Origin of the sequence: Exiguobacterium acetylicum, assembly GCF_019890935.1 — a bacterium.
Taxonomy (GTDB): Bacteria; Bacillota; Bacilli; order Exiguobacteriales; family Exiguobacteriaceae; genus Exiguobacterium_A; species Exiguobacterium_A abrahamii.
The window spans coordinates 1-115,343 of sequence record NZ_CP082334.1; the positions used below are offsets into that span (position 1 = coordinate 1).

The 115,343-nt window shown below is 39.8% G+C and carries 116 protein-coding genes, 7 pseudogenes and 1 riboswitch; of the genes and pseudogenes, 63 read left to right on the forward strand and 60 right to left on the reverse strand.

Features of this window, described 5'->3' with window-relative positions:
• Positions 1-418 precede the first annotated feature (418 nt).
• Entirely contained in the window at positions 419-1,852 is a 1,434-nt protein-coding gene (locus K7G97_RS16520; RefSeq protein ID WP_223042096.1) for a hypothetical protein, read from the reverse strand.
• A 549-nt stretch (positions 1,853-2,401) separates the two neighbouring features.
• Between K7G97_RS16520 and K7G97_RS16525 the strand changes: the two genes are divergently transcribed.
• On the forward strand, positions 2,402-2,641 hold the full coding sequence (locus tag K7G97_RS16525) for a hypothetical protein (protein ID WP_223042097.1): 240 nt from the start codon (positions 2,402-2,404) through the stop codon (positions 2,639-2,641).
• 22 nt (positions 2,642-2,663) lie between these two features.
• Here the strand turns inward: K7G97_RS16525 and K7G97_RS16530 are convergent, their stop codons facing one another.
• The 4 genes and pseudogenes from K7G97_RS16530 to K7G97_RS17595 form a co-directional block, all read right to left on the reverse strand.
• Entirely contained in the window at positions 2,664-3,179 is a 516-nt protein-coding gene (locus K7G97_RS16530) for a DinB family protein (RefSeq protein ID WP_223042098.1), read from the reverse strand.
• A 79-nt stretch (positions 3,180-3,258) separates the two neighbouring features.
• Positions 3,259-3,597 (reverse strand): WCX domain-containing protein, encoded by a 339-nt coding sequence (locus tag K7G97_RS17590; protein WP_441316690.1) that lies wholly within the window; start codon positions 3,595-3,597, stop codon positions 3,259-3,261.
• A pseudogene (locus K7G97_RS17630) lies at positions 3,595-3,693 on the reverse strand (WYL domain-containing protein); the annotation flags it as partial. The pseudogene K7G97_RS17630 and the gene K7G97_RS17590, both read right to left, overlap by 3 nt.
• A gap of 12 nt (positions 3,694-3,705) precedes the next feature.
• Positions 3,706-4,137 carry a helix-turn-helix transcriptional regulator gene (locus tag K7G97_RS17595; protein WP_223042144.1) on the reverse strand — a complete coding sequence of 144 codons (432 nt, stop codon included), beginning with the start codon at positions 4,135-4,137 and terminating at the stop codon, positions 3,706-3,708.
• A 228-nt stretch (positions 4,138-4,365) separates the two neighbouring features.
• Here K7G97_RS17595 and K7G97_RS17530 point away from each other — a divergent pair, with 228 nt between their 5' ends.
• The 4 genes from K7G97_RS17530 (at position 4,366) to K7G97_RS17545 (ending at position 5,928) form a co-directional block, all read left to right on the forward strand.
• Positions 4,366-4,536 (forward strand): helix-turn-helix domain-containing protein, encoded by a 171-nt coding sequence (locus K7G97_RS17530; protein WP_262415840.1) that lies wholly within the window; start codon positions 4,366-4,368, stop codon positions 4,534-4,536.
• A gap of 185 nt (positions 4,537-4,721) precedes the next feature.
• The gene (locus K7G97_RS17535; RefSeq protein WP_262415841.1) at positions 4,722-5,042 is read left to right on the forward strand and encodes a helix-turn-helix domain-containing protein; all 321 of its coding nucleotides are present in this window, start codon (positions 4,722-4,724) and stop codon (positions 5,040-5,042) included.
• A 161-nt stretch (positions 5,043-5,203) separates the two neighbouring features.
• A complete protein-coding gene (locus K7G97_RS17540; protein WP_262415842.1) occupies positions 5,204-5,485 on the forward strand; it encodes an IS3 family transposase in 282 nt (93 codons plus the stop codon).
• The gene (locus K7G97_RS17545; protein WP_262415843.1) at positions 5,458-5,928 is read left to right on the forward strand and encodes an IS3 family transposase; all 471 of its coding nucleotides are present in this window, start codon (positions 5,458-5,460) and stop codon (positions 5,926-5,928) included. Before K7G97_RS17540 ends, K7G97_RS17545 begins: the two co-directional genes overlap by 28 nt.
• A 168-nt stretch (positions 5,929-6,096) precedes the next feature.
• Here K7G97_RS17545 and K7G97_RS16550 read toward each other — a convergent pair whose 3' ends face one another.
• Positions 6,097-6,861 (reverse strand): excalibur calcium-binding domain-containing protein, encoded by a 765-nt coding sequence (locus K7G97_RS16550; protein ID WP_223042099.1) that lies wholly within the window; start codon positions 6,859-6,861, stop codon positions 6,097-6,099.
• Positions 6,862-7,672: 811 nt separating this feature from the next.
• A riboswitch (TPP riboswitch) is annotated at positions 7,673-7,773 on the forward strand.
• Positions 7,774-7,907: 134 nt separating this feature from the next.
• Here K7G97_RS16550 and K7G97_RS16555 point away from each other — a divergent pair.
• Positions 7,908-8,660, forward strand: coding sequence for a 3-oxoacyl-ACP reductase (locus K7G97_RS16555; RefSeq protein ID WP_223042100.1), 753 nt, complete (start codon positions 7,908-7,910; stop codon positions 8,658-8,660).
• Between the two features lie 55 nt (positions 8,661-8,715).
• Positions 8,716-9,790: pseudogene (locus K7G97_RS16560) on the forward strand (NtaA/DmoA family FMN-dependent monooxygenase); the annotation flags it as partial.
• Between the two features lie 376 nt (positions 9,791-10,166).
• Here the strand turns inward: K7G97_RS16560 and K7G97_RS16565 are convergent.
• Positions 10,167-10,595 (reverse strand): hypothetical protein, encoded by a 429-nt coding sequence (locus K7G97_RS16565; RefSeq protein ID WP_262415844.1) that lies wholly within the window; start codon positions 10,593-10,595, stop codon positions 10,167-10,169.
• 69 nt (positions 10,596-10,664) lie between these two features.
• Positions 10,665-11,416, reverse strand: a pseudogene (locus K7G97_RS16570) (PIN-like domain-containing protein); the annotation flags it as partial.
• A gap of 187 nt (positions 11,417-11,603) precedes the next feature.
• Between K7G97_RS16570 and K7G97_RS16575 the strand changes: the two are divergent.
• From K7G97_RS16575 to K7G97_RS16585, 3 genes are all read left to right on the forward strand, one after another.
• Positions 11,604-12,227 carry a ParA family protein gene (locus K7G97_RS16575; protein WP_262415845.1) on the forward strand — a complete coding sequence of 208 codons (624 nt, stop codon included), beginning with the start codon at positions 11,604-11,606 and terminating at the stop codon, positions 12,225-12,227.
• The gene (locus K7G97_RS16580) at positions 12,202-12,486 is read left to right on the forward strand and encodes a hypothetical protein (protein WP_223042103.1); all 285 of its coding nucleotides are present in this window, start codon (positions 12,202-12,204) and stop codon (positions 12,484-12,486) included. The genes K7G97_RS16575 and K7G97_RS16580 overlap by 26 nt, the downstream gene beginning before the upstream one ends.
• A 1,519-nt stretch (positions 12,487-14,005) precedes the next feature.
• On the forward strand, positions 14,006-14,398 hold the full coding sequence (locus K7G97_RS16585) for a hypothetical protein (protein ID WP_223042104.1): 393 nt from the start codon (positions 14,006-14,008) through the stop codon (positions 14,396-14,398).
• Positions 14,399-14,444: 46 nt separating this feature from the next.
• On the opposite strand, the gene K7G97_RS16590 is transcribed toward K7G97_RS16585, so the two are convergent.
• Together K7G97_RS16590 and K7G97_RS16595 are read right to left on the reverse strand one after the other, a co-directional pair.
• Entirely contained in the window at positions 14,445-15,116 is a 672-nt protein-coding gene (locus tag K7G97_RS16590) for a hypothetical protein (protein ID WP_223042105.1), read from the reverse strand.
• Positions 15,117-15,525: 409 nt separating this feature from the next.
• Positions 15,526-16,557 carry a tyrosine-type recombinase/integrase gene (locus K7G97_RS16595; RefSeq protein ID WP_223042106.1) on the reverse strand — a complete coding sequence of 344 codons (1,032 nt, stop codon included), beginning with the start codon at positions 16,555-16,557 and terminating at the stop codon, positions 15,526-15,528.
• Between the two features lie 706 nt (positions 16,558-17,263).
• On the opposite strand from K7G97_RS16595, the gene K7G97_RS16600 reads away from it, so the two are divergent.
• Positions 17,264-17,434, forward strand: coding sequence for a hypothetical protein (locus tag K7G97_RS16600; protein WP_223042107.1), 171 nt, complete (start codon positions 17,264-17,266; stop codon positions 17,432-17,434).
• Positions 17,435-18,263: 829 nt separating this feature from the next.
• On the opposite strand, the gene K7G97_RS16605 is transcribed toward K7G97_RS16600, so the two are convergent.
• The 3 genes from K7G97_RS16605 to K7G97_RS16615 all read right to left on the reverse strand — a co-directional run bounded on the left by K7G97_RS16605 (position 18,264) and on the right by K7G97_RS16615 (position 22,636).
• Positions 18,264-18,872, reverse strand: coding sequence for a hypothetical protein (locus K7G97_RS16605; RefSeq protein WP_223042108.1), 609 nt, complete (start codon positions 18,870-18,872; stop codon positions 18,264-18,266).
• A 909-nt stretch (positions 18,873-19,781) separates the two neighbouring features.
• Positions 19,782-20,489: a DUF2290 domain-containing protein gene (locus K7G97_RS16610; protein WP_223042109.1), complete on the reverse strand. Its 708-nt coding sequence runs from the start codon at positions 20,487-20,489 to the stop codon at positions 19,782-19,784.
• A complete protein-coding gene (locus tag K7G97_RS16615; protein WP_223042110.1) occupies positions 20,486-22,636 on the reverse strand; it encodes a DEAD/DEAH box helicase in 2,151 nt (716 codons plus the stop codon). The genes K7G97_RS16610 and K7G97_RS16615 overlap by 4 nt, the downstream gene beginning before the upstream one ends.
• A gap of 311 nt (positions 22,637-22,947) precedes the next feature.
• On the opposite strand from K7G97_RS16615, the gene K7G97_RS17600 reads away from it, so the two are divergent.
• Together K7G97_RS17600 and K7G97_RS17550 are read left to right on the forward strand one after the other, a co-directional pair.
• Positions 22,948-23,058, forward strand: a complete 111-nt coding sequence (locus K7G97_RS17600) for a helix-turn-helix domain-containing protein (protein WP_223042145.1) — start codon at positions 22,948-22,950, stop codon at positions 23,056-23,058.
• A 635-nt stretch (positions 23,059-23,693) separates the two neighbouring features.
• Complete coding sequence (locus K7G97_RS17550) at positions 23,694-23,828, forward strand: hypothetical protein (protein ID WP_262415846.1); 135 nt, start codon at positions 23,694-23,696, stop codon at positions 23,826-23,828.
• Positions 23,829-24,003: 175 nt separating this feature from the next.
• Here K7G97_RS17550 and K7G97_RS17635 read toward each other — a convergent pair whose 3' ends face one another.
• A complete protein-coding gene (locus tag K7G97_RS17635) occupies positions 24,004-24,621 on the reverse strand; it encodes an alpha-amylase family glycosyl hydrolase (RefSeq protein WP_441316688.1) in 618 nt (205 codons plus the stop codon).
• Positions 24,613-25,215: pseudogene (locus K7G97_RS17640) on the reverse strand (alpha-amylase family glycosyl hydrolase); the annotation flags it as partial. The gene K7G97_RS17635 and the pseudogene K7G97_RS17640, both read right to left, overlap by 9 nt.
• Positions 25,216-25,709: 494 nt before the next feature.
• Here K7G97_RS17640 and K7G97_RS16630 point away from each other — a divergent pair.
• From K7G97_RS16630 to K7G97_RS16640, 3 genes are read left to right on the forward strand one after another with little or no spacing between them, the layout of a single operon-like run.
• The gene (locus K7G97_RS16630; protein ID WP_223042111.1) at positions 25,710-26,552 is read left to right on the forward strand and encodes a S8 family peptidase; all 843 of its coding nucleotides are present in this window, start codon (positions 25,710-25,712) and stop codon (positions 26,550-26,552) included.
• On the forward strand, positions 26,549-27,418 hold the full coding sequence (locus K7G97_RS16635; protein ID WP_223042112.1) for a hypothetical protein: 870 nt from the start codon (positions 26,549-26,551) through the stop codon (positions 27,416-27,418). The genes K7G97_RS16630 and K7G97_RS16635 overlap by 4 nt, the downstream gene beginning before the upstream one ends.
• Positions 27,419-27,435: 17 nt before the next feature.
• Positions 27,436-28,011 (forward strand): hypothetical protein, encoded by a 576-nt coding sequence (locus K7G97_RS16640; protein ID WP_223042113.1) that lies wholly within the window; start codon positions 27,436-27,438, stop codon positions 28,009-28,011.
• 218 nt (positions 28,012-28,229) lie between these two features.
• Here the strand turns inward: K7G97_RS16640 and K7G97_RS17605 are convergent.
• The 4 genes and pseudogenes from K7G97_RS17605 to K7G97_RS16655 all read right to left on the reverse strand — a co-directional run.
• A pseudogene (locus K7G97_RS17605) lies at positions 28,230-28,479 on the reverse strand (IS3 family transposase); the annotation flags it as partial.
• A 38-nt stretch (positions 28,480-28,517) separates the two neighbouring features.
• A complete protein-coding gene (locus tag K7G97_RS17610; protein ID WP_223042114.1) occupies positions 28,518-28,745 on the reverse strand; it encodes an IS3 family transposase in 228 nt (75 codons plus the stop codon).
• A 139-nt stretch (positions 28,746-28,884) separates the two neighbouring features.
• Positions 28,885-29,019 (reverse strand): hypothetical protein, encoded by a 135-nt coding sequence (locus tag K7G97_RS17555; protein ID WP_262415847.1) that lies wholly within the window; start codon positions 29,017-29,019, stop codon positions 28,885-28,887.
• A 313-nt stretch (positions 29,020-29,332) separates the two neighbouring features.
• Entirely contained in the window at positions 29,333-29,539 is a 207-nt protein-coding gene (locus tag K7G97_RS16655; RefSeq protein WP_223042115.1) for a KTSC domain-containing protein, read from the reverse strand.
• Positions 29,540-30,257: 718 nt separating this feature from the next.
• On the opposite strand from K7G97_RS16655, the gene K7G97_RS16660 reads away from it, so the two are divergent.
• From K7G97_RS16660 to K7G97_RS16725, 14 genes are all read left to right on the forward strand, one after another.
• The gene (locus tag K7G97_RS16660; protein WP_223042116.1) at positions 30,258-30,746 is read left to right on the forward strand and encodes a helix-turn-helix domain-containing protein; all 489 of its coding nucleotides are present in this window, start codon (positions 30,258-30,260) and stop codon (positions 30,744-30,746) included.
• 350 nt (positions 30,747-31,096) lie between these two features.
• Complete coding sequence (locus tag K7G97_RS16665) at positions 31,097-31,285, forward strand: hypothetical protein (protein ID WP_214814041.1); 189 nt, start codon at positions 31,097-31,099, stop codon at positions 31,283-31,285.
• Positions 31,286-31,299: 14 nt separating this feature from the next.
• Positions 31,300-31,524, forward strand: a complete 225-nt coding sequence (locus K7G97_RS16670) for a hypothetical protein (protein ID WP_050678812.1) — start codon at positions 31,300-31,302, stop codon at positions 31,522-31,524.
• A 92-nt stretch (positions 31,525-31,616) separates the two neighbouring features.
• Complete coding sequence (locus tag K7G97_RS16675) at positions 31,617-32,708, forward strand: hypothetical protein (RefSeq protein WP_223042117.1); 1,092 nt, start codon at positions 31,617-31,619, stop codon at positions 32,706-32,708.
• Between the two features lie 25 nt (positions 32,709-32,733).
• Positions 32,734-35,100 (forward strand): VirD4-like conjugal transfer protein, CD1115 family, encoded by a 2,367-nt coding sequence (locus K7G97_RS16680; protein ID WP_223042118.1) that lies wholly within the window; start codon positions 32,734-32,736, stop codon positions 35,098-35,100.
• A gap of 12 nt (positions 35,101-35,112) precedes the next feature.
• Positions 35,113-35,367: a hypothetical protein gene (locus K7G97_RS16685; RefSeq protein WP_223042119.1), complete on the forward strand. Its 255-nt coding sequence runs from the start codon at positions 35,113-35,115 to the stop codon at positions 35,365-35,367.
• Positions 35,368-35,383: 16 nt separating this feature from the next.
• Entirely contained in the window at positions 35,384-35,800 is a 417-nt protein-coding gene (locus K7G97_RS16690; protein WP_214808536.1) for a hypothetical protein, read from the forward strand.
• A 26-nt stretch (positions 35,801-35,826) separates the two neighbouring features.
• Positions 35,827-37,731 carry a pLS20_p028 family conjugation system transmembrane protein gene (locus K7G97_RS16695; RefSeq protein WP_223042120.1) on the forward strand — a complete coding sequence of 635 codons (1,905 nt, stop codon included), beginning with the start codon at positions 35,827-35,829 and terminating at the stop codon, positions 37,729-37,731.
• 4 nt (positions 37,732-37,735) lie between these two features.
• Positions 37,736-38,047: a DUF5592 family protein gene (locus K7G97_RS16700; protein ID WP_029343412.1), complete on the forward strand. Its 312-nt coding sequence runs from the start codon at positions 37,736-37,738 to the stop codon at positions 38,045-38,047.
• Between the two features lie 4 nt (positions 38,048-38,051).
• Positions 38,052-38,687, forward strand: coding sequence for a hypothetical protein (locus K7G97_RS16705; RefSeq protein WP_223042121.1), 636 nt, complete (start codon positions 38,052-38,054; stop codon positions 38,685-38,687).
• A gap of 7 nt (positions 38,688-38,694) precedes the next feature.
• Positions 38,695-40,638, forward strand: coding sequence for a VirB4 family type IV secretion system protein (locus K7G97_RS16710; RefSeq protein WP_223042122.1), 1,944 nt, complete (start codon positions 38,695-38,697; stop codon positions 40,636-40,638).
• A complete protein-coding gene (locus K7G97_RS16715; protein ID WP_262415848.1) occupies positions 40,638-41,744 on the forward strand; it encodes a lysozyme family protein in 1,107 nt (368 codons plus the stop codon). Before K7G97_RS16710 ends, K7G97_RS16715 begins: the two co-directional genes overlap by 1 nt.
• Before the next feature lie 13 nt (positions 41,745-41,757).
• Complete coding sequence (locus K7G97_RS16720) at positions 41,758-42,315, forward strand: hypothetical protein (RefSeq protein WP_223042123.1); 558 nt, start codon at positions 41,758-41,760, stop codon at positions 42,313-42,315.
• Complete coding sequence (locus K7G97_RS16725; protein ID WP_223042124.1) at positions 42,316-43,155, forward strand: hypothetical protein; 840 nt, start codon at positions 42,316-42,318, stop codon at positions 43,153-43,155.
• 422 nt (positions 43,156-43,577) lie between these two features.
• Here the strand turns inward: K7G97_RS16725 and K7G97_RS16730 are convergent, their stop codons facing one another.
• Positions 43,578-43,745: a hypothetical protein gene (locus tag K7G97_RS16730; protein WP_223042125.1), complete on the reverse strand. Its 168-nt coding sequence runs from the start codon at positions 43,743-43,745 to the stop codon at positions 43,578-43,580.
• 137 nt (positions 43,746-43,882) lie between these two features.
• On the opposite strand from K7G97_RS16730, the gene K7G97_RS16735 reads away from it, so the two are divergent.
• The 6 genes from K7G97_RS16735 (at position 43,883) to K7G97_RS16760 (ending at position 47,744) form a co-directional block, all read left to right on the forward strand.
• Positions 43,883-44,134 carry a hypothetical protein gene (locus K7G97_RS16735; protein WP_058266048.1) on the forward strand — a complete coding sequence of 84 codons (252 nt, stop codon included), beginning with the start codon at positions 43,883-43,885 and terminating at the stop codon, positions 44,132-44,134.
• Positions 44,127-45,287 carry a MobP2 family relaxase gene (mobP2, locus tag K7G97_RS16740; protein WP_223042126.1) on the forward strand — a complete coding sequence of 387 codons (1,161 nt, stop codon included), beginning with the start codon at positions 44,127-44,129 and terminating at the stop codon, positions 45,285-45,287. Before K7G97_RS16735 ends, mobP2 begins: the two co-directional genes overlap by 8 nt.
• A gap of 11 nt (positions 45,288-45,298) precedes the next feature.
• On the forward strand, positions 45,299-45,754 hold the full coding sequence (locus K7G97_RS16745) for a hypothetical protein (protein WP_223042127.1): 456 nt from the start codon (positions 45,299-45,301) through the stop codon (positions 45,752-45,754).
• Positions 45,751-46,029: a hypothetical protein gene (locus K7G97_RS16750; RefSeq protein WP_223042128.1), complete on the forward strand. Its 279-nt coding sequence runs from the start codon at positions 45,751-45,753 to the stop codon at positions 46,027-46,029. The genes K7G97_RS16745 and K7G97_RS16750 overlap by 4 nt, the downstream gene beginning before the upstream one ends.
• A 5-nt stretch (positions 46,030-46,034) precedes the next feature.
• The gene (locus K7G97_RS16755) at positions 46,035-47,498 is read left to right on the forward strand and encodes an ArdC-like ssDNA-binding domain-containing protein (protein WP_223042129.1); all 1,464 of its coding nucleotides are present in this window, start codon (positions 46,035-46,037) and stop codon (positions 47,496-47,498) included.
• Between the two features lie 84 nt (positions 47,499-47,582).
• Complete coding sequence (locus K7G97_RS16760) at positions 47,583-47,744, forward strand: hypothetical protein (protein ID WP_223042130.1); 162 nt, start codon at positions 47,583-47,585, stop codon at positions 47,742-47,744.
• 100 nt (positions 47,745-47,844) lie between these two features.
• Here K7G97_RS16760 and K7G97_RS16765 read toward each other — a convergent pair whose 3' ends face one another.
• The 8 genes from K7G97_RS16765 to K7G97_RS16800 form a co-directional block, all read right to left on the reverse strand.
• Positions 47,845-48,801, reverse strand: a complete 957-nt coding sequence (locus tag K7G97_RS16765) for a hypothetical protein (RefSeq protein WP_223042131.1) — start codon at positions 48,799-48,801, stop codon at positions 47,845-47,847.
• Positions 48,802-48,844: 43 nt separating this feature from the next.
• Entirely contained in the window at positions 48,845-49,288 is a 444-nt protein-coding gene (locus K7G97_RS16770; RefSeq protein WP_223042132.1) for a hypothetical protein, read from the reverse strand.
• A 60-nt stretch (positions 49,289-49,348) separates the two neighbouring features.
• The gene (locus K7G97_RS16775) at positions 49,349-49,909 is read right to left on the reverse strand and encodes a DUF5067 domain-containing protein (protein ID WP_223042133.1); all 561 of its coding nucleotides are present in this window, start codon (positions 49,907-49,909) and stop codon (positions 49,349-49,351) included.
• Positions 49,910-49,930: 21 nt separating this feature from the next.
• Positions 49,931-50,155: a DUF3006 domain-containing protein gene (locus tag K7G97_RS16780; protein ID WP_223042134.1), complete on the reverse strand. Its 225-nt coding sequence runs from the start codon at positions 50,153-50,155 to the stop codon at positions 49,931-49,933.
• Positions 50,152-50,982 carry a ComEC/Rec2 family competence protein gene (locus K7G97_RS16785; RefSeq protein WP_441316689.1) on the reverse strand — a complete coding sequence of 277 codons (831 nt, stop codon included), beginning with the start codon at positions 50,980-50,982 and terminating at the stop codon, positions 50,152-50,154. Before K7G97_RS16785 ends, K7G97_RS16780 begins: the two co-directional genes overlap by 4 nt.
• 153 nt (positions 50,983-51,135) lie before the next feature.
• Positions 51,136-51,330, reverse strand: coding sequence for a hypothetical protein (locus K7G97_RS16790; protein ID WP_223042136.1), 195 nt, complete (start codon positions 51,328-51,330; stop codon positions 51,136-51,138).
• A gap of 213 nt (positions 51,331-51,543) precedes the next feature.
• Positions 51,544-51,747, reverse strand: coding sequence for a hypothetical protein (locus K7G97_RS16795; protein WP_223042137.1), 204 nt, complete (start codon positions 51,745-51,747; stop codon positions 51,544-51,546).
• Between the two features lie 772 nt (positions 51,748-52,519).
• A complete protein-coding gene (locus tag K7G97_RS16800) occupies positions 52,520-53,422 on the reverse strand; it encodes a methyl-accepting chemotaxis protein (protein ID WP_223042138.1) in 903 nt (300 codons plus the stop codon).
• An 862-nt stretch (positions 53,423-54,284) separates the two neighbouring features.
• On the opposite strand from K7G97_RS16800, the gene K7G97_RS16805 reads away from it, so the two are divergent.
• The 6 genes from K7G97_RS16805 to msr(G) all read left to right on the forward strand — a co-directional run bounded on the left by K7G97_RS16805 (position 54,285) and on the right by msr(G) (position 61,222).
• Positions 54,285-54,740 carry an Rrf2 family transcriptional regulator gene (locus K7G97_RS16805; RefSeq protein ID WP_223042139.1) on the forward strand — a complete coding sequence of 152 codons (456 nt, stop codon included), beginning with the start codon at positions 54,285-54,287 and terminating at the stop codon, positions 54,738-54,740.
• Between the two features lie 205 nt (positions 54,741-54,945).
• On the forward strand, positions 54,946-55,182 hold the full coding sequence (locus K7G97_RS16810; RefSeq protein ID WP_223042140.1) for a hypothetical protein: 237 nt from the start codon (positions 54,946-54,948) through the stop codon (positions 55,180-55,182).
• Positions 55,183-55,527: 345 nt separating this feature from the next.
• Positions 55,528-55,905, forward strand: coding sequence for a hypothetical protein (locus tag K7G97_RS16815; RefSeq protein ID WP_214808492.1), 378 nt, complete (start codon positions 55,528-55,530; stop codon positions 55,903-55,905).
• A complete protein-coding gene (locus K7G97_RS16820; protein ID WP_214813959.1) occupies positions 55,880-57,406 on the forward strand; it encodes a Tn7-like element transposition protein TnsE in 1,527 nt (508 codons plus the stop codon). The genes K7G97_RS16815 and K7G97_RS16820 overlap by 26 nt, the downstream gene beginning before the upstream one ends.
• A gap of 1,047 nt (positions 57,407-58,453) precedes the next feature.
• On the forward strand, positions 58,454-59,647 hold the full coding sequence (locus K7G97_RS16825; RefSeq protein WP_101035418.1) for a macrolide efflux MFS transporter Mef(F): 1,194 nt from the start codon (positions 58,454-58,456) through the stop codon (positions 59,645-59,647).
• 117 nt (positions 59,648-59,764) lie between these two features.
• Entirely contained in the window at positions 59,765-61,222 is a 1,458-nt protein-coding gene (gene msr(G), locus K7G97_RS16830) for an ABC-F type ribosomal protection protein Msr(G) (protein WP_223042141.1), read from the forward strand.
• Positions 61,223-61,438: 216 nt separating this feature from the next.
• Here the strand turns inward: msr(G) and K7G97_RS17560 are convergent, their stop codons facing one another.
• Both K7G97_RS17560 and K7G97_RS16835 read right to left on the reverse strand, forming a co-directional pair.
• Positions 61,439-61,567: a hypothetical protein gene (locus tag K7G97_RS17560; protein WP_262415849.1), complete on the reverse strand. Its 129-nt coding sequence runs from the start codon at positions 61,565-61,567 to the stop codon at positions 61,439-61,441.
• Between the two features lie 57 nt (positions 61,568-61,624).
• Entirely contained in the window at positions 61,625-62,071 is a 447-nt protein-coding gene (locus K7G97_RS16835) for a JAB domain-containing protein (protein WP_214808667.1), read from the reverse strand.
• A gap of 434 nt (positions 62,072-62,505) precedes the next feature.
• Between K7G97_RS16835 and K7G97_RS16840 the strand changes: the two genes are divergently transcribed.
• The 4 genes from K7G97_RS16840 (at position 62,506) to K7G97_RS16855 (ending at position 65,102) form a co-directional block, all read left to right on the forward strand.
• Positions 62,506-63,468 (forward strand): DNA/RNA non-specific endonuclease, encoded by a 963-nt coding sequence (locus K7G97_RS16840; RefSeq protein ID WP_223042142.1) that lies wholly within the window; start codon positions 62,506-62,508, stop codon positions 63,466-63,468.
• Between the two features lie 138 nt (positions 63,469-63,606).
• A complete protein-coding gene (locus K7G97_RS16845; RefSeq protein WP_214805964.1) occupies positions 63,607-64,092 on the forward strand; it encodes a hypothetical protein in 486 nt (161 codons plus the stop codon).
• Positions 64,093-64,105: 13 nt separating this feature from the next.
• On the forward strand, positions 64,106-64,570 hold the full coding sequence (locus tag K7G97_RS16850; protein WP_214805967.1) for a tellurite resistance TerB family protein: 465 nt from the start codon (positions 64,106-64,108) through the stop codon (positions 64,568-64,570).
• 196 nt (positions 64,571-64,766) lie between these two features.
• On the forward strand, positions 64,767-65,102 hold the full coding sequence (locus K7G97_RS16855; RefSeq protein ID WP_223042143.1) for a YolD-like family protein: 336 nt from the start codon (positions 64,767-64,769) through the stop codon (positions 65,100-65,102).
• 259 nt (positions 65,103-65,361) lie between these two features.
• Here K7G97_RS16855 and K7G97_RS16860 read toward each other — a convergent pair whose 3' ends face one another.
• The 4 genes and pseudogenes from K7G97_RS16860 to K7G97_RS16875 form a co-directional block, all read right to left on the reverse strand.
• Entirely contained in the window at positions 65,362-65,688 is a 327-nt protein-coding gene (locus K7G97_RS16860; protein WP_214805972.1) for a YnfA family protein, read from the reverse strand.
• 380 nt (positions 65,689-66,068) lie between these two features.
• On the reverse strand, positions 66,069-66,497 hold the full coding sequence (locus tag K7G97_RS16865; RefSeq protein ID WP_316500100.1) for an RrF2 family transcriptional regulator: 429 nt from the start codon (positions 66,495-66,497) through the stop codon (positions 66,069-66,071).
• Between the two features lie 208 nt (positions 66,498-66,705).
• Positions 66,706-69,083: pseudogene (locus K7G97_RS16870) on the reverse strand (heavy metal translocating P-type ATPase).
• Between the two features lie 230 nt (positions 69,084-69,313).
• Positions 69,314-69,649 carry an ArsR/SmtB family transcription factor gene (locus K7G97_RS16875; RefSeq protein WP_251132535.1) on the reverse strand — a complete coding sequence of 112 codons (336 nt, stop codon included), beginning with the start codon at positions 69,647-69,649 and terminating at the stop codon, positions 69,314-69,316.
• Positions 69,650-69,798: 149 nt separating this feature from the next.
• Here K7G97_RS16875 and K7G97_RS16880 point away from each other — a divergent pair, with 149 nt between their 5' ends.
• Positions 69,799-70,350: a copper resistance CopC family protein gene (locus K7G97_RS16880; RefSeq protein ID WP_223042057.1), complete on the forward strand. Its 552-nt coding sequence runs from the start codon at positions 69,799-69,801 to the stop codon at positions 70,348-70,350.
• A 359-nt stretch (positions 70,351-70,709) separates the two neighbouring features.
• The gene (locus K7G97_RS16885) at positions 70,710-71,444 is read left to right on the forward strand and encodes a copper resistance D family protein (RefSeq protein WP_223042058.1); all 735 of its coding nucleotides are present in this window, start codon (positions 70,710-70,712) and stop codon (positions 71,442-71,444) included.
• A 272-nt stretch (positions 71,445-71,716) separates the two neighbouring features.
• Here K7G97_RS16885 and K7G97_RS16890 read toward each other — a convergent pair whose 3' ends face one another.
• The 4 genes from K7G97_RS16890 to K7G97_RS16905 all read right to left on the reverse strand — a co-directional run bounded on the left by K7G97_RS16890 (position 71,717) and on the right by K7G97_RS16905 (position 76,398).
• Positions 71,717-72,142, reverse strand: a complete 426-nt coding sequence (locus K7G97_RS16890; RefSeq protein ID WP_214806024.1) for a disulfide oxidoreductase — start codon at positions 72,140-72,142, stop codon at positions 71,717-71,719.
• The gene (locus K7G97_RS16895; RefSeq protein ID WP_214806020.1) at positions 72,135-72,815 is read right to left on the reverse strand and encodes a DsbA family protein; all 681 of its coding nucleotides are present in this window, start codon (positions 72,813-72,815) and stop codon (positions 72,135-72,137) included. The genes K7G97_RS16890 and K7G97_RS16895 overlap by 8 nt, the downstream gene beginning before the upstream one ends.
• A gap of 97 nt (positions 72,816-72,912) precedes the next feature.
• Complete coding sequence (locus tag K7G97_RS16900; protein ID WP_396133880.1) at positions 72,913-73,743, reverse strand: cation diffusion facilitator family transporter; 831 nt, start codon at positions 73,741-73,743, stop codon at positions 72,913-72,915.
• Positions 73,744-74,391: 648 nt separating this feature from the next.
• Positions 74,392-76,398 carry a heavy metal translocating P-type ATPase gene (locus tag K7G97_RS16905; protein ID WP_214730018.1) on the reverse strand — a complete coding sequence of 669 codons (2,007 nt, stop codon included), beginning with the start codon at positions 76,396-76,398 and terminating at the stop codon, positions 74,392-74,394.
• Between the two features lie 432 nt (positions 76,399-76,830).
• On the opposite strand from K7G97_RS16905, the gene K7G97_RS16910 reads away from it, so the two are divergent.
• Positions 76,831-77,334: a PCYCGC motif-containing (lipo)protein gene (locus K7G97_RS16910; protein WP_029343432.1), complete on the forward strand. Its 504-nt coding sequence runs from the start codon at positions 76,831-76,833 to the stop codon at positions 77,332-77,334.
• A gap of 37 nt (positions 77,335-77,371) precedes the next feature.
• Here the strand turns inward: K7G97_RS16910 and K7G97_RS16915 are convergent, their stop codons facing one another.
• The 3 genes from K7G97_RS16915 to K7G97_RS16925 all read right to left on the reverse strand — a co-directional run bounded on the left by K7G97_RS16915 (position 77,372) and on the right by K7G97_RS16925 (position 80,307).
• Complete coding sequence (locus K7G97_RS16915; protein ID WP_047394277.1) at positions 77,372-78,052, reverse strand: response regulator transcription factor; 681 nt, start codon at positions 78,050-78,052, stop codon at positions 77,372-77,374.
• A gap of 322 nt (positions 78,053-78,374) precedes the next feature.
• A complete protein-coding gene (locus tag K7G97_RS16920; RefSeq protein WP_071908772.1) occupies positions 78,375-78,701 on the reverse strand; it encodes a four-helix bundle copper-binding protein in 327 nt (108 codons plus the stop codon).
• Positions 78,702-78,792: 91 nt separating this feature from the next.
• Positions 78,793-80,307, reverse strand: a complete 1,515-nt coding sequence (locus K7G97_RS16925; RefSeq protein ID WP_214806307.1) for a multicopper oxidase family protein — start codon at positions 80,305-80,307, stop codon at positions 78,793-78,795.
• 189 nt (positions 80,308-80,496) lie between these two features.
• Here K7G97_RS16925 and K7G97_RS16930 point away from each other — a divergent pair, with 189 nt between their 5' ends.
• On the forward strand, positions 80,497-81,069 hold the full coding sequence (locus K7G97_RS16930; RefSeq protein ID WP_029343434.1) for a YdhK family protein: 573 nt from the start codon (positions 80,497-80,499) through the stop codon (positions 81,067-81,069).
• Between the two features lie 60 nt (positions 81,070-81,129).
• Here the strand turns inward: K7G97_RS16930 and K7G97_RS16935 are convergent, their stop codons facing one another.
• From K7G97_RS16935 to K7G97_RS16950, 4 genes are all read right to left on the reverse strand, one after another.
• Positions 81,130-81,801: a response regulator transcription factor gene (locus tag K7G97_RS16935; protein WP_029343435.1), complete on the reverse strand. Its 672-nt coding sequence runs from the start codon at positions 81,799-81,801 to the stop codon at positions 81,130-81,132.
• Positions 81,798-83,063 (reverse strand): HAMP domain-containing sensor histidine kinase, encoded by a 1,266-nt coding sequence (locus K7G97_RS16940; RefSeq protein ID WP_160315906.1) that lies wholly within the window; start codon positions 83,061-83,063, stop codon positions 81,798-81,800. The genes K7G97_RS16935 and K7G97_RS16940 overlap by 4 nt, the downstream gene beginning before the upstream one ends.
• Positions 83,064-83,166: 103 nt before the next feature.
• A complete protein-coding gene (locus tag K7G97_RS16945; protein WP_223042060.1) occupies positions 83,167-83,973 on the reverse strand; it encodes a hypothetical protein in 807 nt (268 codons plus the stop codon).
• A gap of 37 nt (positions 83,974-84,010) precedes the next feature.
• Complete coding sequence (locus tag K7G97_RS16950; RefSeq protein WP_316500054.1) at positions 84,011-84,709, reverse strand: cytochrome c biogenesis CcdA family protein; 699 nt, start codon at positions 84,707-84,709, stop codon at positions 84,011-84,013.
• A gap of 230 nt (positions 84,710-84,939) precedes the next feature.
• Here K7G97_RS16950 and K7G97_RS16955 point away from each other — a divergent pair, with 230 nt between their 5' ends.
• The 4 genes from K7G97_RS16955 (at position 84,940) to K7G97_RS16970 (ending at position 89,109) form a co-directional block, all read left to right on the forward strand.
• Positions 84,940-85,659 carry a peptidoglycan DD-metalloendopeptidase family protein gene (locus tag K7G97_RS16955; RefSeq protein WP_223042062.1) on the forward strand — a complete coding sequence of 240 codons (720 nt, stop codon included), beginning with the start codon at positions 84,940-84,942 and terminating at the stop codon, positions 85,657-85,659.
• A gap of 183 nt (positions 85,660-85,842) precedes the next feature.
• Complete coding sequence (locus K7G97_RS16960; protein ID WP_223042063.1) at positions 85,843-86,418, forward strand: recombinase family protein; 576 nt, start codon at positions 85,843-85,845, stop codon at positions 86,416-86,418.
• A gap of 200 nt (positions 86,419-86,618) precedes the next feature.
• Positions 86,619-86,987 carry an ArsR/SmtB family transcription factor gene (locus K7G97_RS16965; RefSeq protein ID WP_223042064.1) on the forward strand — a complete coding sequence of 123 codons (369 nt, stop codon included), beginning with the start codon at positions 86,619-86,621 and terminating at the stop codon, positions 86,985-86,987.
• Positions 86,980-89,109, forward strand: a complete 2,130-nt coding sequence (locus K7G97_RS16970) for a heavy metal translocating P-type ATPase (RefSeq protein ID WP_223042065.1) — start codon at positions 86,980-86,982, stop codon at positions 89,107-89,109. Before K7G97_RS16965 ends, K7G97_RS16970 begins: the two co-directional genes overlap by 8 nt.
• A gap of 200 nt (positions 89,110-89,309) precedes the next feature.
• Here K7G97_RS16970 and K7G97_RS16975 read toward each other — a convergent pair whose 3' ends face one another.
• Positions 89,310-90,074, reverse strand: a complete 765-nt coding sequence (locus K7G97_RS16975; RefSeq protein ID WP_223042066.1) for an HAD-IC family P-type ATPase — start codon at positions 90,072-90,074, stop codon at positions 89,310-89,312.
• Positions 90,075-90,182: 108 nt separating this feature from the next.
• Positions 90,183-90,293: a cation transporter gene (locus tag K7G97_RS17615; RefSeq protein ID WP_223042067.1), complete on the reverse strand. Its 111-nt coding sequence runs from the start codon at positions 90,291-90,293 to the stop codon at positions 90,183-90,185.
• 14 nt (positions 90,294-90,307) lie between these two features.
• Here K7G97_RS17615 and K7G97_RS16985 point away from each other — a divergent pair, with 14 nt between their 5' ends.
• The 5 genes from K7G97_RS16985 (at position 90,308) to K7G97_RS17005 (ending at position 96,436) form a co-directional block, all read left to right on the forward strand.
• A complete protein-coding gene (locus K7G97_RS16985) occupies positions 90,308-91,450 on the forward strand; it encodes a copper resistance D family protein (protein ID WP_223042068.1) in 1,143 nt (380 codons plus the stop codon).
• A 196-nt stretch (positions 91,451-91,646) separates the two neighbouring features.
• Positions 91,647-91,871, forward strand: coding sequence for a type II toxin-antitoxin system RelB family antitoxin (gene relB / locus K7G97_RS16990; RefSeq protein ID WP_223042069.1), 225 nt, complete (start codon positions 91,647-91,649; stop codon positions 91,869-91,871).
• Positions 91,868-92,137 carry a type II toxin-antitoxin system RelE family toxin gene (locus K7G97_RS16995; RefSeq protein WP_047395636.1) on the forward strand — a complete coding sequence of 90 codons (270 nt, stop codon included), beginning with the start codon at positions 91,868-91,870 and terminating at the stop codon, positions 92,135-92,137. Before relB ends, K7G97_RS16995 begins: the two co-directional genes overlap by 4 nt.
• Before the next feature lie 371 nt (positions 92,138-92,508).
• Entirely contained in the window at positions 92,509-93,204 is a 696-nt protein-coding gene (locus K7G97_RS17000) for an ABC transporter ATP-binding protein (RefSeq protein WP_035399390.1), read from the forward strand.
• The gene (locus K7G97_RS17005) at positions 93,197-96,436 is read left to right on the forward strand and encodes an ABC transporter permease (protein WP_035399388.1); all 3,240 of its coding nucleotides are present in this window, start codon (positions 93,197-93,199) and stop codon (positions 96,434-96,436) included. The genes K7G97_RS17000 and K7G97_RS17005 overlap by 8 nt, the downstream gene beginning before the upstream one ends.
• Before the next feature lie 522 nt (positions 96,437-96,958).
• Here the strand turns inward: K7G97_RS17005 and K7G97_RS17010 are convergent.
• From K7G97_RS17010 to K7G97_RS17020, 3 genes are read right to left on the reverse strand one after another with little or no spacing between them, the layout of a single operon-like run.
• Positions 96,959-97,573: a hypothetical protein gene (locus K7G97_RS17010; RefSeq protein ID WP_223042070.1), complete on the reverse strand. Its 615-nt coding sequence runs from the start codon at positions 97,571-97,573 to the stop codon at positions 96,959-96,961.
• Positions 97,566-98,309: an ImmA/IrrE family metallo-endopeptidase gene (locus tag K7G97_RS17015; protein WP_223042071.1), complete on the reverse strand. Its 744-nt coding sequence runs from the start codon at positions 98,307-98,309 to the stop codon at positions 97,566-97,568. The genes K7G97_RS17010 and K7G97_RS17015 overlap by 8 nt, the downstream gene beginning before the upstream one ends.
• Positions 98,306-98,641, reverse strand: coding sequence for a helix-turn-helix domain-containing protein (locus tag K7G97_RS17020; protein ID WP_223042072.1), 336 nt, complete (start codon positions 98,639-98,641; stop codon positions 98,306-98,308). The genes K7G97_RS17015 and K7G97_RS17020 overlap by 4 nt, the downstream gene beginning before the upstream one ends.
• 212 nt (positions 98,642-98,853) lie before the next feature.
• On the opposite strand from K7G97_RS17020, the pseudogene K7G97_RS17025 reads away from it, so the two are divergent.
• Positions 98,854-99,791: pseudogene (locus tag K7G97_RS17025) on the forward strand (IS30 family transposase).
• 221 nt (positions 99,792-100,012) lie between these two features.
• On the opposite strand, the gene K7G97_RS17030 reads toward K7G97_RS17025, so the two are convergent.
• The 6 genes from K7G97_RS17030 to K7G97_RS17055 form a co-directional block, all read right to left on the reverse strand.
• On the reverse strand, positions 100,013-101,185 hold the full coding sequence (locus K7G97_RS17030) for a hypothetical protein (RefSeq protein WP_223042073.1): 1,173 nt from the start codon (positions 101,183-101,185) through the stop codon (positions 100,013-100,015).
• Positions 101,186-101,238: 53 nt separating this feature from the next.
• Positions 101,239-102,414, reverse strand: coding sequence for a hypothetical protein (locus K7G97_RS17035; RefSeq protein ID WP_223042074.1), 1,176 nt, complete (start codon positions 102,412-102,414; stop codon positions 101,239-101,241).
• Positions 102,415-103,162: 748 nt separating this feature from the next.
• The gene (locus K7G97_RS17040) at positions 103,163-103,387 is read right to left on the reverse strand and encodes a DUF3006 domain-containing protein (RefSeq protein WP_223042075.1); all 225 of its coding nucleotides are present in this window, start codon (positions 103,385-103,387) and stop codon (positions 103,163-103,165) included.
• Complete coding sequence (locus K7G97_RS17045; protein ID WP_223042076.1) at positions 103,384-104,232, reverse strand: ComEC/Rec2 family competence protein; 849 nt, start codon at positions 104,230-104,232, stop codon at positions 103,384-103,386. The genes K7G97_RS17040 and K7G97_RS17045 overlap by 4 nt, the downstream gene beginning before the upstream one ends.
• Positions 104,233-104,798: 566 nt before the next feature.
• Positions 104,799-105,233, reverse strand: a complete 435-nt coding sequence (locus K7G97_RS17050; protein WP_223042077.1) for an NUDIX hydrolase — start codon at positions 105,231-105,233, stop codon at positions 104,799-104,801.
• A gap of 717 nt (positions 105,234-105,950) precedes the next feature.
• Entirely contained in the window at positions 105,951-106,403 is a 453-nt protein-coding gene (locus tag K7G97_RS17055; protein WP_316500060.1) for a JAB domain-containing protein, read from the reverse strand.
• 678 nt (positions 106,404-107,081) lie between these two features.
• Between K7G97_RS17055 and K7G97_RS17060 the strand changes: the two genes are divergently transcribed.
• Positions 107,082-107,789 (forward strand): hypothetical protein, encoded by a 708-nt coding sequence (locus K7G97_RS17060; protein WP_223042078.1) that lies wholly within the window; start codon positions 107,082-107,084, stop codon positions 107,787-107,789.
• Between the two features lie 123 nt (positions 107,790-107,912).
• On the opposite strand, the gene K7G97_RS17065 is transcribed toward K7G97_RS17060, so the two are convergent.
• A complete protein-coding gene (locus K7G97_RS17065) occupies positions 107,913-108,188 on the reverse strand; it encodes an HNH endonuclease (RefSeq protein WP_396133881.1) in 276 nt (91 codons plus the stop codon).
• A 1,368-nt stretch (positions 108,189-109,556) separates the two neighbouring features.
• Here K7G97_RS17065 and K7G97_RS17070 point away from each other — a divergent pair.
• Positions 109,557-110,693: a hypothetical protein gene (locus K7G97_RS17070; protein ID WP_223042079.1), complete on the forward strand. Its 1,137-nt coding sequence runs from the start codon at positions 109,557-109,559 to the stop codon at positions 110,691-110,693.
• A 742-nt stretch (positions 110,694-111,435) separates the two neighbouring features.
• On the opposite strand, the gene K7G97_RS17075 is transcribed toward K7G97_RS17070, so the two are convergent.
• From K7G97_RS17075 to K7G97_RS17085, 3 genes are read right to left on the reverse strand one after another with little or no spacing between them, the layout of a single operon-like run.
• On the reverse strand, positions 111,436-111,999 hold the full coding sequence (locus K7G97_RS17075) for a TlpA family protein disulfide reductase (protein WP_223042080.1): 564 nt from the start codon (positions 111,997-111,999) through the stop codon (positions 111,436-111,438).
• A gap of 19 nt (positions 112,000-112,018) precedes the next feature.
• On the reverse strand, positions 112,019-112,561 hold the full coding sequence (locus tag K7G97_RS17080) for a MauE/DoxX family redox-associated membrane protein (protein ID WP_223042081.1): 543 nt from the start codon (positions 112,559-112,561) through the stop codon (positions 112,019-112,021).
• Entirely contained in the window at positions 112,554-114,278 is a 1,725-nt protein-coding gene (locus K7G97_RS17085) for an ABC transporter ATP-binding protein (protein ID WP_223042082.1), read from the reverse strand. Before K7G97_RS17085 ends, K7G97_RS17080 begins: the two co-directional genes overlap by 8 nt.
• Positions 114,279-114,462: 184 nt before the next feature.
• Between K7G97_RS17085 and K7G97_RS17090 the strand changes: the two genes are divergently transcribed.
• The gene (locus tag K7G97_RS17090) at positions 114,463-115,032 is read left to right on the forward strand and encodes a hypothetical protein (RefSeq protein ID WP_223042083.1); all 570 of its coding nucleotides are present in this window, start codon (positions 114,463-114,465) and stop codon (positions 115,030-115,032) included.
• The last annotated feature ends 311 nt before the right edge of the window (positions 115,033-115,343 follow it).

Genomic DNA, 115,343 nt, shown 5'->3' on the forward strand with positions numbered 1-115,343 from the left:
GAAAGGAAGAATAATAAAATATTTAAGAACATACGTTCCGTTTTTATTATTACTTTACAAACGTCCATTTTTATTAGTATTACTCTAAAATTTGTGAGTATGGACGTTTCTTCTATTTTGAGAATATAAGTAGTTCAGAATACAATAATGAGTGCGTGCTGACTTCTGCTTATAATGATTGTGGAGTCTCTTGTGAAGTAACCGTAAAACGACCAATTTTATTGATGTAAAAAATTCACGATAACTAATCATGATTTCACAGGATCACGACAAGGTATATAACACATATGGGGATATAAGATGAATGTCTAACATCGAGTTTTAATGATTGGCATAACAAGAATTAAAAAGAGTGAACGAGATGATTTTTCTCGTTCACTCTTTTATTTGAATCCATGAATAAAAGACTCTATGTTACTTATAATAGAAGGGCATTCCTGCGATCATCATGTTCCCAGCGTTCCAAGGGATGGAAGTATAAGAAATAGTAGTCACCGGAACGATGCCAATCTTGAATGATAAAATCAAGTTCTTTGATACGATCCAAGTTAGTTTCAAGCTCTTTCAAGTTTTCTGCTTTTCGACTCTTATTAAATCGAATCGAGTGTGTAAACTGACGCCAATGCCGTTTCGCAGGCATTGCTTCGTTTAACTGATACGAGTTAAGTCGCTCCTTTTGAAGTACAAAGGAGAGATGATAAGCGAATGTTCCTTTTAACCGCTCAATTTGCTCTCCATAGATACTGATGATCTGTTGTTTTAATAAATCATCATAGACTTCCTCTGAGACGGTGACAGTGATTTGTGTGTCCCGCTTAACTGATGAAGCATTACTAATTTTAACCGAGGAGAAGAGACCAAAGATTGAGAGGTCTCCTTCCTCATTTCTAACGGCTACACGATAATAACCGAGTTTCACAAGACGTTGGGTTGTGAGGGTGTAGCTTTTCCCGCTATCGTTTCCATAAATCTTTTTGACAAGTTTTGAGATTGGGAAGACGATCTTTCGACTCGTTTGAAACGTCACATCGCGATATGACAGAATTTCGTTAAAAGCCTCAAAATCACGAGCATCAAGATCCGGGACTTTTCCGTCGAGTTCTGCAAGGAACTCATTACTGACGAGAACCGATAAATTCGCCGGGATACCTTGTTTGTATTTAGGGACGACAGCGGAGAAGTCGTGGAGATCAAGAGATAAATCCGTCATCATAGCGTCTCCTTGATTAAACTTTTCCGTCGTATTTTTCATGCGATCAGCGATTCCAAAGAACGGTACCGTAATCGACGTAGAAGTCGCAACGTGTGCCTTTGGTTGCGCACGTTTCAATTCTTTCGCAACCTCTCCAATGACCATTAAAATATCAGTCCGCATTGTTGTCGTTTGCTGATTCTTCGTCTTTTGTCCCCAGTGCGGATACGTATGAATCAGCAAGTTGTTATTTTCAGCCCATTCTTCAAGTTCCTGTATGTGTTCTTGCATCAACTTCTCAACATTATCAGCAGAGAACTTTCGTTGAAAGCCTTCCTTTCCCGCAATGTCCCAATACTCAAGGTACATTTTATGAAGGCCTCGTAGTTCTTTCATCGGACCTTTGTTCTCAACATAGTTTTTTACGGCTGCTCGTACCCAGCGCCGTTTTAATTTCTTAAAGGAATAATAACGAAGCTTGGTATAAACATCTTCTTCATTTTGAAATTCATAAAATTCTTCATAAAGTTGATTGACATAGGCTTCGACATCAATGATATCGATGGAGATTAGTTGTTCGGTAACATCGTTCTCGAGCAGTGTCTTTGCTGCTTGAGAGACAACAAGCTGTCTATGTTGGACGGATAAGGTAGAGTCCATAATGCACGCCCCCTTTAATTCGATATAGCTAGCATAGCATGTCTCAAGAGGAGTGGGGAAATTAGATAAAAAGCGTGCGCCGGCGCACGCTTTTTATCTAATTGATAGCTCTTAATAAACATCCTTGAACGAAATTTTAAAATGATTGTTTCACGTGAAACAAAAACTTGAATTAATTATTAATTGTCTAACTGAAAAAAAATATGTGTTATTATACGATTTTTTTATTGATGTTAGATGTCTAAAACAAAAAGTGTGCGCCGGCGCACACTTTTTGTTTTAGACGAATCCTCATTTTGTAATTGAAATGAGGATTCGTTGTATGTAATTCCTACTAAAGCTTAGTAAAGGCATAAGTTCCTTGTAGAATACCAAGATTAACGCGTAAGCTTTTTGAGATTCAAGACAATGAAGGTAAGCATCGCTTGAAGCGCCTTTTTTTCAGGCACCGATAGCGAATCCAACGCATATTATGCCTCTCTTTGGTGTCTGCAATACATCCTCGATTGTTTCTTGACACTTTCGGTACAGCGTGCAATTCAAACCTATATGCCTGAGATACTCTACTTCATCCATCGCTTCTTCCCAGAGATGACGATGAATGACTTTTCTGTGATTGCGACTCTGCAGAAAAACGAAGGACACAATGATTCTCCCCAACAAACGATTCAAGAAGAACAAAAAAACACAATCATTCTCTTTAGAGAAAAATTGTACTTTGTGTTCAGTCTGAAAAAAGTGTGCGCCGGCGCACACTTTTATTTCTTAAAAACAGCAATTTCTAATTGAATACTAACAGTATTATGACCCTTTATGATTTAACTGTGGTGTCTTCATACCAAAAAAGAGAATAATCCATCATAAGTGAAGTTTCATTTTGTTGTCTAAGCATGGCAGTGATATTACCTAAATGGTACGTCCCATGGTTAGATACGTGTAAGAAAATTTCTTCATAGGTTGTTTGACGTGGACCTGACCAGGGATTATTTACATCTATCATCACAGTGAGGTCTGAGTTTTCGTTTAAGAAGGTTTGATACTTTAATGATACATTTTTGAATGCCATTTTGAATTCTTCAATTGTATAGGCATCAGTAAGCGGTAATTGACTCATCGCATCCTGTAATGCTTGTTGAAAATCTACTTTTCCTAGAATTTGAATCCACATGGTATCAACAGCAAGAATATGGCTGAGGGTTTTAGCAATAGTAGGATAAGAGCTTTTGATCTCCTTTATTAAAACTTCTTTCGGCAAATTATCTAGATGATCTAACATCACTCTCATTGCCCATTCATGATAAGAAACCATCGATTTTCCAGCGTTCATTCAAATCGCTCCTTTAGTTGTAATAGTAATCGTTGTCTAACTACGTTTAGTATAAAAAAGGATATATGACAACTGACTGTCATATATCCTCATATAAATTCAATATTTTTTTAGCTTCATTTTTTAAGACATCTTGTAAGTATAAAGGTTGAATGACTACTACGCCTGAATGGAAACTTAACAATATGTTAATGAACCATTCTGCATTCAATGGTGGAGGTAACATCAATGTCACTGTGATACTACCATCTTCTTCTTGCGTCATCGAGTGATGTTGAAAATGATTTAATACTAAGTGAATGGATTGAGTATGGACACGTAAAATGACACGCTCTTTTGGAGGGACAACTACTGGTAGCTCCTTGGGTAAACGATGAGTATCCTTAATAGAAATTGTTAGTCTCTCAAGGTTGAGTATATGTGAGACTTTAAACTCGCGATAGTCGTTTCTTAAATAGCAATAAGCGTATAGATACCACGTTCGGAACTTATATTGTAGTGAAAGAGGATCTACCTCTCGAGTAGTCTATTCATTTTGAGAGCTAATATACTGAAAACAAACGCGTGTTGATTCTTTAATGCTTTTTTGAAGATTGATTAAAAAAGAGGGATTGACTGAGAAGTGAGTTAAATCAATATGTAGATGATTCTTTTGTTCTTCTGATGTGAGAATGGACAGACGATCAACAGTCTTTTTAAGATCGTGATCATTTAATTGGTCCGATAAATTTTTGACTAAAGACAATACCTCAAGCATAGAAGAAGCGTCTAAAAACGTTTTATCCCATTTGTAATTCTCTATAATACCGAATCCACCGTTTGTTCCATGGTACGAAGTAATAGGAATACCAGCTGCACTAATGGTTTCGATATCTCGATAAATTGTTCTCTGAGAGACATTTAATTCTTCAGCTAGTTGTGAAGCAGAAATGGTAGAGCGATGAAGTAGCTTAAATATACATAGTTAGTAAACGTTCAAGTTTCAATGGAATCTCCTTTACGTTAAACACGACGGAAGTTTTTATGTATATCTTTAAAGTGTAAATGATTTCATCTTAATTAATAATTGAAACGCATTTAGTATCATTAAAAATAAAATACAATAACAAAAAGTATGATATGCTCTCCAAAAAGTAGACAGTTGAAATAACAAAAACTGTCTACTTTTTTGAAGGGAGCTTTTTCTATGACTAATTCTAAGTTTTCGTCAGATGAAAAACTACAAATCATTAAGATGTGTGAGGATGGAATCGACTCAATCAAATCGATTGCCTCGCTCTTCGAGCTTTCAGTTAGCACCTTAAATAGATGGAGGACAAAATATCGTACGGGCGGCTGCATGGCACTTCGTAATTGAACAGAGTGGACGCGTTATCCGGAAGAACTGAAGATGAAGGCTATACGAGCATTACTCGACCAAAAGGAATCGCTTATTAGCGCTACGGCACGGTTTGATATCTCGGATAAAAGCCTGCTTGCGAATGGATAGAGAAGTATACTAGTCATAGTACTCAAGGGAAACCATTGAAGGAGCGATCCACTATGACTAAAGGTAGAACCACTACATTCGAAGAGCGTGTCCAGGCAGTCATGGACTGTATACAGAACAGAAAAGACTATCAAAGCATCATGAAGACCCATCGGGTCTCGTACCAACAAATTTATAGCTGGGTAAGAAAGTTCGAAAAGGACGGAATCGACGCACTGATGGACCGCCGCGGACGTCAGAGGCCAGTAGAAGAATTGACGGATACAGACCGTTTGGCGTTGGATCTGAAACGACTCGAGAAAGAAAATGAGCGTCTACGCATGGAGAACGATTTCTTAAAAAAGTTAGAGGAGATCGAGAGGAGGTCACGTTAAGTCAAATTCGTCTTCAAGATAAATATGAAGCCATCCAATCATCGGTCGAGCAATTCGGTTATCCGATCATCGTCCTATGTCACCTCGCAAGTGTCTCGCGCGCTGCCTATTACAAGTGGTTACGTCGGATTGGTATACCGCAGAAACGTGAGACTGAGAATATGAAAATCATCGAAGAGATGAACGAGATCCACCTTTCGGTGAAAGGAATCTATGGCTATCGCCGAATGACATTGAACCTGAAACGTCGTTTCGGAAGAAACGTTAACGCAAAGCGTGTCCGTCGCCTGATGCATGTCGCTGGTATTCACTGTGTCATACGTCGGAAACGTCCTTTGTATATTCGTAATCGTCCTCAACAGACCGCAGAGAACATTCTGAACCGTGATTTCAACGCAGCAGAGCCGAATCAAAAATGGGTGACGGATGTGTCACGGGATTGAAGTACGGCGCCTCTCAGAAGGCATATTTGAGCGCTATTCTGGACCTATATGATGGATCCATCCGCGCCTTCGTTCTTAGGCACTCAAACAATAACGAACTCATATTCGATACACTCGAACTCGCCCTTCAAGGTGCACCCGAAAGTCGTCCATTGCTTCATAGTGATCGAGGATTCCAATATACGTCGCATATGTTTCGTCACATGACACGGGTGGCAGGCATCACACAAAGTATGTCTCGGGTTGGTAAATGTATTGATAACGGTCCGATGGAGTCTTTTTGGGGAGCGTTGAAGTGCGAAAGTTATTATCTACATAAGTTTGTGGAGTTCGACGAACTCCGACTCGCGATTCAGAAATATATTTACTTCTACAATGAAGAACGATATCAACAACGATTAAACGGCTTGGCTCCATTAGAATACAGAGCGCAAGCCGTTTGAAGGATTTTTATTATTTGTCCTGTCTACTTGACAGGGAGCAGTTCAGTATGCGCCGCGCATACTTTTTGTTATTTCACTTACCACATTGTCAGTTAAGAAATTTAATCATTTATTTAATCTTAAGTAGATCTACCAATTGTAATGCGCGAGAAAATTCATACACACTTGTCAATTCCAATCACATGCATTTCCATCATTATCGCGGTCTAAATCATGGGGATCAACTGCAGGACCTCCGGCAGCTATATAAAAATCTTGAGCGGCTTGGGCACTGGAAAAATCACCACAGTCGCGATCTGCTCCAGAAGGGTCGTATTCAAGATCAGTTGCTACTTCTGTATCTGCTTCATCAACGTATTCCTCATCAGATATACTCTCATCTTCATTTATCATTTCTCTACTTGCTAAAGAGGCTTCGAGTTCGTCGATTTTCTCTTTTGCAGCAATATGTTTCGTCTCTTCTTCTTTGAGTTTACTCTCTAAAGCAGTACGTTTGTCTGCTTCTTCCTTGTAGCTTTCAACGGTTTGCAGACGTAATTCTTTTTCTCGTTCTAACTCCTCTTTCAATTTTTTCGTTTCTTGTTGCTGCTCTTTTAGTTTAAGTTGCGTGTCCTTTAAAGATGTTTCTAACTCCTTTGACTCTATTTTTAATGATTCCAACATCTTTGTTTCCTTGGTAGAGGATCCGGCTTCAATTTTTTGAGGTTCATTTATTCGGTCTACCATGTAGATAGAAATTGAAAAAGCAATGAATACACCTAGCCAAACGACAAAGGTTGGGTACTTCACTGGATTTCGAAGCCTCGGTTTAAAGTAAAAGTATAGACCAACTGCTGAGATCAACAAGCCAATGAGACTCCAAAAGGTGATAGTGAAGAGTAAAAGATAGACAATAGCAATCACGACGAGCAATATTACTTTTCGGATGTTCATAAGTTCAGCTCCTTTAAAAATATTTGTATTTTTATTGTACATATTTACAAGGGAAAATAGATTAGGAATTTTATAGTTTTTCTCTAAAAAATCGCTTACAACACTCGAGTACTAATTTGAGTAAAGCATAAGAAATTACTGATCAAACATAGTTGATAGCTTTTAAGAGAATAAACTTACATCAATCTAAGTGACTTAAAAGTAATCAGAATAGGCTGTATATCGCAGTCGATACACAAAGGACTGTCGATCAGGAAATCGTGAATGACTCGGTAGAGGAAAAAATGATTCATAACTTAGATAATGAGAAAGGCAACTTACACATCAAAGAACTTAACTCTTACGTAATTGTGCAGAACTCCAATGCTTGTATGGGAAAGAAAATGAATCGTTGATTGAATTGGTACGTTTTTATTCAAAAAGTAGTAAAAACGTAAAATAGAGTGCGTATACTTTAAGACAAAAAAAATTAAATATAAACTGAAGAGAGAAGACGACATACTTACTACTTAATGGCCCCTATAAGATGATTACGCAAGATAAGCTTTATACATTGCAAACATTAATGATTCGGACTACTAGGTCACGTAATTGATCTGAAATATCGAATCGCTCGTATATTAAGACATAATTAAAGAAAGAAAAAATGATAATTAGTATTGCCTAGTATAAGATATGACCGTAACAAAGTAATCCGAATCAGATAATGAACCTATTTTTACGCTCGATCTTTAAAGAGATACTATTAACGAATCGCTTTCATCATCATTGACAGGTGTTTACAAGACTACTAAAGTGAAGGTAACTTAAATAGAATCACTAGGGGTGTTATTAAACTGAGATGAGTAGCTACTCAAACCCTTTGAACCTGAACTAGGTCGTACTAGCGTAGGAAAGTGTAAACTCTGATGAAAAAGCGGAGACGATGATGTCGCTCTTTGCTATGTGGTTATTTAGACGTGCGCAACTTTCCTTTTGGAGAGTTGCGTTTTTTGTTTACTACTTCGCTATTTAAGTTGCAAAAATAAATGGGGGAGTGGACAAGAATGAGCAGAATAGTTTTAGTCACAGGAAGTAGCAGTGGACTTGGAGCGACGATTGCGAGGGTGTTAGTGAACAATGGATTTAAAGTGGTGATTAATTACTTCAAAAGCAAAGATGCGGCAGAACAGCTTGTAAGCGAACTAGGAGTAGAAAATGCACTTGCCCTGTATGCAGATGTTACGAAGCAGGATGATGTCGAGAGCATGATGCAATCCGCAACAGCACATTATAGTCAAATCGATGTTGTCATTAATAATGCATTAGTAGACTTCAAATTTGATCCGGTTGCTCAAAAATCGTTTATCGACTTGCAATGGGAAGATTATCAAAAGCAACTGGATGGAACGATAAAAGCGGCGTTCCACGTCATCCAGAGTGTGCTGCCACAATTTATGGAACGACATAATGGTAGTATCATCAGCATTGGAACAAACCTTTATCAAAATCCAGTCGTTCCTTATCATGAATACACAACAGCAAAAGCAGGTTTAATAGGATTTACACGAAATCTAGCCGCGGAACTAGGTCAATATGGAATCAACGTGAATGTTGTCTCCGGCGGATTGTTAAAAGTAACGGATGCTAGTGCTGTGACAACTGCTGAAGTATTCGATTTCATTGCTCAATTGACACCATTGAAAAAAGTGACGAGACCAGAAGAAGTGGCTCAACTAGTTGCCTTTTTGGCATCAGAAGCAGCATCTGGGATTACCGGTCAAAACGTAACGGTCGATGGTGGATTAACGATGAATTGAAGCGGACGTTTTAAAAGTTTCTGAGCTTGTAAGAGAAGGGATTCGTGAACAGAAGATGACGAATAAAAATCAGTTAAATATTAGCGTTTTGTTATATGGATGTGGTCATCACCAAGCCGCATGGTTAATGCCTGATTCCGCGATTAAAGAGATCGGAGAGAGCCGCTATTATCAGCGATTGGCTCAAATAGCGGAAGCTGAATGTTTGGATACAGTATTTTTTGCGGACAATCAATCCTTTCCGGCTAATAATGCAACTGACTTACCTGTCTATTGGTTGGATCCTTTAATCAATTTAACGGCTATTTCTCAAGTGACGAATCATATAGGATTAGTCTTCACGATATCGAGTACGTTCTCCAATCCATATACAGCAGCCAGGCAACTCCTAAGCCTTGATCACGTGACGAAGGGGAGGGTAGGGTTGGAACTTAGTGACTTCGATGACAGATTGGGAAGCGTTAAACTACGGGATGGAGACACTACCTCCGAGGGAAGAACGGTATAACAAGGCGGACGAATTCGCGGTATTGATGGAGAAGCTATTTTTATCGTGGAATCAAGCGGCTTTTCTCACGGATCGATCAGATAATCAATTGATTGATCCTGAACGGATTCAGGCTATCGATCATTCTGGAGCCTATTTCAGTGTAAAAGGTCCCTTGTCTACGCCGTGTAGTCCTCAAGGAAAGCCAGTAGCGATGCAAGCGGGGGCTTCTGAACAAGGGATTGCCCTTGCAGCAAAACATGCTAACGCCGTGTATTCTGTGTCATGGAATTTTAGACAAGCGAGAGTGTTTCGTGAAAAACTACAGAGACAAATTGAACAAACTGAATCACCGAATCGAAAAATTAAGATATATCCAGGCTTAGTGACCTATGTTAGAAAAACATGAGAAGAGGCATTGGCAAAAAAAGCCGAACTAGATGAAAAATTACCGGTTGCCAATGCCTTAAAACAATTGAGTTTCTTTTTACAGCAGGACTGCTCCACATGGGATCTCGAAGCAAAGATTCCAAAATTACAACTTATAGAGGAGCTCTCGAGACCTATTAGATGCTATAGAACAGTTCTAGAAATCATCCATGATACAGATTCAATGTTTAAAGAACTAATAGATTATTTATCAATGAAAAAAGATGCCTGGGATTAATCGGTGATTCGAGATAAACTATAGATTAAATGGAATTTTATAGACATAATCGTTCTTATTCTAAAAAAGAAGATCATTTAAAGGGAGCTATCAAGAAACTAAACTTTAAGAATAATTATATTTTGTTTATCTAATAGATAGATAATTTGACTAATTTTCTCCATTCAGTATGTATACGATATAAAAGATATTAAACAATTTAAGGTGCTAAATTCTTACGTAACAAAGAAGAATTGCACCTTAAAGAGTGATTTTATCACTATGATAAATAACACTATTTTTAATAATATTTAAAAAGCATAAACTCGTTAACACGCAATACCTAAGCGATTTAAACTGTAGAAAATTTTATTTATTTATCATATTTTATTTCGTCAATACGATTATTCAAATCATCAATTTCCATTTCTACTTTATTTTTCTCTGAATTTAAATACTCTATAATTTCTAAAGTTTCAAGGAATTCATCAAATTCAATTGGTTTTCTTTGGTGTTCTTCCATTAAGTCAATTTGTTCATTAAGAGAATGCAAAGCTAAAAATTTTGTATGCTTAGTTGATATTAAAGTATCAATAAGAGATAAATTTTTATTATGTTTATGTGACTGCATATCCTCTGATTTACTATTAGAATTTGATATATAATTCTCCCATTCAAAATTTTCAAAATCAAAATCTGAAGTTTCAGTTATTGATATCAAGTCTTGAATTTCATTAGAAATTTTATTTAAAAAGCTATTAGAATTAAACATGAATAAATCTGCTTTTGCAAGTCGCAACATTTCGTTTTTTAACTCAGCTCTTGGTCCAAGTGATTCTCCATGTAATTTATACCACCAATCTTCTTTATTATCATCTGTAATAAAAATTACTCGATCAATATCTGATTCTTTAGCCCTTTTAATAATTTGCTTCCAAATTATTAAATCTCCATATTTTTGATTAAAATTTATACCATTATAATGCGTAACATCTTCTTTTTTAAAATCGCTATAGCCAGGGGGATTTTATTTTCGTATCTATTTTTTGCATCTGAAAGTTCATTAGTTAGTTCTTCTTGCGAAAAACTAGCTCCTATTTTATCTTTAAAAATTGTCCCAAAATTGGTAGCTAAATCTTCTTCTAAATTCAACATTTTGAAAATATTTTCAATAGAAGAAGACACTTCATTTTGTAATGTTTTTAATTTTTCTTTAGTATCTGAAATTATTAGATCTTTTTGTTCTATTACATCACTACTTTTTAAGGTGATGCTTTGAATTTCGTTAGTAATTTTTTTTTCAAAGTCACTAAATATTTTTATTATGTCATTATTTTTTTTACTTGGTTGATTTTTTAAATCATATAATGTTTTTTTTCTTCTCAAGTTAAATTCTAACCCTACTTGATAAGGAATCCATAAATTTTGCTGAACACTGTCCATAGCATCTATTAATTTTTTTCTCGTTTCATCTGAATATCGATAGATATTTAAAAGTGTATTTGTATCAAAAACAATTAAAGTTGATGGATCAAGTTCATTAAAATTAATATCTTGATCATTAAAAAATTCTCTAAAAATTTCCAACAATTTTAAATCACTCCTTTTTATTTTTTTATACATAAATATGTTAACATAATAAACATTAAAATGTTTTTAATAAGTTTTTAAAAGTAAATGATAAAAAATTTTAGTTAATAATAGTAAATTAGACAAAAATATTTTTTTCTGGAACCGATTCGCCTAGAAATTTTATTTAACACTTTATGTATAGACTTTCAAGTATGATTTTATTTTCGATGTGTACGATGTGTACATGGAAGAGAAAATGATAGCAGAAGTGAAACAACCTATTTTATCGAACCTGGATATAGTTCCTGCAAATAATCAACTGAACGACTTAGATTATCAAATATGGACTACGTACAAAGATGAAGGATTAAGCCCTTTCACATTGTTGAAAGATGCTTTAAAAGGTGTGCGTGAAGCGTACGACTATATCTTGGTAGATACGCCCCCAGCCTATTCATTAAACGTAGGTAACGTGTTGAACGTAATGGATAAAGTCATTATTCCGTTGCAGTTAGAACCATATGCAATTAAGGGTCTTAAGAAAGCAGTTGATATGGTTGATATGTTCAATGGTCGTAGGAAAGACCCTATTGAAATTGTAGGGGTACTAGCTACTTTAGTAAGAACCACTGCACTTCATACGGAATTATTGCAACAAACACGTACTTACTGTCAGCATAAAGGAATTAGAATGTTCGATACGATGATCAAGCAGACAATTAAGTTTGCAGAAACAGTAGCCGTTGATAGTAAGCCTACTGTTCTATTAGATAAATTGAATGCACGTGATCGAGATATTGTAGAAGTGTACTACGAATTAATGGAGGAGATTTTAAATGAAGAACATACGAAATCAGTTTGACGAAGTGACTAGCGAACAAGAGGTAACAGAAGCAACTGTTCCAGCATCATCAATTGCCCTGGATATGGATAAGTACAAAACTAAAAAGGAAAAAGAGAAAGATACTAAAACTCGTGTTTCTCTCTTTTTAGAACCAGCATTAGCTAAAAGATTAGATAAGGCTGCGAAACGATATGGAAAAGGATTTAAATCTTCGTTTACATCTGATGTACTTGAAAAAGCATTAGACGCTTTAGAAGCAAAAGAGAATAGCAAATAAGTGTTAAAGGACTAGGGTGAAAACCTTAGTTTTTTTATTTCAATTATTGTACTTAAGTGCCAACCAGACATCTAACCCTATAAAAAAAACACTTAAGTTAATAATGTAAAAGGTTAAGCATTTCTAATGAAGTATAATGATAAATTACCTAAAAACAACAAAATCAGTAATCTGAAGGCTTCTGTGTTGCAGTGAGAAGCAAGGTGGATAGATAGTCAGTTGCTTAATTCGATCTAGAGTAGATCAATCGATTGATTAAAGATAAAAAGAGGGACTAGTGAAGTCCCTCCCACTTACTATCTCGATTTAGAGAAAGCTAATCAATAATTCGATAAGCCATTTGACTACACCATTAACTATCATTTGACCGATAAGCATTAACCCAGACATCAACTTATCAGTATTTTGTTGCGATTTGCTACGCTTATTCTTTCTATTACGTCGCTTATTTTCATGATTTGTCATTAAAAATCACCTCTTTCGTTAATTGATATGTGCCGAACTGACCTCCTCACTAGGTATTTAGAGTGTTTTCGAAACATGTGACCGTTTCAGATAAGTAACACCCTAGATAGAGACGTCTGACGGAAGACATATCAGCCCTTTTTCTTCGAACATTTAACGAATTAATGTAGATCAGAAAAGAACACCATATCGTCACCCGAAAATTTCAGATGAGTAGTTAAGATGAAAACTGTCCCTTTGATCTCGTAATATCCTCATTAACTGCTTCAGATGAAGGAAAAGAACGTCATATAGCCCCCGAAAAGAAATGAAGAGGGTAAAAACTAGTAAATGGACAGAGAAAGACTTCTCCCCTGTCACAATCCACATATATAATCTCCGTTTTAAGGTGAGATTCTTTTGATAATCACCATCTAAAATTCAGTCATCTCAGTGCGGCTTCTTATAATCTCCTGTTTAATTTAATAGCGTTTTAGATTTAGTTTTCAGACATGAACGATTAAATCTCTTATTCACTGATAAAGTATCAGCAGCGTTAACATTTTTTTGTGTTACTCATTCGTACGTCATCCCCTTTCACCGAACAGGTAAAGAAGTTGTTAAAACGTATTTTTCTGTTAAGCGTCTTTTCACCGATATAACAGGACACGTTTTTTTCAGACAAACTTCTGTTCACTTCTAAGGTATTAGGGTAATTAATGATTTTTGACTTGAAGGAGATGCTTTTTAGTTCAAAGAGTTGGGGTCAAAAAGAACGTCAGCTTGAACTTAAAAACGTTTTAAGAATTAACGTATTGACCAATTTTCAGAAAAAATGTAAATATACTGAAGAAAAAGGGTGAATATGTCGATAAGTATATGAAGCGAAAAAATAGAGATATTTAGGTAACTTCGAAGGGAGATTTGTAAGAGGAGATTTAGAAAGAATGGGGGTTGGGAGTAACGGTAGTAACGGTATTCAAAGGTCAGTGAGGATATGTGGGAGTATCAACACTCGATCATATGGGGTGTTTTTTTTGTACTAAAATGAATTTAGGAGAAAGGTTGGGGTAGTATGTCGAAGAAATTGATCGGGATTTTACTTGCTTTGGTAGTAGTTATAGGAGGTGGCATCTTCTTTTTTACTGACGGAGATGATAAGGATAATAAGAAAGAGACGTCTGAAAAGGTAACGAGAGATTATACAGAGACGACAGATAGAAAGTATTCTCCAACGCGTACTTCAGTTCATCTAAGGGTAAAAGCAGGCGTAGAAGATGATAAACAAGTTCAAGAAGTTCTGAATAAAGTCACTAAAGATCTTGAAAAAGATAACCTAAATTCTTTGAGAGTAACCGTTGATGATTACGCAGGTAATCCTAAAGGGACGTTCAGTATTGCTTTTAATAAGGCAGGTATGGATACAGCTAAAGTAGATGAAGTAGGTAAGTGGGTACGGATGCCATAAGTAAAGCAAGCCCCTGTTAACCATTGCTGGTTATCGGGGGCTTTTCTCACTTATTAAACACTTTTATAGAAAGGCGGGCAATTAAAGATAGATTCCATAAGCTATCAAGCCTTTCTTTTTTCTCAAGAATGTCGACCTTAAATTCACTAAGTATAGATAATATCTCATCAGCTTTTTCGGGATTTTCTACCCTGTGTTCTTCGTAGTTCTCTAAATAACTGAAGAACGTTTGATAATCTTTATTATCTGAAACACTAATATCATCATATTGAGTAACTCGTTCAGAATAAGAAGCCTTCTTTTTTAGTTTTTCTATTTCTAAATGTATGCTTTGATTTTTTTCTAGGTAAGGGTGAATAAAGTCCATTTGGTGAAGCAGTGATAAGAGGATTTCTTTTTTTAATGAATCATATAAATTCAATACAATAAAAATGAAAATTTGATATACAGTAAAGAAATCTATAAAGCGTTTGAGTATACTTCTTTCTTCATAAGCTAATAAAGTATCTAGTGGTTTGATAGATACTATTACTTGGAATATCAAGAATATAAATAAAACTTCTACTAAGTATGATAGCAACTTGAATAAAAAATTAAGTCTGAAGCGAGTGTTAAATGAATAACTTTTCGTGTCTTTTATTACAAAAATGACGGAATCGATTAGTAAAAGTAGACTTAAAATTTGAACTAGGAGGTTTGCGATTTTTAGTTCTAACAAAGATGATACCCCCGGACTGTCTTTTTAGTGTTTAGAAATATACAGGAAAATACTGATTAGAACATTGAGATAGATAATGTCGAATTAAACTGTATAGTACGACATTTAAGAAATGTCTATGAAACGCCCCACGCACACACCAAGTCATATACCTTCCTTTGTGTCAGTATCCCTAATAAATGTACGTACACCAGTTCTTTTAGTTCCAGAATCTATCTATTATCAGACATAGCTTTGTGACACTAAATCCTCATGGTTAACTTAGCCGTGCCTTAAGAAATTCTACAAAATACAGGTTAGTTAATTAAATCAGTTAACCCATACGCTACAAACGTTGGTGTTAAGCCATCGTGTTTTTAAGAATCCATCGGTTAAAAAAGTATAAATTCTTATACTGTATTTGATGACTTTATTCGTACGGTATTATATGTAATTCAGCTTTTTTTAATTGTTGAAGGTACGCATTTGTAGTTGTAATAGACTCATGACCGGAAAGGCTCATGACTTCATATAAAGGAATACCATTCGTTAACAGCTTTGTGATAAAAGAACGTCGAAACCAGTGCGGTGAATTTTTTTGTGATGTCAATTGTGTAGAAGCTAATTGAGCGATAAGTCTTAATGCTTCATATGATATAGAAGAATCTTTAGAACGAATATTAAAACAAATATGAGGATTTATTACTCCTTCAATTTTCATTAGTTGTTTTAGCCGATCGATGAGATGGATTGATTTTTGGGATAACGGTATGCGCCGCCATTTTTCACGCTTTCCTTTAAATTCGATGTATCTCATTGGAGACGATTCTTGAACCTGTTTGAACTGCAATGCTAGTAATTCAGAAGCACGCATTCCTGTTGTCAATAACAGGTAGCCCATTGTCTCGTTACGTAGCTGCAATAGCTCGCGGTTCTTTTTTTGCTTCACCGTGTGGCGGAAGGCGAGGGCGATAGCCTCCATCTCGTCGAAGTCGATCTCTCGTCGGAGCGGCTCGGGCTTCATTTGGTCTTTCACCTGCACCGATAAGTCCCGCACGTGATAGTCGTTGACATACAAGAAACGTAGGAAGCGTCGCAACATGGCATTTCGTCGCTTAACGGTCCGGGGGGCATACTGGTCATGGACCTCTTTTAAGTACTCATGCAGATTGAGGATCGTCAGCTGTTTGACACCCTGCGTCTTAGTGACAAAGAACCGCAAAATATAATCGAGATCTTGCTTGTAAGCCCGCTTGGTATGCGGGCTTTTTTGGCTATAGACCGGGAACAACTCAGTCGCCCAGAATAACTCGAAGATCTCGAGATCGCTTAGCGCTTCCATATTTAAGTGATCGTCCTCAAGCACCGCGAGTAACTTTTCGCGGCTATCAGTAAATGCGAGTGCTGCTTCTTCTCTAATCACAACTTCATTTGTTATTTCTTTTGTTAGTTCTTCGTTCATAATCCATCCTCCAGTCTATTTTTTCATCGCTTCCTCTTTTGAAGACTTTTTTGTTCGATTGCTACATGATTTATCGATTATTTGTGTATTACATCATATTATGATTGATATACATATGTATATATAGCGAAATTGTTTATTTTTTAATTGTATTACATATTATCTCTATAATTATTATAACAAACAACTACTTGTGATAATACATAATTATCACAAGTATATCAAGATGATACATTTAGTTGACATAACATATTTATATGGCGGATTGGGTGGGGAATAGGATGCATATGGATCAGTAAATCGATTGTTTCTTCCCCAGTGTGTCCTTAATGGATCGAGTTATTTACCGTCTCATAAATGGAACTAATCTTATGTCATTGAGACAAACGATAGAAAAGAGTGGCATGACCATTTAGTGTCTAACGAATCGGTAGGATGGCTGACACGAGCATATCCGCAGCAAATCGCGCATCTTGCTCAACGGGGAGATTATCAGTTGTGCAATCGCATTGAAAGAGGGGAGGCATGACCATCGAGTGTCTACATGAAACAAGTATCTTCTAATCAGTTGTCTCTCCTCTCTAAGAAGATCATGAGCCCACTTCTTCGAAAGGGAGGCTATGACGTGTATAATACAAAAAAATATAAAATAGTCTCCATTATTTAGAGATGTACTGCCCTAAGATAGAGCAAGTCCATATAATGAATGAAAGTAGTATACATTGAAACGATGGAGTTTCATGCCATAAAACATGCTACGTCCCGCTCGCTAACTTATCCGGTCAAGGTCGAGACGGCTGAGCAACAATACGAGAAGTATCAGATCAGCTTGATTTATTGGCACAGGTCAATTTCGATCGGAAAGTGGTTTGCTTGAATCCAATCAAACTGCATCCTCTCCTTTGCAAATCAGCCGTTAACCATGAACATATCTGAGGATAAATGTGTATGCGTATGACCACGATAAAGTAAATAGAGATAAAAGATTTACGGGAGAAACGCATAAAGATAAAATCAATGCATTAGAGTAATCCGTCAAGTTTTAGTACTTACGAGACAACTCGCTATTGGGGCATGTCCTTTCGTTCTGTCTATTAGCCCCTCAGTCCATCCCTGTTCATGTGCTGTGTGATTCCGAATTCTTTCGTCAAGCTTCTCCCGTCTCGTTCCGCCAGGTAAAATTCAATGATTTTGATCTTAAATGCCTCTGCATATTTGACCATAAAAAAACACCCCATAAAAGTTGGATTTTCATGTCCAATTTTTATGGAGTAGTTCACACGATGGAGGGAATTTCGCTTGTTTTTTCATCTCGTTTCTGTTTCAAAGCTTCGTATGAGGCGACAATCTTCTCTAAATCATTCTTACTAACCATGGTTGTTACATTTCAATCGACGCCGTTCGATAAATCATCCTTCAATCGGTCCAGTGCTTCTATCGGTCTTATACTTCTCGACTAGTGTTTCTTCAGCATGTATTTCGGACAACGATCGATCAAATATTGTTTGTATATTGAAGTTACAAACCATAGTAAATCTCGTATAATGACTCGGTTTACCTACTTCAGGAGTCTTAATTAGGTCAACAATTTCTGAACAAGTGATTTCAAATTCTTTTACTCGAGTTGCTTCTTTGAAATCATTCATTTGCTCAAGTACTGCGTCTATATATTGGAAACGAACACGTAAGCGAGGATTAGGTGTTTTCTAACCTTTGATTTCTTCCGTTACGTCACCACTTAGTTGCGTGTATTCAGCCGGATCCAGGACTCGTTCTATAAAAAATTGTTGCGTAAGGACTCGATAATGCCAAGGTAAATCAAATGTAGACAGTTCTCCATTTTTTAGAGTTCCCATTCTAATAGGAAGTTCAGAAGTAATGTTACTTATCCGATACCCACCAGTTATTTTCACCTTTTTTTCTCTTTCTTCTTTTGTTAGCCCTTCTCTTTTTATCTTTTGTTCTGAATTCAACTTTCCTTGCGTAACTTGAAAACGAAGAAATTTATCACATTTGTAATTTAAATACATCAACTCTAATCGCATCCCGTAAACTGGGTATTCTTCGCGTTTAAACGAGGGGGAATAAAGATTGAGAGATGGTATTTTAATTTTGTCCGTATGAAATTGGAAACCATCATACTCATGAGCATTGATCATATACCAGCTCATGTCAATCGTTGTCGCAACACCTGCTCCATCGTTGGAAAGAAAAAGTGTACTGTAATCCCATTTTGATGCCGTATCTTCTATATCCTTTGCTCGTTGAATAATAAACGGCACGATTAACGGAATGAGCATCTGTTGTTTTTGCATGTTTAGTTGCGGTCCTCTCTCACTGGGATACCGCTCTCTCGCAAAAGCTTGATCCTTAAGAGCAAGGTTTAGCGAATCGCGTGCGACTTCAGCAGACAACTTTGAATCTGCCCTCGCTTGCCGGGCGATCTCCGTAGACTCCTCGTCGCATCCGCTGATCGACTGGAGTCTTTCTGAGTGATTCAGCAACATCGAGCGAGTGCATGCTTAGATATAATGAGATTGTTGCCAAGATAGCACCAATTCCACCTTAAATGATTTCAAACTTACTTGGATATTGAATGAACAATATGATCGCTGATATCATGATCATTAATAAAGTTGCAATTAACACTGCGGTTCTGGTACGTTTTCCGACCAAGTATAACAACTCTAATTTTTTCTAATAAAACCAAATTATTTAAAAATAACATAAAAAAAGAAAATCCTCGAGCACCAAATAAATTACATACTCATAAATAAGATTGTTTTTTGCTGTTGAGATGGAGATTGCTATTAATAATATCAAATCATATAGCGATTAAGGCGTCAGTCCAATTAATATTACAAGATTAACTGTAGAAAGAAACGCGAAAAATTTGTTCAGGAGATTAATTATTAGTATAGAAGTCAAATAATAATAATAGAGTAGGGTGATAGAGAGAGTAAATTGAGAAATTTGATGTAAGTGTAATCCTCTATTCTATTCAACATTCCTCTTTCACAATTGTTTGAAAGTAAGTTGTATTAAATGTAGTGTAATTTTTTTCTAGGATAAAAACACCTTCAACGTCAGTACATTTTAAAAGTGTACCACTTTGAAGATGCTATTTATTGTCTTATAAATTTAGATTAGCCCAGTAGACCGGGTCAATTCAATCCATATTGATAGTATTTAAAATTAAATATCAATATTATAAATCATTTAAATTAGAAATGAATATCTTTTTTTTCCATCATCGTAAAAAAATGCGATGTTAATACGTGATTGTTGTCATGTATTTTTAAATAAAAATCACGAATTTCAGGATCTTTAATTTTTTCTTTCCATTGTATCCAATAACAATGACGAATTACAAATGCAACAAACGTTTGTGGAGTCATAATAAAGGACATTGGAATTCTAACGTCATTTTCTTGGCCAATATGAAGATGAGATGTAGGATGGACGAGTTCTTGACCCTGCTCAATTGAAAAATCATATCTAATACTAGTTACATGATTTTTTAATTGTGCTTCGCTTACAAACTGTTGATACTCTTCAAAAAATTCATTTCCCACTTCTTCCAAAGTAAATCCCATATTTTCTAAAAACACTTCATATTTTTCGACCATCGATGGAGTTTCATAGTAAGCATATCTCAACTCTTCAATTCGACTATCTTTACTTAAAGTATATCCAAATTGAAAAAAAGAAAAATCTTTTAATAAAAGTGTATAATCTTGATTATCACGAGCAATTTTATAAGTATTATAATAATCTTTTTTTAATGAAGCATGTTTAAAATCTTGACTAAAATCACTGTTTAATAGATTTTTTGACTTTTGTAAATTTTCTTCATATTCAATATCCATTAATTGTAATGTTTTTTTAGCAAATAAGAATTCTGTTTTTAATTTTCCTAGTGAAATACTCATTTCTTATTGTCATCCTGTAACATTTTAATTGCTTCTTCTGTATTCATACCTAATTCACTTAATGTTCTTAGCATAGCTTCTCGTTTTCGATTCATTTCTTCATTTTCCTTTGCCAGTTCCCTTCTTAAAGTTTTAATTTCTTCAATACCAGGATAAATAAAGTTCATGCTTGGGAAATTACTTTTTGCTGTTGATATTTCTTCTACAATATAAGAAAACTCTGTTCCAGTACCTGAGACACTTAGCCATGCTTTTGCTCTTGTCATAGAAGTAAATAACTTATTTCGTGAAACAATATTTAAACGACCATTTTTTAAACTATCAGCTCCAATTATATATACTGATGCTGCTTCGTTTCCTTTAGCTCTATATACAGTTGTTAAGGTTACTTTGTTTTTTATATGAAAAACATCTCCACTATATGAACTTAATACATTGTTCACAAAGATATTATGAGAAGAAAGCGTATCCTCAATCGAATCAAAATAATCGCGTATGTTTCGATCATCTAAGCAGATAACCATTATGTCTTCTGGTAAAAGTTTTTGCTGGATGTCATTTAATATTCCATTACAAACCCATTCAACTTCACTTGAAAAATTATTGGCAACATGAACTCTTACTATCTCATCCTTATCATATTCTTCTGAAATTATTGATGGACTATTTTCCAAAGGTCTTTTGATTTCAGTTTCTTCACCTGAAATGCAATTACCTTTAATCACTTCATACCCCAAATCTTCCCAATGATCTTTATTTTCTAATCGTTGAATGGGCTTATCATTGTAGATTCCAAAACCTAAAGCATGGGCTGTGACAAGAATTTCTGCTGGATTTCTATAACTTTTATGCAAAACAATATCATTATTCTGATGAGGATGATGTTGTTGTAAATCTGGTAGTGAAAACCCCTCGTCTCCGTATGGGTTGGCAAATAAATCTAGAGTTTCTTGCAATTCAATATCTAAAATATTTTGTAATTCATCATATGCCCAAATTAAACAATCATTTTTCACTAATTTTCTACATAACCAATAGAAAGTTTTAGGGAAGTCTTGTCCTTCATCCATCATCACATAATCATAGATTCTGTGTAGATTTCCTTCTGTTTTTAAGAGTAAATCATCACAGATAAACTCAAATGCATTTTCTGACTTACCTTGTAAATAAGATTGTTTTTTTGCTTCAGCAAGTGTTAATGGCTTTACGTTGTTTTGAATACAAGAATTATAGTAAACGCCAGGTAAACTTTTTCCTCCCCAAGCATGTAAAATATGAATATTATCCCAATTAGGATCAGTATCATCATACATTCTATAAAATCGTGTGATTAGCTGTTTAACTTGATCGTATAAACTTTTTGTATAAAAAGTATAAAGTATTTTAGCATTAGGATTTTTAATGTGTAGTAGCGCAACTTTCATAGCTAAAATTATAGTTTTACCAGAACCAGCCATTCCGCGAATACGTTGAGGACCATCCGTAATAGTTAAAGCAGCCAACCTTTGTTGCTGGTCAAAAGTAGCAATTTGAGAATCCAATTTGCTTAAAATAGCTCCCTTTAAATTCTCTGAAGGATTTACATCACGTTTAGTTGGTCTTGGCATATTTCTCGTACCATCAATAATTGAATAAATATCTTTCAATTTATCTTCAGATATTTCATCAGTTTTTAATGAATTAAGCAATGCTGTTAATTCTCCTAATTCTTTTACACTTTTATGATCATAATCTTCAATGTTTGGTAAATCACCAGTATAGTTAGGTGTATAAATGACACTTTCAATTTGAACATTTAAATCTCGACGTGACCTTTTTTTGCGTAAATTTGGAATTTTGATCAGCCTTGCAAGAATAAAACCAAATAATTCATCTAAGTCTTCATATAATCCAAAAATCTTTTCTTCATCAAAGGTCCTGTTTGATTGGTTATCTTTTGAAAATATAATTATACCGTGTAAAGGACTTACTAACATAAATCCGGGGAATCTTAAATTTTCATCAAATTCTTTGAGGAGAGGATACCTATAATAAAGCTTGGAATTTTGGAGAGATAATTCTTCTTGATGATTTTTTAAGTAATCGACAAATTTAACGGCTTCAATATCTGCTTCAAAGTCAGAATGCGGAATTATTATTTCAATCAACTTATTTCCTCCTTGAAAATATAATTTTGTAACAAATTAAAATACCATAGGATGTTCTCTCTTTGTCAATATTGAATCTCATGAGTAAAAAATAATTCAATTTTTTATCAATTTCTTAATTAAATTAAATCTTACTACTTATATCTTTTTCTATTATAACATTTTTAATTAAGCCAAAAATATTTATTGTAAATCACATCTTTTATAAGTCTTGTTAAAGGAAAGGAGCATGTATATGTACCAATTCGGAGAGTGGTTACGACGTGAACGCCTAGAACATGGTTGGAGTCAAGTGGAGTTAGCAGAAAAGGATTTCGCAGGCAACCATCAGTGCTTACGAGAGAAATCGTTCACTTCCTTCCATCCTTGATATCCAGATTCTTGCGACAGCCTGTGAGCAGTCGCTTGGATCCGTACCTTAGGATGAATTCGACTTGAGGATGGAAAAGAAAAAAACTAGTCGAACCTGAAGCACGAACGTTTCGATTTGGCCGAACTCTCGCTTGCGGACTCTGTTCGTACATTCGACGGCAAGACATACAAGCTACATGGTCGTATTGCTATCGAATAAGAGAGCAAGGAGACATAAGAAATATCACAGCTCAATTACCGGATCCGTACAGTCGTCGGTGAGAATCAAATCATTACCAAACGAAAGCATCCGGATGACGAGTTAATCCACGTCTCGTCTCACAGATTGATTCACTAATAACGACGAACGAATATGTATCTACTTACGAAGTAAAATGAATAATCATTGAGAAAATGATGATCGTAGTAGCATATCGCTAAGGGCAGTCAATCCAATCACATACCGGCGTGTCCCTCATGTGTGACCGGATGAGCGGTATATACGCAGAAATGGTTCGGCGAGAGTCGCCTAAATTTAGACCACAGGTCACATATTCGTTGAGGGTCAGCGAAAAACCCTAGACAGGTGTCCGATACTCTGGACATTAGAGTTCATAGGGGAACGTGCTCTAAACCCACCGCCTTGCTTCACTTCGACTGTCCTTAAGGATGTGCTGCTATCGATCTCAAGGAAGGAGTGTACGTCATGCCGACACGTGAACAGAAGCAGAACAAGACCTTTGTCGAGAAGTTGCTCCGGATCCAAGGGAAAGAGTATGAAGAGTGGCTCGATATCCAACATCAACTCGTTATCCAAGAGAACCAGGACCTGATTTTATAAGCACTTGATTCAAAAACTGAACTTCACATCGCCTACATCCGCGTCACGGGATTGAGTTTAACGTTACAATTCTATGAAGAAGTCCAGAATTTTTATTCATTGATTTAAAGATACATCATGAATTATCCGTATCGATAAGAATTAATAATCTCTATATAAGTAAGATGAAGAATGATTAGGATGAATTCTTCGTTTTATAGATTCGAGCTTCGTATGGTCGTAATGTATCCGTTTCATTTGATACGTTTTGTAAGACCATGTCTTGAAAGTCTGGAGATAACGGAAGTACCACATCTTCGTCCGAGTGATTCAAGACGATCATGAACCTATCTTCGTCGAGGTGACGCTCATACGCATGAATGACAGGATGTTCTGGCAATAAATCTTTGAAGTCCCCATAAACCAGTGCTTCGTTCGTTTTCCGAAGATGGATCAGCTCTTGATAGTAGCGGAACACAGAATTCTCTCGGCGTAAGTCCATCTCGACGTTCAGCTCGACATAGTTCTTGACCCTCATCCATGGAACGCCGTCCGTGAAGCCAGACTCGGTCGAATCATTCCACTGCATCTTACGTGAGTTATCACGACTAAGAGGTTGCAAACTCGACAACACTTCTTGTGGATTTCGACCTTTCGCTACTTCTTCGCTGTAGCGATTCTTCATGGCAATGTCTTGATAATCATCAATGGAATCGAATACGACACCTGTCATGCCGATTTCTTCCCCTTGGTAGATGTATGGCATTCCGGGGAGCGTGTGTGTGAGTGTCGCGAGCTGGTTGATGACATCCATTCGGAAACCGTCGATTCTTTTATCGAGCCAGAACCGCATCATGGTATAGATTTTGTTCCGCAAGGCTTCGTTCTCCCAGTTGAGATCTGGTTGTTCGACGGCGAACGAATGATAATAATACTGTTCGCTCTTCGCTTCGTACTTCCAACATGATGGGGTAAAGTAGGAGCGCCAATTATTGGGTGCTTCGCCGTCAATTGGATCGTGCCAGATGTAATAATCTCGTTTCGCGGAAGTGATCGAGGTTTTCGCCTCTAAAAACTAAGGATGTTGATCCGACATGTGGTTGACAACAAGGTCTAAGATGACTTTGAGTCTGATTGCATGGGCTTCCTCTAACAATCGTTCGAAATCCGTCATCGTCCCTGCTTTATCCATGACGCTATAATTGTCGGCGATGTCATATCCGTTGTCCCTGTCTGGTGATACGTAAAACGGGTTGAGCCATACTAAGTCGGCTCCTAGTTCTTTAATATAAGGCAACTTCCGACGGACAAACTTCCAGGTCGCCATATCCGTCGCCATTCGTATCCAGGAAAAACTTCGCCAGTATACTTGATACACGACAGCCTCTTTCCACCATGTGCGTTTCATTCCATTTCCCTCCTCATGAAATAGAGCCTCGAGTGATATCTCTCGAGGCGTCTATTCTTAAATCTGTGTTAAGACATTTTCGAGCGCGAGGTCTTTTGTATCTATGAACAGAAGATCAGCTTCGGTTAACGCATTTCGTTGGTCCTTATCGCAAAATTTACTGTTGAAAAAATGGTTTCACCCCAGCGATTTAATGCTTCATCTCAATAGCTAACGCTTCGGCTAGTTTTAAGTAGTCAAGATTACTTATTAAAGCTTTATAAGTTCAAGATATATCAGTAGTGAAAAGGTAAGATAGTTCTTAATAATTAAAAAAAAATGAATTTTTTATCTCTATTTATGTAAAAAATCAATATTAACTATTGGGTCACCTCCTTTTTTATGTAATAATATGGTCTGTTGGAACTTTATTGGTAATCATAATAAAAGGAGGTATCTATTTATTAAAATAACTAGCATTTCATGACTCTAGATTAAGTTAGGATCGGTGAAAAATGAAAAAGCAAAAATTTATCTATTTACTTACTTTTTTATCAATCTCCGGAATTATATTGTGGTGGACACTTAGTAATGATCATATTCCAACATCCAAAAAGATCAGTATCGCAATATTGGATAGTGGCATCAGTTCTTCCGAAAAAAATGTAACGCAATATAATGTGATAGAATCTAAAAAAACTAATGATGAATATGGTCATGGAACTGGAGTGTTCCATATTTTAAAGAATAGACTTAAAGAATCTGGTACATGGGATAACTCAACGGTTTATTCAATTAAAGTGATGGATAACAAAGGAAATGTAACAAAAAAAGATTTTATTGAAGGAATTAATTATGCAATAGAGAACAATGTGAATTTAATAAATATTAGCTTTGGATTTAATCATGATGATCCTAAAATTAGAGAATCTATAAATCGAGCGACAATGAAAGGCATTTTAATTATAGGATCTGCGGGTAATAGATTCGGAATGCAATCCGACTATCCGGCACGCTACAAAAATGTCATTTCAGTAAACGCCTATGATACAAATGAAGATCGAGTTCCTCGTTATGCTGCAAAAGGAAAAATTGACTTTATAGCGCCAGGGGATAATGTCGTAACTAAAGATCAACTTGAAAACAAAATCAAAGTTAGTGGAAGTTCTTTTGCAGCACCATATATAACAGCTACATTAGCTAGCTACATAGCTCACGATTCAGTTGCTCAGAATGATTTAAGTGTTTTTTTAAATAATTTAGACAAGCATTCAACACTAACGAAAGAAATGGAATCAAAAAAAGAATATGTTGGAGCAGGAATGCTTAGTCTATACTCTAAAGGAGAAAACTTATGAAAAAAATTATCATCTTACTACTATTCACACTAATGATTGGACAGTTTTCAAGTCCATATACTTACGCAGAACAAAATTTAGACTCAAATGTTATAACTCAACAAGCGATTGAAGAAAAATTCACTGCATTATTGAGTGATGAAAATATTAAAGTTAAAGATATAAATTTTGAAGATGGGTTTGATACAGAAGTTGAACTGGAAAATGCTGATGGAGAAGTTGGTTCATTAAAATTGAGTATTGAGCCTGGTGCAGAGAGTATTCCTATTACGGTTACAGAATTTAATGGTGAAACTGAAAAGTATTCGATTAAAGTTAATGCAACAGAAGGAAATGTAAAAGAAGAAACTGATGTACTAGATGAAGATGTCACAGAAGAAGATTATCAATTGATTTATTTAGATGAAAACCAAAATGAAGTATTTGAAAGTGATTCACAAGAAGCAAAAGCATCTATCTTACCACTAGCAGTTCCATTAGGATTAGTTATTACTCCAGCCGTGATGAATGCTCTATTCCAAGCGGGTGGTATCATTATTGTAAGTGGGGTAGCTCATGTTATTGAGACTAAAGCAAAGAAAAATAAAAACTACTCTTACTTTCAAGCTCAATTAAGTAATGGAGGTTTATACATTGGAAAAGGGATTTCTAAGGGAAGTGCAGTGTCTCGTCTAAAGAGTGGAAAAGATATTTGGTCTTCGACGAAATCTAGAGCAAAATCTGTAGCGGCTGGTGCAAATTTGTCTGGATCGCCTATTCATGAAGTTGATCAATATAAGGGGAAACCTAAAAAAGGTCGTTATTATCACTGGCATCCATATAAGAGAGCTCCAAAGTGTCATGCCTTTTATGGAAGTCCGGTCTAATATTGGAGGTATGTAATATGGATTATAAATTGCTTCACAACAAGTTTCAAAATCGAAAAAATCAACTGGTTTTAGATAAAGAACAGGTTGTGGACAGAATCATAAGAAGATATAAAGCTGTAAAGATTGATAAAACTGAAATTATGGATTTAATTAATGACGATCAGTTGGAATATGATAGTATCTTCTGTTGCTTAAAAATTGACGATATTCAAATTCTAAGTAAAATTTTTACTACTAAAGAGCTAAAAGACTTTCAATGGGAAATTGATGATAACAAAAAAAGAAACAGAAAATATAGATTTAAAAATGAACAGGATGCGATTTACAATCAGTTACTTCTTGATGAAATGGAAGGACGACGTCTTGATATCGTTCTCGAAAGTCTTGATGGTAAATATATTACTGGTTTTCTTGTAAGAAATCAGTCTGAAGTAGTTGGCTCATATTTATATTCTCTTGTAGGAGGAGCTCATTTTTCAGATGTAAATGTAAAAAAATTAGTTGTTCAGGCTAGAGAACTAACTGATGAAGAATATAAAGAATCATATCGTGATTATCTTGAAGATTTACAACGTTGGAACTTAGTATAATTGATTTTTTTGTATGTTTCATCTCGTCGTCCTATCGATTTCAGATCAGCATATCCGTCATAAAATCACATACGCTGCAAAGGTCATCGTATCGTTAGGATCTTCGATCCTGCAATCGAGACTTTTATGAATGGATCTATCAAGCTGTCACTCTTCACTAAACAAAACGCCCTCCAGCTGCTGAACTGAACCAAAAGAGTTAGATAATAAATAATTTGTCAGGGGACCATGAGGACCTGAGTCCGGTATTCCACCGGGCTCAGGTTTTTTAGTCGTCTCTTGATACGGCGATGGTTATAGTACTCGATGTAACGCTCAAGCTCATATTTGAAGTGGTCCATGTCATCGAACTCCTTGAGATATAGGAGCTCTGACTTGAGAACGGCGAAGAAGCTTTCGGTGGCTGCGTTGTCGAGGCAGTTGCCTACGGGATATGCTTTGCGTAATGCCGTGCTCGTATGCGTACCGACGAACGCTCGATTCTGATAATGCCATCTATTTCTGGTTTAGACCGGTGGTCTTGAAGTGATTCGGTGCGACCTCTCCGACTCGTCCTTTATAGGAGCGGTATCGCTTCTATAAAGGACGAGATATTTGAGACCGAGCTCGTTCATTAGACGGCGTACGGTCTTCGGATCGTGCCGGAAGCCTTGGCGTTCGAGAAGTGCGTGGATGCGACGATAGCCACATCGTCCCTTGTGTTCGTGGAAGCGAGTATGCAGGGTCGACTTCAACTCTGCTTGTCATCGCCAGTCAGGCGCGTCCTCCGCCAATAGTAATAGACACTCCGTGCCATATCGAGCACGCGGAGGAATCCCGGAACGGGATAGATTGACCGCAATTCGTCGATTATTTGTGCCTTGATCCGGTTCGTCACGCATTCTCTTCTTGAACCAAGGCTTTCAATTTTTTTAACGCAGCGTTCTCCATCTCGAGATACTCGATCCGCTCTTTGAGATTCTCGACTTCTGTCATCTCTTCAAATTTTTTCTTCTTGCGTCTCATCATCGGGGCACGTCCTTTCGGTCTGGCGACCAGACCTGCGGTCCCTTCCCGATCATACGTCGATCGCTATCTCGAGATCATCCCCGGGGAGAAAATTCGGTGTTTTACGGCCGTCTCTCTATTGGACAGCTTATTGGTCACCATGTCGTTTAATACCTCCAGTTTAAATGCCAGCGAGAGCGAGGTAGTGATTTTTCTTACTAATTGAAAAAAAACTTCTGCTTTGTTAATTTAGATTCCTTTTCTTTAGACAGGAATCGAAAACATGCTCATGCTGGGTTTTTCTAAAAATCAATTTAGAAGTTTTAACACAGGATTATCTTAGTTTTCGATAACTGTATCTCCCTTTCACAAAACTGTGGAGATACTGTCCTTTAGAAGATGCGGATAATAATCCTTCGTAAACGGATTTAGGGACAGAAGAATACTCATAAGCAGTTCCATTACGAAATGAAACTACCATAATGTCTTGATCATAACCAACAGCTGCAAGATTAGAGGAAGCAACTGGAATCATTTGCATGATATCACCACCTTTATACGAACTACTGTACCCTTTTATTTTTAAATTAGGAAATATATTGATAAAAGGAGCCGAATTAAAACGAGCATAGCTTAAAAAAGTTTAAATAAATTGTACAACCTATCGGCTAGAATATTGTATGCATCATAATAACTATCATTTAGTTTATGTGAACTGTCGGTTTAAATTGTTCAAAAATGGAAATTACTTTTTAAGAAGATAAAATTCATATTCAAGATATATTGGTACTTAAATTTATCGTTATCTGAAGCAACTAATTGAAAACATGTTGAATTAATCCTTTTTCCCATAGTGATGCAGATTATTAAGAAGAAATTATTTATTATGTCAGCTGTCAGCATGCCTCACGTACAATTATCATCACCTATATATTGCTAGAAGTAAAAGAGTCACTATGCTGAACGGCAAAATACTGACTCTCCTTGATCCGGGTATAATTTAGTAATCTTTAAAGCAACACTCTATCTTCATAGTCTAGTAAGATGAAAAAATTTTACACTTTGAATACATATTTATTCTATATTCTTATTTCTAAGCAAGTAGGTCTTGGTATAACTAGTATCGTCAAAATTCGACATACGTAACATGTTTGAAACATCAAAATAGTAATTGAATTAACAGAATAATCTGCTATATTCTAACTATCAACAGGAAAACATTGTCACACGGTAGTTCTCAAAGGAAAGGAGCATGTTCTATGTACCGATTCGGAGAGTGGTTACGACGAGAACGTCTCGAACATGGCTGGAGCCAGGTAGAGTTAGCTGAAAAGACATATGGAGAGATTTCACAGGCTGCCATCAGCGCTTATGAGCGGAATCGTTCACTTCCTTCTATCTTGGATGTCCAAATTCTTGCGATAGCCTGTGAACAGACACTGGGATCCATCCCTTGGGATGAATTCGACTTAAGAGTGGAGAAGAAGCGAAACTGGTCCAATCTAAAGCAAGAACGTTTTGATCTAGCAGAACTTCCGCTAGCGGATTCTGTCCGCACGTTCGACGGCAAGACATACCAGCTACACGGGCGAATTGCGATTGAACAAGAGAGTAAAGAGACGCGAGAAATTTCGCAGATCTATTACCGGATTCGTACCGTCGTCGGTGAGAATCAGGTCATTGCTAAACGGAAGCACCTAAATGATGAGTTGATTCACGTCTCACGTCGCAAACTCGTTCATCAGTGAACCATCTATGAATACGTATCTATTTATGAAATAACACGAAACAATGAAAAGAGGAATTGATGACCGTAGCAGCATATCGCTAAGGACAGTCCTTCCAAACATATATTGGCGTGTCCCTCACGAGTGACCGGGTGAGCGGGATATACGCAGAAATGGTTCGGCGAGAGTCGCCTAAAACTCGCCCACAGGTCACGCATTCGTTGAGGGTCAGCGAAAAACCCTAGACAGATGTTCCGTACTGGACATTAGAGTTCGTGGGGAAACATGCTCTAAACCCACCACCTTGCTTCACTTCGACTGTCCTTAAGGATGTGTTGCTGCGCATCGATCTCAAGGAAGGAGTGTACGCCATGCCGACACGTGAACAGAAGCAAAACAAGACCTTTGCCGAGAAGTTGCTCCGGATCCAAGGGAAAGACTATGAGGAGTGGCTCGACGCCCAACATCAACTCGTCATCCAGGAGAATCAGGAACTGATTTTAGAAGCGCTCGACTCGAAACTGAACTTCACATCGCCTACATCCGCGTCACGGGATTGAGAGGAGGAAAACAGATGGGATTAAATGAGACAGGACTCAGCTTACTCCAGTTCTTTCAAGGACTCGCTGTCATCGCGGCAGCCATCGCCTTCGCAGTTGGTGGATTCTACTTCATCTTCGGGGGAGATCGTGGACGATCGAAAGCAGTCGGTTGGCTCGTCGGTGGTGCCGTTGGTCTGATCATTGTCATGGGTGCCTTCACGCTGGCGGAGATGGTCAACGACAACATCAAATTCTAATTGAATAAGTGATTTCACAGACCGTCATTCCAAATTGGATGGCTTTTTTTATTGCCCTCGTTACGATGTCTTGCTTCAAAGGAGGAGAATGTATGCTCTTCGTCCGTTTCACAGATGTACCGAAAGATGGCTTTCCGAACTATGAGCGTCTCCCATATGAGGAGGCGCTTTTGTTATCGACACAAGTCCATCAAGAAGCCCAGCAAGCGAACGAACGCTTCGCGAGTGAGTTCCGGATTTTTGATGATGCTGACCAACTCGTCTACAAAGGAATGTTCCAGTTCGGTGATCTGATCTATCCCAATCTTTATCTGCAGCTGAAGGATCGGATCCCGCGTATTCGGATCCGAAAGGAGGATGCGACGAAGAAGATCCTATTACTCGAGAACCTAGAACGTTTGACGCCGGAATCCTACAAGACGATGACGACGTCAGTGATTCAGCAACAGTCGAATGCGACACACGTCTCCCGCTTACGTCGCGGGCAACGTCGTCTCGTCTACGGCGTCAGCGGTGTCAGCCTCTTGCTCCTCGGTGCGTTGTCCGTTGTCCAACTCGTGCAGCCGGATCCACCGAGCGGCGTCCAAGCGGAAACGTCAGATTGGCAACCATTGTATGAAGCAGCGTTGACGGGAGAGACGGGTCCACTCGTCGAACGACTCGAAAAACGAAAGTCGTTGAACGATGAACAACAGCAATTCCTGATTACACAGTATGTCGAAGAACAGGACTACGACCAAGCGGTCTCCGTGACGAAGGATCCAATCGATGTCGAGACGATCATCATGCAGTCGAAACGATTCGCGACCAATCGTCAGGATACGCTGCAAGCCTTCCAAGCCGTTTATCCGACGGACGAAGGAACGTTCGATCTTTCTATCTTGCAGAAAGACTATAAACGTGCCGTCTCGCTTACGGGCGTCGAGATGACGACAGCACGTCAGGAAGCCAAAACACGCGCTTACATCGCATTGAAAGATGTGACAAAGGCACAAGAAAGTGTAAAGTTGGTTCACGACGAAGAATTGAAGGAGCAAGTGGCAACACTCGTCCAGCTGGATGAGGAAATTCAAGCACTCGAGGATCAAAAACGCCAGTTATCAGAGAAGACGGACAAAAAAGAACTCGAAAAGCTCAATGCGTCGCTCGAAGCGAAGCAACGACAAGTATCTTCACTTTTTTAATGAAAGTGTGGTGACTGAAATAATGATGAACTTCTCACTTCGTTCTCTCGTTACATCCGCTTGGCTGTGGCGATGTCTTGCCTTTTTGATTGCTTTACCGACTGTGTTGTTCTTAGTACTCAACGTAGCATTTCAGTTCTTACAACAAACAATCCAAAATCTCTTTCAAGACGGGAAGTTAACGACCGGTTCCCCGCTACGATACGAATCGAGTTGGTGGACGACGCTCGCCTGGTCGACCTCCTTCGCTCTCGCTTTGTTCGGTGTCTGCTTCCTCTTAGGAGGATTTCTTTTATTGAAGTATTGGCTCAATTTCCGCGATCTCAAGGCAGCACAGAAAGGTAGTGCTCGCTTCACGACGTTCCAAGAGCTGAAACAGCAGTATCGCGATGTTCCGGACCGTAAAGAGACCTATAGCGGATCTGGTGGTGTCCCGGTTGGTCGTTATCGTGATCGTCTCTACATCGATGATAGTGCTGTCAACAATCTCGTCATCGGGACGACACGATCCGGGAAGGGTGAGACGTTTGTCTTCTCGACGATCGATCTCTACAGTCGTGCCGAACGCCAAGCGAGCTTGATTATCAATGATCCAAAAGGCGAACTGTTTGCCGCTTCCAAAGAGACACTCGAAGCACGCGGCTATCAAGTCGAAGTCCTGAATTTGATGAATCCGTCGCAATCGATGTCCTATAACCTGTTGCAGCTGACGATCGACGCCTATTTGGACGAGAACTACTCCCTCGCCCAACAGTATGCCCGTTCGGTCGCCTACATGCTCTATCATGACCCGAAGGCAAAGGATCCGTTCTGGAGCAACTCTTCGACGGACCTTTGTACCGCCTTGATTCTCGGATTATGCGAACAAGCAAAATATGAACCGGAGAAGATCACGATGTATAACGTCGCTTTGATGTTATCCGATCTCGGTTCACGCACAGTCATCGATGGAATGGGACAGGAACAATCGGCACTCGATGCCTTCTTCGCATCGTTTCCGGAGAATCATCCGGCACGTATGCAATACGCGACGCTTCACTTCTCCGGTGGTCAGACGCGCGCGAGTATCCTCGCTAATACGAATGCTAAGCTCGGGATTTTTACGCTTGATGCGACGGCACGCTTGACGGCACAGAACTCACTTGACATGAAACTGATCGGTTTCAATCGTTGGATTCGTGGACGTGCCCTTCCCTTGTCACGGTTGACGTTCTACTTTCCAAGTGGAAAACAACTCGCCTTGACGACGGACGACGACGGGAGTTTTGTACTCCATCACGAAGAAAACCTCGAAGTGGATACTGATATCACTGTAGAAAGTGAAAGACAGCAGTACACCGTGTCACTCTCAGGTTGGAGAGACGAGACGGACGGTGTCTTCGACTGGACGACGGATGCACCGATTGACATCCGGGAGATTCGACAGCATCCGCGCCCCGTCGCCGTGTTCCTGATCGTTCCGGACTATGATCCAACACTGAATGTCATCGCCTCACTGTACGTCAAACAAGTCTATACCTCGCTCGCTCGCGTCGCCTCGCAAGCGACGAGCGGACGTTGTGAACGCCAGGTTATCTTCCTGCTCGACGAATTTGGGAACATGCCAGCGATTGAAGGGATGGCGAACATCATCACCGTCTGTCTCGGCCGGAACATCCGCTTCAACCTCGTCATCCAGTCCTACGCACAACTCGAGAACCTCTACGGGGAGGATTGGAAGACGATCGACGGGAACTGCGGGAACACGCACTACTTATTGACAGCAGATGAGTCGACGGCAGAATTGATTTCGAAGAAGCTCGGGGAGCAAACGATCGTCACGAAGTCGCGTTCCGGACAGACCTTTTCGTTTTCAAAGTCAAAGACGGAGAGTGTCGATGGTCGGCGCTTGCTGACGGCAACCGAGGTGATGGGATTGAAGGAAGGAGAGATATTGATTATCCGTGTCATCAAGCGGCAAGACAAACAACAGAAACGGATCCAGTCCTATCCTCTTTTCCTGACCGGACGAACGGCGATGAAATACCGCTATGAATACTTGGCGGATGACTTTAACACGGACCGTTCCATCAACGACCTCGTCATTCCCTGCGCGCATGCCCACCTCGATCTGAATACGCTTCGTGTCCCCTTCCATCTCGGCGCCTCAGTTGCAGCGAAAACGGTTGAGACGGATAAGGACATACTTGACGCAACAGAATGGCGCGTTTGCGATGTCCTGCAGCCGAAAATTCTCCGCTCGATCTTTGAGACGACCGAATACGATACGTTATCGATTGATCTGTTCGAACAAGGCATTCTTGATAAAACAATACCTGTGACGGACAACCAGCGTCACTTTTTGAAGACAATCATCAGTAAACGACTCGAGAAACTTCGGCATGGCACCTAAGGAGGGCATCATATGACAGAACTGACACGCACGGAACGCGTTCAGCGTGAACTCCGCGTCATCGCGACCATCATCAAGGAGAATAAGAAACGCCTCCGTCGCGGAGAAGTCTTAAACATCCAGACCCAGGACGGATTCCTCGTTATATTTGAGGAAGAAGACCCAGATTCAGGCGACCGAAAAACTGTTACGCTTATAGACACATTCGATTTCCGGGTTCACGTCAGTAATGGCGATCTAACGGATTCGAAACAGGTGTCATCATAGGAAAAGGGGTGGAGGCATGCAAGCGAAACGAGTACTCTCCGGACTATTGATTTCCTCTGCGTTACTTTTGGTCGGTTGTAGTGAAAATAGTGAAGCAAAGTCTCTTAAACAAGTTTCTGTAAAAGAAATTGATCAACTAAAAGATAGTGATCAAAGCAATTTCTTACTTGTCGATAGCGACAGTAAAGCAGAATTTGAGCCTTATGTAGATAAAGTGAAGGACATCGCTGAGAAAGAAGATGTACAAGTAAACTTGTTTAATCCTTTTCAACCTAACGGAAAAGATTTAGAAAATCGTGCTACAGATGAACATGGAGAATTAAAGGGTGGTCGTCTGTACAAACTAGAGAATGGTAAATTAGTTCGTTCTCTCGACCTTACTACGTTAGATGACAAGGCAATCGAAGATGAAGTAGCCTCTTTTATTAATTAAAAGCAGACAGAGAAGGGAGGACCATCATGGCTAATGGAGATTTAGCATCCAAACTGGAGGAATTTCAAGACTTACTGAGCATCAGTGATTTAGTGAGAGATGCGCTTCGTTCTATTGGTTGGCTTCTCGTTAGAGGTCTCTCCTTCATCATCGATGGTCTTGAACAGATTACAGACGACATCCTCCTCATAAAATCATTCTTTAATAATCCTCAAGTGGTTGAATTCGTTCAGACGATTCAACCTTTTTTATATGTCATTTTAGCCGGGAGCTTTTTATTCACCGGTTACTTGATGATTTTTCAGAAAAAATTTGATCGAGAAGGGTTTCTCATCAATCTGTTTATCACTTTGTTAGTTTTAGGGTTGTTATCTCCGACAATGATAAAGACAAGTGAGTTCACAGACAAAGCCATTACAAGCATCAATCAAGATGGAGTATATGAAAATCGGGATCATACTCTATCACAATCAGTGCTCCAAAAAAATGTACATGATTTAGTCGAATACGATAAAACTGCTTTCAAAGATACAAAAATTAAAATTCCAAACTCTATTCCAGCAAGCCAAATCAAGAATATAGACATCAATGATGTATTTGATAGCGATGAGTATCGATTGAGTAAAGAAGGTGAAGATATTTCTCAGAACATACTTGCTTGGAATGGGAAAGAAATGACCGAAACCGAGTTAGACCAGAGCGGTGTTGAATGGAACAACCAGTACTACTATCGGTATCATCCGAACTGGCTGACGATCCTTGTCACGCTTGGCGTGATGGGCTTCACTCTTTTCTCGATTGCCTACAAGCTGGCTCGACTTTCGTTCGAGTTGGCTTTTAATTATGTTTTAGCGATTTTAGTCGCCCCTGCTGACTTACACAGCGGACAAAAGACGAAGAAGGTCATTCAAAGCATCCTGAATACGTTCCTCGTCATTATCTTGATTTTCGTCTCAATTAAGCTCTACACAATTGGGACGGCTTATCTTGCTGATACACTCGATGGTCTTGCCTATTTGATCGCATTGATTGCTTTCTCTGCTGCCTTGATTGATGGACCGAACATGGTCGAACGCCTCTTCGGGATCGATGCGGGTCTGAAACGCGGGTGGGGTGTCGCACTTGGTGCGTATGCTGTCGGGAAAGGAACGGCAAAAGTAGGGGCTCGTGTCGCTGGACAGACGATGAAGAGGACATCACGCCCTACTACTCCATCCGCCTCAGAAGCTGCTAGTACAAAGTTACCACCGAATCCGCCATCAGGTGGTGGTACACCGACGGGTCGTCCAGATCGTTCGTCCGATAGTGTGCCAGTTCGTTCGCAAGCACAAGAGCGCACTTCACGATCAATCGGACAAGAGAACCAACGCATTGAATCCACTGATTTATCGACGCACGACACGAATTTGGAGAGTCCGACTGCAACAACATCAAAAGAGTCCATGCCAAGCCGTTCGGACGATGTCTCACCACAATCACCTGCGACTACTCAACCATCATCGCAAACGCCTGTTGCACAATCGAAGTTGCCCGATGGATCGATGAAGGAACAACCAACTACTTCACCTGATGCGTTCAATACCTCTGAAACAACTGTCGCATCGCAACCTACTTCACCGTCGGAACAACCGATTGGAACACGTGCACCTAATCCATCTTCTATTCACTCAGGATCAACATCTAACACGACACCTAAAGAGACAGCACATACTCTACCCTCTTCAGGCGCGAGCAATTCTTCAACTTCTATCACTGAGTCGCAAGAGACATCATCCGGAACACAGCGGCAACGAAAATCGATCTATCAAACACTTGAGACGACGACACAAAAAGAACTCAAGCATGTCGAACAAACGCAGACACGTGTGACGTCAGAGTCGTCCCGGATGTACTCGACCGATGTCCCGCGGCTAGATCCGAAAAAGGAGTGAGACTATGCAACAGCGCCAGTACCGGATTCCGAACGAAGTCACGACCGAGCTGAAGATCAATAAGATGCTTTACCTCTATGATTTACTCTTTCTCGTCGCTTTGATCATCGTCCGGTTGATTGCCCTGCCGTTCATCCCGGACGCCTTACATCTTCCATTCACATTCTTCCTGGTCGCGTTCGGACTCTTCCTCGTCATCCGCCCAACGACGAATCCAGAGAAACGGATGATTCACGTGCTCTATTACGCGCTGATGAAGAAGAAAGACACGTATATCGCATTGACAGACGGTAAGGACGGATCGAAAGGAGCGTGATGGCATGAGTTTATCGGAAGAGAAACGATCTAAAACAATTCCGACGACAGACATTACTTGGCTCGATGAGATGCAATTGACGACACCTCCAACACGGAAGGAAAAACGCATCCGGATCCCGCCTTCTGTCGCCTCTCTGCTACCAATCATTGATGCCACGGCGCTCGATGGGTTCGAGATGCAGGACGGGACGTTCTGCGACATCATTCAGCTGACTTCAAAGGATATCTATGGGTTGTCCGAGACGGAGAAGGACCATGACATCTTCTCCCTCGCCTATCTGTTGCAGGCGTACGTCCATCCGTTGAAGGTGATTCCGCTCAATACACCGCTTAATTTGGAGAAACAGAAACAGCGGATCGAACGACAGCTTCGGCAAAATCAAAACGCCGCCTATCATCCGTTTTTGCAAAAGAAGAAGCAAGAATTGATCTACCTCGAGGAGCATCGCACCAATCGCGATTATCTCCTCTTTTTTTATGCCCCGGATGAGGCAATGTTGCGGGAACGGAAGCATCAATTGACGAAACTGCTTCGACGCAGCAACCCGATGGTCGAAATGACGCTCGAGCAGAAAATCAATGTGTTGTTCCAGCTACACAACCCGAATACAAAACCGACCCAGGACGGAAAGGAGTGATGGTGTCATGTGGCGTACACGTTTTTTACGAAAGCAAGACCCGGAAACAATCAAACAACAAGACGGCTACAATCCGACATTCGTCCAAGCGATTCAACCGCAAGGCGGACTCCGCTTCGAGCCGAACTATGTACGGACCGGCGACGGTTATCTTGCCTGCCTCCATGTCTATAAGTATCAATCGACCGTCTACGATTTCTGGCTCGAACCGATCCTCAACCTCCCCGGCGTCCTGACGACGCTCGACATCGGGACGGCGGACAAACGGGAGATGATCCGGACCATCAACAAATCGATGGCCGAGCAGAATACGCGCTTCGAAAATGCGAAAGATAATGTCGACCGGATTGATGCGCGGGAGACGTGTAAGGAATTGAACGAACTCTACGAACAGATCACGCAAGGTGAGACGATGAAGTATCTGCATCTCCGTCTCTACGTTAAAGCGAAGACAGTCGACACACTCGAACGCCAAGTCCAGGACGTGATGGAGGAACTGGAGGCACGGAACTTCCGCGCAACTGTCTTCCTGAACGAACAGGAATGGGAATGGCAGAGCCTGTTCCTCAGCTACGAGCAACAACAAAAACTACCGAACCGACGTCGCGGGAAAGAGATTCCGTCGCTCTCAATCGCGGGCGGTTATCCATTCCACTTCACGGCGCTACAGGATCCGACCGGGACCTATTACGGGACGACCGATACGAACGGGAGCGTCATCTTCGACTTGTTCCATAAGGACAAGCAACGGAAGTTCTACAACGCCTTGATGATCGGCAAGATGGGCTCCGGGAAATCGACCTTGCTCAAGAAGACGGTCCTCGATCAAGCCATTAAAGGCAATCACGTCCGCATCTTAGACGTGACGGGTGAGTTCTCCGACCTCGTCCGACAACTAGGCGGGAAGGAGATTGCGCTCGATGGTTCCGCTGGTCGGATCAATCCGCTCCATGTCTATAAGACGGTGACACATGCCGACGGCTCGGCGGACGAAGCCCTCTCGTTCATGCAACACCTGTCGAAGATTGCGGTCTTCTATCACTACATCAATCCCGCAGCTACACAAGAAGAAGCGAACGAGTTCGAAATCCTGCTCCGGCAACTCTACCTCGAGAAAGGGCTCTGGAATGAGGACGGTGACGCGCCAATCACGACGCACCCAGCAAACACCTATCCGGTCTTCTCTGACTTCTTGGCGCTCGTCCGCTCTGAATTGTATGCGGACGATTCGCGGACGACGATCCGCGAGACAATCAGTACGAACCGTATCCGCCGTCTTGAGAACATCGAGCTCGCGATCACGAACCTCGTTCACAACTACGGCAATATCTTCGACGGGCACTCTTCAATCGAACGATTCGATGAAGAAGCGATCGTCTCATTCCCGCTACGCAACCTGACCAATCTGAAAGATGAAATCTTTCAGGCACAGGTCTTCAACCTGATGAACATGCTGTGGGACGGGATGATTCTGAATGGTGCCGGACAACTCCGCAGCTACAACCAGGGCGAGTTATTAATCGAAGATGCCTTCAAATATCTGATTGTCATCGATGAGGCACATCACCTGATCAATACGCGCGATATCGCCCAACCTGCGATTCTATATCTGCAACAGTTCATGCGCGAAGCACGGAAATACTTCGGTGGTATCTTCTTCGCTTCCCATTTGATTACGGACTTTGTTCCGACCGGTTCGAAGTCGGAGAATGCGGAGAACGTCAAAACCTTGTTCCAGCTGACGCAATATAAGTTTATCGGTGAACAGGATGCCGAAAGCATCCCGACGATCCAGACCGTCTTCGACGGACAATTGACGGAGAGTGAGACACGGTTGATCCCGTCGCTCGAGACAGGACGGATCGTCCTCAGTATCTCCGGTGTGAAGACGCTGATCTTTGATGTTGATGTCTCACCCGAGGAGCTGACCTTATTCGGAGGTGGTGCCTGATGTGGAGTACGGTCCGGCAGTCGGCACGTGTCGCCGTCCGGATGAAATGGCGACTCCTGACCTTGAAGTATCGTCTGATTGCTCTCGGAATCGCGCTTCTGCTTCTCCTACTGATCATCATCGTCGCAGGGATTCTCGATACATTGACCGGGATCGAGAATGAACAGGCGACAGAGACCCCGATCGCTTACTCGGATGCGAGTCTACAAGTCAGTGATGATGTTCTACAATACCGGGAAGCAATTACGCGTGAATTGAAGAAGGAACAGCTCGAAGGACAGACGAACGTCGTCCTTGCGTTGATGATGCAGGAAAGTGGCGGACGCGGAAACGATCCGATGCAAGCGAGTGAATCGAAGTGTGGACGGATCGGTTGTATCACCTCACCCGATGAGAGCATTCGTTACGGCGTGAAACACTTCGCATCTGTCTTCCGACAAGCGAACAAGGACGTCAAGCTGACGCTCCAGAGTTACAACTTCGGGGGTGGCTTCATTGATTACGTCCAAAAAAACGGGGGACGCTATACGAAACAACTCGCGATCTCCTTTTCCCAGATGATGTACCAGCGCGTAAAGAAGAGTGGTATCTATCAATGCCATCGTCCGAGTGCGATCGAGCATCAAGCCTGTTATGGTGACATCGAATATGTCGATGCCGTCCTTCGTTATCTGACGCCGACGGTACTGGCAGAAGGCAAGACAGGACCAATCAAAGGGAAACTCCATGCTCCGCTCGACATCCCGCTGCAGATGACGTCGGGGTTCGGATCACGGATTGTTTTCGGAAAGACGGACGTCCATACGGGCATCGATTTTAGTTGTCACGATACGGATACCGTCCACGCCGTCCGCTCCGGTACCGTCACCTATAGCGGCTTACGCGGACCCTATGGACAGCTGATTCAGATCAAACAAGGCGACTGGATCACCGCTTACGCCCACCTTTCTGCACGCCAGGTTAAGGCGGGGCAAAAGATTGAAGCCGGACAAGCGATCGGAATGTGTGGATCGACCGGACGTTCGACCGGGAATCATCTACACATCGAATTTAAGACGAGTGATTGGTCCGGTCACATTGATCCGGCACCACTGTTTTCGCTATAAGGAGGGATGAACCATGGCATTGACGAGTCGTCATCTCCTGTGGCTCGTGTCGTTATGTTTGCTATTGTCGATCAGTGCCAATGTCTATCAATATCGCTCCATGGCAGCAGATGAATCGCATCGAATCGTCGAGAAAGACGAAAAGCATGTGTTACCACAAACGACGGTGTCGGATCCGCCTATCCCGACTAACGAACAAGAGCAAGAACAAAATTCGACCATTTCGAAGAACGCGGAACGCTTCATTACGTTCGCTTTCACATGGGAGGACGGGACCTATTCCACACGCAAACGACAAGCCAATCAGTATATGTCGGAGTCCATTAAACGGACGTTATTTGCGAGTAGTGGAAGCGATAGTAAGTTCACCGCTTCCGTCTCGGACATCGAAGTCTTTCCAAATCGGGACAATCCGGAACATTGTCTCGTCCGTTTCAAACGAACGTTGACGATCGTCTCAAATGGCTATTCAGAAAAATCCGATGAGTTGGTCGAACTGACGTTTATCCATCAAGGCGGACGTTACATCGTTGATCAGATGAAGAGTCTTCAAACGTCAGGAGGTGTCTAAATGCATCCAGGAAAACGAAAGACGTTGACCCGTGACTGGTCGCGCTTGTATCTCGGAACGGGACTGTTCTTTTTGATTGGTTTTCTGTTTTTCGGTTTCTCTTCCCTCTTCTTTGCTGAGGAACAACCGATTAATGCGACACCCATCGGCGAAGAAACACGGCTGACGAATGGACAGACCGTCACGCTTCTCGACTGGTCCCATGATGTGCAGAGGAAACAAATGCGCATCCGTCTCCAGTTCGATCAACCTCAAGACTACGCGTCAAAGCTTGTGGCACGAATCGCATATAAGGAACGACCAACAGATGAGCAACGCGTCCGTGTCGTCTATCAGCAGGACGAGCACTACGTCTTCGAAATCGAAGATGTACCGCGCGACTTTGACCAACTAGGACTACGCTTGTATGTCATTAAGCCTGAACAGTCACTCGAAAAATTGATGACTTCAAAGCGAGAAGATGCGCTCGTCGAATCACTCTACATGGATCAACGGCGTGTCTTAAAGACGTCACTTTCTAAGCAACAAGCGGATGACTACACGCAACTTTTTCTCGATGACGAGCACCTGCAAAGTCAAAAACGGATCAAGAACATGAAGCGTGAACTAACGGAACAAGCTTCCCTCATTCAACAGATCGAACAGGACATCGAGGCAAAACAAGCCACTTTACCTGACCTGACACTCGATGAACAAGTCGAACGTGAGGATGAAATCTTCAATCTGAAGCAAGACAAAGAAGATGCACTGATAAGACAAACGGAATTGAAAAAACAACTCACGCAAGAAGAAAAAAGACAGGATCAGCTACTTGTTAAAGCACGTGAACTGAAATGGTAAGGTGGCAAACACCGTGCCAAAATGCCGTTTTTAGTGGCACGCGGTGTGACCTTTTGGCGATTTTGATGATATCAAGGAAACACTAGGCTCCGCCTAGGCTAGCACGCTGAGTGATAGCAGTTTCCCCTTATGCTCTTTTTCACGATTTTAGATCCATTTTGCTTTTTACTGCTTCTGATTTTTGGCTGGAGAACTTGATTGTTCTTCTATCGAGTCCAATAAAAAAACGAGCATCTCGGCTCGTTGAATGTGTTCTAGGATTATCTTTTTAACGACTCAAATACTTTCAACATGACATAAAACGAACCAAAACTAAAAGCTAATCCGAACAATGCGAGTACCCAAACCGACATCTTCCATCCCCTCCTCTCATCCTTATACAGCATTCAGAAGAGTGAGGTTTCAACAAATGGAAAAATTTATTAATTCATACCGATTGATTCTTTCTTTGCACTAGAAGCGTCACTCATATCAACTGAGACAGATTCACGTGTGCGTGTCTTCGCATACATGGCTTTTAAAAGTTCCACGATCAAGGAGACGCTCACGGCTTCTCCAAGGGTGTAACTCTGTTCGATGATCGATTGCATATAGTTCCTCCGTTCTTCATATGAGTGGTAGCACCTTTCTCACTTTTAATGACAGGAGGAACGAGTGAATTGTTCGGAAAACTTTTTATTTTTTTAGAACATTGAGACTCACTTTCGTAATGGAAGGAGGAAGACGAATGGATCTCTTGATTCGTGACATCGACCCCGTCCTCGTCAAACAACTCGACGAACAGGCGGAGAAACAGATGTGTTCCCGACAAGAATTGTTGAAAGGATTGTTGACGACCTGGTGCGCGGACGGCGTCCAGTCGACGCAAGTAGCACGCCTCGAACGACAGCTCGAAGCGAATACACTACACCTCAAGCGGAGCGCAACCGAACTCGAACTCTTGACTACACTCTTCCGTGAGGTGATGCAGGATGAGTAACATTCCAGGCGTCATCATCAAGTCGAAGTTCAAGTTGCCGCAAGCAACCCGACGTGCGCGTCGTTATACGACCTACCTCAGCTACATCGATCGACCAGAGACAAAAGCGCGGTCGCATCAATTCGAAAACTATCACGACTATATGGAAGATGAACTGAAATCAAGCGGTCTGTTCACAGCGACGCAAGACCGATTGAGTGCGAATGAACGAGAGCAGTTACGCGATACCTTCCGTCGGGCACAAGAGAACGGCAGCATCCTCTGGCAAGATGTCATCTCGTTCGATGAAGCGTGGTTACAAGAAGTCGGCGTCAAAGAAAATCGCTATATCGATGAACAACGGTTGATGCAGGCGACACGGAACGCGACTGCTTTGATGATTGAAAAGGAACAGATGCTACATGCGACGTGGACCGCTGCGATTCATTACAACACGGATAACATCCACGTCCATATCGCGACAGTCGAGACGATGCATCCACGCGAAAGGGGTAAACGGAAACCAAAAACGATTGAGAAGATGAAGGCACAAGTCGTCCATACGCTTGCCGACCGAACACGGGAACAGGAGAAGTTGAATGCCTTCATCCGTGATGAAGTTCTCGCGCACAAACAAAATCACGCAACACTATCCGTTTCAAATCGCGTGCTACATCCGGAACTCGTACGCCAATACAAAGCGATTCAGAAACAACTACCGGACGATAAACGGCAGTGGTATTACAACATGAACGGCATGCAAAATCTGCGTCCTTCACTCAATCAATTGACTGACACATACCTTGCGACACACTTCGAGAAAGAACACGCCACGTTCAAGCAACGACTCGATACGGAGGTCGCATTCTACGAACGAAGTTACGGATCGGCATCTCAAGCATCGGCTTATCGGAAGACGAAAGAACAGGATCTCTATACACGGATGGGAAACGCCATCCTGTCCGAGATGCGTGAATCAGATAAGTCGTCCCCGAAGCTTACGAAGGGGGATACATCCTCACCTAAACAAAAAATCCGATCAGCGTTTCGACGCGAACGAATCATGCAAGAGACACTCTATCGGATCAGACGACACATGAATGATGAGTGGGACCATATCAAGAATCAGCGTGCGTTTGAACAACTCGAACAGGAAGTCCAACACGAAAGGTAAGGTGACAGGCAATGGAGGAAACAAAACAAGTCCGGATCAAAATGAGTGCCGTGACCGCTGATTTTTTAGAGGAATACCGGGAGAGAGAACGGTTGTCCGGGATCGGTCCGGCAATCGATCACATCATCCGTGACTATCAGGAGATGATCAAAAAGCAATGGGACTTGAACTATGTCAGTCGTTCCGTCTCGAAACAGATCGAGCAAGAATTGACGTCTTTTTGGGATGAACAGATCACGAAAAGTCTTGCTCCGTTACGAAAAAGCGTCCAACAAACAGACCTTCAAACACAGGTATTGATCGAACTGGTACAAGCCTTGATGCAGACGGAGAGCATCGAGGATATCATCCCGACGACCGAATATCGTCCCTCGTTTCTTGAGACGGCAGAGACGGCTGTCAGAAAGCGAATCGACCAACGAAAGCAATACAAGCATTCAGATGAAGAAAGGATGACTCACAAATGAGACGACTCAAAGCCTTCACACTCGCAACATTTCTCGAACTACAACCGACTCATGTCACCGTCATGATTCATCAAGCATGCTACGACATCCTCCTTTCACAGGAGGAATACGCTTTGCTCCAAAACTTGCAGGAAGAACCCTTAGTATTACTCCCGGTATCACGTGATTACCGTCAGTTACTACTCGATCGACTGGCTACCGACCCGATGGTGTTAGAAGAGTTGAATGATTTTGAAGGTGCTGCTGATTCGTCCGTTTCGTCGGAAGGAGCGTGAGAGGTATGGCATTCAAGAAGAAAACGCGTGAGGATTACCAGAAGGAAGTCCAAGCGTTGACCGATAAGATGGAGAAGCAGCTCGCCTCCCACTTCGTCAGTCAGGAGAGCATCAAAGAACATCTCGACTTCATGAGCCGGTTCCACCGCTACTCGACGCGTAACATGCTGTTGATTGAGGAGCAGTTCCAAGGTGCCCGTGCCGTCGGTTCCTATGCGTACTGGGAGAAGCAAGGCGTCCAGGTCCAAAAAGGAGAAAAAGGAATTAAAATCTTCATTCCATCCCCCGTTACGTTCATCAAACGAGAGACGGAGTGGGTGGCGTGGAAGGATGCGACGAAAACGGAGCAAAAGCGCGCCAAGGAAGGTTCTCTTCCGACGCGGAAAGCGATGTACTACAAGATTGGTCATGTCTTCGAGTACACACAGACCGATGCCCGGGAGAAGGGACTCGAAGTCTCTGAATTGTTCGCTTCCTATCACCGGAATGGATCGATACGTGAAGCGGAGTCATTTCGTTCCGCGTTGAACGGGATTGCCGAGACACAAGACGTGAAAATACTCGATCAGCCACTCAGCGAGCTTGGTACAGCGAAGGGGTGCTTCTATCCGGAACTGAACGCGATCGCCCTCAATCCGCGGAACTCGGATATTGAGAACGTGACCATCCTGATTCATGAACTCGCACATGCCAATCTGCACAACATGGAACGGAATGAAGAACGCGGAATCGAGTTGAATCCGCACGAGAAGGAATTCCAAGCGGAGATGGTCGCCTACACGGTCGCGGCGCACTTTGGTTTTCCGACGGATGAGTTTTCATTGTCGTATCTCGCCAACTGGACGCAAGGGAGAGACTTGCGCGACAAGGAAGATCTGTTGCACGAAGTCCATCAAACATCCGGTCATTTTATCCGTGAAATCCATGCTTCACTCGAGCAGGAGCAAGTCTTGGAACGCGAAGCATCACCCCTTAAGATGATTGAGTACATCGAACAGAAAGCACAGATCACTGAACACGGATTACCGTTAGCTGAACGGCTAGAACGAATCATGCAACATTCACCAGAGGACGTCGGTGCTTATCTGACAAGCATCGCTAAGCAGGACACGCAACAAGATCTGTCAATGTTCGAAGAACCAATGATGCTGGTCCACGGAGCGACAGACTTCTTCGAACCGTTCGCGAAAGCCAATGACCGTGACTTTGATGAACATGAGACCGTTGCCTATACGCTCGTCATCCCGGGCGAAGAACCAATCAGCCGACACTTCCGCGTCCTCGATGATGCGATGGGTCCGTACCATCACATCCTGAACACAGAAGTCGTCAGTAAGGAGACCGAACAAGTCCTCGAAAAGACATGGTACGACGAAATGATTTCGACGGAAGACCGTGATCTAGAAAAGGTCCGACAAATCGTGACGCGTCAATTCAATGTACCGGAGCAAGATTTCCGTAGCCGTTAAAAACATGTCCTCTCCTCTTTTAAAATCAAGTACTATAAAAAAGTAGGATAAAAATGACAATACAGACAAGACGGAGGATTGACCATGACTAACAATCAAGCAATTGCTTATGCTGCCATCGCAATGGAGCAACTCGGCTACACACGTGAACAGATCGAAAAAGTACAAGCGAGTATGCTGTCTGAAATGGACTGGACAGATGAAAAAACAGCAGAAAAGAAAGCAACCGCAATCTTAAACGGATAAAGTTGAAGATGAAGAGCCACAGTACCTAAACTTAGGAGGACTGTGGCTTAGTTTTATATAGTTGTTTTTTTAAATATAGAAATTTTTAAAATTCAGCTTATCACTTCATAAAAGGAAGACTGTAAACTAACTCTGAAATACCAGTAACGATTGTTATAAAATCTGCATAGCCAGTTAATGTACTTGAAGTCTTTAAGGAAGCTAGATAAGAACGTATTCTACCTTTTTTAGGCTCTGGTTTCATCACTTCTTCACGAATTCCCTCTACTAGCTCTGAAACCTCCTGTTTTTCATTCTCCTGATCTTCACGATAAAACAGTTCTGTTTTCTGAATTAATTCAGTTAACAAGCAATCTAATTGAATTGCTGATTCTTTTCCAATCGTTTTATTTACATTCATAATAAATTCATTATTGCTACCAAAGGCAGCTTGAATATGGTTATCAGATCCGTATACTGTTATGTTCTGGTTCTGCTGATGTCGATTACTCATATAATCTTTCAACCTTTCTGCTGCATTTGAAGCATCCATTAAACTTACGAATACATCTCTTCCTTCATGATACAGTCTTTCAATCATTAAAAAATTTGAATCTTGAAAGTTCGCGCCACTCCATCGATCAACGATGTCATGATATACCATGCCAAATTGATGATTACTTAATATTGATATTCTACCGATGTTGTTCAAAAGATTTACATCTCTTATAAAAATTGAATCAGCATTTATACTTTTAATAATTACGTTTAAATCACTTATAAACGTATTTAGTTTCCTTGTTGCTCTTTCGTACATTGCTCTGAGGTTGAATGGCACTGTTTGATAGTAATTATTTTGTTTCAGTTCACATATCGTCTTATCAAATAGACTTAATGTTTCCTCAGAAAAAACAACCCATTTCTCTAAATCTTCAATAATATCTGCTAAAGTTTGGTCATTGTATTCAGAAGATCCCCCAAAAATACTTTGTGCCATATATGTACCTCTTTTTCCCTTATCTTTTTCTTTGTGTCTTAAAATTAATTTATCTACACGATTACCATGTATATCTATCATCGTCCTAGACTTTGTATCTATCTACTTACTACCTCTTATACGATCAACCATATACAACATATTCATATCTATTTCGTCCACCTAATCTTTTGCACTTTAAACCCTCGTTAAAGTGATATCCGTTATCTAACAATCCATCAAGACTAACAAACTTAAACTCCCTATACTTTCGTTCTCTATGGTGTTTTGGCGTTCCTTCCATATACCTTAGCGCGTTCCAATTCATATACTCAACATCTCGACTATTCATCGTGTAGATTAAGAAACCTGCTTTCTTTCCACCTTTTATAGCAATATTATATGCAGCCTTAATCATTACATGATCGTTCCCATGCCCTAGTCGTTTACTAACAGGTGGATATAATAATCTTGCAATCTCGCTTAATTCTTTTAGATGTTGATCTGTTAAACCTTCATCATTGTATAGCTTATACAGTCTTAGATACTCAAATTCATATTCAGATAACCAACCGATATGATCCGGCATAATAACACCTCCTATTTAAGAACCTATATTTTAAAGAAATCATGAATATTTTTAGAATTCTCATTCAAGTTCAATCTTCTTCTCACCAAGCTCTTTTCCTGCCATCCCTTGAGTCGCTTTCAAGGTGACGACTGCCTTCGGGTCCTCGATGTCATAAGCCATAATCCCTTTTGCAGTCCCACCCGGTTTGATATCATCCAGCTGATGCTCTAAATAAGAAGCATACTTCTCTTCTTGTGGCGTCATCCCTACCTCTAACTTATTGATCGTGTCGGTTCCTTCCTGTGTTGCTTCAAAGCAGGCAATCCACGTAGTCATTCCATTCAGTGGTTTCTTGCTGTCGTTCGTCGTCTCATATGTGAAGACGAGTTGTGGTTTTTCACGGAAATACTCTTTACTCGGCTCAAGTACTTCTGTCGAAAGAATCTTGACGGTCGCCATGTCGATCTTTAACGTGTCGTCTTTAAAATAGACATCTTCTTTTTTCGGTTCTGCCACCTCGATCTTTTCAGTTGGATTCGCTGCTTTTTTCGGTGGATCTTCTATCGTCTCTTGTGTGCCGCATCCAACGAGTGATAACCCTAACCCGACGATAACGACCGCTTGTCCTAACTTATTCATCTGCTTCAGCTCATTTCTTTTTTAGTCTTCCCATAGTTCTTCCATCAGCTCATCGATTTCGTCTGACAGTCGCTGCCGTTCGCGGTCATCCTTCTCAATATGACCGTATTCATCCATCCAAATAACATCGCCGGATTCCACCGTCATCGGGAAGCGGGAAATCAGTATGTCGCGCATCCCATCATCGAACTCAACGGCGACCCACTTCCCCTCAATCCGGTCGATGATCCCTTTTCGCTTTTTCATTTCGACTTCTTGATCGTGTAGGACGATCCGTTCCCTTCGAAGACGATCGTGCCACTCTTATCCGTCCGCAGCATCGTCGCCTTCGCACGCTTCAGGTTCGTCACGACTTCCTTCGTCGGATGACCATATGCATTCTTCCCGACACTGATGACGGCATACTTCGGTTTGACATACTTGAGGAACGTCGCGCTCGTCGATGTCTTCGCCCCATGATGCCCAACCTTAAGGACGTCTGCCCGTAGCGTCTTCTTTTTCGCGATCATGTCCTGTTCCGACTTCAGCTCAGCATCTCCCGTGAACAGGAACGTATTCTTCTTGTAGGCGACATGTAGGACTGCGCTCCAGTTGTTCAAATCACTCTTCGCATAGTCTTTGACCGGTCCGACGAACTGCGCCTTCACGCCTTTGACCGGAAGCGAGACGCCTGCCTTTGCCGTCTTGATCGTCAGCTTCTCGCGTTTAACCGCCAACAAGAAGTCCTTGTAGGCTTGCGTCGTATGCTTGACCTTCGGTGCATAGACGCTCTTGACTTTGAACGAGTCGAGGACTTCATCAAGCCCCCCGATGTGATCAGCATCCGGATGCGTCGAGATCAACATCTCGATGTCGCCGACTTTCTGTTTCTTCAAATAAGTGACGAGTTCATCGCCTTTCCCTTTGTTGCCACCATCGATGACGATATCCTCACCACTTGGCATCTTGATATAGATGGCGTCGCCTTGACCGACATCGATATAGTGAACCTTGATTTTCGGTGTCGCTGCCTCTGCGCCTTGCAGTGGTCCAACGAGCAATCCAATACTTGCGAGCGCTAAACTAGCACCCATCCATTTACGTTGCATCTTTCATCGTTCCATTCCTGATTTGTAAGTTATCTTCAGTATACAGGGAATAATAGGAGATAGTTGGTTATTTTTTCTACCTAATCATTTTTCTTAATAGGTTAACCGGTGTATAGATCGATACACAAAAAACAGACCTCAAAGGGTCTGCTTAGTAAAGTGATTCTGCATAAAGTGTGTCAATCGATCGACATCGATAAACCATGTCACGTGCTCAACCGAACCATCCACTTCTCGCACGAAACGAAGCTGGGCATCGATCAATGTCACCTTATCTGAGATTTGCTTTCCCTCCGCTTGCTCCATGACCTCAAACATCTCTACTATACTCATGTACTCCACCCCTCAATGTTTTTGTTAAGCACAGCATAGAATGATTTAAGAAGCTGTACGAATTACCTTAGATAAGATAAGCGAAGTAATATGTAAAATAACCGAGTCGTTACGAAACAATGCACGATTAATTTTTCACGCATAAAAAAAAGAAACGACCTTTTTAAGATCGTTTCTGCCATAAAAATAATCATTCTTCCTACGCATATCGAATCAATAGAGATAAATGAGGACACCTACGATCAGAATGAGCGGAACCAAAAGCATTTTACCTGTCCTGCTCAAAAAGTTCTTCTTTTCTTTTGTAAACAAGAAATCGATCAATAAGAAAAGTCCGAATGCAATCGGTACAAGGTAGAGTAGAGGGACATTTGCAAGTGCTGCACCTAATACATTGGTCGATCCGCCAAATTTCATATGTAGTTTCTCCTTTTTAGATATCCTCGCATACGACACATCATTCACGACCGAAGCACTAACAACGATCTCATACGCGGACAAGACTCTTTCCTTTAGTATGCCATTCCTTCCACTAAACCCTAACCTTTTATTTTCCTTTTTATAATTCTATGGAACGCTCCGTGTCCTCCGTCGCAAGGAACAGGAACGTAGAGATGCCTCGCGCAGGCGATGTGCAGCTCTCGTTATCGGTCCGGCAGGAGGGTAGCGGTGCGATGAGGGTGTTGCTGCGTGCAGCTTACAGCCTCACGCATGAGCCCGAAAAATCTTCTCATGTTGTACATCCAGTAGAAAGAAGATCACTACCTATCTACAGGATAATCCATTCACTTCAGTCAGCTATCTCTTCTCGAATCTTCATGCACTCCACTACTTGTCTTACTACTGCATCCTTTATCACACCCTACTACATAGAAAAGACCAGATGTACGTTCTCACCCGCAGTGGATCCGTCCACTGCGGGTCTCTCATTGCCCTTGGATTCGGGACGAATCCATTCCTTACTCGCTTGCGCTCTCTCAAAAGAAAAACGACGTCGTTTTTCATCCATCGTTTTTTTGTCCATTCATGCTACGGTACGTAGGTGTGTCCTTATTTGAAAATAGAGGAAACTATTACTAAGCTGAACGCGGCATAGAAATGACGATACATAAAAATACGACTCAAATCCTCTTGCTATCAAGGACTTGAATCGTACGATAAAGCATCGAGTGAGTCATCGCACCGCTCATCAAACAATCGACGTAAAGGCTTTAGCGGTCACGTTTAACTCTCCAGCGGTTTCTCCCATACTATTGAATCTGTCGACGGTTTTCTCCATCACTTGAAGGCTATCCGTTGTATCTTTTGCTGATTGGTCCATTACCTTCAATACTTTTTCCAGTTCTCCGTTCATTTTTTCGGTCGTTGTCCGAACATCCACTACAGCACGTTCGACAAGTTTTGACAGGTTTCGGACTTCTGTTGCGACGACATTGAACCCTTTGCCATGATCACCGGCTCGCGCCGCCTCAATTGATGCATTTAAAGATAATAAATTGGTTTGGGAAGCAATCCCTTTGATGGTCGCAGTAATCTGCGTAATCTCGTCCGCCTGTTTTTGCAGATTTTGAACGACCTTATAGTTCGCTAACGTTTCGTTCGCCATATGTTCAATCGTCTTCTTCAATAATCCACTCTCTTTAATCCCATAGAGCGCTCTTTCGTCAAGTGTCTCTGCAATCGTGTCGAACGTCTTCGCATACGTTTCGACTAATTGTTGCCGCTCCGAAATATCCGTCGCGATTTTGACGACCCCGATGACTTCCCCGTCTTCAATCAACGGCATGTAGGTCGCTTCTAACCAGATGGAATTTCCAAGAGAATCAATTCGTTCGATTTTTTCAGAAGTACTTAATCCGAAGAACAGCTTCTCCCAAAATTCCTTATACTCATTACTATTGACAAAGGAGGGAGGACAAAACAGGTGATGATACATACCAATCATCTCTTCCTTCCGATATTTCATCGTCTTCGCAAAGAGATCATTTACATCGACTACTTTTCTTTGCAAATCAAATCGAATCATCGCTACATGATTTTTTAAAGAATCCAACACTATACCAGAAGAAAGATTGACCGTATCCGAATCCATTACCTTCACCCTCTTGACGTCTATTTTTTAGATGCACAATTCGTATTTCCTCATTATGTATATATAAATATAGTTATAAAGGGCTATTCAGAATACATCTTCTTTGAAATCAGTATCCATTTTTTTAGTCTTTTTTATTATTTTTCCTTTCTAAAAACTAGTATCAAAAGTACTAATAAATTATCAGGGTATAAGAAGTTTATATCCCTTGGATTCAAGGTATTAATAACATATTTATGCTGTTGTTAAACAGTATTAAGGCTGTGATAGAAAGGAGAAAATTCGTTATGTCGACCTTATCGGAACCCCAAAGTTTGACTCTCATGCCAAGGTTATCTCAACACTTTCAATGTCATGACATCTTACAGAACATTGGACTCCTATCGATCCGGATCATTCAAAAGAAAAGAGCGGTTTCACTGGTCGAGTATCGACGACTGTATTCACTTCTCGATCAAGAGCAATTGGATTTTCAAAACTTCGTCCATCCGGATGTCAGGCAGCGTCTTGTCTTATGTATAAACCTCTCTTCTCACGAGTGGAGTATCTCCTTGCCTGACCATCACTTTTCTGAAGAATTTTTTCGATTTCCGACTGATTGTCCTCCCCTACAGTTTTCTCGTTTCTATGCGACTACTCATCACTTTATGACTTCACTTGAATCATTCATCCTATCTTTATTTTCTACGAGTATTGAATTCAGTAGTGCTTCCACTTATTATCAAGATACAGCGTCACCAAAATAAGAGATTCTACGGAATTCCTGAATTACATTTATGACTGAGGATGCTGACTATTTTACTGACTGCAATTGATAAACGAAAATAAAATAAGCATTCCTTGTTCGAACGGAGTGATAACCATGCGCATCACACAATACACAGATTACGGACTTCGTACTTTGATATACCTCGGTGCTCATCCTAATGAAATCGTACCGATGCCACAAATCGCAGAACACTATGCAATCTCCCCGAATCATTTGATGAAGGTTACCCAGCAATTGACGAAGCTTGGCTATGTTGAATCTGTCAGAGGACGAAACGGAGGACTCCGACTGACGCATGCTCCAAAAGAGATTAACATCGGAACAGTCGTCCGTCAGATGGAACCGCTCGATATTGTCGAATGCTTCAGTCCGAACGGGCAATGCCTCATCGCCCCTGTCTGTCGTCTCAAAGGGATTCTCGGACGGGCACTGCGCGCTTTTCATCAAGAACTTGCGAAACATTCTTTGGAGGACTTACTCGATAATCGAGATCAACTTGTCGAACTTCTTCACACTCCCACCCCAAGTGTCGAAACCGCTTCCACCTGATCAGTTTTGCTTCATATCATCGACTGATTCATCTAGTATGTCCCGACAAACTACTATGAGAAACAGAGCTAATCACACGTGTGGTGGACGTTATACTTTGTTAGCCATAACAACAGCCAATAGGAACATCATCAAAAAAATCATCTTATTTTACTTACTATTTTTTCACTGCTTCTAGCGAAAATAATGGAAAGGAGAACATTTCATGCACTCGTCTGATTTTCAAGATCGCTGTCGACAAGTTGCTTTAGAAGCGTTTCTCGAGATGTATTCACGACTTTTACATGCAACAGACTCACCTCTGAAGCGACAGCAAGTCGAAAGCGTTCTTGAAGAGATGCGCAAAGAGTTCTCTCTTGAAGTCTTGACTACTTCATCTTCAAACAGAACCATCGAAAATGCTCAAAAACTCTATCAAGAGCTTCATCTTTTTTTGAACTAAAAGATTCATTTTAAATAAATGTTTTATTCTATTTCGCTCCGTGCCTTCCGTCGCAAGGAACAGGAACGTAGAGATGCCTCGCGCAGGCGAGTCGCAGCTCTCGTTATCGATCCGGCAGGAGGGCAGCGGTGCGATGAGGATGTTGCTGCGTGCAGCCTACAGCCTCACGCATGAGCCCGAAAAATCTTCTTATGCTGTACATCCAGTAGAAAGAGCATCACTACCTATCTACAAGAGGATCGATTCACTTCAATCAGCTATCTCTCCTCAAACCTTCGTACACTCCACTACTGTCTCACTACTGCATCCTCCATAACACCCTTCTATCTATATAGAAAAGAATAGATGTACTTTCTTACCCGCTATACAATTGCAATAAAAACGCTATATGAGCAATTATGGGCGTCTGAGAAGCCTATTCGAATTACGACATCTCTTTTAGGTAAACGTTTAGGGATAATAGCCAATCTTGAAAGACATTTAGAACAGCTGCCTATTACAAAGCGTTTACTTGAGCAAATTACGGAAAGTGTGGAACAATTTCAAATTCGCAGATGCTGTAGAATCATTGATAATTTGAAAAATGAATCAAGCGATGTGAAATTGTGGCGTGTTCAAAGATTGGCAGGGATAAAGTCAAAGGATTTTAAAACGATTCGGTCAATATTAGAGGCGTATTTACAGGAAGGTGGAATCGATGAAAAGCAAAGATATAAAGCTTAAGAATTGGCCGTTTGATCAAGGTGCACGCGTGAAATTAGAATGGATCGGTGCACCTTTTAGATACGAAAAAAAGATTGTGCTGCCAGTTTATTTTAGTGGAAAAGTTAATGGATATTATACAACTGAAAAGTTAATAGTTGATTGGACTGTATTAGCTTCTTTAAGAATCCAGCATTATTACGTAGATGGGGTTATTACGCAACCTATCTCACCTAACCAAACTGAAGAAATTATCATTACAATAGATCCAAATTACGTTGGCTATTTTGAACAAAACTATTCAATACGCGGGACAAAATATACAGAAATATCGCAAACTTTCGTTATCAAATACAATGGGGAGCGTTTCTACCTACCTTTAATTGAAGTGCTTAGAGGAATCATTGCACCGAATGCATTCCTGTTGAATTGTTTATTTGAAATGAACTCTTTCCCGTTATATTTCACAGAACAATATGAGTCGGATTTATTACGATTACACTTCGCGTCTTCATACAATGCAAAGTATTTAAAGAACGAGTATTTACATCATTTAGTGTGGCTATTAATGAACAATAACGCTCGTAAAGTATATGAAAGTATAGCTAGTAATTTTCATTTTAATGACTCTCTTAAGTTTGAATGGCCATTTCAAACACCAATCAAACTAAAGCTACGTGTGAAAAAAACACCAACAGGATATACAGTTCTATATATTAAGGCGATGCTAGATAAAGAATTGCAGGTTTCTAATTTGGAAATTACTCACCCTAGCCTTGTTCGTCATGAAAAATCGAATGAACCAAGAAAACGTATAATTCTCCCCCTTTCAACTTTAGGCGATTATGAAGCGGATGTAACAGTTGATGGACGTACAAATGAATTTGATGAAGTAATGACTGATACTTTAACTCATGAATACGTAGATGCTCTAGTAATTACTAAACAAAGAATAACTTCATCCAAACAACGCGAGGGAATTGATCACAACACTAAAAAGACTGTCAAAGCAGTTAATAACAGCCGTTCAATGGGGGATATTGGCGGAACAAGTCTATTAAGAGGCTTAGAAGTTAAGTCATTACAAAATACATATGTTAATGGTGAATTAGCGGACTTTAAAGAAGTATTAAATGAGTTATCAAGAGCTTATTTTGTAGAAAGTGTGGAGGCATATGTTGGTGAGTTAACTGACATAGGAGAGCGTTCATTTGCGTTTTTAGATGATGGCATTACTCCTAGAAAGTATATAGTGGCATATGTAAAACTAAGGAATGGAAAAGAAGTTGCATTGTTAGAAGTTGAACGCGCTGGGCGTAGTGTTTCTACTTTAATTATTACATCCTTAGATTGTTCAAATATTAAATTGCATATTGAGCCTTTACTAAAATACATTATATTCAGCTCAGGTAGTTGGTTAAAAGAAGGTTTAGTTAAATGGGAAAAGAGCCTAGCGATTTATAAAGTAAAGCACACGAGTAACTTTAAAAAGTTGGTATTCAGTAAAATCTCAGACGTTTAATAAATAATCCTTTTAATACACTTAAATGGAACACTCCATAAATGGTGGTTGCGACAAAACAAAAACTTAACTTTTGTGTGTCCGAAACCTTGACCTAAATCCAGCTCGCTGTTACCCTGTTTTTTGGTAGATAGTATAGTTAAATGAGATTTTATTTATTATATTTGTGAAGTAATCTACTTAAACAAACGAAAGTGCTGTAGTTTAAAAAGGATTTATAACGTATACATCAATAAATATAATAACGTTCCCAAATGGAAGTTTGGGGGCATAGGGAAAAGCGACAAACGTTGATATAACGGCCATTTGTCTCTTTTTTAGTGGAACATTGTTTATGCAACTTTTTATGCAAGCACGGCAAACACTTGATACAAGGCAGAACAATCTATAAAATAGTAAATGGAAAGGGAGATTATAGTTTCTACCCGTAATCTTTTTTCTGCAAACGGGCCATTATCCAAAATACCACATAACAGAAGAAATTTATGATAAATATATATTAAGTTTTGAAATATTGGTATTTATGCCAAAGGGTATTCAGTACAGTGCAATAAAAATAGTCTTAGTTAACTTGACTTTTTTTATTAAAAATATATAATTACTAATGTATTTTATAAACTATTAGGAGGATTATTAAAAATGACACATTCTATGAGACTACGTTCCCTATCTTTGAACAAGTAATTAAATACGTTCAAAGGCTCTGTTTGTATTTACAGAGTAAACGGGAGTAGTCTGTCCTTTTTTAATAATCTTCATTTCAAAAATCCACCCAATCCATACTTGTGGTTTGTCTAACTATTTTGATGTAGGCAATATACTGTTTGATTTATTTGGGATGGAAAGATGTTATGATGAGAAAGGCGACTTGTTCTGCCCTTCTTTATTTTTATCTTTTTCACTTTCTTAGCCATGCTCATGCTAGAGCTAGGTATGTTTAGTGATGACTTTCTACAAGTCACAAAAAATAAGGATGGATCTCTTTCCCTTTACTCTAAAATCACAAGCAGATGCTTGTGATTTTTTTATTATTTGGAGGTAGGGAAAATGGATAATATGAATTGGAAACGGAAATTTATTGCGATTTTTACAGGGCAGTTCTTTTCACTATTAAGCAGTGCTGCTGTTCAATTTAGTATCATTTGGTGGTTAACAGATACATCAGGAGGTTCTCCACTGATTTTAACATTAGCAGGACTGGCTGGATTTATGCCACAAGCATTGTTAGGTCCTTTTGCAGGAACTATTACTGATCGTTATTCACGAAAAGTGATTATGATAATTGCAGATATGACGGTTGCACTTGGAAGTTTAGCTTTATTTGTATCAATGTATTTTTATGATCCGAGTATTATATTGGTGATAATTGTATTGATCGTTCGTTCATTAGCAACTGCATTCCATATGCCGGCTATGCAAGCGTCTATTCCACTAATAGCCCCAAAAGAGCATTTGACAAAAGTTTCTGGATGGGGACAGACAGTGGCTTCTATATCAAATATTGTTGGTCCAGCAGCGGGGATGTCATTACTAGCGATAAGCTCCGTTGAGTGGGTTCTATTACTAGATGTCTTTGGGGCAGTAATTGCTAGTAGTATTTTGCTATTTATTCACATTCCAAATGTACAGAGTTCAGAAACTGTTGATTCTTCTAGTTTTATCAGCGATATGAAAGAAGGATATCATGCACTTGTAAAACATCCTGTTTTATTAAGGTTAACAGTCACGATTACGATTGTTTCGGTGCTGTATATTCCGCTAGGCACTTACTTTCCGCTTATGACACGAAATCATTTCGAGAAGGGCGTAGTTGAAGCTGGAATAATCGAAATTGTTTTTGCTGTTGGCCTCATCTTTGGTGGTATATTAATGGGGATTTTCGGAGATCGATTTGAAAAATTGAAACTCATTGTTAGCGGAATGATACTGATGGGGATTGCCTTATTCATTTCTGGCACACTTCCATCAACTTTATTCTATGGATTTATCGTAATGGCTGGTCTAGTGGGATTGTCTGGTCCATTATTTTCAGCTCCGTTTTATGCTCTTATCCAAACCGAAATTGAACCTCATTTACTTGGGAGAGTGTTTAGTTTTGTTGGAAGTTTGGCATTACTTGCAACACCGTTGGGTTACGCATTTGCTGGGGTTCTGATCCACTTAACAAATGTGGCCGTATTATTTTTGATTACAGGTATATTAATTGTATTAAATGCTGTTATCGTAAGGAAAGCAAAATAGGAGGGGAATTTCATGCAATTTTTACTATTCTTTTGATACGAGCTTGGTTTTGAGAAAGAGGCTCGTATCGATTCTAGCTATCGATACGGAATAAAAATATTTCGGGGGTAGCGAAAGATGGGACAAATCTGTTTTGAATTAGAAAATGTAGAAGTGACATATCTAGATAAAGAGGTTTTAAAGATTGAAAGATTAGCTGTACACCAATTTGACCGTATCGGCATAGTCGGTAAAAATGGTGCAGGTAAAAGCACGTTACTAAAATTACTGGCGGGTATCATTAAGCCAACAACGGGAAAGGTGAATCGGCTTGTTGAGAATGGCTATTTTGAGCAACTTGAAACTCCATCAGTACGTGATGCTGATCCAGTGTTACTTGGAAAATTAGACGTACCAAAAGACTCTAATCAGCTAAGCGGTGGGGAACAAACAAGGATGAAACTCGCTAAATTGTTTACTCATTATTATGAAGCTTTATTAATTGATGAGCCGACTACTCACTTAGACCAAGAGGGGATTTCGTTTTTGCTCGATGAACTTAGGTATTACTACGGAGCGCTTGTATTAATTAGTCATGACCGTTCTGTATTAGATGAACTAGTTACGACAATTTGGGAAGTTCATGAAGGTAAGGTACGAATCTATTCAGGAAATTACAGCGACTACATGGCACAAAAGAAGTTAGAACGTGAACAGCAGAGTCAAGCACATGAACAGTTCATAAAAGAAAAGAGCAGGCTAGAAAAAGCAGCACAAGAAAAAATGAAGAAAGCTGAAAAAGTTGCACAAGCAGGTCGATTGTCAAAAAAAGATGCGAATGCAAAGCCGGATAAGTCCTTTATGACAAAATCCAAAGGTACGAGCCAAAAAGCTATGCAGCGTGCAGCAAAGGCCATTGAGCAACGAATGGAAAAACTTCAGGAAGTCGATGCTGTAAAAGAGGATAGGCAAATAAACTTCCATCAATCGAGAAATTTAGAGCTGCATAATAAATTTCCGATAATGGCAGACCGATTTACTCTTCAAGTGGATAACAAAGTATTATTAAATGAAGTAAGTTTTCAAATGCCGCTTGGTAAAAAAATTGCAATTTCGGGTAAAAATGGTGCTGGCAAAAGTACTTTACTCCACCATATTGCTATCAATGCGCCCGGTTTAACAATTTCACCAAAAGCAAAAATTGGATACTTTCGTCAAATGAGCTATCAATATACAAGGGATGAAACGGTATTGGAATTTCTGAAAAATCGTTCTGAATACGATGAGAGATTTTTACGAAGCGTTCTACATTCCATGTTGTTTGTCGGCACAGATATATTAAAAAGTGTAAAATCATTAAGTGGTGGTGAAGCGATTCGTCTACAATTATGTCAATTATTTTTAGGAGAGTATAATATTTTATTGTTAGATGAACCAACCAATTTTTTAGATATCTATGCTATTGAAGCGTTAGAAAGATTTATTACAGCATATAAAGGCACTATTATCTTCGTATCACATGATCGCAGGTTTATTGATTGTGTAGCAGATTGTATATATTTCATTGAAGATCAACAGCTAAAATTAAGGGGTTGATTAATGATGAAGGAGAAATAATGGGGTTATTATCAAAATAAGATCTTTCGTAATTGGGTACTGTTTTGAAGAATACAGTAGAGAATTATCAAACTTTTTTATAAAAATAGTGTAATACTTTATAAAGAAAGAACCCGTTTTGATCAAACTTTTTTCAAAACGGGTTCTTTAAATTTAACGTAAGATAAGCCTTTGTCGCTTCATTTTGATCAAACTTTATTTTAAACCAACACCCGCAGTGGATCCGTCCACTGCGGGTTTCTCATTGCCCTTGGATTCGGGACGAATCCATCCCTTACTCGCTTGCGCTCTCTCAAAAGAAAAACGTCGTCGTTTTTCATCCATGCCCTTACACGCAGACAGGACGGAGGTGTCCCGTCCGTCTACGCTCTATTATCCCCTTTAAAGAACACCTTGTGCCTTCAAGCTGACGTATTCTTCTCCGGCACCGACGATGATGTGGTCAAGAAGCTGGATACCGACGATGCGTCCGACCTCGACGAGCCGTTCGGTCACCTCGATATCTTCACGTGACGGATGCGGGTCACCGCTCGGGTGCTGATGACTGACGATGAGTGACGTCGCATTGTTGAGGATGGCGGACTTGAAGATTTCTCGGGGATGGACAACGCTCGAGTTGATGCTACCGACGTGTGCCCGATGGACGGCAATGACGCGGTTCTTCGTATTGAGTAGGATGACGAGGAACACCTCACGGTCATCGTCCTGGATGAAGCGCTTGGCGATACAGAACGCGTCCTCGGGGGACGTGATGTGCGTCGTCTCGAGCGCGACGTCCGGTTCTCGGACCTCTTGGCGGATACGAGTGATTTCAACGAGTGTAGTCAGTTTCATGGAAAAGCTCCTTTCGCGAGTGGGATGCAGTCCGACACGGTGCCGTCCTGTTGACGGGAACGCAGCGAGCGTTGCGAGACGGCGCAAGGGTGACCGCAGGGAAAGATCAAAAAAAGCGGACAGCGCACCGGGACGAAGGCTTCCGAAGCCCGCGAGCGAAAAGCTTTGCTTTGAGCCAAAACGCGGAGGAAGACAAGGAACGGCAGCGGCTTTTTTTGATGGCCCTTGCGCCGACGAGGAGCGAGCTAGAGTACGGAAACAGGACGGCTTGCGATCCCTTTCCATCAAACAGAGCGGTACCGCTCTGTTCCATGCCTTTGAAAGAATCATTTTATCGCCTTACGAATACCGAATAAGACAGCAAGAACTGGTAAGTAGCGTTATAATGAAGGACGCAATGACAGACTGAACAGTAAAGGAGTACACTCATGAAGATTTCTTACATAGCGATTCCCCTTTCCGTTCTATTGATGGCAGGATGTACAGATACGGAGACGACCTCACCTCCACCCGATCAAACAGAGCAAGTAGCGCAGCAGGACGACACCACTACACAAAAGACCGATGCGAAAAAGGACTCCGATCAACAATCAGAAAAAACAGATGATACGAATCCATCAACGGAATCAAAGACGCCCCCGAAGGATTCTTTCACAGGATATAAGAAGATTTTAGTCGATGGTGGAGATCTGTCCGGTAATCGCCAGGCGAATGTCGTCGTCGACATCGGATTCGGTGACCGGAAATACTGGGCGTTCACGAATGAGCATGGTCAGCTGGTCCGCGTCATCGCGAAGAAGATCGTCCTCCAGAATGATGCGACAGAAGACGTCTCGCGTGACGGACGCTACTACTCTGATGAGGCGAAGGTGCCTGGCGTCGAACGCGCAGACCTCGATGAAGGACATATCATCGCCGACTCGCTCGGTGGCGTCTCGAACGCTTACAACATCACTCCGCAGGACAGTACACTGAATCGTCATGGTGATCAGGCGTACATGGAGGACGTCATCCGCAAGGCGGGTGGCGCAACGAACTTTGAAGTGCAGATCACCTATCCGAATACGTCGACGATGATTCCATCTGCGTATCAGTATACGTATACGGTTCGCGGGAATACCGTCGTCGACCGGTTCAAGAACGGTAATCCAGACGAGACAAATGCTGCACTTGGTCTGACGAAGAAAAAGGAGACGAAAAAAGAACCAACATCGAAATCAGCTCCTAATACTGCAGCGACCGAAGACGTCTCGCGCGTCGATACCGACGGCAATGGTCAAGTGACGATCCAGGAAGCGAAGGACGCAGGCTTTACGATGCCAATCACGGAGAAGCACTGGTTGTATCAATATATGCGGGACAACGACCATGACGGAATGGTCGGAGAATGAACAATTGATCCTTGGGACAAGTGCATCTTGCACTTGTCTTTTTGTATTACTTATTTATATAACAGTTCAGTTTTTATCTGTTTTATCTTCAAAATACATGATAAAATTTACAATATAATCATGTTAAGGAGTTTTTAAATGGGTAAATTAGATGCAATTAACAACCAGTTAGAAAATAGTACTTTTCCAATTAGTTTGAGTACGCTAGAAGACTTAAAAATGAAGTTACCAAAAATCGAACGATCTTACATCGAAATCACATTAAAGGCATTGAGAAAAGAATTTAAGTCCGATCAGCTTTTTTATGCGTTAGAAGGTGTTCAACCATCTTTAACTAAGTATGGCTTTCTTCTAATGACAGAAACAGATGTCGTTCTCTCTATTCATAAAGGTTCGATCATGCCAAGTGGGACAATTGAAAAGATTCCGTTTGCTAAAATTAAAGAAGTAGATTTTGATATCATTCCAATTCCAATTAATCCGTTTGGTGTAAACGAAGGAATAATTTATCTGACACATAAAAAAGGATTTGGGAGTAAAAAACTTACGATTCGTGACGTTACTGTAAGTCGACTCGATTCACTTGTAGAACAGTTGAGATACGCGGCGAATCAAAACAACTAAGGAGGCAATTGTAATGGGATTATTTGATATGTTTAAAGGTGACAGTACAAAAAGTAAACAAGGCATGCACCCTCATTTTGCATTCGCAACATCGCTTGTCTACATGATGGCTTCAGATGGAGAGTTCGATAACGAAGAGATTGGTCAACTACTAGCTGTGCTAGGTGGAAAGAGTAAGAAAGGCACAATTCGTATTGGTGATAACAATGATGATTTAATGGAAAAAGTATTTAAATACTTTGATCGTAATTCTATCGATACATTCTTGGCAGAGGCTGCACCAGTATTAAATCATGAGCAAAAACTCTGTATTCTTGCTAATCTAGTGGACTCTTCGCTATCTGATGGAGAAGCAGAGCGAGAAGAACAAGCCATGTTTAATAAATTCATGACAGCATTCGGAGTAACAGAACAAGAATTTGCTCCAATCTTCAAAGTTATTGCGATGAAAAACGACCGTTCTGTATTTAAAAATTAAGCTATACATCTTTTATCTCAACGTCTAACAATCGCTCATTCGATTGTTAGACGTTTTTTGCTTTGAAAACTTAAAGCTCCTATTTTTTCAACTAACAAACATCATTGATGTATTGTTCTAAGAAATTGATTGAAGAACATAGTTCCGCGGAATATAATAAGAACAAACGTTCTTATTGTGAAAAGGGGTGCTTTAGATGAGTTATGAAGATCGGGGCAATAAGAAATGGATTCCGTTCCTGATGCCTGAACATAAAGGATTGCTGAAACGCTATTACCAGGAGGTCCATCATTTCAAGTTCGAGGATACGGAGGAACCAATCGATGGAACGATCGAGAACGCCTTGAACGACGCCATCTTCAGCGGAGACATCGTCACGGTGACGGCGATGAATGGTCCCTTGACGCATCGTTTCGATGCCTTCGTCGAGAAGCTCGATTACGTGCGAGAGGAGGTCCATCTCGTCAAACGCAACCTCGACATCGAGATCGTCGCGTTCAAGCAAATAGTAAGCGTTCAAATGTTAGGATGAAATGTGATCATCAGTCGTGCGTGTCTTCATATAGTCAGCATGCACGAAGGATGATACGGCGTCTTTTTGCATCACGATAGCGTTTTGTTTTAAGTTCATCGTGCATGCGTCGCTTTTCTAATGAAACTTGACGAATGCACGAGTGACTTCATCCAGTCATTTATTTTGAAGTGAATTGCTGTGATCTAGCGTCTTTTCCCTATTATTCACTCTTTTACTATTTCAACTGCGCCGTAAGATGAATCGCTACCTTGACATGCTATCCTCTAGGGAACCACAGCATGACCGCTACACCGATCAAGCAAATAAAGGCTCCCACCCAGTCATAAAAATCGGGTACTTTCTTGTCTATTCCCCATCCCCAGAGCACAGAGAGGACGATAAAAACACCACCGTAAGCAGCATACACCTTCCCAAAGCTCGGAAATGTTTGAAGTGTTGCGATGATGCCATATAGCGCCAACAAGATACCTCCCGTTACTCCCATATGTATCGATCTTCCTTCTCGTAACCAAAGCCATATCAAATAGCCTCCACCGATTTCAGCAAGTCCTGCGATAAAAAATAAGATTAGTGATACGCCCAATTTCAGTCTCCTTCCGTCAGTTCCTTTATTTTTTAAGTCAATCGTCTCGTTCACGCCTTAACGACTTGTAGGTCACTTTTAATTTTCGACTCACTTTCTTTATTGCGTATTCAACTTCATACCTTTTACAATGCAGATCATAAGTGAAGGCTCTGATGACGAAAAATCGTCAAAAGAGCCCTTCCTGTATTTCCATTACCTTGATTTCACATAAAATTGAAGATGATAGCTATCCTTTTTCGCGCCTCTTCCCGAGTGGATCATCCTTGAAAAGTACTCTCTTATTCTTCGGAGGAATCAGCTGTTCCATTTCAAATAAGCCTTTCCCCTAGACATTCTGGAGGTCTCTTAGCTAATTCAGACGCGATTATCTGACGTCATCACATCTGTTTCAATAAATCAGCAAACGAAATCTGATTCAGTACAAGATAAGAAGAATGCTGTGCCTCCTGTAAAGGGACTTGAAGAAGTGATTGAATGCGTCGCTGGAAGGAACCGACTTCTGACCAATGCCATTCGGTTTGAAATAGTTGGATGACTTCACCTAACGAGATAGCCGAAAGAGGCTTACCGAGGGTCATCCCTCCGTTCCTCCCTCGAAATGTATGCAGTAAGCCGGATTGTCCTAATAGATACACTACTTTGTTTAAATGATTTCTAGATATTCCGCACGCTCTACTAATCTCCTCTATCGTGACGTACCTTGTTTTCCCTGATCGGGAAGAGGTCGACTCTTGCCCTACATAAAGAATGGTAGCAATCCCGTACTCCATCGCGACGGTAATACGCATGTATGTCACTCTCCTCATCGATTCGTTTCGCAATGCATGATTGACTTCTTTCGATATATCCCGCTCATCCTCCTACATTTTTACGTTTTTTTACGTCGGGATCCAACGTGTCAATCGAATCTTCCTAGATACTATGACCCGCACATACGCTTCATGATTTCTCGTCAAACGATTAACCACGACAAACGACCGGCTCTTTTTCCAAGAACCAGTCGTTCGAACGTACCTATAATGGTGGAATTGTGCGTCCTCGCGATGTCCGCTTCTTCAGCAGGCGTAACGCATTCAGGGTCACGAGGACAGCCGCACCCGTGTCACTGAGAACCGCCATCCATAACGTCAACCACCCTGGGAAAACAAGCGCCATCGCGATGACTTTGATTACGATAGAAAACACGATATTTTGTTTAATAATCTGCATCGTCGCACGGCTGAGGTCGAGGGTATAGGGGAGCTTATGCAGGTTATCTGCCATCAAGACGATATCTGCCGTCTCAAGTGCCGTGTCCGTCCCAGCTCCTCCCATCGCGATGCTGACATCCGCCGTTACGAAAGCAGGGGCATCATTGATCCCGTCACCGACCATCGCAGTTCGTAACGTTCGGTCCTGCATCTGTTCGATGATTTTCACCTTATCCTGGGGTAATAGATTAGCATGCACAGCATCTAAGTGTAATTGTCCCCCAATATGGTGCGCTGCTCCTGCGTTATCCCCCGTCAACATGACGAGTTGCTCGACACCTACGTCTTCCCTTAATTTACGTAAAGCCGCAGCGCTCTCTTCTCGTACATCGTCCGATAAGAGGAAAAGACCGAGTAAACGCGACGCGCTTCCTACGAGCACTGCCGTCTGACCACGTTCTTCAGCTTTTCGAACGTCGGATTCGATCGGAGCGATATCATAATCCATCTCCCGAAACCATTTCATTCCGCCAATCTGATAGATCACTTGATCAACCGTTCCAGATACTCCACTCCCGACCTGATTCACGGTGGTATTCGCTTCAAGTGGTCGGATACCTTCTTCACTCGCATATGTCGTGATGGCTTTAGCTAATGGATGACTGGAATGCCGTTCTAGTGAATGCGCGACTTGTAGAGCGAGTCGTCGATCAGGTGACAACGAGATGAACCGTTGAACGCTCGGTGTTCCTTTCGTCAGCGTTCCCGTCTTGTCGAAGGCGATGGCATTGATTTTCCCCGCCTCTTCTAGAAACACTCCGCCTTTGATCAAGACGCCGTTACGGGCAGCATTTCCGATCGCCGTCACGATCGCGACCGGTGTCGAGATGACGAGCGCACACGGACAGGCGATGACGATCAATTCCAATCCCTTATAGAACCACTCTCCCCAACTACCAAGTTGGAGTAAAGGTGGGACGATCATCAGCAACAATGCACCTAGGAAGACGAACGGTGTATACACTTTCGCGAAACGATCGATGAACGCTTCACTCGGTGCTTTATTATCCTGCGCTTCCTCGACCAGTTCAATGATGTGCGCAAGCGTCGTCTCTTGATACGTCTTCTCGACGATCATGTCGAACGAACGATCCATGTTGAGCGTTCCGGCAAATACGTGATCGGCGCTTGATTGATGGTCGTCGTCCCTTTCAAGATCATTCCGTCCAGCGCAACCTGATCACCTGGTCGAATCCGAATCTTCTCTCCAATCCGCACCGCTTCCACTGATTTCCGGATAACGCCCTCTGCTGTCAGCACGAAGGCTTCCTTCGGAGACAGTTCAATCAGTTTCTGAATTGAAGTCCGCGTCCGGGCAAGTGAATGATTCTGGAGTAGGTTCCCGATGGCAAAGAGGAAGACGACAGTCGCCCCTTCGAGCCATTCACCAATGAGTGCTGCACCGATGGCCGCCACACTCATCAACACGTTCATGTCGAGCGATCGGGCGCGAACCGCATAAAATGCGCTCCGGAAAGCTTTCCATCCACTTAGGATCAATGCGATTCCGAACAGCGCGTTCGGTAGATACATAATTTCTATGGTTTGCAGGAGTAGCCCTAATCCAATCAGAATACCGGATAAGACCAATGATATCCCTTCAAATGAGCGTGTCGAAGGTTCGGAAGGCTCTTCTCCCTTGACGTGTCCATCAAAGCCAATCTTATTTAGCTCAATTTTCACCTGTTGTGCATCAAGATGATGTTCGATCTCCATTTCTCCACGTGCAAAAGATACCGTGACAGTCTGCACATCATTTATTTTTTGGAAATGCTGCTCAATCGTTTTAGCACAACTACTACAATCCATCCCCGAAACCGCATACGTCTGAACATGTTTTTCCTCTTTATTTGGAACAATAAGTTGAAATCCTAACTTCTTCACCTCGTTTTGAAGCCGACGATCATCCAGTGCTGATTCGCTCTCAATTTTCAAGCGGGCCGCACCGTAGTTGACGGACACTTTCTGGTACTCCGCTATCGTCACTAATCCCTTCTCAAGAGTCACTGCACAGGATGGACAATCCATCCCTTCTATTCGGTAGGTATGAGTTGTATGATCAGGCTGAATCAAATCCGAGGAAGCATTACCCGAAGAACAACAGGTATCTGTTTCTGATTTTTTTGCCTCTGTCTTTGACATCGTGCTACAGCAAGTATCCTCTTCCTTAGGAAGGGAAGATTCGGTTTGTATGCTCGTACCGGCTATCTCGGATGTCGATTTCGAACAGCAACTCGACTGTATATCCTTTGTTTGGAGTCAATCGTCTTCGTTCGAGGCGCAGCACGTTGTTGTGATTGATGCAGAAACAGCCTTTGGTTCACTTGCTTCGCTTTTTTTTGTAGAGCCGTTGTTACAACAGGAGCTGGCCATTATTCCGCCCCCTCGATGTGATGTTCACAACAAGCTGATTCCTGTCCGATTTCGAGCGTCAGTGTCCCGAATAGTCGTAACAGTTCCCTGACTGTCTCGTTGCGTAGGGAGTAGTAGCCATACTTTCCCTGCGTCCGTTTTTGAATCAATCCGCATCCTTTTAGACAAGCTAGATGCTGTGAAACGTTGGACTGATTCCCTTGGACCGCCTCGACGATTTCTGTCACGGTCTTTTCACCATCATAGATACACTCTAGGATTTGAAGTCGTGTTTTATTAGAAAAACCATGAACGACCCTCACCTTCAAGTCCAATGGTTCCAGTAATTGTTCCAAAATGTTCACTCCTTTTTCATACTCGTTTTCATTAATATGTTATCATCATATTAGCATTTCCTAATGTAAGCGTCAAAAAAATCTTGAGGTGTCTGTTTTTATCCCTTATGATTTTGACCGTACATAACAAACATAAAGGAGTTGAAAAGATGCTTCGAGTAAATTACCTATTGTTACTGCTATCAGGAATGCTCTTGTGGTGTCCTGTACAAGTCTCGGCTCACACTGGGCTCGAATCTTCCACACCCCGGGCAGATGAGACTGTTCTTCCTACAAAAACCATCACGTTGAACTTCGAGACGAACATCGAAGCTGGTGGAAGTATTCAAGTATTTGATTCCACGTCTTCGGATGCACTGAAGGGTACTTTCACACAAGAAAGGCGACGTATGACGTTCCAGCTCGATCGAGAACTGACATCTGGTCGGTATCGCGTCCAATGGAAGATCATCGGTACAGATGGACATCCTATCGAAGGAACCTATCTGTTCAATATCGAAACCCAAACGACCGCGAGCGAAACGAGCGATCAGCCGAAGCCGAAGCCCACCCAACAGAAAGACGTCGATGCGGAAACCGTGAAGACGACAACGTCCACCGCTGAAGATACTGATTTCTTTCCATTTCTAATCGCCGGTGGATTATTTATCATGCTACTGTTCTTCTTTTATCAGATTGTTTTGAAGGGGCGAACAAAATGACTTTGCTCTATATTTTAGGAGATACATTGCTGTACGCCTGTTTTGCACTGTTGATCGGTCATTTCTCGTTACAGCTCATTCCTCCCACTTATCGACCTGATGTAGCGTTCCCGATAAGATGGATACGACTTCTCATCCTATTAATTCCTGTTTTCTTTTCATTGTCGGTCATACGTATCGTGCTTTATTTGCAAGAAGACATCGGACTGTGGTTGACTCTGCGGTCCGTTCTGCTCACATTCGAAGCTGGAAATGCCTTAATCTTGATGACAATCTGTTGCATATTACTTTTTCTGGTCGTCAGGAATACGTCACTCCATTCGGGACGCTTAAAGTTTGCCCTTTTTTTGTTGCTTGCCATGGTTGGTACACTCGCATGGTCCGGACACGCCTCCAGCATCACAGGTGCAGAAGGATTACTCGTACATACCGCTCATGCTTTGTCTGTCTTCATTTGGACTGGCGGTTTACTCGTATTAGGTTATTCCAACGCATCGAATCCCCGTTGGGACGACGTGTTGGAATGGTTCAGACCGCTCGTGACACTATGCTTTTTGATTATCCTCGGATCCGGCATCTATTTGATGTCCGTCGTCGTGAAAGTAGACGACTATCCGAATTCTTGGATTTTACCGTATGGTCAAGCCTTACTATGGAAACATGTCTTAATTCTCCCTGTGCTGATCATCGGTTTCATGAATGGGAAATGGAGTTATGCCTCTTCCAAACAAACGCTTAAAGTCAAACAGATGAGAATGCGCATGGAAGGTACACTGATTCTCTTCATCTTCGCAGCAACTGCGTTGCTCGGTCAGCAAGAGCCACCTCACTCCGTAGAGGATACACTCAAATCAAGTGGGGCCGGACAGCTGTCTGCTTTCGTCTTCCCTAATCTACGCTTTGAATATTCAAACATCGAGTTTGAACCAGGAATGACATCCGTCTTGTTCCTAGTGATCGGTCTTCTTTTCGGGGGATTGGTAGTATTCCTTATTAGAAAAACGAATGAATCGATCAAAACACTTTTTTTAGGATTAGGAATGTCTGTTTCCTTATTTTTAGCTTTCTTGTATAGTATTTCTTTGACGTTTTGATTAAAAAATTCACTTTAGTATCTTCTTGATCAAGAGTTTTAACGATATACAATCTTCCAGTCGTATAAAAAAGACAATGTCTCATTTCGAAAGTGAAATGAGACATTGTCTTTTTTATATAATCGATTTTCTTTTCCTTATCCCGTCGATTCAATCAGGAATAAGCTATAAATTAAAAAAGAAACTTTTATGTTTTCCCTCCTTATGTTCTAGTCGTACTCATGACATGAAGAAAATCGCTAAATGAGATGAAGTGACTCTCTCTTATTAACTTAATTTTTTTTAAACGCTTGTCGAACTCCAATCATAATCAGCGTAATTAGCAAAAATGCTGTCAGGGCAAGGAAGGGAATCGTTATGAAACCTAACCAATTAATATATTGTACGTTGCAAGGGACACCTTGAAGACATGGCTTGACCTCAGCAAATCCTGGAATCTTTTGAACCATGTAGTGGTAGACAGAAATACTTCCCCCGATAAGGCTAAGTGGTAATACATATCGAACCACACCTGAATCATTATTGAATACGGCAATGCCCAGGATGATACTGAGCGGATACATGAAAATACGTTGTGACCAACAGAGCTCACAAGGTACGAATCCACGAATCTCACTAAAGTACAGGCTACCGAGTGTGGCAGCGAGTGCTATGATCCACGCTATATACATACCATAACGTCGCACCTGTTCATTCATCGGCCGTTACCTGTTCTTCAATCACACGGGAAATCGTATCGTAATCAAACGGGTCATCGAGTTTAATACCATTGATCACGATCGTAGGTGTCAACTCGACACCGTGTTCTTTCACGAGTGCATCGTCCTTCGACACTTCATCAAGGATGTCCGCATTATTTCTTAAATCAGATGTGAGTTGTTCTTGATTAATGTCTGGTACTGATTTTGCAGCGATTCTTAACAGGGATTCTTCAGTCACCCATGGGTCATCATGCTGTTCGACTCTCGGTTGTGCATCATAAATCGCCTTATGGAATGTCCAAAATGCCTTCTTGTCTTGGCGATAAACAGATTCCGATGCCTTAGCGGCCAAAATCGATTCTTCCCCATGGAATAAAACATTGATATAGCTGAACTGTACCTTACCAGTGTCAATAAACTCCTTTTTCAACTTCGGATAAACCGTTTCCCCCCATTGTTTACAAGACGGACATTTATAATCTCCGAACTCGACGATTGAAACAGGTGCAGCGTTTTCTCCTTGTGTCGGTTGACCTTCTATTTTTACCGTATCATTTAGGACTGTACTCTTTTTTTCTTGAACAGCATTGTTCTTGATCAAAAACATTGAAATAACTATTAAAAACACGATCAGCAACGTTACAACAACTAAAACCTTCTTTTGTTTCATAACATGATTCGACCCTCCCACTTTCTGAAGTTAATCAGAAAAGGGAAAGGTCAACACCTCCTTCTATTCGATTAAAGTATTTTACAACGTTCATTTATCAATGAGCGTGGCTCTCATGTGCCGCATGCGAGCATTCATCGATACCTGTACACTCGATTTGAATCGTAAGATCTTGTAAATCAAACTGGTCATGAATCAACGTACGGGCCTGTCTAAGTACACCCTTTCGTGCTTCATCCGATTTAACTACTAAATGGCAACTTAGTACATGATAATCAGATGTGATGGACCATAGACGAAAGTCATGTACTTCTTCCACTTCTTCAATGGCAAGTAGCGCACTTTTGATTTCACTGGCGTTTAAATTGAATGGGACACCTTCCATCAAAATATGCCATGAATCCTTTGTTACACGCAAACCACTGATAAATACAAGAATCGCGACTACTAAGCTCGCAATCGGATCGGCTATCGTCCAACCGAAGAATATTATCAGCACTGCCGCAATAATGGCACCGATTGAGCCAAGCAGATCTCCGATCACATGTAAAAAGGCACTTCTGACGTTCAAATTTTCGTCTTTGTCCGCCCGCATGAGGATGAATGCGACAACAATATTAACTAGTAAGCCGATAGTTGAAATGATCAGCATACCTGAGCTTAAAACTACAGGAGGTTCAAGCAGACGTCGATATGCTTCGTAGAAGATATAGAGTGCAATAGCAATCAGGGTGATTCCGTTCAAGAAGGCCGCTAAAATTTCAAAACGCTTGTATCCGAATGTCTTGTGATCCGTAGCCTTTCGTTGTCCAAACATTAATGCTGTTAAACTAAGCCCAAGTGCAGCAGCATCACTTAGCATATGCCCAGCATCTGAAAGTAACGCTAGACTATTGGTCCAAATCCCTCCAATAACTTCAATAATCATAAATAAAAAGATTAGCATGAAAGACCACTTCAGTGCCTTTATATTTATGTTGTTATGACTATGACTATGGTCGTGCGCCAACAGAATCTCCTCCTTTAAATTTTAATTTCTAAGATAAATATAGCACAATGGGTACTATATTCAAATGAACATTTGAATATAGTACCCTCGAATTTTGTTGCTGTCTAAAATAATCTTTGGAGTGACAACATGGTCGGAGAACTAGCACGTACTACTTTATTGGCTTTAAAGAAGCATTCGTTATTATTTTTTATACGTTCATCCGATTCGATTTACGAAGATTTGAAAATACGAACTGAAACGTACAAAAAATTAGAAGGGTCACGGACGAACGGAGGCAGACCTCAAAAAAACGGACAGCGTATCAGGACGCTGGCTTACTGTGTTCGCAATCGAAAAGCTTTTTTGAGAGGAGAAAGACTAGGAGCAATCTAAAAGTCGGCTTACAGTCCCTTCCATCACACTGAACGTTACAGCTCTGTTTTATGTTCTCTATATGGACATAATCATATATTCTAATAAAATTAAAATCGCGTGTAAAAAGTCTTCGAATACTCATAGACTTTTTACACGCGATTAAATCCAGTGCTTGGCTACTAATAAGTTCTGAAATCACTTCAAATGATTTCATATTTTTAACGTTCTAGCATTTACAGCAACAATGACGGTGCTAAGACTCATTAGTACTGCCCCAATGGCTGGGGATAAGATCACACCATAGGGAGCTAGAACGCCGGCTGCTAGTGGTATTGTTATAATATTATAACCAGCTGCCCACCATAGGTTTTGAATCATTTTGTTATAAGTGCTTCGGGAAAGTTCAAGGATAGAGAGAACATCTTTCGGATTACTTCTGACCAGTACGATATCAGCGGTTTCGACTGCCACGTCGGTTCCACTACCAATCGCAATCCCTACGTCAGCTTGTGCCAGTGCGGGTGCATCATTAATGCCATCACCCACCATGGCTACTTTCCTACCTTCCAATTGAATGTTCTTTACTTGTCTTGATTTATCATCAGGTAAAACTTCTGCATGAACTTCGTCAATACCCAACTGTTTGGCAACCCAATGTGCAACCTTTTTATTGTCACCAGTGAGCATGATTGAATTTATGCCTTTATTTTTAAGAGCAGTCACAGTCTCTTTCGCTTCTTCTCTTACTAAATCAGCAAGTGCAATCATTCCTAGTAATTGCTTGTTTTTCAATACAAATATGACAGTCTTTCCTTCTTCAGATAATTTTTCAAAAGCGAGCTCATCAACCGTTATTTTTTCTTGACGAATATATCGAGGACTCACTACACGAATTAACGTACCCTCTACTTTCCCTTCCAATCCGACTCCTGTAATAGACATAAAATCTTCAATCGATGGAAGTGATAGTTGTAGCTCTTCTGCTCTTTTTACTACACCTTTAGCAAGAGGATGTTGTGATGAACGTTCGACTCCCGCTGCTAGACGAAGTAGTTCGTTTGAGGAAATTTCATCAACCGGCATCAAATCCGTCACACCAAAATTACCTTGCGTCAAAGTACCTGTCTTATCAAAAATAATGGCGTCTAATTTCCGTGCCTCTTCAAACTGCGTCCTATTTCGAATCAATAAACCTTTCTTAGCAGACAGCGCCGTCGAGACAGAGACGACCAATGGCGCTGCAAGTCCTAGTGCATGGGGACACGAAATAACCATGACAGTCACCATACGTTCGATAGCAATGCTGAGCGGATATCCTAATGCAAGCCAAATGATAAATGTCAACACACCGGCAAAAACAGCGACATAGAAGAGAATTTTTGCTGCACGATTCGCTAAATTTTGTGTTTTAGATTTAGATGCCTGCGCTTCGCTGACTAATTCGATCACTTTCGATAAATACGTGCCTTCACCTGTATTTTTCGTTTCAACAGTCAAGCTTCCTTCTTGATTAATGGAGCCAGCAATTACGTTGTCGTCCATTTTCTTTTCGATGGGAAGAGATTCACCTGTCAGCATCGATTCATCAACTGTTGTTGCTCCTTTTATTATCTTACCGTCAACTGGAACTTGCTCCCCAGGTTTGATCAGAATCACGTCACCAGTCTGTAATTCCGACACCGCAATATCTTCTATTTTTTCATCATCAATTCGATGTGCAATACTGGGTAACAATTTGACTAATTCTTGTAGCGCGTTAGACGCGCCCATGATTGACTTCATTTCAATCCAATGTCCTAAAAGCATAATATCTATGAGCGTTGCTAACTCCCAGAAAAAGTCATGTCCCTCTCCTAGACCTAAGATGATGCCCACACTATAAAAGTATGCAACACTAATCGCTAAAGCGATCAACATCATCATCCCCGGATTTTTTTGTTTCATTTCGTCTAAGCTACCTTTTAAGAACGGCCATCCACCGTAGAAGTAGACAATTGTGGATAGCAAAAGCAAAACAACGTCGTCATATGGAAAGCTAATGTTGATACCCGACCATTCTTGAATCATTTTGGAAAGTAGCAGGATTGGAATGGTCAACATTAACGATACGAGAAATCTTTTCTTGAAGTCTCCGATCATTCCTTCATGTTCATGATGTGAAGCACTCATTTGTTGGTCTTCATGATGAGTATGTTCGTGATGGATATGGTGATCCATAAGAAAACCTCCTTTTACGTACTATATACCTGTATGGTGTATATAGAGAGATCATGACTATATAGAGCTACATCTCGTTTTTACTTCCAGTTAAACTTATATATATAAATATAAAATGTATTTTGACACACTAAAAAATAAAAATTATCATACAAGTATAGGATATATTTTAAAAAATGAGACCATTTGTTTGAATAGGACTATTTAGCGCCAAAATCACAAGTACTGAAACTTTAAAAAGAATTAAAGGACAAGTTCGAGGTAGACATCAAATGATTGATGACAATTCATGAATTAACTGAACTAATGAAGACTATGGTCAAATGAACGAATAGGTACTATCGTGAACAGACAAATGAGCTAATACAAAAAACGCAATTAAAAAGCTTTGTTTTATGCACCTACAAAATTATCTCTAAGGAGAATCCAATCGTGAAACTTAACATACTCTTAAAAAGCGTAAGTCTTATTAGCCTATCCCTGATTGCGGTCGGCTGTGCTCAATCCCCGATGAAGTCTTCTACTCCCAATCATTCAAAGGAGGTAGATCATGCGAAACATATGAGCGGTGACAAGATTGAAGAAACATCATCATCGTTGATACTTCCTACGTTTTTAAAAACTCAACCTGAAGATGTACGAAATGTTTATCAAGCTGTAGGGAAAAATCGTAAACTACTAGAGAAAATACCTTGCTATTGCGGTTGCGGTGAAACAGTCAATCATAAAAATAATTATGATTGCTTTATAGAAGAAAACGCGACGAATGGATCGGTGAAATGGACAAGTCACGGAACGACATGCAGCACCTGTCTCGAGATTGCTGTAAAGTCTATTTTGAAGCAACGGGACGGAGAATCGGTTAAAGATATTCGTTCTGCAATCGATTCTTCATATAAAGATGGATACTCGAAGCCGACACCGACTCCCTTATGATTTTTATGATGACACTTTTGCTCCTATAGCAAGAGTGTCATTTCGTTTCATCCTCACTCCAACGATATCCTCTCCCCCAAATTGTTTTCAGATGCCTATCGATCGGGTAATCTAACTCTCTTAACTTTTCTCTAATCATCTTAATATGAGAATCAACTGTCCTCGGATCCGATTCTGACGTATAAGACCAAACGAATTCATAAAGCTCTAGTCTGTTGAACAGCCTTCCAGGATGTTGAAGGAATAGTCGCAGTAATGCATGTGCTTTTGGTGTAAAGTCAATCGACTTGCCATCTAGTAAAATTAAATTGTTGCTCTCATCGAACGTAAGTCCGTGGTAGATAACGGGTTCTTTTGCTTTCCTTCTCATGACAGACCGAACTCTTGCTAAAAGTACGTCCCCGTTAAACGGCTTTGTGACATAATCTGTAGCTCCAGCATCTAGTCCTTTGACGATGGATTCAGCATCATTTAGAGCCGTTATCATGATGATAGGGACTTCCGGGTGAGAATCCGTTATTTTCTTACATACTTCGAATCCATCGTACATTGGCATCATTACATCCAATAAAATCAAATCGAAGGTTTCTTTTTTCACTTTCTCTAAAGCTTCGATCCCATCATTCGCCATACTACATTCATATCCTATTGGTTCTAGATAGAGTCTTAATAATTGCCTCATTCTTATTTCATCATCAACAATTAATATTTTATCCATCCTAGTCACCACCTCTTACATTAAAATTTTTTAATAATAAATGATTGTTAGTCTATTTCCTCATAAATTTCACGAACTTTCTATATAATCAATTCAACCTATAGAATGGAGTTGATTTTCATGAAAGTGTTTATGAAGAGTTTGATCGTTATCCTCTATGTATCCTTATTTTCTCTCACCATACTACTGGTCTATAAGGGTTATGAACTTTTTCATAACTAAGTATCTTAGTGCTTATAAATAATGAAAGAGCATCAGCTTTTTAGCTCATACCTTTTTCGGCATGGCGACATAGATGCTCCTTCATTTTTAACACTTCGCTTTAAGCAATTAATTTACGACAGACTTTTGCACATTCATTACAGGCCTCAGCGCACTTTTTACAATGATCATGATCATGTTTCGAACATTCGTCGGCACATCTTTCACAAATTTCAACACAGCTTCTTGCAAGAACATCAATATTGCTGCTGTTTCGAGAAATAGCTTGTACTAAAAGACTACAAATTTCAGAACAATCTCTGTCTAGACGTATACACTCTGCCATCGAAGAAACATGATGTTCACTCAAACACGCATCAAAGCATTCATTACAAGTCACTATACAGTTGTGTAGGGCACCTAAGATTTCTTGTTGTCCAGTATTCATTCTAAAATACCTCCATTTTCCGTCTTTTTTGACTTACACAAAGCCTATTTCCTTAGTTTGTGAAAAAAAGATGAAAACATTCACCTATTTTTTAGTCCACTTTCAACTGACCCATCATTCCGTTCTCTTCATGTTCAAGGATATGGCAATGGTACATGAATACCCCTTTTTCCTTGAAAGTCATCTGAATCTTAACTCGTTCATCTGGTTTTATAGCGATAGTGTCTTTTAGACCTGCTTCTTGATTATCCAGTTTCTGTCCGTTTCGCTCTAATACTTTGAATTGGACTCCATGAATGTGGAAGGGATGAGTCATTCCACCCATCATGTCTTTTTTATTATAGACCTCCCAAATTTCGGTTTCTCCTTGTTTCGCTTTAATATCGATTCTCTTCTCATCAAACTTTTTCCCATTGATTTCAACATTTTTGCCCATCCCGAAAAGAGTTAACTTTTGATTCACTGTAGACAAGGTCTTTAGCGGCTTTTCATATCCACTTTTCGGCGCCAATGCACTTAGGTTCGTCCCTTGTTTATCCTTCAGCTTGAAGTTAACGACCCTTACTCCATTCGTCTCAAATGAAACAGTCTCACCAATTTTTCTTTTTGAAAAGTCTACCAATACCTCTATACGTTCGCCTGGACTTAATTCAATTTTCTTTACGTTTTTCGGTTTTGAGATGTAACCACCATCATCAGCAATTTTTTTAAAGGATGAACCGTCAGATAGCTTCACTACGTAGTTACGTGCATTGGAGCCATTTATCAATCTGACTCTAAGTTGCGAATATTTTACGTTGAAATATGGATTAATCGTACCGTTTACGAGGAGGGTATCGCCTAAAGCCCCATCTGTTTTTTCTACATCAGCATATCCAAGGACATTCCTGTTTTTAACTTTTCGATCTTGAAGAATTAATGGAATATCATTTTCACCATATTTTTGAGGTAGCATCGTCTCTTTAGTTTTTTCATCTTTTACGTACAACAATCCTGCTAACCCCTTGTATACTTGTTCAGCAGTTTTCCCCATTGGATGTGGATGAAACCACAATGTCGATTCATCTTGCTTCACTTTAAACTTTACTACCTTCGTTTCACCAGCTTTCACGACTTGATGTGGTCCGCCATCTACGGATGATGGTACAACAAGACCGTGCCAATGGAATGTAGTCGCTTCTGATAAGCGATTCACCGTACGGATTGTTACCATTTTTCCTTTTTTCAATTCCACTACAGGACCTAAATAATTTCCGTTATATCCTAGAGTTTCAGTTTTTTTACCATCTCGGAAGAACTGTGTCTCCCCTTGTTTAGCGACAATCGTGTATTGAATGGAATTCTTGGTTTCACGATCGGATTTTAGCATCTTAGGGATGTTCAATCGTCGCTCTTTTTCTTCAGTTGATTTTAAATCGACACTCGCGCCATGTCCCATACCTTCCATCATAGTCTGATTCGTAGTAGTGTTCCCTCCATTCATCATAGATTTCATGTGCTGTTTGTTATTTGGCATAGTACCTCGGATAAAAAGTAAATACGAACCGCCCACTATAATCATGAGAGTAAAGATACCGATAGTTGCGATTAACCATCTTTTCTTCACATGGATCATTCCCTTCAATTAATTATTATCTTTAACTTAAAGAATGATTGTGAAAAAAATATGTCTTTCCACCCATGAATTTTATAGTTTTTTTCAATGTGTTACTTTTCTGCTCTCTGCAATGTTTCTGCAAATTTATGTGATAAAGTCTATGGAAAGCATAAAAAAAAACACTTGGAGGTAATTTTTATGAAATTAAAGAAAAAGATTTTTATGACAACTATGGCTGCTTCGCTTTCTTTAGCACTCGCTGCGTGCGGAAGCAATGGTGATGATTCTAAATCAACAGGAAGCATGGATAAAAATATGGACGGTATGGATCATTCGACGATGGACATGTCTGGATCGAAAGAGGTTCCGAAAGGGCTCCAAGAGGCTAAAAACCCTAAATTTAAAGTTGGCGACATGGCGATGATCAAAGAAGCACATATGGAAGGCATGAAAGGGGCCGAGGCTAAAATTGTAGGAGCTTATGATACTACTGCTTATAGCATTTCTTATGACCCTACAAATGGCGGGAAACGCGTCACGAATCATAAATGGATTATTCAAGAAGAGATTGTAGATGCCAAGTCATCTCCTTATGAAGTAGGCGATGAAGTAAAAGTAGACGCGGATCATATGAAAGGAATGAAGGATGCTACGGCCACTATCGACTCAGCTAAGCAAACAACAGTGTATATGATTGATTTCGAATCGACTACAGGTGAAGAAGTGAAAAATCATAAATGGGTGACTGAAGACGAACTATCTGCAGAATAAACGATAAACAAGAGAGGAACGGTTTTTTAACCGTTCCTCTCTTGTCTTATTTCTCCTTATTTAAGGAACCCACTTGTAACCAATTCCCCATACTGTGCGAAAGTGTTCTTCAATAGGAAACTCGAGTTTCCTAAGTTTTTCTCTTAAGTTTCTTACATGAGAGTCGACCGTTCGTTCATCTGTCCACTCATTTGCTAACCATAAACTTGAGAGTAGTTCCTCTCTTGAATAGACACGTTCTGGATTTTTTAATAACTTAGCAAGTAATGAAAATTCCTTTGGCGTGACTTTGACTAAATGATTATCATAATACAGCTCATGGGCGTCTTCATTTAAGATTAGACCCGACGATTCGATTTTTGATCCTGAAGAAACTGTAGTTCGTCTGAAAATCGATTGAATTCTTGCCTTCAATTCCGCCTCGTCGAACGGTTTCACAATGTAATCATCTGCTCCCAGTTGTAATCCTTTTACGATTTCTTCTTTTCCGTCGAGTGCTGTCAATAAAATGATTGGTACATTCGAAACTTCCCTTATCCTTTGACAGGTCTCAAAACCATCCATTAAAGGCATCATCACATCCAATATGATTAAGTCAGGCTCATCTACATCAATCAAGTTCAATATCTCTCTTCCGCTGTTCAGCTTAATACAGGTATAACTGTCTTGCAGATAGAGTTCAATCAGTTCTAACATTCGATTCTCATCATCTACCAAAGCAATGGTTCTCATCCTGGAATCCCCCTCAAGTCAATGACAACTTTCAGCCCGTTTTCTACATTAATAGCTACGATGGTCCCTTTGTGCGCTTCAACTATTTCTTTCGTGATAGCCAAACCGAGCCCAGTACCTCCTGTTTCACGATTTCGTGAAGAATCTACTCGATAAAAACGATCAAAAAGATACGGGAGTGATTGCTCATCCACACCACCACCTTCATCCGTAACTTCAATAAAGTTTTCATCAAGTTTTAAAAATACGCGTTTGTTCGCATGTGTATATTTTAGCGCGTTATCCAGTAAATTTAAGAGAACCTGATCAAATCTAGCTTGGTCTATCTCTTTGTAGATGGGAGTTTTATTAATTTGAAGAATTAATTTCACTTGTTTCTCCTCAAATTTAAAAATTATTCTTTCACTGATTTTTTTTAAGAAATCATTCATCTCTGTGATCTGAGGATCTATTTGAAAATGTGGCTCTTCCAATCTAGCAAGTTCAAACAAATCCTCAATCAGTTCTTGAAGTCTTTCGGATTCCTCATAGATAATATCTCCAAATCTCGATTCGTCTTTTTTGAGGAGTCCTGCATATCCCTTAATGTAGGTAATCGGCGTACGCAATTCATGTGTGATTGAAGTCAGAAATTGCTTTCTTGTATTTTGAATGTGACGTAAATCAACAGATAACTTAGTGATCGCTCGTGCTAAATCTCCTACTTCGTCGCTTCTCTCAGCTTCTCTGATTTTCAGCACCTCGCCTTTACTTAACTTTACCGTTGCCTCTTTCATTGATAAAAGTGGCTTTATAATGATATAACTCAAAAAATAAACACTTACTAATAGAAAAAGTACTAACAAGAATAGAGAGAACACTACTTGTTGTTTCAATTCCCCCATCAAATGCTGTATATACTTCGTCGGCTCTAACATGATTATTTGACCGCCATCTTCAATGTTACTCACCGTCACTAAAAATTTGCCCTCTCTCCAATTACCTTCTACGATTCCATCCTTTTTTTGAATCCAATCCGGGTTCAAAAATTGTTCAGCGTCGTTAGATGAATCGACGACTTGATTATTTTTGTCTAAGATAATCACATCAGTCATCGCCTTTTCCTCCATTAAAACAACGTGTTCAACTGTTTGCTTGTCGAAGTTAGTGGAAAGAACATCTCGATGACTATTGCCTCTCTCTTGAAGGCTCTCCAGTTCACTTTCTACTTGTTGATGCTCAAGAATGTTGTATACAATAGCAGATGAGAGAATGAAAATCATGAGAATCCCGAAAAAATAAAATAACGTTATTTTAAATGAAAGTTTATTCATAAAGTACCTTTCTCATTTAAGATGATTACATATAAAAACAAACTGTTGAGATTTAGAAAAGAAAGTATTCTTCATTTAGGCGATACACAAAAGAGCTTTTATCATTTGATTCTTTTAAAAGGACAATTCCTTGAATATTGCTCCACAAATAATTAGCGAAATCATAATCACTAAAAATAGCCTCACGAGTAGGATGCGTCATGAAACATTCTATTTTTGTAATCGTATACATTCCCTCCGAATCACGTTGATAATCGAAAGAAAAAGAACCCTTTATATTAAGCCTTTGAGCAATTATTGCTACGCACTCCTCTAAAATCGAGTTGGCAAACACCTCGTATGAAAGAACAGTATCTTGGTACCGTTCATACTCTTCTCTCATAAAACAGCAAATCACTTCACTAGATCGATAATCGACATATGCATCAATTTTCCCCACCTTTACACCTTCAGGCGCATTCTTTATCTGGTCAAAAGAATAAGTGAAGGTATTACCTTGAACCGAAAATGAATCATGAAGTACTGTTTTATCCCAGTCAAAGGATGTTATAAACGCTACGTTATTTTTTCTCATTTTCAACTTATGTTTTGATAACGTAGATGCTTCTTGTTCGCTTAAAGGGATAATCCAGCCTATTTCTTGAGAAGTACAATATTCAATCAGATTACTAATATACCCTTCTTCTGATTCTTTTTTTGAAAATGAATCAAGATATTTAAAATCAGGAAATAGCTTTCGAACCCATCCTTCTTTTGAAGAAATATGAATATCTATACTTACAGGTTTAAGTTGTTTTATGTTCTCCATCACTTTCCAGTTTTCCTCTACTCCTATTATCAGGACATTTTCACGAGACATTTACGATGCATCTCCTTTCGAAATAGAAAATAGAGCGTCAGAACCCTCTAAACCCTGTAAAATCAATCAATATTGTAGTTAGTTTCGTCAGACCATCGAAATACAATATGATACCTAATAAAATCATAAACCAGCCACCTATTTTCATAACCTTTGAAGAATAATTCATTAAGTATCTGGATTTCCCGACCAAAAACGACATCAAGAAAAATGGAATAGAAAAACCTAGTACATAAAAGAGCATATATAAAAATCCATTACTAGGATTCGTGGCGATCAAAGCAATAACTCCAGCGAGGATTGGTCCTGTACAAGGAGTCCATCCAGCAGCCGATCCGACTCCGACAATAAACGTTCCGATATAACCACGCTTTCTTTTTCCTAAGTTCATTCTTCGCTCTTTAAGTAAAAATATTGGGGTCCACAGACCAGTTAAAATAACACCGAATATGAATAAAATAAGTGCACCGCTCATCCGTAGAACATCTTTATACACTATAAAAAAATCAGCCAAATATGACGTTGAAAAACCCATCACTAAAAATACGCTCGAAAATCCAAGTAAGAAAACGAATGTATGGGGAACACCATTCCAGTTCCACTTTTTATTTTCTTTTAACTCTGTAACTGAAATTCCTGTAATGTAAGATAGAAAAACAGGATACAAAGCTAGGCAACATGGCGAGATAAAAGATAAAAACCCTGCTCCAAAAACTAACAAAAAAGATAACTCCATCAAATTCCTCCCGAACTCTAAAAAATAAATCTTTTTTTAAGATGTATAAAAAAGAAATGTGTTTAATTTTAAACATAAAATCTGTTTGTGAAAAAACTATGCATTTTTTGATTAAATCTCGTATCAATTTTTGAAATGAATTTGATACACTTTTTTGTAATATAGTGATGCTATACTCCTTTTAACAAATCGTTTGTCACCGTATCTTTATCTTTAAAGGAGTACAACTAATGAAAAACAAGGTAATACTTATCGCTTCTAGCGTCTTACTCACAACAACTTTTTCAATGCATAGCCCAAAAGTTGAAGCAAGTAGTGCATATAAAGTAAAAGTAAAGACAGACAATCTCCGTGTTCGGACTGGTCCTTCTCTCAATTACAATATAGTCGGCGTGACTAACACTGGTCAGACTTTTTCTTATTTAGGAAAAAAAGGAGCTTGGACAAAAGTACTTTACAAAGGGAACACACGGTATATCTATAGTTCTTACCTAAAAAAATATAAGAGCCACGTTGCAAAAAAAATGACGTATAATGAGTCTCTTTTTGCTTCTCCTACTAAAGGGAGGCTGACCCAAGGATACGGAAAATCTAATGGCGCTTACGGTTATACATTCCATAATGGCGTTGATCTAGCTGCAACAAAAGGCACACCTGTCTATGCTTCTGCGAGTGGAAAAGTCACTACCTCTAAAAACAGCGGTGCATATGGTAAACACGTTATGATTTCACATAGTCTAAAGAATCAAAAATACGTAACCGTTTATGCTCATATGAATAGTCTTTCGGTAAAAAGTGGTCAGACAGTCTCTAAAGGTATGAAGATTGGAACAGTTGGGAATACAGGAAACTCGTTCGAAAATCATTTACACTTTGAGATTCATAAAAACAGTTATAAATACAGCAGTTATTCTGCAGCGAATAGTGTCAACCCATTGAACTATTTGTAACCTAAAAAAAGAAGAGAGGATGTCCTAAGACAGCATCTTTTCAGATCATAGAAAAACCCTCATTTCGACGTCGAAATGAGGGTTTTTCTATGATCTGAAGCGACTTCATTAAGTCATTTATTTTGAAGTGGATTGCTGTGATCTAGCGTCTCATAAGACTTGTCTCAAAAGTGAGGTGATATTTTGCGGAAAATTGGTTATGTACGTGTCAGTTCAACTAGTCAAAACCCTTCAAGACAATTTCAGCAGCTAAGCGAATTCGGAATGGATATTATATACGAAGAAAAAGTTTCTGGGGCAACGAAGGAACGTGAGCAACTTCAAAAAATGTTAGAGGACTTACAAGATGGTGACACCATTTATGTTACAGATTTAACTCGAATTACTCGTAGTACACAAGATTTATTTGAATTGATCGATTACATACGAAGGATAAAAGCCAGCTTAAAATCACTCAAGGATACATGGCTAGATTTATCAGAGGATAATCCATACAGCCAATTCTTAATTACAGTAATGGCTGGTGTTAACCAGTTAGAGAGAGATCTTATCCGTATGCGTCAACGTGAAGGGATTGAGCTGGCTAAGAAAGAAGGAAAGTTTAAAGGTCGGATAAAGAAATATCATAAAAATCATGCGGGAATGAATTATGCAGTAAAGCTATATAAAGAAGGAAATATGACTGTAAATCAAATTTGTGAAATTACAAATGTGTCTAGAGCTTCATTATATAGAAAGCTATCGGAAGAGAACAAATAGTTCAGTCCTATTCCATTAATTGGCCAGATAATGTTATGTACTTAAAGTCTTATGCAGTTTGGTTATTTTGTTATTAGAATTGGGTACTCCAATTCTTTTTTTATGAATTTTTTTACTCATTCAAATAAACACTTGAATGAATTATTAAAAATGGTTATACTATATTCAAATAAACACTTGAATGATATTGGGGTGAGAATGTGATTAAGAAAGATACTTGTGAAATTTATTGTTATGACGAAGAAAAGGTCAATCGAATACAAGGTAATTTACAGGCAGTAGATATTTCTAGTGTTGCCCAAATATTAAAAGCTATTGCAGATGAAAATAGAGCAAAAATTACCTATGCTTTATGTCAAGATGACGAACTGTGTGTGTGTGATATAGCAAATATTATAGGTGTTACGGTTGCAAATGCCTCTCATCACCTGCGAACGCTCCATAAGCAAGGGATTGTTAAGTTTCGAAAAGAGGGAAAACTTGCATTTTATTCATTAGATGATGAGCATATCAGACAAATTATGATGATTGCATTGGCACATAAGAAAGAGGTGAAGATCAATGTCTAGTGGGAAAGCAAAACTGTCTGAAGAAGAAATGAAAGCCTATCGTGTTCAAGGATTTACTTGTACTAACTGTGCAGCCATTTTTGAAAATAATGTTAAAGAACTTCCCGGTGTTCAGGATGCGAAAGTAAATTTCGGAGCATCTAAAGTTTATGTTAAAGGGACGACAACCATTGAAGAATTAGAAAAAGCAGGAGCATTTGAAAATTTAAAAATTCGAGATGAAAAAGAACAAAGGGTAGAACGAGAACCTTTTTGGAAGCAGAAAGAAAACATTAAGGTATATATATCAGCTCTTTTACTTGTAGTTAGCTGGTTCTTAGGAGAGCAGTATGGTGAAGAGCATGTTCTACCGACAATTGGTTATGCAGCGTCCATTTTAATCGGTGGATATTCGTTATTCATTAAAGGTCTCAAAAATCTAAGCAGATTAAATTTCGATATGAATACGCTTATGACTATTGCAATTATAGGAGCTGCAATCATTGGTGAATGGGGTGAAGGGGCAACCGTTGTTATCTTATTTGCGATTAGTGAAGCATTAGAGCGTTATTCAATGGATAAAGCACGTCAATCTATTGAATCTTTAATGGATATTGCCCCAAAAGAAGCGTTAATTCGACGAGGCAATGAAGAAATGATGATTCATGTTGATGATATTCAAGTTGGAGACATCATGATTGTTAAGCCCGGTCAAAAGTTAGCAATGGATGGAATAGTGGTTAAAGGTACATCGACATTAAATCAGGCTGCGATTACAGGTGAAAGTGTTCCAGTAACGAAAACCACAAATGATGAAGTATTTGCAGGAACCTTGAATGAAGAAGGGTTACTTGAGGTTAAAGTAACAAAACGAGTTGAAGATACTACTCTTTCAAAAATCATTCACTTGGTAGAAGAAGCCCAAGCAGAACGGGCCCCTTCTCAAGCGTTTGTCGATAAATTTGCAAAATACTATACACCAGCTATTGTCATACTAGCTCTTTTAATTGCGGTAGTTCCACCATTATTTGGCGGAGACTGGAGCCAATGGATTTATCAAGGCTTAGCTGTATTAGTGGTTGGTTGTCCTTGTGCCTTAGTAGTCTCAACTCCAGTTGCTGTGGTTACAGCAATAGGAAATGCAGCGAAAAATGGTGTTTTAATTAAAGGTGGTATCCATTTAGAAGAAGCAGGACACTTAAAAGCGATAGCCTTTGATAAAACAGGAACATTAACCAAAGGGATTCCTGCTGTAACAGACATCGTGACATATGGTAGAAATGAAAATGAATTAATGACCATAACAGCAGCCATTGAAAAAGGATCACAGCACCCTCTTGCTTCAGCGATTATGCGAAAAGCAGAAGAAAATGGATTAAAATTCAACGAAGTAACAGTAGAGGATTTTCAATCCATTACAGGTAAAGGCGTTAAAGCCAAAATAAATAATGAAATGTATTATGTGGGAAGTCCAAATCTTTTTGAGGAATTACACGGAAGCATTTCAAGCGATAGGAAAGAAAAAATTGCCGATATGCAAACTCAAGGTAAAACGGTGATGGTGTTAGGAACAGAAAAAGAAATTCTTTCGTTTATTACCGTAGCCGATGAAATGAGGGAATCGTCTAAAGAAGTTATCGGCAAGTTGAACAATATGGGAATCGAAACAGTGATGCTAACAGGCGATAACCAAAGAACGGCAACAGCCATCGGAAAACAAGTTGGTGTTTCGGATATTAAAGCTGACTTACTTCCAGAAGATAAGCTTAATTTTATTAAAGAACTTCGAGAAAAACATCAAAGTGTGGGGATGGTCGGAGATGGTGTGAATGATGCTCCAGCCCTTGCGGCATCTACCGTTGGTGTAGCAATGGGTGGTGCTGGAACTGATACAGCTTTAGAAACGGCTGACATCGCCTTAATGTCTGATGATTTGAGTAAATTGCCATATACAATAAAATTAAGCCGTAAGGCTTTAGCAATCATCAAGCAAAACATTACCTTCTCTTTGGCGATTAAATTAGTGGCATTACTTTTGGTCATGCCTGGTTGGTTAACACTTTGGATAGCTATATTTGCTGATATGGGAGCAACTTTACTTGTAACATTAAACAGTTTACGCTTATTGAAAATCAAAGAATAGGTTCTAAAATGGGCGTCAACTATCGGGTGCGATCATTGAAAACAATGTTATGCTTCAAAAGGGATATTAACAGGAAATATACAACTAAAGGACGCTTTAACTGAGCAACGGAAAAAGCCAAATTTCTCAATTGATGTTGAGAAATTTGGCTTTTTAGTATGGGAATTTCCTTAGCATTGTAAATCCGCATTTTCCTGACGCTACCCCTTATAGAACCACTCTCCCCAACTACCAAGTTGGAGTAAAGGTGGGACGATCATCAGCAACAATGCACCTAGGAAGACGAACGGTGTATACACTTTCGCGAAACGATCGATGAACGCTTCACTCGGTGCTTTATTATCCTGCGCTTCCTCGACCAGTTCAATGATGTGCGCAAGCGTCGTCTCTTGATACGTCTTCTCGACGATCATGTCGAACGAACGATCCATGTTGAGCGTTCCGGCAAATACGTGATCGCCTTCCTTCTTATCGACAGGAATCGATTCGCCCGTGATCGGTGCTTGATTGATGGTCGTCGTCCCGTTCAGGATCGTGCCGTCCAGTGCAACCTGATCACCTGGTCGAATCCGGAGGATTTCTCCGACTCGCACCGCTTCCACCGGTTTACGTCTAACGTCCCCGTCCGTCAGCACGAAGGCTTCCTTCGGAGACAGTTCGATCAGTTTCTGAATGGAATTGCGCGTCCGCGCAAGGGAGCGATTCTGAAGCAAATTGCCGATGGCAAAGAGGAAGACGACGGTCGCTCCCTCGAGCCACTCCCCGATACATGCGGCACCGATGGCTGCTACGCTCATCAATACTTTCATGTCGAGTGAGCGGGCACGGACGGCATAATAGGCACTCCGGAAAACTCTCCCCCCACTGAGGATCAAGGCGATACCGTACAAAACATTCGGAAGATACGCTACTCCGCTCGTTTGGATGAGCAATCCCAGACCAATCAAAATCCCGGACAGGATCAAGGAGATCCCCTCGAACGACCGGACCGGTGCCTCGGACGTTTTCTTTCCCTTGACGTATCCATCGAAACCAATCTTGTTCAGCTCGCTTTGGACTTGTCGAGCATCCAGCTAATGGTCGATTTCCATCTCCCCACGGGCAAACGAAACTGTGACGGTCTGGACATTTTGCATCTTTTGAAAGTGTTGTTCGATCGTCTTAGCACAGCTACTACAGTCCATCCCGGAAACGGTGAATGTTTGGACGAGCTGATCTGATTTATCGGGAAGGGGCGGAAGCGATGACCGCGCTCTATCTGATCGGCGATACGCTCCTCTACGGTTGTCTTGCGCTGTTGATCGGTTTCTTTTCCGTCCAGCTCATCCCTCGTTCTTACCGACCTGACGTATCGCTTTCGATCCGCTGGGTTCGCATGCTCATCGTGCTGATGCTGTTATCCTTTTCCCTGTCCGTCTTACGAATCGTACTGTATTTATATGAAGAGATCGGTTTTTGGATAACACTGCAATCCGTGTTACTTACATTCGAGGCAGGGAACGCTTGGATTCTGATGGCTCTCTGGAGTGTACTCCTTCTCATCGTCATCAATCGTTCATCACTCAGTCCTGGACGTATAAAACTAGGGGTATTCCTTGTTATGGCGATGGTCGTTACGTTCGCGTGGTCCGGGCACGCCTCTAGCATCAAAGGGGCAGAAGGCATGCTCGTACATTCTATTCACGCACTCGCCGTCTTCATCTGGACCGGTGGATTGCTCATACTCGGCTTTTGGAGTCCATCAGACCGTAACTGGGGCATCTTCCTCGAATGGTTCAAACCACTCGTGACGCTATGTTTCTTACTGATCGTCGGTTCCGGCATCTATCTGATGTCTGTCGTCGTGCAGGTAGAGGAGTATTCCGATTCCTGGATTTTACCGTATGGACAAGCCTTACTCTGGAAACACGTCCTGATTCTACCCGTGCTGATCATCGGTATCATGAAAGGGAAGTGGAGTTACGCGTCTCCTGAACGATCGTTTGAAGTCCGACGGATGCGGATGCGCATGGAAGGCATCTTGATCCTGCTTCTCTTCACAGCGACTGCGTGGCTCGGTCAACAGGAACCCCCTCACTCGATCAAGGATACTCTTCTATCCAGCGGGGCTGGTCCACTGTCAGGGTTTCTTTTCCCTAGCTTGCGTTTCACCTATTCTGATATCCGGTTCGAGCCGACCATGATATCCCTCTTCTTGATGGCAATCAGCCTCCTTTTCGTGGGATTGTTGGTGTACGTCATCCGATCAACCCAAGACTCCATCAAGACCCTCTATCTTGGATTAGGCGTCTCGATCTCATTATTTTTCGCAGCGTTGTATAGTATTTCCGTGTATTTATGATCCTCCACATGAGCATTTCAGCGTGTGCGACGTCCTATACAAAAAGAAAGGCACGCGATACAACAGCTTCCTTTTTTCATACTTATTCATCATTTTCATACTAGTTGTAACAGGTTCAATCCTATTTTAAATCGGTGCCATTTCTAGACTACTACCGGAATATGTATTACAATGTATTACAAAGGAGCTGATAATCATGAGTACCATTTCCGTACGTCTAGATGATCAGGATACACGACTCATCAAGGAATATGCGAAGGCAAAAAACATCACGATTTCTACACTCGTTCGCGATGCCGTCCTCGACCGCATCGAAGACGAAATCGATTTACAACTCTATCATGATTCGCTGGCAGCACACCGTAAAAAATCAGAAGCGATCTCTTTCGACGATATGATGAAGGAACTTGATTTAGAATGACAGCATTTACGGTAGAGTTTGAGCGCGGAGCTCAAAAGTCTCTCAAGAAGATGGACCCTCAACAAGCGCGGATCATCATGTCCTGGATCAAGAAGAATCTGGTCGGGACGGATGATCCGCGTCGTCATGGTAAAGGGCTTGTCTCGAACAGATCGGGTGAATGGCGGTATCGCATCGGTGATTATCGTCTGATTGCTGACATTCAAGATGAAAAAGTCGTGATTTTGATTCTCGAGATCGGGCATCGTCGAGATATTTACAAATGATCGTCGTGAAGAATATTTAAATACTTAACCTGTCAAATAGCATAGCTACTATAAAAGGAAGTCCACATCATTTCTCAGATGTGGACTTCCTTGTTTCATTTTGCTTGTCTTGACACGGAAGTTATCTGTATTCGTATGTAATATTAACTGGTACCTACTTGATGAGCCGGAACAAAGATATTCATTATTCAAAGAGTAGAACGAATATATTTACTAGAATAGATTCATTACTTCGATAATTGACTTATTTTTCAGATATTTCTGTATTTTAATGGTTTAACAACAATGTTTTTATGATTATAATAGGAAAGTAATGGATTTTATTACTTACATATGGGATTGAACAACTATGTTTTTAGGAGGTAAGGTACATGGCTTATTCGTTTACGTGCAAAAATATAACGAAATCGTTCCAGACAGGTGAAAACGAGACGTTCGCATTACAGGACATCCAGCTCGACTTCGCCGAAGGTGACTTCATTTCGATCATCGGACCGTCCGGTTCTGGTAAGTCGACGTTGCTCAGTATTCTCGGGACACTCGATACTCCGACTTCAGGCGAATTATTGTTCGACGGAAAAGACATCTCTAAATTGAATGCGAAGCAACTCTCGGACTTCCGGTTCGAGAATATCGGTTTCATCTTTCAGCAGTTTCACCTCATCCCGACGCTGACGGCGCTCGAGAACGTGCTCGCGCCGCTCTTCGGACGCAAGGTTGACTATGATAAGGAAAAACGGGCACTTGAGCTTCTGGAGGAGGTCGGACTCGCAGAAAAGATTCACTCTCTCCCTTCGCAACTTTCTGGTGGACAACAGCAGCGTGTTGCTGTCGCTCGCGCACTCATCCATCGCCCGAAGTGGTTGCTCGCGGATGAACCGACTGGGAATCTCGATACAGCGACTGGTGAGGTCATCTTCAGTCTATTAACGAAACTGAACCGTGAGAACGCCTGTGGCGTCTTCTTCGTCACGCATGATCCTGAACTCGCCGCACGCGCGAACCGGACGATCACGATGAAAGATGGTCGGGTTGTCGATCCATCGGAGGTTCCTGCCTATGCTTAAGTTCATCTGGAATTCGTGGTGGCGTAATAAAGAACGATTCATTCTCCTTCTCGTCGGTGTCCTAATCGTCAGTACCGGACTGAGTTACCTAATTGGGACGACGCAAGCCAATAACGGAACAGTCGTCGACGAGCTTCAAAAGCGTTGGGGTTCTTCTTACGACATCGTCGTTCGACCAGAAGGTAGCCGTAGCGTAACGGAAGACTTGAAGTTGCTCGAACCAAACTATACAAGCGGTCTTGACGGCGGCATCACGCGCAAACAATATGAGACGATCAAAAAAATTACAGACGTCGAAGTCGCAGCACCGATTGCGATGATCGGAAATAGTTATGTAGATGCGAATGTCGGTACCCATACGATCACCGATCCCGGCATCTATAAACTGACGATCACCGATTCCCAAAATACCGGATTGAAGATGGAAAAAGATACGACAACTTCCTTCCTTGCTGCTGGTTGGGAACCTCCAAGCGGGACACGTGTGAAAGGCGTGTCTTTATTAGAACTCGGAGAACAACCATTATTCGCTTATGGTAGTGCGACGATGCTCGCTGGGATTGATCCGGAAGCCGAGGCGAAAATGGTCGGACTGGACCAATCGACTAAATCAGCTACACACAGCCGCTATTTTAAAACAGATGACAGTCCCGTCGACATGGGGAATGATGTCTATCAAATCCCCATCTTATTAAATCAGCGCGAGTACGTTGATGCCTTTCGGACATATAAATATGAAAAAGTCGATCTTCCATTACAGGACGATTCGATCAATACGACGATGGAGCAAGTTATTCAAAAAGGTGGCTACAAGTACCTGAATACGTTATCTTTATCGGATAAAAAAACATACAAAGTCACGACTTCGGATACGCAGAAGACATTAGTGAATGACATTCTAAAAAATACGGTTCCAGAAGAGCCACCCGGAAGCTTTAATTGGCTAGCACTCAAACCATCACCGATTTCCTATCAGAGTGTCGCTAGTCCCTATCCATCGCGGTGGCCATTCAGCTACCAGGTCAAACCATATGAAGTCACAAAAGATAGCCTACTAGCCAAACGAACGATGTACCGTGAAGCACGTCTATTTGGAACGGACATCAACAACATGCCTAAAATGCGATTCAATTATATTGGCATCTTTGATCCAAAAAAGCTAGACATTTCAAAAGATCCGTTGACAGAACTACCAATGGAGACCTACTTCCCAGCGAAGGCTCAGTGGGTCATGGATAAGAAGGATCGTCCAGTTAATCCACCACGTGATGTCAAACCGACAAATGATGCCTATGACTTCCTGACAAAACCGCCTTCGATGCTGACAACACTGGATGCTGCCTTCAAGTTACGAGGCAAAAAAGCAATCTCTGTCATTCGCGTCAATGTCAAAGGTGTCGAGACGATGAATGCAGAGAGCGAAAAGAAACTCCAAGCGGTCGCGCAAGAAATCGAAGATAAAACAGGACTAATCACAGATGTGACGCTCGGTTCCTCGCCGCAACTCGCTTTGACCTACTTACCCGGTTTAAAAGGAGAATCGGCACTCGGCTGGGTGCAACAGCCGTGGATCAAGCTTGGCTCCTCGATGGCGATTTTCCAAGAAGCCAAGGTTGGGATGAGTGGAGTCATCTTAAGCGTCATCGCGGTTGCCTTAGTCTATGTCTTTAGTTCGAATATCATTTTATTGTTTGCTCGGAAAAAGGAATTCGCGATTTTACTGTCGCTCGGTTGGCGCCCGCGTCAACTCTCGAAGTTATTATTCTTTGAAGCAACCCTTTTAGGAAGTTTCGTCACCTTGATTTCTTGGGCGATTCTCGGCTCATTCTGGTTGACGACGAACCATGCGACTTCAGTCGGACGTATCATCCTGATTGGTCTTGTGGGTCTTCTCATCTACTGGGGCGGCACACTGGTTCCGATGGCACTCATTCGGAAAATTCGTCCTTATGAGAGCATGAAGTCGGGGGAAGTTTCAAAAGGACGCCGGATTGTCCGTGCTCGGGGTATCGTCGGCATGAGCATCAACCAGCTCGCGACCTATTGGCAACGCACCCTTCTTTCAATCGTTGCGATTGCCTTACCTACAAGCCTGTTCATCTTCTTCCTGTTCGTCACGTTCCGCTTAAAAGGTGTCTTATATGCGACGTGGCTCGGTGAATTCGTCGCCCTTGAAGTTGGAACGATGCATTATGTCGCGATGGGCGTCGCACTCATGATTGCCATTCTAACGACGACAGAAATCATGTGGCAGAACGTCAATGAACGAAAAACACAACTTGCCGTCTTAAAAGCCACCGGTTGGCGAGATGGGTACATCCGCTCGCTTGTCCTGATTGAAGGGATGATGACCGGACTCTTTGCCGGTATACTCGGTCTACTCGTCGCTCTCGGGATGATTGGCTTTGTCTACAATCAGTTCCCGGTCAGCGAACTCGGCTTCTTAAGTACGATGTTATTGATCCCGATGTTAACTGGTGTCCTTGGTGCATTGCTTCCTGCACAACGCGCCGTACGAATTACACCAAATGCTGCCATCGGGAGTGTTGTCATCAACTCGAAAGCAACAGAACGTCGCTTTAAAATCGCCCTTGGAACGACTGGCGGAGTGTTACTCGCTGCCGTCGTCACCCTCTTCTTCTTCGCCTCGTCCGAAGACGTTGACACGTCGACAGCTCCGGTAACATCAAAAGCACCCACTGTCCAAACGACGGGAAGTAAGTTACGCGATATGAAAGGCGATTCAAAGTCAACTGAAAAAGCACCGTCTAAGACAACTGCAACGTCCATCGACAAACTGATGGAACAAGGTTTAGTTCAAACCTATCCGGGTGATCCTGTCAGCAAAAAAAGTACCTTCCACGTAGACCGTTTAATTCAGACACCACCCGCGTCGCTCGATTTACCGACATTAAAGAATGAACGATATGTAACGGTACCGGTAATTCTCCATGATGCCGCTTCAGAAGGTGATATAGGATACGCTACCTATCGACCAAATTTATTTGTAATGAGTGATTCTAAAGGTAATAAATATGAACCAATAGATTACGTCAATCATAATGAAAAAGCTTGGTCTTCAGGATACCAGTATTATCCGCCTTATCGCTCTAAGGTAGATCTTGTGTATAAAGTACCAAATCAAAAAAATAGTTATGTGTTATTAGCAGAAGGTGATGCAGTCGGCAAAAAGATTACAGTTAAAATTGATGTAGATAAGACTTCAAACTAAGTACGTAAATCTACAGGTTACAATTGATAGTATCTATAACTCAGTAGTTACCATAAACTGCTGAGTTATTTTTTTATAGTCTACTAAGATTAACATTTCGATAATGTGTGTAAAACGACCGTTTTGTATACAAAAATGACTATTCTCTCACAAGCGTATATTAAGTTGAATGATTGCAGTTTAAAAATCCATAAACTCGTCTTTTTATCAATGTATTTTTAAATAGTCATAAAACGTAAATAAGAAAAATAAAAACTGCGTATACATTTCGATGTCGAAATAAATACACAGTTTTTATTAAGTAATTTATTGATTTCTTAAGAACCGTTGTTTGACGTACATGACTAGAGTGACCCATCAACTGGTAGTGTATACAAGCAGCTCATGATCTCTAAAATTAATAAGAGTTAACCTGATCTGTCTCATTGGAGTATTTCCGCCTAATTTTTGATAAAAACAGAGAAAGATGTACCTATTTCGACATCGAAACGTATACATTTTTTCTTATGAATGGCTTTCGCTTCACATTCTATCCATCTGTTTATCGAAACGTTGTATATCATGAGGACGAATAGATTTGAAAAACTTTCGAACCATACTCCGTTTCACGATATCGTGTCTTTGTAAATGCATGCAAAAATCAATCAGTGTATGTTGACGAATGAGTACTTCTTTGTCCTCGTAGTTAATGACACGTAGATCAGCATCTGTGATCACTTCACGGATGTCCGCATCATCACTACAAATTAGTTCAGCGCTAAGTAGTCTGGCTGCTGCAAGACTATGAATTTCTCCTAGATCGTTCGTGTGTTTGAGTGGACGCCCTTCTCGTATTTTCTTTTCGTCGAGTTGTTCAAATGCCACTCGAACTTCTTGTAAGTATACAAGGTAGAGCTCATACAGTGCATCAGTCTCAATCGATACTTCGGATTCCGGATTGAATAGAGTCCATTTACCTTCCGCTATCAAAACCTCTATTTTTTCTCTCACTGAAGAAATTTTTAGTTCTTCTAATATTTCAATATGGATGATGATGCGTCCATACAAACGATTCAACCAATCAAAAACATCAGCTTGTCGAAAACTGGCTGCATGGATGATGATGTTCGCATCAATGAATACAGGTTCTTTAATCATCCGCCGAATCCTTTTGTAATGCTTGCATCATATCTTCTTGTAACGCTTTTGCCAGTGTAGGTTGATAGACAGAAAGTTTGTTTGCTGCACTTAAGCTAGTAACGCGTTCCTCTTCTACTGCTCTGACAACCTCGTTCTCATAAGCGGAAAACGATTCGAACCGCTGTCGTTGATCGAGTGGACTTGGGGAAACACCTAATCGGCTCCGTTCTTTTACCCATTCTTCCTCCCGTTCACTTAAGTCAGAGAAACGATATCCAAGCTCTCGTAGGCGCCGAACTACTGAAACATAGGGTACTTGGGCTATGTCAGCAAGATGAATAATCGAAAGCTTCGTTTCATACGATGCTTTGAGTTTTTCCCATACCTCTTTTGTCGTACTTTTAGGGAGCATGAGTGCTGCTGCAAATCGATCAGCTGCCCGCTCATGATCAAATCCACTTACTTGATACTTGCTCACTTCAGACAAGTGCCAAAGTTCGTGAGCAGCAGTGAAATAGCGCATCCGCAACGATTGATACGAGTTCAAGGCAATGAACTCTTTCCCGGACATATGTTTGATCGCAGCACCAAAATATGCCTCATCCTCGACGTATTGAAAAATGAGATTCGCCTCCTGAGCCAACACTTGCTCAATGTAGGAACCAATGAAGATTGGACTATCAACAACCTTTTCTAGAAAGCTAGCCGCAAACGATTCAGCAATTTCTTCTGTGATCTTGATCGATGGTTTCATGACCGACTCCCTTTGAGTCCGATATAATCCTCTATAGCGAATTTCAGACGCTCTAATTCCACTTTAGAACGTCGATTCGATAACGTACCGCGTAACTCGACCGTCATACGTTCTTCTTTCATAGAAGCATCTGACGTCAAATCCTTTACAGATACCTCGAGTGCATTGGCGATATCGACAATACGTTGTGGTTGGATGACACGACTTTCGTTCAACATGTGTCCAATCATTGCCTTACTGACACCAATCTCTTGCGCTAACCACTGATGCGACTTTTGATGATCTTCTAACCAAGATTTAATGTTCTGAATGAGGATTTGATTTGAACTCATACTAGCACCTTCCTTCATCAATAAATATAGCATTTATTGTAGTCGACTACAAAAAAAATACTTAATGATTTGAAGTCTATTTCGAATAATTATTAGTTTTGCAAAAGACGAATTGTAATATTAAGTGCAACACCTAGCTGAAAACACAAAAAAACCCATAACGACCTCGTGTAGAATAGAGTTACCACACAAAATTCAACGGAGGATTCGTTATGAGCTATGTTCATCTTACCACATCAGAAAGAGTCAAAATAGAAACTTATCTAGAGCTTGGATTTTCAATGCGAAAGATCGCTCAGCATCTCGGACGACAGCCGTCCACGATTTCACGTGAGCTCAAACGGAATCCTTCCTACAATGCGATCAACGCCGGACGGCGTTATGAGATGCAAAAAAAGAATTGTGGAGCACGCACGCTGTTCAGAGCTCCGCTTGGCTCATGTATCCTTTCGAACTGCGAGAGACATGGTCTCCCGAACAGATCGCCGGACGGCTCTTTCACGAACAGGGACCATCGTACAGTACAATCTATCGATGGATATATAAAGGATTCATCAAGAGCGATTTAGGCGTTTTACGACAAAAAGGAAAGCGCCAAAAGCCATGTGAGACAAAAGGTCGCTTCAACATCGGGCTTCCGATCAGTAAACGTCCGTCGGACGTCCGGGGTCGAGAAACGTTCGGGCATTGGGAGTTGGATACTGTCGTATCGGGACGAGGGCAGACAAAGGCGTGTGTCGCGACATTCATCGAACGTAAAAGTCGGTTCTATATCGTACTACCGATGGTCGATCGTTCTTCTCACTCGATGGAACATGCCATACGAACACTTTACTCTTCTTTCCCATCGGGAACGTTTCAAACCATGACGACGGATCGCGGTAAGGAGTTCAGCTGTCACGAACGGATACAGGACTCTCTTGGTATCCCAATGTACTTTGCGGATCCCTATTCTTCATGGCAACGTGGCAGCAATGAGAATGCCAATGGTCTTCTCCGTGAGTTCTTCCCAAAGGGAACCAACTTCGGAATGATCAACAAGACAGAATTAGATTACGCACTTTCTAGAATCAACAATCGACCAAGAAAGTGTTTGGATTGGAAAACTGCATATGAGGTCTTTTCCGAAGAAGTGTTGCGCTTAATTTGACAAACCGTCCTGCTGTTATCCCTACATAGGCTGCAATAGCACTAAATAAAAATTTCATACATTCAAAGAAAAAATTCATATCACCTTCAGATAAATTAAAAATAATAATAACACCTAATAAAAAAAACAGATACTAGTATCAATATGAATTTTGTTAAATCTCTAGAAGATTCTTGAATGATAACTCCCTCTTAATTTAAAGTATTTTAAAACGAGTCTACTTATCTGTAGGCTCGTTTTTTCTGTGTTTTAGGGTCAATTTTTGGTGCTGGAGTAAATTCAAGATAAAACTGAATACCTTCACCATGTCTACAAATAGAGCTGTCTTTAACGACAACCATAAGGATTAATTCTTTACGAATAGACATTTTACCTTTTAACTTAACATCTTCTTCATCTAGATAACTTATCATGATTTTCCCTATCGGAGAAATAGCTTCTCCTTCAATTAGGTGCTGTATAGTTGGTCTAACAAATGATGAAATCGGAGACTTACTATCTTGCCTTTTATACAATGACATAATCGAGTAATGTTTGCAGAGAACCATAAACTCGTTTGGTATTGGTAAATGGACATCTTCCCCTGGCCTAATAAACGGGATATAGGTTATTTGATCTGAACTAGCGTAACTAGCGTCCGATACAGAATAATGGTACTTCTCATCCTCATTCATTGAAGCTTGATCAGCCAAATAATTGACAGTATGGTCCATAGTAGTAATTTTTAAATACCCTTTACGCTTTTCAACGCTCAAATCATATGATGGATATGTCGTTGGGGCGACAACATCATAATTTCCCTGTTTGTCAACATCATACAAAACTGAATAATAATTAAATTCATCTAGATTCACGAACTCAAAATTATATTCAATATTTAGGCATACTCCCTTCCCAATATTCAACAGATGGAGCATATTGAGTTTACTCTCTTCATCTATTCTTACTTCTTGAATACTAATTAAAGATTTTTTAAATTCCTTTTTTGATTCGTTATAAGACTCAGGCGAGTCGTGGTGAGAATAAATAAGATCATACAGTGTTGTGGCGACATATTTAGTTGGACTATAAACATGATCCTCTTTATACATGGGCGGACTCATTTTAAAAGTGTTTATTTGCGAACTAGAGACTAAGTGTGAAGATTGTTCTCTAGACTCTTTGTCTTGAGTCATCTTGATTGATTTTCTAGATAATTCTGTAGACTTCGATGAATTTACTACCGTTCCAATACCAACAGTAGCGGCAAAGGCAGTAAGCGCAAGTTGATAAACTTTAAGATTTTGATCGGTAAACTTCTTGAATGGATAGCCGTACCAAAGAATAAACATAATAATCATTAAACAAATAGGTATAACAAAGTATAGAACACTAGCTTTTTTAATTCTATTCACACGCTTCTCTCCTCTTAAATATCTTATTAAACCCTTCTAAAAAACGAGTCTACTTAATTGTAGGCTCGTTTTTTCTGTGCTTCAGATTTAGAAAGATTTACTTCTAAATAGTACCTAAGGCTATGATTTTCTCGTTTTATTTCGACATCTTTCAGGGAGACTTGATATGTTAACTCTCTCCTCATATTAGGATTTATTTCACCAGTTCTAATTAAACTTTCTTCAAAAAAACTAATCTTTAGTGAGCCGATCGGCTTGATATGTTTTTCCTTTTTCCACTGTTCAAAATATTCTTTTTTTGCGCCACTGATAAGCTCACCATTTTCTACTCTATTGAAAAAATAGCTCATGTTCATGTAGTGTTTGCACAGCATCATAAAATCATTGGGAATTTTAATATATAATTCATCGGTTGGCTTTATTATATTTATATATTCAACTATATGTTGTTCCTGCATCATATAGTTGAAATCCGTCCCATTTCCTGCATCTCTCCATTCAGGATATACCTCGTCAACAAATCGTTCTATATAAAGATCGTTAAACATTAAATCAAGATTTTCATCTATCTCCATAGAGTAAGCAAAGGGCTCACAATCTTCATGAGTTTTTTGATACAAGAACTTATAGTCTGGTTTAAGGCTATAATTTTTAAAATCACTTAAATTAAGAAACTTAAATGAGTACTCTAAGTTTACACATGACCCTTTCCCTACATTGATTAGACTAATTATAGAACTATCAGCTGCTTTTTCGTAAACATGATCACGAATTGAATTTAAAAATGATTCTCTTTCTTTCTCAGAATTTACTCTTCCATAAGGGTCTCTTTCGAGATCAGGTATATTTTTTTCTTTAATTTCTTTTAAGTGGTTGATCAAATAAATAAATTTTTTAGTATAGAATGGAGCATTTAAAGAGAATAACTCAATTGCAGACAAAGGAATAAGATGTGAAGCCTGTTCTCTTTTTTCTTTATCTTTGGTCACTCTCATCGATTCAGCTGCAGTATTTGCTGATCTCGCTGAGTTAATGATTGTTCCAATACCAACAGATCCAGCAATTGCCGTTATAGCAAGCTGCCAAATTGACCTAATGTCGTTTGTTGTTTTGGCAGAAGCAGAATATTGTTTTGCGTATTGAATTGAGAACCACGTAACAGTTCCCACGAACAAGAGCAATACAGCGTTTATCCAATGTTTCGCTATAAATCGTTTAGTTTTCTCCACACTATTCCCCCCTTAAAAGGCTCTGTATTGCACTGCAACAATATCCAATACACGTCGATACACCTCATGACGCCACATTGGTGTCCAAAGATCAGACTTTTCCTCACAAACAGAAAAACAGCACTCTTGTTCCTCGATTGCTTGCAATAAATCCTCATGAACAAAAAGGAGATCATGCAAAATATGCGATAGATCCCATAAATCAAGCAGCTACCGCGTGTAAACGTATCCTTGAAGTTGCCCCAGAGAAATTTGAGGATATAAAAAAATGTTTATATTCTCAGTATCATTGCAAGCTTTTCCTAAAATACCAACTTATAATCAAATGCTTATCCCAATTAAAGAAAGTTTTCATCCTCACACAATAGAAGTAGATTATCTGCTTTAGAACTTCTAGCACTAATTATAAGTAAGTTTGACTTTTCTATATTTGATTTTATTTCAGACAAAAAAGCAAGATGACTATGTACCTCATCCTAATTATTTCTATAAAAACTATGGTGAAATCAATCGTACTAATTTTTTACAAACTTCCTTAAAAGAGTGTTTTTCGGAGATTTTTCAAACATTTTTTAAATAATTTTATCAACTTTTGATTATTTAGATGACTACTTATAAAATATAAAAAGAATAAATGTATACAGTAAACACTAGCTACATTTATTCTTTTTATTATTTTTGAAAACCTTTATAAAAGAATCGAATTATTTTGCTTTTAAATAATCCACTATAGCTCATTTCTATTGTTCTAGTCGTCCCATAGTTCTTCCATCAACTCATCAATTTCGTTCGAGAGTCGCTGCCGTTCTCGCTCATCCTTCTCGATATGACCGTATTCATCGATCCAGATGACATCGCCTGACTCGACCGTTATCGGGAAGCGGGAAATCAGGATGTCACGCATCCCGTCATCGAACTCGACGACGACCCATTTCTCTTCAATTCGGTCGATAATCCCTTTTCGCTTTTTCATTTCGATTTCTTGATCGTGTAGGACGATCCGTTCCCTTCGAAGACAATTGTGCCACTCTTATCGGTCCGCAGCATCGTCGCCTTCGCACGCTTCAAGTTCGTCACGACTTCCTTCGTCGGGTGTCCATACGCGTTCTTCCCGACACTGATGACGGCGTACTTCGGTTTAACGTACTTGAGGAACGTCGCGCTCGTCGATGTCTTCGCACCATGATGCCCGACCTTGAGAACGTCTGCACGTAGCGTCTTCTTCTTCGCGACCATGTCCTGTTCCGACTTCAGTTCCGCGTCTCCCGTGAACAGGAACGTATTCTTCTTATAGGCGACATGTAGGACCGCACTCCAGTTGTTCAGATCACTCTTCGCATATTCTTTGACGGGTCCGACGAATTGTGCCTTTACGCCTCCTTTGACAGGAAGTGAGACACCAGCCTTTGCCGTCTTGATCGTCAGCTTCTCGCGTTTGACCGCCAACAAGAAGTCCTTATAGGCTTGCGTCGTGTGCTTGACCTTCGGTGCGTAGACGCTCTTGACCTTGAACGAGTCGAGGACTTCATCAAGTCCCCCGATGTGATCGGCATCGGGATGCGTCGAGATCAGTACCTCAATATCACCGACCTTCTGTTTCTTTAGATAGGCGACGAGTGCATCACCTTTCCCCTTGTTTCCACCGTCGATGACGACATCCTCGCCGCTTGGCATCTTGATGTAGATTGCGTCGCCTTGACCGACATCGATATAGTGGACCTTGATTTTCGGTGTCGCTGCCTCTGCGCCTTGTAGTGGTCCAACGAGTAATCCAACACTTGCGAGCGCTAAGCTCGCACCTATCCATTTTCTTTTCATCTTTCATCGCTCCATTCCTGATTTGTAAGTTATCTTCAGTATACAGTGAATATCAGGAGAAAGTTGGACATTTTTCCCACCCATTCATTTTTTCTTGATAGGTCGTATCTTTTAACGAGAAATATATAAAAAAACAGACCTTTAACAGGCCTGTTCCAAGTAATGTTGCTGAATGAAAGCGAGCAAAACATCGACATCGACGAACCAAGTCACATGCTCGATGCAACCGTCTACTTCGCGTACAAACCGAACTGCGCATCGAGTATTGTCATCTTTTGCGACCATTCCATCATGTCGTTCCATTTTTTAGATTCCTCATCCATCAAAACTGTACTCATTGCCTCACTCCTCCTTAGTTTGCTTGAATACAGCATACAATCGGGAGTAAAGCTGTACGAACTGCGTTGATTCAAATAAGCGTAAACGTTATCTGAATCAATAAAGGAGTTAATCAAGCATTCAAATTGGTTTTCAACACATCCTTCAAAAAATGACTATAATTCGAGATGATAACATCACTTCTTCACTGTCCATCTGTTCAAAATTGTCTCAATGTCTAACAATACTCAACGTACTCCCTCGAATTCATAGAATGCAGGAGTCTTCACCATGTCGGCATTTATTCTTAACATTTCAACCAATGAAGGCATTAGTTCTTTCGCGGTTTGGTAATCCACCCATCTTACATCTATGACTTCCTTATCCGGATCCATGATATCGATTCGTCCGCCAATGATTTGAACGAAGAAGGTAATGATTAATGCATGATGTCCCTTCTCCGAGAAGAAGACTTCTCTAACAGAATGCATACCGGTGACCTTACTTTCAAACCCTGTCTCTTCTCTTACTTCACGAATGACCGCCTGTTCTAGCGTCTCGCCTTCTTCCACAGCCCCACCTGGCGGACTCCAGTAAAAAGAGTCACCTTTGACGTTCTTCACCAATAATATATTTCCATTCTCATCAGGGATCAGGGCTGAAGCTACATCTATACGTTTCAAAGTATCCCTCCTTTGGTTATTATCGCCTGTAGAAATAATTATCTTACTACTCCTAATCTAATATAAAGCATAAAAAAAGTAGATCAGATGTAGACTAAAAATGAATCGTGAATCTATTATTCTTCACTTCGCATCGACTAAAACGGGATGTCATAATGGGACTCTTTCTTCTTTACTTCATCCCGTGTTTATCAAAAATTTATTTTCTGGTCTTCTTACGCTCCGTGCCCTGTGTCGCAAGGAACAGGAACGTAGAGATGCCTCACGCCAGTGATTGGTAGCTCTCGTTATCGGTCCGGCAGGAGGGCAGCGGTGCGATGAGGATGTTGCTGCGATGCAGCGTACAGCCTCACGCATGAGCCCGAAAGCTCTTCTCTTGTCTCTACTAACACATACAAACTAAATCGAAACGTATAGAGGATGATCCACTCAAAGATAAAAGATGGACATACGTACACCGACAGCAATTCTACTACTTCTTCTATGACCACTTCCTCCACAACCAGAACCTCTCACGAATCGACACAAAACGATACGAAGCCTCTCTGGCCCGCAGTGGATTCGTCCACTGCGGGCTTCTTTCCTCACTTGGATTTGGTACAAATCCATTCCGTATTTGCTTGTACATCCTTCAAAGAAAAACGGATCCGTTTTTCGTCCATGCTTTACGCGCGGACAGGACGGGAGTGTCCCACCTGTCTACGCTGAATGATACATTTAAAGCAATCCTTGGGCTTTTAAACTGACGTAATCGTCTCCTGCCCCGACGACGATATGGTCAAGCAATTTGATACCAATGATGCGTCCGACCTCAATCAAGCGTTCCGTCACCTCAATGTCCTCAAGGGACGGCTTCGGGTCCCCGCTCGGATGCTGATGGCTGACGATGAGCGACATCGCATTGTTGAGGATAGCGGACTTGAAAATTTCACGGGGGTGGATGATGCTCGAGTTGATGCTCCCGACGTGCGCCCGGTGGACGGCGATAACTCGGTTCTTCGTGTTTAGTAGGATGACGAGGAACACCTCACGGTCATCGTCCTGGATGAAGCGTTTAGCGACAAGGAAGGCATCCTCGGGTGATGTGATGTGCGTCGTCTCGAGGGCGACGTCCGGTTCCCGCACCTCTTGGCGGATACGGGTAATTTCGACGAGTGTAGTCAGTTTCATGGAAAAGCTCCTTTCGCGAATGAGATGCAGTCCGACACGGTGCCGTCCTGTTGACGGGAACGTAACGAGCGTCGCAAGACGGGGCAAGGGTGACCGCAGGGAAAGATCAAAAAAAGCGGACAGCGCACCGGGACGAAGGCTTCCGGAGTCCGCGAGCGAAAAGCTTGCTTTGAGCCAAAACGCGGAGGAAGACGAGGAACGGTAGCGGCTTTTTTTGATGGCCCTTGCGCCGACGAGGAGCGAGCTAGAGTACAGAAACAGGACGGCTTGTGGTCCTTTTTATCAGACAGAGCGGCATCGCTCTGATCCATGCTTTTAGATGTGACACACAGTTCTTTAACTAACATAAAGGATGAGTAGACTATACTTTTGAAAATAATATCAACAAAAAGAACGTTCCTCGCATTCCCTTACTAGAAATATGTTTAAACAAGACTAAGTGAGTATGCTTATATCTTAATCGCATGCTTGCATTTATTTCTCATTAGGATTGTACATAGGTAATAATTTGAGTTGCTTCACCACACTATTTTTAGAAATATATGGTAAAATAATTTCAAAACAATTTAATCAAATCAAAAATCTAATGCATGTCGATTATTTAATTAATCAATTTGACTTCTGGAACGATTATGAGTTACTTGTATTTCCGGAAGACATAATCAAGGAGAATGAGCAATGATTGAATACCGTGAAGATGATGATATTAGCTATCTAGATTTAGAAAATTGGATAAATGACGAGAATAACTCAGCCATAAATGCAATTATTGATTTTAGTGTACTCGTTAAAGGAATAAAGTTCATGACGTTTAAATCGTTTCAAAAGGCTCTCAAAAGTAGCGGAGAAATTTTAGTTATGCAAATGCATACCTATTTCGATTTAGAGGGGCATCTTATTACAAAAATAAATAATTCAAGATATCCGAAACGAATCCATGAAGAGATTAACAAGGAGATCCAGAAACATAATGACGAGGTGGCACATCTCAACTGGCGTGATCCTACAGGAATCCATATTTACTTCGTTCATAATGGCGTTTTAATGTATTACTCGGGATGGAATGATCACTTTTACGGAATCGACGACGCTGAGACAGCCTTAAAACTTATTAAAGACGAAGTATCCAATAGGTACAGCGAAAGTGAACTAAATAAAATGGAAAAAGAATATGACGATGAGAGAAAGGCAGAAATTGACTTAGTCACTAAATCAATTCTTGAAGATAAAGGATTTCACGAGTGTACCAATCACTCCCTAAGATCCATGTATCTAGATGAGTTACTTAAGAAGCATCCAGAATATCGCGAGAAGCTAAGATACGGTGGTTTTGGAAAACTAACAAATTACATTGATTACGTCTGGAAAATTTATAAAAGTAGATAAGCTTAATATTACTGAAAAGTGATTAATATAATGTTTTTCCTTCTAAATGCCGATTGAATACAAATCGACTTAAATACAAAAAAAGATCTATCATTCTTATCTGTGATAGATCTTTTTGAGTTTTTAAAAAATACGTTCACTTTTTACATACGCTTCTTCTTTTGCTCTTATCTTAGCAATTAATTGTTGATTTAATTCTTTACCATCTTCCCCTCTATAAATTCGAGCATGACAATTAGGACAAATAGCCGCAACATGCTCAGGATGATCGGGTCCACCATCTGATAACCGCAACAAATGATGAACATCTAACGCATTACCTGACTTTGCTTGAAACGGATCAGGCATTTCACATGACTCGCATAATCCAGCTGCTCTTTTGTGCGTATAAGATTCTATCGCATCAAATCACTTCTGAACTTGTACTTTTTTCTGCTGGATCGTCTCATTCCGTTCGAAGTATCGTTAAGCGCAAGCTCTCGTAGTTCTTGAAGTGTTGCTTTCTTAATTCTTTTCCTGTTTCGCTCGTAAAGATAAAGACCATGGGAGACTTAGCAGACATACTGATGCCACGTTCTCGACTTCCTCCGCACTCATCATGGATTTCACTTCGTTTGTATACCTTGTTTTGGATAAAAGGAACTGTCACTAACAATGAACTGAACCCCGAATGATACACTTTTTTTCAAGTGTCTATCATTCGGGGTTCAGTTCAGATGTGAGAAAAAGTGTACTTTTTACTTATTTTAATTTTTTTACTTTGCATACTCTTTCTCATAAAATTGTCCGTTTTGGCTTTTAAGACTACAATTTTAAAGAAAAATAAGAAAATATAAAAAGAAGTCTATTCTTTAATTTGTGTAGTAGTAAAAAATGACTGGTTTAGCGATCGACAAGAACCAACCATGACTATTCATTTTAAATACGAAGTGTAATGCAAAATATGACAACAATGAGAATATTGTTTCTCTTTAAGTAAATTAAAATGTTAGAAACAATTCTCCTACTCGCAACACCCTATTTATCGATATTGTATCAGTATTCAATACAATTACACCTTTTTGATTTCATTTCAATCTTAGGCATATCTCAAATTAATAAAAAACGAATTAATCACCATTGATTGTTTTTAAATCGGTTAGAAGTAAATTTTATATAGTAGTGACAGTAGTGATAGAAAATTCATTAAATACCATGGTAAATATAAACTTTAAAAATCAGAAAATTTAATTATTAAATTGGGTAATTAAATTAAAATTGTATATAATAGTAAACAAAGGAGGTGTATGAAAAAATATATCCGGCGTTGTGATTTATTAACAGTCAACGAATTCTATTGATAAGGATATATAAAGATTTATATATTAATCCCTAAAATACCCATTTTTATCAGTAAAAGCTTTTTAATAATTGAGAACAGTACGACGTATCCAATCATTTTTAAAGTAAAACTAAAATTAATTTCAAAAAGGAGAAATGATTATTATGAAATATGTACCTTGTGGTGACTCTGGATTTTTAAGAAGTTCTTACTATTGCAGATATACCTCTTCATGTGTGGGATATCCTTCATTCTCACAGAAATCTCAATTCAAAAAAACGATAGATTCCCGAGATGGTACACTCTGTAGAGATACTTTTATTAGCTGCTACTGTTAAGCAAAGTTTTTATATGCTTAACATAGAATAGATTTTTAACATTACTTATAAGATCAATTATTATCTTCATAATAATTGATCTTTCTTTAATTTGGAGGCTAGGATCTAATGAATAGCTCATTTCAAAACAATTATTTAGTGAATAAAAATAAAGAATTAGAAAACATTTTTTTAAATGCTTTAAAAAATTCAATCTTGTCTGGTGATTTGAATGGATTCTTAGCATTACATAGATCTGATAATACCTTTTTTTTACTTGAGCAATGCAGATGGTTTACTGCAATATCCAACTCTAATGATACAAATAAAACTAAATACAAAATCACGAAATTTAATATAATAGATGTGGATAACCGTCGGGTATTGAGCGTTACAATATCTATTATAATTGATGAGACGATGAAAAAAGAATTAGTAGGATTCTATGACCTTGAAATATTTAAAAATCGATTATTCATTAAATTTCACAGTAGTTTAGATAAATCTTTAGAGAGCAAAAATAATAAACAAATATTTTATAACAGCTCCCTAAACCTTGAAGCTAAAATAGTTTCTGATTTTTTAGAAGAGATAATTATTTTTTTTAGGAAATCATTGAAATTTGAATTTAATTCAATAGATATCAACATCTATCTTTTTAATTCTCTAGATTCAATTTCTTTTACTATTCCTGAACATTCTGCTTACGGGTGGTACGAATCAAAAGAATCAATCAAGATATTTGTACCAGATTATATAGAACACAGAGATATTTTTTTAAAGAAAGTATTGTTACATGAAATGACTCATTTATTTTTAGTACAAATATCCAATGATAATTTATCACTTTATTTCCACGAAGGATTTGCAATGTTTATAGAAACTTACCTCTGTGAAAAAACTCATAAATTGAAATTCTCAAATAATCGTTTAAAAAAACAAGTAATTAATTCTATGACTATATTGGATCATTTGGAATGTGACTTAAAATCTTTCGAAGCAATTAATAACTTGAAAGAAGATAATGGAATAGAGATATATCATCAAGGTTTTTTATTTACTTATTTCATTATCAATAAATATAGTTTGAATTATTTTTTAAAGTTTATCAGTTCATTATCTGCATTTGATTACCATGAATCTGCAACTTCCCAAAAATTTAAATTACTATCTTCTTTAACTTCATCTAAATTTAATGTTTATTTTCCACGTGAACTAAGATCCACAAAAGATTTCTCAGCTTTTTGTAATTCGTTTTTACACTAATACACATTTTTATTACTAATAGTTAACCCCTCAACACAAGATGTGTTGAGGGGTTAACTATTACACGTGTAATAACACTCCGAGATTAATCAGACTAAGATTCTTTTATCCCGAACCAAAAAAGAAATCTACTTCTGAATAACATCTACGATGATCCCTATGTAATCTAAGTTGTTATGAACTGACCATGGATCTCTGATCAAAAATGCTTCGGAATTAACCGTATCCATTTTTCAGATTGATGCACTAATACACGATTGATCTGCTACAAGATATACTTGTCATCAAGTTGCTAAGGCAACGTACAAACACTATTTCGTAGGTTTCCCCTAGAAATCTAAATCTAGACAACAGAAATCTGTAATATCAGTGTTATAACCATGAGATGAGAATAATTTAACTACTATCAGTTCGAGATAATTGTCTTACAATCTATCAATCGTAATAAAAATTTAGTAGATAAAGAGCAATACACGCAATAAATTCTATTTAACTTTTTCGAAACTTCACGACATATTTATCATTACATTCATCACTATAAATGTGAGCATGGTCAGTAAATCTTAAAAGGTGACTCCGAAAAAAAATCGAAGTCACCCTGTACCATCATAAAGTCCACATACTTTTATTATATGACTTATTTTGTAGAACTGAGTTCAAATATTATGAAGAAATCGTATTTTTCACTGTCTAACAGCACACCTTAAACAATAATTCCATCTTTGATTAAATACCCTAACAGTTATACAGTTTCTAACATAGAAACATCAACTTTTCTATTTTCATCAAGTAAAATATTATACAAAGTATTTACATCTTTTAGTACTGTTGTCATTTTCACTTTACCTTTTTCAATTAAAAAAACAGACGGCGTAGTCTGAACTCTATAACTGGAAGCAATAAAACTTTCTCTAATATAGTAAACTCTTTCCGGCAACAAAGCTCTTATCTCATCATCACTGAATTGTGTATCTCTATTAATGACAACAATATTAATATCGTAATTTTCTTCTACTTTTTTTATGTGTTGTAATACTACTTTACAAGCTGGACATTGAGAGTGTGCAAAAAATAATAATGTATTTTTTTCATTGAAAATTTTAGAAGCTACTACTTTTCTTTTTGATTCATCGTAAACTCTGAACAATGGTGCTTCTTCACCAATCTCAATCATCTCAAGCAATGTGCCTCTAATACTTTGAATTTGCTTTAAGAAATTTCGATTATACTTTAACATGTGATACATAGATACTGTAAGCCCCATTGTAACAAGTAAAACTAAAAGTAGTAATGTTTGAATAATCATAAATTTCCCCTCCTAAAATTTAAATTGTTAATCGTTTATTAATTTTTTTAATTGTATTCAATTGTCTTTGATATTCTTTAAGACTTCCGTACATAAATATAAAACTAACAGCGATTAACAACATCACGAGAATTTGATAAGCAGTAAAGGTAGTACCTTGTGAATAAAAGTAATTTAAAGCACCTAGTATTATTAATGTAGTGTTTCTATAAAGGTGTTTCTTTGATAGAAAATCGCTCTCTAATACCCCACCACACCCACATGAGATTAAAACATTCCCTTTTAATATGTTTTTAAATATTGCGAAGCTATAAATGATCATCAATGATATGTATAAAATCAAAGCATATAAATTAAAGAAATTTGTTAATAGGCTCAAACCAATAAAAATTTCAATTGATATACCTAAAACCAAAAATACTTTAATTATTTTTTTAGGTATAATCTGGTATGCTTCTATTTTTGATTTCGATACAGAAAAATTCTTTATTTTATCGTATCCTGATGTCAACATAAGAAAAGCTATCACGTAACCTATTGTCTTTATTATTGTTTCAAACATGAGCAATTCTTTCTCCTTCTCCAATTAAATTTTCGACTTGCCCGTGATACAACTTTGAGTACTCTCCATTAAGACTTACTAATTCTTCATGGTGTCCATCTTCAATAATGTGTCCATCTTTCATATATATTATTCGATCAGCTAACTTTGCTACATTTACTCTATGAGTAATATATATAATTGATTCATCGACAAGATTACTTAAAACATTTCGAATAGTATTATATTCACTTTCTGCATCCATGGCAGAAGTTGGTTCGTCTAAAATTAATAGATCACTCTTTTTCTGAAGGACTCTTACTAAAGCTAATTTTTGCCATTGTCCACCAGAAAGCTCTGTTCCGTGATTAAACAAATTTCCTAATTGAGTATCATATTTATCCGGCAATTTTTCTATAAATTTTTTAAGTCCAACTAATTCTAATAAATGATGGTGTCGTTTAGTTATTTCATTACTTTCTCCCACTACAATATTCTGTAGTACATTGAACTCGTAACGATTGAAATCTTGAAACAGAATACTTATTTTATCCCAAAATGTGCTCAAATCAATTTCTTCTAAAAAAAACTTCTCATTTATTTTTATTGATTTTTCAGTATTGTAAAGACCAATTAAGCACTTAATCAATGTAGTTTTCCCCGAACCATTATTACCCATTATTGCAATTTTATCTCCTTTTTGAATGCTGAGATTTACATTATTCAGTACAGTATTATCTCTACCTGGATAAGAATAGTTTAAATTAATGATCTCTATCGTATCTATCTTATTAGTTTTGTACTTTAATTCAGATTTATCTTTTAATAATGGTGAAAATTCTTTGAATTCTTTAACAGACAAAGAAGATTGATAGCTATTAGCCAAATTATTAGCAAAAGAAGGTATAATCCCCTGAAGATTTTGAATTGCTTGAATAACAGCTGTCATCGCAGCAATAGAAAGTATTTTATTTGATATCATATTGATTACTAACGTAGTCGAAAAGATGAATGACATCGTTACTATCAATTGTGCTGCAAATAAAAACTTCATTTGATTAACTTCTAATGAAATATGTGATTTTGCATTAAATTTAAATGCTTTTTTCCACAATTCTATAATATAACTTTCTTTCTTACCCATTTTTATCTCTTTCAAATATGTTTTATTTATTAAAAGAGTTTCTAAATAGCCCATTTCTCTTGCATTTTCTGATAAATCTACACTTAAATCGTATCGATTACGTCCAAACTTTAATTCTATATAAATCAGTGGAAGAATCATGATAAAGATAATTAATGTAAAAAGTATATGTATATTAACTAGATAAATCGTCACGGAGATTAATGATATCAATGACTGAATCATTAACAAAAGTCCTTCAAAAGTTGAAAGAATACTATGTGAAGATTGAGTAGCTCTCATGTATTTATTTTGGAAATCTGAAGATTCATATAGTTGATAAGGAATATGGATAGATTTATTCAAAAGATCGCTTTTAAAATTTTGCTCAAAAGTATACATGATTTTTTGATGTACTACTGAATTTAAACTATTGAGAATAAAGATTGATAAATTAACAGCGATTAAACCTACGCTCCAGTAATAACTATCAACATAAGTAGAGTTATTTTTGAAAGAAGTTAATAAGCTTGAAAATAGCCTTTCCGTACAGAAGATATTTAAAACTGGCCCTATTCCTAATAGTAACTTTATTAATAATTGTAATAACGACAAATAACGACTATGGATCCAAACCAATTTGATACTAAAATAGATTGACTTAAAATAATTTTTAATACAAATAACCCCTTTCTTGGAAAAAATATTATTTTATTATTGACTACTACCATAATTAAGAATATTATAAAAATTGTAAAAAGTAAATATTCAGACAATACTTTGTGAAAGGATTTTAATAATGTCTCTATTTACATTAATTCTTTATGTAGGTGTCGTAGTTTGTTTACCATTTGTCGCTTATACTACTTTCACTTTGATCAAATGGTCGAAAAATTATAAACTTTGGACAAAACAAATAATGGAGGAAGAATCTGGTGATTTACATTTAGCTGAAGAAGATGAACATCCTAAAAATCTAGTTGTTGGAAATTTTATTGTAAGTCCTATCAACGACCCTAATAAATCAATTGAACTTTACTCCATTATCAAACCAAGCTCTCTTTTTGTTTTTTTAGATAAATCATGTGCATTTTGTAATGGTAACTTTGAGGATTTTATATCTTTACATAAAGAACGTGGATTCGATTTAAATAATTTAATTATTTTTTTCGAACGTTCTCAACTAGAAGTTGCTTCAACTTTTAGTCAATTATATGAGTCTTCGTTTTCAATATACTTAACTGAAAATGAAGATCTTAGAAAATCACTTGAAGCTCCATTCTTACCTATATATGCGCAAATAAATTCTGATTTTCAATTAATACTTAGAACTCCCTCTCCTATTGCAGCATTACATAAAGCTGTCTAACCTAATTTTTTGTATTTTTCATTGAAAGGAGGTGAGAAAAATGAAATATGTTCCATGTGGAGATAGTGGTTTTTATAAAAAAACAACTTATTGCGCATACGATGCAACTTGTTATCGCTTAGTTAAAGATAATGCTTTGTGGCGCCGCACTACAGATTCACGAGATGGCACTTTCTGTAGTAAAGTTGTCTCGGCATGCCCTTGCTAATTAGTATATGTATTTACATACATTTTTTAGTAAGTATTCTTGAGAGACACCTGCATAGGTGTCTCATTTTTTCGTTAAAAATAAATGAATTTTCTGTTTTTTG

Coding starts and splice junctions, on each gene's coding strand:
- K7G97_RS16985 (WP_223042068.1), top strand. CDS start 90,308: ATGTTTGGACGAGCTGATCTGATTTATCGGGAAGGGGCGGAAGCGATG.
- K7G97_RS16550 (WP_223042099.1), bottom strand. CDS start 6,861: ATGAACATCCGAAAAGTAATATTGCTCGTCGTGATTGCTATTGTCTAT.
- K7G97_RS17005 (WP_035399388.1), top strand. CDS start 93,197: ATGCTTAAGTTCATCTGGAATTCGTGGTGGCGTAATAAAGAACGATTC.
- K7G97_RS16605 (WP_223042108.1), bottom strand. CDS start 18,872: ATGCAAAAACAACAGATGCTCATTCCGTTAATCGTGCCGTTTATTATT.
- K7G97_RS16945 (WP_223042060.1), bottom strand. CDS start 83,973: ATGTCTCGTGAAAATGTCCTGATAATAGGAGTAGAGGAAAACTGGAAA.
- K7G97_RS17530 (WP_262415840.1), top strand. CDS start 4,366: ATGACTAATTCTAAGTTTTCGTCAGATGAAAAACTACAAATCATTAAG.
- K7G97_RS17010 (WP_223042070.1), bottom strand. CDS start 97,573: ATGATTAAAGAACCTGTATTCATTGATGCGAACATCATCATCCATGCA.
- K7G97_RS17615 (WP_223042067.1), bottom strand. CDS start 90,293: ATGGACTGTAGTAGCTGTGCTAAGACGATCGAACAACACTTTCAAAAG.
- K7G97_RS16885 (WP_223042058.1), top strand. CDS start 70,710: ATGGTTGGTACACTCGCATGGTCCGGACACGCCTCCAGCATCACAGGT.
- K7G97_RS16900 (WP_396133880.1), bottom strand. CDS start 73,743: ATGATTATTGAAGTTATTGGAGGGATTTGGACCAATAGTCTAGCGTTA.
- K7G97_RS16970 (WP_223042065.1), top strand. CDS start 86,980: ATGTCTAGTGGGAAAGCAAAACTGTCTGAAGAAGAAATGAAAGCCTAT.
- K7G97_RS16805 (WP_223042139.1), top strand. CDS start 54,285: ATGCGCATCACACAATACACAGATTACGGACTTCGTACTTTGATATAC.
- K7G97_RS16745 (WP_223042127.1), top strand. CDS start 45,299: ATGGAGGAAACAAAACAAGTCCGGATCAAAATGAGTGCCGTGACCGCT.
- K7G97_RS16675 (WP_223042117.1), top strand. CDS start 31,617: ATGCTCTTCGTCCGTTTCACAGATGTACCGAAAGATGGCTTTCCGAAC.
- K7G97_RS17055 (WP_316500060.1), bottom strand. CDS start 106,403: ATGAAACTGACTACACTCGTCGAAATTACCCGTATCCGCCAAGAGGTG.
- K7G97_RS16935 (WP_029343435.1), bottom strand. CDS start 81,801: ATGAGAACCATTGCTTTGGTAGATGATGAGAATCGAATGTTAGAACTG.
- K7G97_RS16600 (WP_223042107.1), top strand. CDS start 17,264: ATGAAAGTAGTATACATTGAAACGATGGAGTTTCATGCCATAAAACAT.
- K7G97_RS17070 (WP_223042079.1), top strand. CDS start 109,557: ATGAATAGCTCATTTCAAAACAATTATTTAGTGAATAAAAATAAAGAA.
- K7G97_RS17550 (WP_262415846.1), top strand. CDS start 23,694: ATGCCGACACGTGAACAGAAGCAGAACAAGACCTTTGTCGAGAAGTTG.
- K7G97_RS16840 (WP_223042142.1), top strand. CDS start 62,506: ATGAAGATTTCTTACATAGCGATTCCCCTTTCCGTTCTATTGATGGCA.
- K7G97_RS16750 (WP_223042128.1), top strand. CDS start 45,751: ATGAGACGACTCAAAGCCTTCACACTCGCAACATTTCTCGAACTACAA.
- K7G97_RS16855 (WP_223042143.1), top strand. CDS start 64,767: ATGAGTTATGAAGATCGGGGCAATAAGAAATGGATTCCGTTCCTGATG.
- K7G97_RS17000 (WP_035399390.1), top strand. CDS start 92,509: ATGGCTTATTCGTTTACGTGCAAAAATATAACGAAATCGTTCCAGACA.
- K7G97_RS17060 (WP_223042078.1), top strand. CDS start 107,082: ATGATTGAATACCGTGAAGATGATGATATTAGCTATCTAGATTTAGAA.
- K7G97_RS16700 (WP_029343412.1), top strand. CDS start 37,736: ATGCAACAGCGCCAGTACCGGATTCCGAACGAAGTCACGACCGAGCTG.
- K7G97_RS16845 (WP_214805964.1), top strand. CDS start 63,607: ATGGGTAAATTAGATGCAATTAACAACCAGTTAGAAAATAGTACTTTT.
- K7G97_RS16955 (WP_223042062.1), top strand. CDS start 84,940: ATGAAAAACAAGGTAATACTTATCGCTTCTAGCGTCTTACTCACAACA.
- K7G97_RS16865 (WP_316500100.1), bottom strand. CDS start 66,497: ATGAGGAGAGTGACATACATGCGTATTACCGTCGCGATGGAGTACGGG.
- K7G97_RS16720 (WP_223042123.1), top strand. CDS start 41,758: ATGGCATTGACGAGTCGTCATCTCCTGTGGCTCGTGTCGTTATGTTTG.
- K7G97_RS16565 (WP_262415844.1), bottom strand. CDS start 10,595: ATGTTGCGACTTGCAAAAGCAGATTTATTCATGTTTAATTCTAATAGC.
- mobP2 (WP_223042126.1), top strand. CDS start 44,127: ATGAGTAACATTCCAGGCGTCATCATCAAGTCGAAGTTCAAGTTGCCG.
- K7G97_RS17040 (WP_223042075.1), bottom strand. CDS start 103,387: ATGAAAAAGCGAAAAGGGATTATCGACCGAATTGAAGAGAAATGGGTC.
- K7G97_RS17540 (WP_262415842.1), top strand. CDS start 5,204: ATGAAAATCATCGAAGAGATGAACGAGATCCACCTTTCGGTGAAAGGA.
- K7G97_RS16725 (WP_223042124.1), top strand. CDS start 42,316: ATGCATCCAGGAAAACGAAAGACGTTGACCCGTGACTGGTCGCGCTTG.
- K7G97_RS16920 (WP_071908772.1), bottom strand. CDS start 78,701: ATGAATACTGGACAACAAGAAATCTTAGGTGCCCTACACAACTGTATA.
- K7G97_RS16755 (WP_223042129.1), top strand. CDS start 46,035: ATGGCATTCAAGAAGAAAACGCGTGAGGATTACCAGAAGGAAGTCCAA.
- K7G97_RS16690 (WP_214808536.1), top strand. CDS start 35,384: ATGCAAGCGAAACGAGTACTCTCCGGACTATTGATTTCCTCTGCGTTA.
- K7G97_RS16585 (WP_223042104.1), top strand. CDS start 14,006: ATGTCGAAGAAATTGATCGGGATTTTACTTGCTTTGGTAGTAGTTATA.
- K7G97_RS17020 (WP_223042072.1), bottom strand. CDS start 98,641: ATGAGTTCAAATCAAATCCTCATTCAGAACATTAAATCTTGGTTAGAA.
- K7G97_RS16710 (WP_223042122.1), top strand. CDS start 38,695: ATGTGGCGTACACGTTTTTTACGAAAGCAAGACCCGGAAACAATCAAA.
- K7G97_RS16760 (WP_223042130.1), top strand. CDS start 47,583: ATGACTAACAATCAAGCAATTGCTTATGCTGCCATCGCAATGGAGCAA.
- K7G97_RS16775 (WP_223042133.1), bottom strand. CDS start 49,909: ATGAATAAGTTAGGACAAGCGGTCGTTATCGTCGGGTTAGGGTTATCA.
- K7G97_RS16685 (WP_223042119.1), top strand. CDS start 35,113: ATGACAGAACTGACACGCACGGAACGCGTTCAGCGTGAACTCCGCGTC.
- K7G97_RS16780 (WP_223042134.1), bottom strand. CDS start 50,155: ATGAAAAAGCGAAAAGGGATCATCGACCGGATTGAGGGGAAGTGGGTC.
- K7G97_RS16555 (WP_223042100.1), top strand. CDS start 7,908: ATGAGCAGAATAGTTTTAGTCACAGGAAGTAGCAGTGGACTTGGAGCG.
- K7G97_RS16580 (WP_223042103.1), top strand. CDS start 12,202: ATGAAGAACATACGAAATCAGTTTGACGAAGTGACTAGCGAACAAGAG.
- K7G97_RS16915 (WP_047394277.1), bottom strand. CDS start 78,052: ATGGATAAAATATTAATTGTTGATGATGAAATAAGAATGAGGCAATTA.
- K7G97_RS16930 (WP_029343434.1), top strand. CDS start 80,497: ATGAAATTAAAGAAAAAGATTTTTATGACAACTATGGCTGCTTCGCTT.
- K7G97_RS16770 (WP_223042132.1), bottom strand. CDS start 49,288: ATGCCGGATCATATCGGTTGGTTATCTGAATATGAATTTGAGTATCTA.
- K7G97_RS16635 (WP_223042112.1), top strand. CDS start 26,549: ATGAAAAAAATTATCATCTTACTACTATTCACACTAATGATTGGACAG.
- K7G97_RS17560 (WP_262415849.1), bottom strand. CDS start 61,567: ATGGATGAAAAACGACGACGTTTTTCTTTTGAGAGAGCGCAAGCGAGT.
- K7G97_RS17535 (WP_262415841.1), top strand. CDS start 4,722: ATGACTAAAGGTAGAACCACTACATTCGAAGAGCGTGTCCAGGCAGTC.
- K7G97_RS16950 (WP_316500054.1), bottom strand. CDS start 84,709: ATGGAGTTATCTTTTTTGTTAGTTTTTGGAGCAGGGTTTTTATCTTTT.
- K7G97_RS16820 (WP_214813959.1), top strand. CDS start 55,880: ATGAAAAGCAAAGATATAAAGCTTAAGAATTGGCCGTTTGATCAAGGT.
- K7G97_RS16630 (WP_223042111.1), top strand. CDS start 25,710: ATGAAAAAGCAAAAATTTATCTATTTACTTACTTTTTTATCAATCTCC.
- K7G97_RS16735 (WP_058266048.1), top strand. CDS start 43,883: ATGGATCTCTTGATTCGTGACATCGACCCCGTCCTCGTCAAACAACTC.
- K7G97_RS16695 (WP_223042120.1), top strand. CDS start 35,827: ATGGCTAATGGAGATTTAGCATCCAAACTGGAGGAATTTCAAGACTTA.
- K7G97_RS17545 (WP_262415843.1), top strand. CDS start 5,458: ATGGGTGACGGATGTGTCACGGGATTGAAGTACGGCGCCTCTCAGAAG.
- K7G97_RS16670 (WP_050678812.1), top strand. CDS start 31,300: ATGGGATTAAATGAGACAGGACTCAGCTTACTCCAGTTCTTTCAAGGA.
- K7G97_RS16995 (WP_047395636.1), top strand. CDS start 91,868: ATGACAGCATTTACGGTAGAGTTTGAGCGCGGAGCTCAAAAGTCTCTC.
- K7G97_RS16790 (WP_223042136.1), bottom strand. CDS start 51,330: ATGAGTATAGTAGAGATGTTTGAGGTCATGGAGCAAGCGGAGGGAAAG.
- K7G97_RS17015 (WP_223042071.1), bottom strand. CDS start 98,309: ATGAAACCATCGATCAAGATCACAGAAGAAATTGCTGAATCGTTTGCG.
- K7G97_RS16595 (WP_223042106.1), bottom strand. CDS start 16,557: ATGAACGAAGAACTAACAAAAGAAATAACAAATGAAGTTGTGATTAGA.
- K7G97_RS17075 (WP_223042080.1), bottom strand. CDS start 111,999: ATGATTATTCAAACATTACTACTTTTAGTTTTACTTGTTACAATGGGG.
- K7G97_RS16525 (WP_223042097.1), top strand. CDS start 2,402: ATGCCTGAGATACTCTACTTCATCCATCGCTTCTTCCCAGAGATGACG.
- K7G97_RS16880 (WP_223042057.1), top strand. CDS start 69,799: ATGCTTCGAGTAAATTACCTATTGTTACTGCTATCAGGAATGCTCTTG.
- relB (WP_223042069.1), top strand. CDS start 91,647: ATGAGTACCATTTCCGTACGTCTAGATGATCAGGATACACGACTCATC.
- K7G97_RS16660 (WP_223042116.1), top strand. CDS start 30,258: ATGTACCGATTCGGAGAGTGGTTACGACGAGAACGTCTCGAACATGGC.
- K7G97_RS16825 (WP_101035418.1), top strand. CDS start 58,454: ATGGATAATATGAATTGGAAACGGAAATTTATTGCGATTTTTACAGGG.
- K7G97_RS16610 (WP_223042109.1), bottom strand. CDS start 20,489: ATGAGTATTTCACTAGGAAAATTAAAAACAGAATTCTTATTTGCTAAA.
- K7G97_RS17045 (WP_223042076.1), bottom strand. CDS start 104,232: ATGAAAAGAAAATGGATAGGTGCGAGCTTAGCGCTCGCAAGTGTTGGA.
- K7G97_RS16815 (WP_214808492.1), top strand. CDS start 55,528: ATGTACTTTCTTACCCGCTATACAATTGCAATAAAAACGCTATATGAG.
- K7G97_RS16940 (WP_160315906.1), bottom strand. CDS start 83,063: ATGATTTTCATTCTCTCATCTGCTATTGTATACAACATTCTTGAGCAT.
- K7G97_RS16795 (WP_223042137.1), bottom strand. CDS start 51,747: ATGAAATTTGGCGGATCGACCAATGTATTAGGTGCAGCACTTGCAAAT.
- K7G97_RS16890 (WP_214806024.1), bottom strand. CDS start 72,142: ATGAATGAACAGGTGCGACGTTATGGTATGTATATAGCGTGGATCATA.
- K7G97_RS16810 (WP_223042140.1), top strand. CDS start 54,946: ATGCACTCGTCTGATTTTCAAGATCGCTGTCGACAAGTTGCTTTAGAA.
- K7G97_RS16680 (WP_223042118.1), top strand. CDS start 32,734: ATGAACTTCTCACTTCGTTCTCTCGTTACATCCGCTTGGCTGTGGCGA.
- K7G97_RS16640 (WP_223042113.1), top strand. CDS start 27,436: ATGGATTATAAATTGCTTCACAACAAGTTTCAAAATCGAAAAAATCAA.
- K7G97_RS16520 (WP_223042096.1), bottom strand. CDS start 1,852: ATGGACTCTACCTTATCCGTCCAACATAGACAGCTTGTTGTCTCTCAA.
- K7G97_RS16730 (WP_223042125.1), bottom strand. CDS start 43,745: ATGCAATCGATCATCGAACAGAGTTACACCCTTGGAGAAGCCGTGAGC.
- K7G97_RS16705 (WP_223042121.1), top strand. CDS start 38,052: ATGAGTTTATCGGAAGAGAAACGATCTAAAACAATTCCGACGACAGAC.
- K7G97_RS16530 (WP_223042098.1), bottom strand. CDS start 3,179: ATGAACGCTGGAAAATCGATGGTTTCTTATCATGAATGGGCAATGAGA.
- K7G97_RS17555 (WP_262415847.1), bottom strand. CDS start 29,019: ATGATGAGACGCAAGAAGAAAAAATTTGAAGAGATGACAGAAGTCGAG.
- K7G97_RS16785 (WP_441316689.1), bottom strand. CDS start 50,982: ATGGGTGCTAGTTTAGCGCTCGCAAGTATTGGATTGCTCGTTGGACCA.
- K7G97_RS16665 (WP_214814041.1), top strand. CDS start 31,097: ATGCCGACACGTGAACAGAAGCAAAACAAGACCTTTGCCGAGAAGTTG.
- K7G97_RS16765 (WP_223042131.1), bottom strand. CDS start 48,801: ATGATAGATATACATGGTAATCGTGTAGATAAATTAATTTTAAGACAC.
- K7G97_RS16905 (WP_214730018.1), bottom strand. CDS start 76,398: ATGGATCACCATATCCATCACGAACATACTCATCATGAAGACCAACAA.
- K7G97_RS17090 (WP_223042083.1), top strand. CDS start 114,463: ATGTCTCTATTTACATTAATTCTTTATGTAGGTGTCGTAGTTTGTTTA.
- K7G97_RS16655 (WP_223042115.1), bottom strand. CDS start 29,539: ATGCAAATGATTCCAGTTGCTTCCTCTAATCTTGCAGCTGTTGGTTAT.
- K7G97_RS16715 (WP_262415848.1), top strand. CDS start 40,638: ATGTGGAGTACGGTCCGGCAGTCGGCACGTGTCGCCGTCCGGATGAAA.
- K7G97_RS16800 (WP_223042138.1), bottom strand. CDS start 53,422: ATGGATTCGGATACGGTCAATCTTTCTTCTGGTATAGTGTTGGATTCT.
- K7G97_RS16895 (WP_214806020.1), bottom strand. CDS start 72,815: ATGAAACAAAAGAAGGTTTTAGTTGTTGTAACGTTGCTGATCGTGTTT.
- K7G97_RS17080 (WP_223042081.1), bottom strand. CDS start 112,561: ATGTTTGAAACAATAATAAAGACAATAGGTTACGTGATAGCTTTTCTT.
- K7G97_RS16850 (WP_214805967.1), top strand. CDS start 64,106: ATGGGATTATTTGATATGTTTAAAGGTGACAGTACAAAAAGTAAACAA.
- K7G97_RS17635 (WP_441316688.1), bottom strand. CDS start 24,621: ATGGATGTCATCAACCAGCTCGCGACACTCACACACACGCTCCCCGGA.